Genomic DNA, 115,343 nt, shown 5'->3' on the forward strand with positions numbered 1-115,343 from the left:
GAAAAAATCATACTCAAAAAAATACATAATAATATAAAAAAACAGTTGACAAATAGCAGACACCATGGTATCCTCTTAAAGTACGTAGCGAAAAGAAAGCAGAGTTCACTCTCACCTCAGCGCTGAAGATAAGCGACTCAGGTCAATATTGCACAGTACTGCGAACGGATCAACCATCGGTGCGCAGGTGTAATTGTTTGAAGTGTGGACATCTGTCTGCGCTTTTTTTGTGCGGCTTTAGCTACATTAATGAGAAAAAAATAATTCTATCATGTTCATGGAGGTGTACAACAATTAGCGGTTTAATGATTAACGAACAGATCAGAGACAGAGAGGTACGCTTGATTGGTCCGGACGGAGCTCAGCTTGGAATCGTGTCCGCCAGAGAAGCGATGGCGAAAGCGCAGGAGGCAGGACTTGACCTTGTAAAGATTGCCCCACAGGCGAAACCGCCGGTATGCAAGATCATTGATTACGGTAAATACCGTTACGAGCTTGCAAGAAAAGAAAAAGAGGCCAGAAAAAAGCAGAAAACCATCGATGTCAAAGAAGTGCGTCTTTCCCCGAACATTGATACGAATGATTTGAAGACGAAGGTAAATGCAGCAAGAAAGTTCCTTAGCAAGGGTGACAGAGTTAAGGTTACACTTCGTTTCCGCGGAAGAGAGATGGCACACATGGCCAGCAGTAAGCATGTGCTTGACGACTTCGCAGATCTTCTGTCCGATATAGCGACTGTAGAGAAGGCTCCGAAGATAGAAGGCAGAAGCATGACTATGTTTCTGACTGAGAAACGGTAGATATCTCAGTCTTCACGGCAACAGCCGGGCAGAACGGGATGCTATATAAAATTTAGAAGTACCAAATCAAGGAGGAATTCATAATGCCAAAAATTAAAACTTGCAGAGCAGCAGCAAAGCGCTTTAAAAAAACAGGTACAGGAAAATTAGTAAGAAATAAAGCCTACAAGAGCCATATCCTTACAAAGAAATCTCAGAAGAGAAAGAGAAATCTGAGAAAATCTACTGTTGTTGATTCTACTAACGTAAAGAGCATGAAGAAAGTATTACCATATTTATAAGATAGAGAAGACGAACAGGAGGAGAATTAAGAAATGGCAAGAATTAAAGGCGGATTAAACGCAAAGAAAAGACATAACCGTACATTAAAACTGGCGAAAGGCTACAGAGGAGCCCGTTCTAAACAGTATAGAGTAGCAAAACAGTCTGTAATGAGAGCTCTTACAAGTTCCTACGCAGGAAGAAAGCAGAAGAAACGTCAGTTCAGACAGCTCTGGATCGCTCGTATCAACGCAGCAGCAAGAATGAACGGACTTTCCTACAGCAAAATGATGCACGGCCTTAAGGTTGCAAACATCGACATCAACAGAAAGATGCTTGCAGAGATGGCAGTTAACGATGCAGCAGGCTTCACAGCACTTGCTGAGATCGCTAAGAAAGCAATCGCATAAGTAAAGTATTAAGAGACGAAGAAGTCCAGGGAGTTTTCCCTGGATTTTTTTGCGTGAAAAAATTCAGACAATTTGCCGAAAAACAACACAAGCTGTACAGCGGACAAGTGTCCGTGTTGTGCAATCAGACGAAAAACAGCAGATAACAAAATTTGTCCTTGAAATAAAAAATATGCGATGCTATAATTTTACCATTAAACATTAGTAACGCGACAAAGCGCAGGAGGAGAGATTATTATGAAGAATTGGAAGAAAGTAATCGGCGTTGCATCAGCAGCAGCGATGACAGCAGCTATGATGATGCCTGCATCAGTTTTTGCAGCAGATGAGACATTTAAGATCGGTGTGATCGGACCGATGACAGGTGATTACGCACAGTACGGTACTAACGTATACAACGCAGCAAAGATCGCTGCAGATGAGATCAACGAGAACGGAGGTTTCAACGGATATAAGGTTGAGATCCTTGATGCAGGTGATGACCAGGGAGATCCGGAGAAGGCTGTTAACGCATACAATGACCTGATCGATAAAGGAATGCAGATGCTCTGTGGAACTGTAACATCCGGTTCCTGTATCGCAGTAGGAGCTGAGGCAGCTGAGGATACATTCCTCTTCACACCATCCGCAACAGCACTTGACTGTATCACAGCAGGAACAAACGAGTTCCGTATGTGCTTCACAGACCCGGCACAGGGAACAAAATCTGCTCAGTACATTTCCGAGCACAAACTTGCAACGAAAGTAGCAGTACTTTATGATTCTGCTGCTGACTACAACTCCGGTGTACATGACGCATTCGTTGCAGCAGCTGCTGATGACGGACTTGAAGTAGTTGCAGATGAGGCTTACACAACAGACAGCAACACAGACTATTCTGTACAGCTTGCAAAGATCAAGAAGAGCGGCGCTGAGCTTCTTTTCCTTCCGAACTACTATTCCGACAATGCGCTGATCCTTCAGCAGGCATCTGAGGCAGGAATGGATATTAAATTCTTCGGTGTAGACGGTATGGATGGTATCCTTAACGTAGAGAACTTTGATAAATCTCTTGCAGAGGGCGTTATGCTCCTGACACCATTCTCAGCAACATCCACAGATGAGAAGAGCCAGAACTTCGTAAAAGCATACGGCGATGCTCACAACGGTGAGATCCCGAACCAGTTTGCGGCAGATACATATGATGTACTTTACGCAATGCAGCTTGCAGCTGACGATGCAAAGATCACACCAGATATGGAAAATGCAGACATCAGTGCAGCAATGAGCGCATCCATGGCAAACATCGAGCTTGACGGACTTACCGGAAAAGCAAAATGGACCGAGGATGGTGAGTGTGATAAAGAGCCGAAAGCATTCGAGATCAAAGACGGTGCTTATGTAGAGATGAAATAAGTAATTTCTGTTAACGTTAGGGGTCAGGGGACGGTCACCTTTAGTGGGAACCGTCCCCTTTTTCCCTTATCAATAAACAATTAAAAGAGGTGCGTTATGAGTTTTATATCTTATTTGAAAGACGGCATCAGTCTTGGCAGTATCTATGCGATCATTGCACTTGGATATACTATGGTTTACGGTATTGCCAAGATGCTGAACTTCGCACACGGAGATGTTATCATGGTAGGAGCTTATATCATCCTTACCTGTATCACAAGAGGCGGTATGTCACCGATCCTTGCAGTGATCCTTTCCGTGGTGATCTGTACACTGCTTGGTGTTGTCATTGAGAAGGTAGCTTACAGTCCGCTTAGAAAAGCTTCCTCAAACCTGGCCGTTCTGATCACGGCTATCGGTGTCAGTTATCTGCTTCAGAACCTGGCACTCCTGATCTTTGGCGCAGACGCCAAGAGCTTCGTGTCAGTTATCAAGGTTCCGTCCATCACACTGTTTGACGGAGAACTTACCATTAAGGGAATCACTATCGTGACCATTCTTGCATGTATCATCATCATGGTGGGACTTTCTTTCTTTGTAAAAAAGACCAAACCTGGACGCGCCATGCAGGCTGTTTCCGAGGACAGGGATGCAGCACAGCTGATGGGAGTTAACGTTAATGCAACGATCTCCCTCACATTTGCCATCGGTTCCGGACTTGCGGCCATTGCAGGACTTCTGCTCTGCCAGACATATCCGACACTGACTCCATACACAGGAGCCATGCCTGGTATCAAGGCTTTCGTAGCTGCTGTATTCGGTGGAATCGGTTCTATTCCGGGAGCTATGGTAGGCGGTATCCTTCTGGGAATCATCGAGATCTTCGGAAAGGCTTATATTTCTTCCCAGGTTGCAGATGCGATCGTATTTGCTGTTCTGATCGTCGTGCTTCTTGTAAAACCTACCGGACTGTTCGGCAAGAACATCCAGGAGAAAGTGTAAGGTGGCCGATATGAAGAATATGAAGAACAAAACAACAAGAAACAATATGATCAATTATGGAATCGTCATTGTACTTTTTATCATTGTGCAGGCGCTTTCCTCGACGGGAAATCTTTCCAGACTGCTTATGGGACTTCTGGTTCCTCTTTGTGTTTATACCATCGCATCCGTTTCGTTGAATCTGGTAGTTGGTTTTTCCGGTGAGCTGAGTCTTGGACATGCAGGCTTTATGTGCGTGGGAGCCTTTTCCAGCGCCCTGTTTTCTCAGGTGGCTGCAGATTCTATCCCGCAGGTTCCGCGCTTTATCCTTGCGATCCTTGTAGGTGCGGCAGTTGCAGCCCTGTTCGGTGTGATCATCGGTATCCCTGTACTTCGTCTCCGCGGGGATTATCTTGCCATCGTTACACTGGCATTCGGTGAGATCATCAAGAACCTGATCAACGTGCTTTATATTGGTGTGGATGACAAGGGTATTCATGTTGCAACCAGTGCGGCAGGTCTTCATCTGGAAGCCGGCGGAAAGCAGATCCTCAAGGGTGCCCTTGGTATTTCCGGAACAGCAACCCTTTATAAAGATATCAAGAGTTACTTTTTCCTGATCGGTGTGCTCCTGCTCCTTCTGACTCTGTTTATTGTACAGAACCTGGTAAATTCCAGAAGTGGTCGCGCAATTATGTCAACCAGAGATAATCGTATCGCAGCAGAATCCGTAGGAATCAATATCACCAGATATAAACTGCTTGCATTTACAATTTCCGCAGCCCTTGCAGGAGTGGCAGGCGTGCTGTATGCACATAATCTTTCTCTTCTGAAGGTATCTGTATTTGATTACAACATGTCCATCCTGGTACTGGTATATGTGGTACTTGGCGGGATCGGAAATATCAGAGGATCGATCATCGCAACCATTATCCTTTATGCGCTGCCTGAGCTTCTCCGCGGATTTGCAAACTACCGTATGCTGATCTATGCCATCGTGCTGATCATCATGATGCTCTTTAACTGGGCACCGGCAGCAAGAGACTGGAGAGCACGTATGGTAGAGAAATTCAAAGGCAAAAAAGAGAAAAAGGAGGTGGCCTGATCATGGCAATGCTGGAAGTAAATAATCTGTCTATCCAGTTCGGCGGTCTTCGTGCTGTTGACGGCTTTAATATGACCATTGAGAAGGGACAGCTCTATGGACTGATCGGACCTAATGGTGCCGGTAAGACAACAGTATTCAATCTTCTCACAGGAGTGTATAAGCCTACAGAGGGAATCATTAAACTTGACGGCCAGGACATCACAGGAAAAAGCACCATTGAGATCAACAAGGCCGGAATCGCAAGAACTTTCCAGAATATCCGTCTTTTCAAGGATATGCCGGTTCTTGACAATGTAAAAGTAGGACTTCACAATCATCATCCATATTCCACACTGACCGGGATCTTAAGACTGCCGAAATATTACAAGGTAGAAAAAGAGATGAATGAACGTGCAATGGAGATACTGAGGGTTTTTGATCTGGATAAGGAAGCGGATACTCTGGCAGGAAACCTGCCTTATGGTAAACAGCGTAAGCTGGAGATTGCCAGAGCTCTTGCCACAGAGCCGAAGCTTCTTCTCCTGGATGAGCCGGCGGCTGGTATGAACCCGAATGAGACACAGGAGCTGATGGATACTATCCGTTTTGTGCGGGAGCATTTTGATATGACTGTTCTTCTGATCGAGCACGACATGAAACTGGTGGGCGGTATCTGTGAGGAACTTACAGTTCTGAACTTCGGTCAGGTACTGATCCAGGGTGAAACATCTGCAGTGCTGAAAGACCCGACGGTTATCACTGCATATCTGGGAGAATAAGGAGGAACGAGACAATGGCAATGTTGGAAGTAAAGGACCTCCAGGTCTATTATGGTGTGATCCAGGCTCTGAAGGGAATTTCTTTTCATGTAAATCAGGGAGAGGTTATTGCGCTGATCGGTGCCAATGGCGCCGGAAAGACAACCACACTTCAGACACTTACCGGAATTCTTTCTCCGAAGTCCGGAAGCATTGTGTTTGAGGGAAAAGACCTCACAAGAACACCGGCTCATAAGATCGTAGAGATGGGGATGGCGCATGTTCCGGAGGGAAGACGTGTATTTGCGGATATGTCCGTTTATGAGAATCTGCTCCTTGGAGCCTATACAAGAAAGGACAAGGCAGAGATCGCAGAGAGTCTTGCAAGTGTATACAAGAGATTTCCGCGTCTGGAAGAACGTAAAGGACAGCGTGCCGGAACACTTTCCGGTGGTGAGCAGCAGATGCTTGCCATGGGACGTGCACTGATGAGCAGACCAAGGATCATTTTGATGGATGAGCCGTCCATGGGTCTGTCACCGATCTTTGTAAATGAGATTTTTGACATTATCCGTGAGGTGAGCGAGAGCGGAACTACGGTACTTCTTGTTGAGCAGAATGCAAAGAAGGCACTTTCCATTGCAGACCGTGCCTATGTTCTGGAAACAGGAAGCATCACTATGGATGGAAAGGCTGAGGATCTTCTGAACGATGAGGCTGTTCAGAAGGCATACCTTGGAGAGTAGGGGGAAAGACATGGATAATTTCGTAATTACCATTGCAAGACAGTATGGAAGCGGCGGACGTACCATCGGAGAGGAGCTTGCAAAGAAATTAGGGATTTCTTACTATGACAAGGATATCATCCGCATGGCATCTGAGGAGAGCGGCATTCATGAGCAGCTTTTTGGAAGGGCAGATGAAAATGTCAGCACAAAGCAGAGATTTTTTGCAAAGTCCGGAATCTACAAGGGTGAGCTGATCCCGCCTCAGAGCAAGGATTTCACATCAGATGAGAACCTGTTTAATTATCAGGCAAAGGTGATCCGGCAGCTGGCAGAAACAGAGTCCTGTGTGATCATCGGACGTTGTGCAAATATGATCCTGAAGGATTATTCCAATGTTCTTCGTGTGTTTGTTTACGGAGACTGGGATTTCCGTATCCGCGAGGCAAGCAAGAAGCTCAGCGGAACCACAAAGGACATTGAGAAATTCATGCATAAAGATGACAAACGCAAAGAAGATTTCTGCAAACGATTCATGGGTGTTGACTGGACAGACATGACGAAATACAATCTGTGCCTGGATAACGGTACCCTTGGCTATAAAAAATGCGTGGAAGAGATCGAGAGTGCACTTGAGATCCTGAAGAAATAAGACATATATCAGAGAATACTCCCCGGGAAAGAAGAGCAAAAAGTCTTTTCTCGGGGATTTTTTCATATATTGTGGAAAAGTATATTTGATCCGGCGGGAAATATGGATAAGCGAAAAAAATATTTCTGTGTAGTGGCAGTGGTATTGATCCTGCTCAGCGGATATGGAAAAATGTCAGACAGTGCATTTCAAATGCAGGTGACCAGAATGATCGCCGGTGAGGGGATGCTCCGGCTGGTGGCGGCACAGTACGGACACAAAGCAGCAGAACCGGTGGCTGAGACAGCCTCTGACAGAAGCGAAAAAGAGGATCGACCACGTGTGGCTCTTACCTTTGATGACGGACCGAATGCAACATATACACCTCTGCTTCTGGATGGCCTGCGGAAGCGTGGAATCCATGCCACATTTTTTCTTATGGGAAAAAATATCCGGGGAAATGAGGAGATCGTAACGCAGATGCAGAGAGACGGCCATCTCATCGGTAATCACACGTATGATCACGTGCAGCTTGATAAGCTTCCAGGTGATCAGGCCTGTCAGCAGATCATAAAGACGAATAATGAGATCTACGAGATCACCGGAGAGTATCCCATGTATCTTCGCCCGCCCTACGGTGCCTGGCCGAAGGATCTGGAGCTCTGCGTGACCATGCTGCCGGTATTCTGGGATGTGGATACCCTGGACTGGAAATCAAAAAATGTCCGTTCTGTGGAAAATATCGTAAAAAGACAAGTGAAGGATGGCTCCATTATCCTGATGCATGACAGCTTTTCTACCTCTGTGGAAGCAGCCCTGGAGATCGCGGATATGCTTACGGAAGAAGGCTATGACCTGGTAACTGCAGATCAACTGCTTGTAATGTAACTGTGATCTGCCGAAAAGGCAGAAACGATTGCTTTTTTATGTGCAAACAGGTAAAATTATAAAAATAAGGAATCTGTCCGTATGCCGGAAACAAATGAAACGATCGTTGCCGGATACAGATCTATGAAAAGAATACGGATCGTGAATATCCGCTTTTTACAGAAAATACAGGAGTGAAAACCATGGATTTATTTGAATACGCAAAGTCAAAAACGCTGGATCAGGAATCGCCCCTTGCATCCAGGCTGCGTCCGCGAACGCTGGATGAGGTGGTGGGGCAGCAGCACATTGTAGGAAAAGATAAATTGCTGTATCGTGCTATAAAGGCGGATAAGCTGACATCAGTTATCTTTTACGGCCCTCCGGGAACCGGAAAGACCACCCTGGCAAAAGTCATCGCCAATACTACAAGCGCCAGCTTTACGCAGATCAATGCAACCGTAGCAGGGAAGAAAGATATGGAAGCAGTTGTAAAACAGGCACAGGACGATCTCGGCATGTATGGGAAAAAGACCATTCTGTTCATTGATGAGATCCACCGTTTCAACAAGGGACAGCAGGATTATCTTCTTCCTTTTGTTGAAGACGGAACCATCATTCTTATCGGGGCCACAACAGAGAATCCATATTTTGAGGTAAACGGAGCGCTTCTTTCAAGATCGATCATCTTTGAACTGAAGTCCCTGGAGATACCGGAAATAAAGGAACTGATCCTGCGTGCGGTTAACGATCCGGAACGTGGAATGGGAAGCTATGGGGCGGTGATCGAGGAGGATGCTCTGGAATTTCTGGCAGATATGGCAGGAGGAGACGCCAGAAGCGCTTTAAATGCCGTAGAGCTGGGAATCCTCACCACGCCCCGGGATACAGACGGTAAGATCCATCTGACCCTTGAGGTGGCTTCTGAGTGTATCCAGAAGCGTGTGGTGCGCTACGATAAGAACGGGGACAATCATTATGATATCATTTCCGCCTTTATCAAGAGCATGCGAGGCTCCGACCCAGATGCGGCAGTCTATTATCTGGCAAAAATGCTCTATGCAGGAGAAGATGTGAAATTTATCGCAAGAAGAATCATGATCCTTGCCTCTGAAGATATCGGAAATGCAGATCCCCAGGCCCTCTGCGTGGCGACGGCAGCAGCACAGGCAGTGGAACGTGTGGGAATGCCGGAGTCCCAGATCATTCTTTCCCAGGCAGTTACATACATGGCCTGTGCACCCAAGAGCAATTCAGCAGTAAATGCCATACAGGAAGCCATGCGCTGCGTGAAGGCGAAGAAGACAACCGTTCCGGTGCATCTGCAGGATGCCCATTATGGTGGCCACGAAAGTCTGGGTCATGGTATCGGATATAAATATGCCCATGATTATCCGAACCATTATGTAAATCAGCAGTATCTGCCATCAGAAATCGAAGGAGAACATTTTTACGAGCTCAGTGATATGGGATATGAAAAGAAACTGAAAGAGCACATGAAGAAGATCCACGAAGAAGCGAAATAAATGAATATAAGTAAAACGGAGGAGCCTCTCAGAGAAGCTCCTCCATTATTTTGTCATAAACATTCTGGTATTTATAAGGCCAGCTTTCGCATACAGACTGTGCAGCAGCAAGATTTGGAACATTGATGCTGAGATCAACGATGCTGACACCGCTTTCAATGATACGCAGACGTACCGAGTAGCTGCCCTCTTTGGTGGGATAGTAATCAGCAGGAGTCAGGAGATGTTCTTCGATCTTGCAGTGGAGGGAATTGAGATATTCTTCCACTTCTTTCTTGATGTCAGAAGAAAGTTCTTTGGAAAAATATTTCAGAGTGTTTTTTCCCTCCGAGGTCAGTCGATAGTAACTGCGGTTGGACTGTGAAGACATTTCCACCAGATCTGCCTCCACAAGTTCGGAAACTGCCTGCTGGAGCTGAAAATAATTGGTGTATTTCCGGTCCAGGATAAAATCGGTGATCTGGGAATTTGTGAGATCCCCATCGGAATTCTGCAGCATATATAAAATAATAAGCTTATAGGTTGTAAAAGGTGATGCCATAAGAATCCTCCTTTTTACTGGCTGCGGGAAAGGGCTTCGAGAGCTTTTCCCTGAAAACTTGCTCTTTCTTTCATCCGGTGATGAAGAAGATTTAAAACTTCACGTTTGCGGCTGGCCCATAAAGGTGCGATCAGCAGATCCTTCGGTCCGTCGCCGGTGACCCGGTGGATCACGATATCCGGTCTGAGATGTTCCAGGCAGTCAATGACAAGGTCCAGATACTCGTCCCGTTCATAAGTACGGAAAAGACCAGCTTCATGATCAGCGGCAAGATCTGTACCACGCAGTACATGAAGAAGCTGCAGCTTGATTCCCTGGATATCCATGGCGTTCAGATAAGCCATTGTTTCCAGGATATCCTTCCGGCTTTCGCCGGGAAGCCCCAGGATGGTGTGGACGATTACTTCGATGTCGCCTGTACGGAGATTTTTCAATGCGGTATCAAAACAGGACAGTGGATAGCCGCGCCGTATATATCTGGCGGTATCTTCATGGATAGTCTGGAGTCCCAGCTCCACCCACACCGGTTTGATCTGGTTCAGGGAATAAAGAAGCTCCAGTACATCATCTCCCAGACAGTCCGGTCTGGTACCAATGGACAGTGCCACGATATCCGGATGAGAGATGGCTTCTGTGAAGATCTTATGCAGGTGTTCCACAGGAGCGTATGTGTTTGTATATGCCTGAAAATAGGCGATATATTTATGAATCGGGCGTTTGGAAGAGAGACTTTTGATCTGTGTGTTGATCTGCTCTGTAATGGAAAGAGCGGCGTTTGCTGCAAAATCTCCGCTCCCGCCCTGGCTGCAGAAGATGCAGCCTTTTTTGCCCAGGGTGCCGTCACGGTTGGGACAGGACATGCCGCCGTTTAATGCAACCCGGTAGACCTTTTCGCCGTATCGCTCCCGGAGCATATAGTCCAGAGAGTGATAAGGCTTGTCGTTCCAGCGTTTCATTATGCCTCTTTCAGTTCGTTTTTCTCTTCGTCATTTTCTTCGTCTTCATCTTTAGGTATATAGTTATCGAAGATCTTTACAAAAATCTTTGATTTCCAGTAGGCCAGCGTGGAAAATCCCATCAGAATAAAAAGCATGATCAGGATGGATGTAAACTGTGCGTAGCTCACATAAGCAAAAAGCCACATCAGCAGGAGCGGAGACGCAGAGATCACAAGCATCAAAAGTGTCAGCGGAAGATGGCGGACGGACATCAGGAATGCATTTACAAAGGTATTCTTGATGGAATTAAAAAATTTGGAAAGGATCGGATAAATGTACAGAAGGATCATCGCATAGATCAGTGCAAATGCAATGAACAGACTGAAAAGTCCTTTGTACATAGCTCCGCTTCCGGCTCTGGCGATCCGAAGATCGATAAACAGAACAGCAGCGGTGAGGAGCATGATGATATTGATGATGGTCGCCTGTTTGAAATTCTGTTTGAATGAGCGGAAAAAGCTGCGGGCAATATAAGATTCTTCGTCTCTTGCCATCTTCAGTGTGACATAGTAGAGAGCTGTTATGGAGGCGCCTGCGGTGACAACCGGAATACAGCAGAGGATGCACAGAAAATTCAGAAGAAGCAGATCTGCTACGCGTCCCATGAACACGAAGAATTTGTTGTCCATGTTGAAAAAACGATTCATTTGATAAGTCTCCTTTTCTTTGGGATATTATTTTAAGTATACCCAATCACAGCAGAAAAAGCAAATCCCAAATGTTTTCCGAGACTGTGGAAACAGGAAAATCATGTGTCCGCCATAGAAAGACAAAATAGTGAAATAGTTTATTAAATTTCCCTAAAAGACTTGCTTATCACGAATTAGAGTGTTAAAATATCAGTATTGTATTAGACGAAATTTATGTATTTTAAAGGAGCGTAACAATGAGCAAAAAAATCAGGACGGAGGCTGTGGATCATCTTTTTGAAGCGATCCTGTGCCTGAAGGACAAGGAAGAGTGTTATACATTTTTTGAGGATGTGTGCACCATCAATGAGCTGCTTTCTTTATCTCAGCGCTTCGAGGTAGCCAAGATGCTTACCGATAAGCGTACATACCTTGATATTTCCGAGAAAACAGGAGCTTCCACAGCTACGATCAGCCGTGTGAACCGTTCCCTGAACTATGGAAATGATGGTTATGAGATGGTATTTGCACGTATGAAGAAGGATAACGGGGAGCAGGGCGGCGAAGCAGAATAAGGCTTACGTCCATACCGTGGTGATAACGGATAATGCTGTAACGAAAAAGAGACAGGCGATCACACGTCTGTCTCTTTTTTTCGGTGCGTCCGGCGACGCACGTTTATGACCGGATGTAAGCTCCGGATATTATTTGTCTTTTTTTGAGGAATCAGTATCTTTTGAGGAATTCATGTGGTCGATCATGTTTTCGATGATCATTTTTTTCATATATACGTCGAAGCTAAGAAGACAGATGAAGGAAAACTGGTGAAGGAATTCCTTATCCTCCGGGTCGGCGTCCTCAAAGATCTCTCCGGCACTTTTGAAACGGCGCATAAGATCCTTTTCCAGGTAACGGATCTGTGACTGCTCCATACTGAAAACCTCCCGGTAGATGTAAGTCATGTCCTTTTCTGTAACGGACTTGAAGTATTTCTCGGTGATCGGTCCCAGAAGGGTCTGGATATCACTGATGGAGAGGATATTTTTAAAATAGTAGATAAAGATCAGCATCAGCAGATGCTCCCGGGAATACCGCTTTTTTTCCGGCGGGGGAAGGAGCTTGTTCTTTGCGTAATTGTTGATCATGGTCTTGGTCAGGATCTTGTCATCATCATGACGCTTGGTGGAAGCGAGATTATCTTCCATAAAGGTCGTGACCTGATCCATGTAAAGATCGATATTGGGAATTTCATCGGGTTTTATATAATCAAGCTCAGCAATTTTTGCAAAAATGCTGTTCATCATTTCTTTTTCGTTTTCTGTCATCGCATTATCACCTCTGCTCCTTATTATATAGTTTTAAATACTACTTGTAAAGAAACTTTTTTCAGAGAGGTGGGTTTACCGGAAAGTAAAGTCATGATAGTATATAAAGATACTGTTCATATGGAAAAAGAAATGGAGATCAAAATGAGTATACATGATGCTTTGGACACATTGAATCCTATGCAGCGGGAAGCTGCCGTACATACAGAGGGACCGCTTCTGATCCTTGCAGGAGCCGGTTCCGGAAAAACAAGAGTGCTGACCCACAGGATTGCCTATTTAATGGAAGAAAAGGGTGTAAACCCATGGAATATCCTGGCGATCACCTTTACCAACAAGGCTGCCAGTGAGATGCGGGAACGTGTGAATAAAATTGCGGGAATGGGTGCGGAGAGCGTATGGGTCTCCACCTTCCATTCCGCCTGCGTGAGGATCCTGCGCAGACATATTGAGGTGCTGGGTTTCAACAGTAATTTTACCATTTATGATGCCGACGACCAGAAAACAGTCATGAAGGAAATCTTCCGGAAGTTTGATATCAATACCAAGATTTACAAGGAACGCGCTGTTCTTGCTGATATTTCCCATGCCAAGGATGAACTGATCACACCGGAAGAGATGGAGCTGAATGCGGGCGGCGATCCGGATGCACGGAAGATTGCCGGTATGTATAAGGAATATCAGTCTATCCTCCGGGGAAACAATGCGCTGGATTTTGATGACCTGATCGTGAAGACTGTGGAGCTTTTTCAGCATAATCCGGATATCCTGGACTATTATCAGGAACGTTTCAAATATATTATGGTGGATGAGTATCAGGATACCAATACTGCCCAGTTTAAATTTGTAAGTCTTCTTGCTGAGAAATACAAGAATCTCTGTGTGGTTGGTGATGATGACCAGTCCATCTATCGTTTTCGTGGAGCAAATATCGGGAATATCTTAGGATTTGAGAAGGTTTTTCCTGAGGCTAAGGTGGTGCGCCTGGAACAGAATTACCGTTCTACCCAGAATATCCTCAATGCAGCCAATGAGGTGATCGTCAACAACACAGAGCGTAAGGAAAAACGCCTCTGGACAGAGAACGAAGAGGGAGATAAAGTACATTTCCGTCAGTTCAACAACGGATTTGAGGAAGCGGAGTATGTTGCAGGAGAAATCATCCAGGGGCGCCGCAACGGGAAATTCCAGTACAAGGATTGTGCAGTACTTTATCGGACCAATGCCCAGTCCCGTCTCTTTGAGGAGAAATTCCTTCTGGCAAATGTTCCTTATAAGATTGTCGGCGGCGTGAACTTTTATGCCCGCAAAGAGATCAAGGATCTGTTAAGCTATCTGAAGACCATTGACAATGCCAGTGATGATCTGGCCGTGCGCAGGATCTTAAATGTGCCAAAAAGAGGAATCGGACTCACCAGCATCGGCCGGGTCCAGGACTATGCGGATATGATGAACCTGAGCTTTTACGATGCTCTCCGCGTGGTGGAGGAAGTACCGTCCATTGGCAGGGCAGCAGGAAAGATCAATGATTTTGTATCCTTTATCCAGGGACTGAAAAGTAAGGCAGAGGCCTATACAGTCCGTGAAACCCTGGAAGAGGTTATTGAGCTTACCGGTTATGTGAAGGAGCTGGAGGCAGAGAAAACGGAGGAGGCCCAGGCGAGGATCGAAAATATCGATGAGCTGATCTCCAAGACAGAATCCTTCCAGGAAGCCATGGAGGAGGCCGGACAGCCGGCAACACTTTCTGCATTTCTGGAGGAGATTGCACTGGTGGCAGATATCGATTCTGTTGATCCGGATCAGGATTATGTGCTGCTGATGACCCTTCACAGTGCCAAGGGACTGGAGTTCCCCAATGTATTTATCGTAGGAATGGAGGACGGTGTTTTTCCGGGATATGCTTCCATCTGGTCCGGTGATCCGTCGGATATAGAGGAGGAGCGAAGGCTCTGTTATGTGGGAATCACCCGTGCCATGAAAGAGCTGACCTTAACCTGTGCAAAACAGCGGATGATCCGTGGGGAGACTCAGTATAACCGTGTGTCACGTTTTGTAAGGGAGGTTCCACGGGAGCTGGTAGATCTTGGACATACCATTCAGGAAAAAAAGCCCAAGGTAGATGATATCGTATCTCCGAAAAGCGCCTATGCCCAGATGAAAATGAATTTCCAGGCAAAGAGCACCCTGCAGAAAAAAGATTTCACAGTGAAGAAGGCGGACAGCCTGGACTATGGTGAGGGAGACACGGTCCGTCATGTGAAATTCGGAGTCGGTATCGTAAAAAATATCGCAGACGGCGGCAGAGACTACGAAGTGACGGTAGACTTTGACAAAGTCGGCGTGAAAAAAATGTTCGCCGGTTTTGCCAAGCTGAAAAAGATCTGAGAGGGATCTCTCCGGGCAGACTATTTCTGCAAAAAACTGTAAAAATCCGGCCTCAAGGTTGTAATTGGAAAACCGGTATGTTAGAATCAGTATCAGCGTAATTGAATTACTGTGAAGTGAACAGTATCACCGGCACATATGCTGCCGGATACTGTGAGAGGGAATCGGGTAAAAAGCCTGAGCGGTTGCGGCCACTGTATACAGAAGAAGGGATTTCACATGCCATTGCAGAAACTCATGTGAGAAGGCGAAATCCCGATGTCAGAGAGATTCTGGAGAAAATTCTGATACATCATTCATGATCGGCTAAAAGATGAATGGTGTATCAGTTTTTATTTTGCGGAGTTTTTTCTGAGTCTGTAAGTCAGGAAACCTGCTTGACAGTATGTAAGTGGGAGCTTCCGTACAAAGTGTTCCGTGCAGATTTTATGAAGCCCCATCTTTTCGGTTACCCATAGGCAACAGGAGATAAAACAGGCGAAAAGAGAGGAAATGAAATGAAAAACAAGTATGTATCCACAAGAATCATGGCAATGGTAATGGCAGCGGCAATGACCGTATCTGCAGCTCCGGCTGTTTATGCCGCAGAGAGAGCAGACTCCGAGACCATCAAGGAAGACAACCAGCCGGCAGCAGAAGACAGTACAGAGTCTGCAGACACCGAAGATTCTTCCGCAGAGGCAACCAAGACAGAATATCCTCTGACCATCACAACCTATGATTACGATGGAAACGAAATCGAAACCACTTATGAAAAAGCACCGGAAAAAGTCCTTGCTGTATATCAGGGAAGCATTGAGACTATGCTCGCACTTGGTCTGGAAGACCACCTGGTAGCTACCGCAGGTCTTGATAATGAAGTTCCGGAAGATCTCAAAGAAGCATTCTCAAAAACAAATTATCTTGACGAATTTACCCCATCCCTTGAAACAGTAACAATGCTGGAGCCGGACATGATCTTATCCTGGAGCTCTCTTTTCTCTGATAAGAATCTGGGAAATGTAACAGACTGGATCGACAAAGGCTGCAACACCTACTACAACACCAATACTCGTCCGGACGGCGACAGAACACTGGAAAATGAATTCACAGATATCTTAAATATCGGAAAGATCTTCGATGTACAGGACAAAGCGCAGGCTATCGTTGATGATGCAAAAGCAGTGATCGACAAAACTCTTACTGCAACTGCAGATGTAAAAGACAAACCAAGCGTAATGGTATTGGAGCCTCTTGGAGATGACATCACAAACTATGGCGTAAAGAGCCTTGGCGGAGATATGGTAACACAGTTAGGCGCAACTCTTGCAAACCCGGATGCTTCCACCGTTGGAAAAGAGGATATCATCGCAGCCAACCCTGACGTGATCTTTGTGGTTTACATGCCATATGCAGGAGATGATCCGGAAACTGTTAAGAACAGCCAGCTTGCAGTGATCCAGGATGATGAGTCCCTGAAGAGCCTTGACGCAGTAAAGAACGGACGTGTTTACCCGATCATGCTCAGTGAGATGTATGCAAGTGCAACACGTACCCAGGACGGAATCGAAACTTTTGCAAAGGGATTATATCCGGACGTAAATCTTGACTGATCGGAGAAAATGCAGTGAAAGAAACAGCTTCACAAAGAAAAAAAGATAAGGTGCTCAGAACATCCATGTATGTGGCAGTTCTCATCGGACTTGCAGGATTCCTTATTTTTTCCATACTTGCAGCCATCACTTTTGGAAATGCGGATCTGTCACTGAAGGATGTATACAGCGTTATCGCTTATAAATTGTTTCATATAAAAAGTCTGTCCGCCTATGCGGAAGGCGCAGTTCATGATGTTGTGTGGCTGATCCGGCTGCCCAGAGTCCTTCTGGCTCTGGCAGTTGGAATGGCTCTTTCCGTGTGCGGCGTGGTGATGCAGGCTATCGTGCAGAACCCGCTGGCAGACCCGTATGTGCTGGGTATCTCATCTGGTGCATCTCTGGGTGCCACACTGGCCATCATGCTTGGAATCGGAAGCTTTCTTGGCGGAAACTCTGTGGGAATCACTGCTTTCATTGGCGCGATGATCACTTCTTTTGCGGTGATGGCCATTGCAAACATGGGTGGAAAGGCAACTTCCGCAAAACTGATCCTTGCGGGAATGGCGGTCAGCGCAGTCTGTTCTGCTTTTTCCAATTTTGTCATTTATATTACCAATGACAAAAATGCGGCAACAGAAGTTATGAAGTGGAGCATGGGAAGTCTTGCCGGAGCAAGCTGGACCAGAGTGGGTGTAATGCTTCCGGTCACGCTGGTGTGCGTGGCTGTTTTCTGGACGCAGTACCGGAACCTGAATCTGATGCTTCTGGGAGATGACGTATCCATTACCCTTGGAACAGATTTGCACAGACTGCGGACTTTTTATCTGATCGTTGCTTCTGTTATGATCGGATTTGCCGTGTACTGTGCCGGTGTGATCGGATTTGTGGGACTGGTGATTCCTCATGTGGTCCGGATCCTTTTTGGAACAGATCACAGAAAACTGCTCCCCTTAAGTGCGCTTCTTGGTGCATCGTTTCTGATCTGGTGCGATGTGGCATGTCGTGTGATCCTTAAAAATTCCGAGATGCCCATCGGTGTGCTGGTATCCATTATCGGTGCTCCCTGCTTTATTTATCTGCTTGTGCGGAAATCCTATGGATTCGGAGGTGCCCGGTAATGAAGATCACCACAGAAAATATTCAGGTTGGCTTTCACGCCAGACAGATCCTGAAGGGAATCTCCATGGAATCCCAGGATAAGGAACTGGTAGGAATCATCGGACCAAACGGAAGCGGAAAATCCACTTTGCTGAAATGCATTTACCGTATTCTGAAACCAGACGCAGGAGCCGTGTATCTGGACGGCGAGGAGCTTCATTCCATGAGTGTTCGAAGCTCTGCGAAAAAAATGGCCGTGGTGGCACAGCACAATTATTATAATTTTGATTTTACGGTCCGCGAGGTGGTTCTTATGGGGCGTGCGCCTCATAAAAAGACTCTGGAACGGGACAATGCAAAAGATTACCAGATCGTGGATGAAGCGCTGAAAACCGTACAGATGGAGGCGTTTGCAGACCGTACCTTTTCCACTCTTTCCGGAGGAGAGCAGCAGAGGGTGATCCTGGCAAGAGCACTTGCCCAGCAGACTTCTGCACTGATTCTGGATGAGCCTACCAATCATCTGGACATTACCCACCAGATCATGCTGATGGAGCTGGTGAAAAAACTTAATGTAACCGTGATCTCCGCTATTCACGATCTGAATATTGCAGCAGCATACTGTGATAAGATCTATGTACTGAAGGACGGAGTTCTGGAAGGTTACGGAACGCCGGAAGAAGTCCTGACCCCGGAGCTGATCCGCAGGATCTATAAAGTAGAAGCGGAGATCGTTTACGACAGCCGCGGAAAGATGCATATTTTGTTTTTATGATTCTGGCTGTGAGGCGGGATGCATAGAGGGAAAAAGATGAAAAAGATCGGGATTTTGACATGCCTTAATTCCAATGATGTGTGTACCAGGGCAGGATGTCTGTCTGCATTTCGGGAAAGAAGAGATTTTTTTTCCGGCTATCCGGAAGATACGATTCTGGCAGCTGTGATGACATGCAACGGATGCAAAGAAACCAATGCAAAAGAACCTGCTGAAGATGAGGGGATTTTGGAAAAGGCAGACCGGCTGGTCAGTGAAAAGATCAGTGTCATCCATGTCGGGGTATGCCGTCTGAATGAGGAAAAAAAGGAATGTCCGCGGATAACACAGATCTGCGGTCTGATAGAAGAACGCGGGATCAAAGTGATCCGAGGAACCCATAAAGAATAAGAGAAAACCGCCGTATCTTTCCGGAAATGCCGGAAATACGGCGATTTTTTTACAGAATGTTTCTGCGAAAATTTGTGTAAGTTCTGGTAAAACCAGACATATGGTGGTATAATAAGAACATTAAAAAAAGGCTCGGGTGCAGCGACCTCAAAAAACGCTGCGCTGTAGATTTACTGACAGAAAGTACAGCCGAACAGAAAGAAAGGATGGTGCAGTGTTATGAATTTAAATACAACAAAACTTGAAGAACTGCTCGCAACACTGAAGAAAAAAGAAGAAGAGAAAGATAAGAACACAGTCCTTTGGGTACTGGCGATCATCGGTGCTGTTGCAGCTGTTGCCGGTATTGCGTTTGCAGTATACCGTTTCTTCGCTCCGGATTATCTGGAAGATTTTGAAGAAGATTTTGATGATGACTTCGATGATTATTTCGAGGATGAGGAAGAGTAAGAACTTTTGCTGCAGAGGCTGTTTTGAGCAGATCAGAATGGCTGTCTGTTATGTATGAATATGAGAAGCGGATAATTGAAGCCCCGGCGCGATACCGGGGCTTGATTTTTGAAGACGGACCGTGAAACGCTGCACTAGTTATAAAACAGAAAGAGGATTTATGAAAAAAGGTGAAATTTACGAAGGTATTATAGAAAAAGTGGAATTTCCAAACAAAGGTTTTGTTTGGGTCGATGACCAGAAAGTAATTGTAAAAAACGGAATCCCGGGACAGAAAGTCAGGTTTATGATCAATAAGAAACGTTCCGGCCGGGCGGAAGGACGTCTTCTGGAGGTCCTGGAGAAATCTCCGCTGGAGACAAGAGAACCTGCCTGTCAGGAGTTTCCGGCATGTGGCGGCTGCATGTATCAGACCATGAGCTATGAGGCACAAAAGGAGATGAAGGAATGTCAGGTGAGGGAACTTCTGGATGGGGCAGTAAGAGAAAGTCTGGCTAAGATCGGGAAGAACGGTGATGTGACAGAAGAAGCTGAGTCTGCAGATCGTTTATACCACTGGGATGGGATCTATGGCAGTCCCATTGAGTTCGGGTACCGCAATAAGATGGAGTTTTCTTTTGGGGATGAGTATAAGGATGGGCCGCTGTCCCTTGGACTTCACAAAAAGGGAAGCACTTACGATATCCTGAATACGGACGACTGTAAGCTGGTTCATCCGGATATGACAAAGATCCTGGTCTGTGTGCGGGAGTTTTTCCTGGAGCGTAATGCCAGCTTCTATAAAAAGCTGCAGCATGTGGGGTATCTTCGACATCTTCTTCTTCGAAGAGGCGTTACAAGTGGTGAGATCCTGATCCATGTGGTAACCACCACCCAGGAAGAATATGATCTGGAGCCTCTGAAAGAACAGCTTCTTGCACTTCCGCTGGAAGGGAAGATCGTGGGGATCATGCACATTTTAAATGATTCTTTATCTGATGTAGTGCAGAGCGACGAGACGAAGATTCTTTATGGAAAGGATTATTTCTACGAAGAACTTCTTGGACTGAAATTTAAGATCAGCACCTTTTCCTTTTTCCAGCCAAATTCCCTGGCTGCGGAGATCCTGTATTCCAAGGTACGGGAATATGTAGGAGATACCAGAGACAAGGTGGTATTTGACCTTTACAGTGGAACCGGCACCATTGCCCAGCTTGCGGCGTCCGTTGCCAGCGAGGTGATCGGTGTGGAGATCGTGGAAGACGCGGTAAAAGCCGCCAGAGTAAACGCTGCACTTAACAACATCAATAACTGTCGTTTTATTGCCGGAGACGTGCTGAAGGTTCTGGACGATGTGCCGGAGAAACCGGATGTGATCATCCTTGATCCGCCAAGAGATGGTGTTCACCCCAAAGCCCTTCCAAAGATCCTGGCTTACGGCGTAGACCAGATCGTATACATTTCCTGCAAGGTTACAAGTCTTGTGAGAGACCTCCCGGCATTTTATGAGGCAGGATATGAGATGACCCACGCCTGTGCAGTGGATCAGTTCTGCCAGGGCGTTCATGTGGAGACTGTGTGTCTCTTGAGCAACCGGAACCGGATGACACGATAGAGATCGACTTAGACTTAGGTGAGCTGGATGCAACCAGTGCAGAGACGAAGGCAACCTATCAGGAAATCAAAGATTATGTGCTGAAGGAATTTGGCTTGAAGGTTTCAAATTTATATATTTCTCAAATCAAAAGGAAATGTGGAATCGAAGTAGGAGAAAACTATAATCTGCCAAAGACAGAAAATCCAAAAGTGCCACAGTGTCCGAAAGAGAAAGAAGATGCTATCAAGGCTGCCCTGAAATATTTTGCGATGATTTAAGGATATCGCTGATTTCAAGGAGGAATAACACATGAAAAGCACATTTGAAAAAATGGGTGGAACCTACACACTGGGAGCAGACGGAATTTACTATCCGAATCTTGTCAGTACAGATGAAGAACCGCATTATGGAAAATATGGAATAATGCGGAAAACGTATCTGAAAGAGCATTGTCCGGCAATGTATTCACTGTATATGTTGGAAGACAGACTGGTGGAACATCTGAATCTTGTGGATGATGAAGCGCAGGAGAGAATGGAAGTTCTGGTGCATCAGATGATGGAGAGGCAGGGCATTACGGAAGAAATGAAAGCTCGTGACCAGATGGAATGGGTTAGGGCGGTAAATGGTATTCGTAATATGGCAGAAGAGATTGTGTTAAAAGAATTGATTTACAGGTAAATAAAGAGCTGAACAGGTAGGAAGAAAACTCCTATTTGTTCAGCTTCTGCATTTGTAAGGGTTCAAAGAAGAATCAAATTACAATTCCATATCAGGTGACCATTTCTAAGTTCCGGAAGGTTGTTTTTTTCTGCCATGGTTATAAGTTACACAGATTTAATTACTTCATAGTATGGCTTAAAAAATATCCGAATATAACTTCACAGAAATAATTATAATGGAGAGATTATTTGATATATTTGTGCTAATATTCTGCAATTCTACTGCTAGTCGATTGATTTATGCGTACTCCCATTATAATATGTGTGCAGGAGGTGGATGTATGTATCAAATTAGTAATGAAAAATTCGGTTTATTTGTAACCGAATTAAGAAAGAAAAAGAATTTAACTCAAAAGGATTTGGCTGAAAAATTATATGTATCAGATAAAACGGTCAGCAAATGGGAACGTGGTCTTAGTATGCCTAATGTCGTATTACTCATACCAATAGCTGATATATTAGATGTTACCGTTACAGAATTGTTACGTGGAGAAAAAATAGATACACAGAAAAATATTGATACAAAAGAAGTCGAGGAATTGGTAGTAGGCTCTCTCGATATGGCTGTTAGGAATTCTATTCATCAGCATAGAAAAAACTGGATATTAGCATATTTGCTATGCTTTTTAATATCTATTACAGAAATTATTATGTTAGTCGTATCTGGGAATTCAATAGCTGAGATGAAAGATGATATATTGCTGGTTACAGGGTTAATGCTTTTATTTGGTGCATGGTTTTGTTTCTTTGCCAAAGACATATTACCAACATATTATGATGCAAACAAGATAAATTATGTTTCACAAGGAATTTTTAGAATACATCTAGTTGGTTTATCCTTTAACAACGGAAATTGGATGTACATCTGTACAACTTTAAAAATTTGGACACTTGCAACGGTTGTTCTATATCCTCTTGCAGGTATTATAATAATCAATTGTCTCAATATAGCTTTATGGGATATTTTAAGTAAAATTTTCTTAATTATGATATTAGGTGGTATGGTAGTTTCGATTTACATTATCGGGAAAAAATACGAATAATTAAATTACCTGTTATCGTTGTGGATATTACTAATTTACAACATTCTTCATGGGAAATAAGGAATGATGCAGAAGAGATTGTGTTAAGCGAATTAGCATACATTTAGAACGTGGAAAGCTCCTTCGGGAGCTTTTTTCTGGTTTTTGCTGGGTATCAAGAAAGTATATAGAAAATGCATTAATCATATGGTATGATTTGAACAGAAGATAGAATCTTAGGAAGCAAGAAGATTTTTGAGGAATGTAACTTAGAAGTTATAGAATTAAGTTAATCGTGCCATATGGCTTGATTATAAACGCAAAGATAAAAACGCAACGTACATCTTTGATGTGCCAGAGCCGGTAGGTAGCCCGGCCGTCCTATATAAATAGGGTAAGTAACCTGCCCCTCCGGGTTGTCCATTCTTTGTTCAATCAATTTTAGGAGGGATTCTTATGGACAAAGTAAATGGAAAGCTGACAGTATTTTTTGAAGAGCCGTTTTGGGTGGGAATCTTTGAACGCATCGAAGATGGTAAACTATCTGTGGCAAAGGTAACATTTGGTGCAGAGCCAAAAGATTATGAAGTACAGGAATATATTCAAAAGTGCTATTTCAGTTTGAAATTCAGTTCGGTTGTTGAAACTGTTGTAAAGGATATCAAAAGAAATCCGAAACGGATGCAGCGGGAAGTAAAGAAGCAGATGCTGGAAATAGGCATTGGTACAAAATCGCAACAGGCGTTGAAATTACAGCAGGAACAGAACAAGCAGGAACGCAAAGAGAAAAGACGCAAGAAAAAAGAGGCAGAAGAGCAGCGAATGTTTGAACTGAAACAGCGAAAGAAAAGAGAAAAGCATAAGGGACATTAAAGTCCCTTGGCCTTTTACTCAAATCGAAAAGTGTTGAATAAAGCTTTCGGGAGGTGTTTCTATGAAGAAAAAAGTACTTGCAATTATGTTAGTCGCCATGTCAATCATGTTGATTTCAGCGTGCGGAAAAAAAGAAAAATTGTACGAAATTCCTGATTTATCGCAGTATAAGACAGATTATGTAGGAGATTCTTCAAATGTTATAAATATTGTAAGCGGTCAAGAGTATCCAGAGGGATACTCATATGACAGTATAGAGATACAGTCTGAAACAGAGCCTTATGGATTAACAGTTTTTCTAAAAGATGAACCGTCGGCAGTCAAACTTGAAGATCAATTGCAGGTTAATGCAGATATGACATTTGACTTGATTGGTAATTTGGGAACAATTGATTATAAAACAGCAGATAGCAAAGAAATTATTGCATCATATGAACGGTGATATATTTTTAGTCAACTTTTAGACAATTTGAAGAACGGAATATAAAAAGGCGTATGGAAGTTTTAAATCCATACGCTTTTTTGAAAAAAACTCATTTTTGAACAAGAGATTTGTAAGAACATATTATCTATTCAAAGACGGTTACAATTCCATATCATGTGATTTTTTCTTAGATTGAGCAGGCTGATTTCGCCGTATTTCCCGTTTCCTCTGATATTCCAGTTCCCATGCACGATGGGAGAAGACATCAGGATCTTCCACATTGAGATAATCCATCTCATTGGCTGCAATATCACGACGGTGATAGTCATAATATTTACCGAAAGTACCTTTGAGCTGTTCGATCAGCTTATCCCGAAAATCAGGACGTATCTGGATTCTGGTGTCCAGCAATTCTGTGTATTGTTCTGGATCAGGACGAAATTTTTCTTCCCGGAAAGCAGCGGCGTCTTTTTCAAGCTGTTTTTTAAGGGAGATGTCCTGAGAATCAAGAATATCAAGATTGTTATTCATCTGGTCATATTTCTTGGATAGATTCATCATATCTTTATCAGTAGAGCATTGTGCCTGGAAGATTAGCTGCTCTTTCCTTGATTTCAGTTCTTCAATTTCTTCGGTAACAGTTGTAAGCTGCTGATTCAATTTTATATGCTGGATGGGATTCAAAATACTGGTTTTATCCTTTTGCACATTCAGTTCTTTCCGTTCCGTAACTTTAGCTTTGAGTTTCTTTTTAACGGTGTTGTATTTATTCAGTATTGGATTAAAATGATTCATCCAATCATGAATTACTTCTTTTTGCATCTCATTGTGTAGCAAATGATATTGTGTAAAGATCATATGATTTCGGATAGTTTCCATTGTTTCTGCAATTACAGGAATAGAATTTTTGACAGCCTGAGCCAGTTTCTCTACCTGAGCTTTTAATTCCCGGAGCATTTTGTTATCTGCACGAATTTGACGATTGATTTCACAACGGTCAGCGATCATTCCTTTCTTTTCCATGTTTTGAGCAATATAGCCTTCATGGATGGTCGGCTGTTCGGTGATTCCCTGATCTGAAAAGCTGCGGTGATCAATGGATGCATTTATCTGATTGCGGGCAAGCATTTCATTTACAGTATCTGCCCAGTTTGCTCTCCAGATACAGAGTTGCTCATCACTGTTCCATTGTTCAGAAATGGGATTCTGCCTGCCATAGCGGCTGCTTTTTGGATGCTTGTCAATGCGGTCATAGCCTTTTTCCTGTGCGGCAGATGCGGTCATATAAATCTTCTTTTTTCCAACTTTATATCTGTATTGCTTTTCCCAGCCATCTTTTTGAGCAGCTTTGAATTCAGTAGCTGTAAATCCTTTTTCTTCTCCATTTTTTATGCAGAGATATTCTTTTTCTGTTTTATACTGCCATGTTCCGTTTTCATTCAGTGGACGGACGGTAAGCAGAATGTGTGCATGAGGATTGTGTCCATCTGTATCGTGAATAGCAAAGTCAGCACACATGCCCATATCCACAAAATTCTTTTGAATAAAATTTTGAAGAAGAGAAACATTACTGTCCTTATCTAATTCAATGGGAAGTGCGACAACAAATTCCCTTGCCAGTCGGCTGTCTTTTGTCTTTTCAGCAGCTTCCACAGCATTCCAGAGTTGTTCACGGTCTTTCCATTCTGGTGGAGCCATCGGTGGGAGCAATACTTCCTGATAAATGAGACCATGCTTTCTGGTATAGTCATGCTGAATACCATCGTAATCATTGTACATCCGGCTACAGCTCATATAAGCAGAAGCAGCAACAGCAGACCGACCGGAACCACGACTGACGACTTTAGCTTGCATATGATAAATTGCCATATCTGGCACCTCCTTTCGATGTTGCCTGCAACAGCGGATAAAGCCCTCGGCAGAGCGCACGAGCCTGACCAACGGGAAGGATACCACGTCAATAAAATGTATAAGACAATTTTTGATGAAATCAATTCCATCGGTGAAGACACAGGAATATTGCCTCAAATTATTATTGTAGACCATGTGGACGGGAAAAACTTGGAGTGCAAAGAAGAATTTGAAAGATATATTCGGTGTAATTGGAGAAATGATACAGGTCTGATTTAAATACAGTATTATAAAAAGGAAAGCAATGTATTTATACTGTGAAGTCTGGAAAGTGTTGATTTTAAGCCATTTCTGGATATGTGGGTTGATTCAGAGATATGGTTTTGTGACGTTTTTATGACAAACGCCAGAAAATATGGAGAGCTCCGTGACGTTTTGAGTTGACTTTTTACCGGTAATAGCATATGATAATAACAGCTAAGGAATGTGGTGAGATTCCAAGTGGCAAAGTGAAAGCCCCTCAGAGTTGCAGCTCTGGGGGCTTTCTTGCTCGTTAAGGTGAGTTATTCCGTTTAGGCTGTTGCTGCCTATCGTCTACCGTCCAGCCGTTTGCATATGTAGTAGCTAACTACGCTTGCTATAACGGAGACAAGGAATGAGGTGAGAATTTCTTCCATCGTGGACACCTCCTTTCTGCTGGAGGTTCGACAGCTCTTTTAGTATAGCATGGTTTAGAACAATTTGGAACATAAAAAGATTACCCGGTGCAAATTAATGTACCGGGCGTTTCTTACGAATTAAAAGAATTTTTTCGGGACTTTCCCGAAATCATTTTATGACCGGAGTAGATAGCCATAATCATACAGAGAAGAGAGCTGCAAGCAAAATATTTGTGAGCCGTTTTCATGTTTTTATAGCCGGTATAAAAGGTTCCAATCATGGCTGCCAATGCACCAAGTGACCAATATTTATGTGTTTTCATTTGAATATACCTCCTGCGTTTTTTTATATAATACCTCTTTTTAGAAAGCATGAAAACAGGAAATTTATAAATTCTGTTCTTTCTCAATCTGCTGTTCCTGTTCGTAGCTCTTTCCAAGGATCATATCAATATTGGCAGACACGGTACGAAATTCCCGTTCATAATTCCGGCGGTTAGAAAAATCTTCCCGTTGCATATTTCGCGATTCAATAAGTCGGTCTTTTTCAGCATAGAGGGCTTTCATGGAAGGCAGTTTATTTCCGACAGATTTTTCTTTCAGTGTTCGGAGAGCTGTATCATAAAGAGAAAGCTCTGCCCGGTGTTCTTCGTAGAATTTATCCTTATTGCGGCTCTTGCGGTAGTCGGCATACACATTTTTATATGCCAGATATTGTCCGGTAAAATGTATTTGCTCGTTCACATCTTTAAGTTGCTGTTCTGTATCCTTTAAAGATTTTCTGGCGGCACTGGTCTGATCGGATGCCTGATCAAGTGCAATATGGAAATCTTCAAGAGAGTCATATCCACATTCCTCTCTGTCTTTTGGGTCAAAGCTGATAATATGGGACCATTATTTTTATCGTATTTCCATAAACGATTTTTATATCATAAAGCAACTCACACTCAGCTACAAAATCAGCAAGTTTCTGCAAAAGTTTTGCCTGGTTTTTTGTTACTGCCTTCTTCCAGACGAAAGTATACTTATTGGCACTGGCTTCAATTTTTGTACCATCAATAAAAATGGTTTCTCCGGGAAGTTCTCCCATATCAAACAATGCATTAGACATTTCTGCAAGGATACGTTTAGAACAGGGAGCAAAATGGATACTTCTAAATCTTGCAAATGTTGCATGATCAGGAGTTGGGGAACCTTCTAGAAGAAACATAAAATTGATATCTCTTTTACAATTTAGGATAAAAGCGGGAATCCTCGGCAATTCAATTACCGAGATGAAAGCGTAAACTGTGCATATCTGCACTCATAATAAACAGAAATAACAAAACGGTTTTCGTTCAATTTTCTCCTATAAAAGCTTTCTATAAAAAGCTGTATCCAGCATTATAAAAAAGAAAGTATGTTCGATATTTTATTGCAGAATTTTCGATATCATGGTATACTATATGCATGAAAGAAAATCTTATACATTACCGCACTTGTGTGTGCAATATTAATTACCATATGGTATGGTCGGTAAAATACCGGCGGAAGATATTAAATGCGGAGGTCGAGGCATATCTGTAGGAACTGGTGCAGGAGATCGCAGAGGATAAGGGCTTTACGGTCCATCTGTTTGAATGTGGGGAAGGAGACCATGTACACTGTTTTGTGTCAGCCCCTCCGAAATTGTCCATAACTGCGATCGTGAAATACCTGAAGGGGATATCCGGCAGGAAACTTTTCGAACGTTTTCCGGAAATAAGAAACCAGCTTTGGAAAGGGGAGCTGTGGAACCATTCCTATTATGTGGAAACGGTCGGATCTGTATCGGAAGAAAATATCCGCAGGTATATCGAACATCAGAGCAAAGCTTACTGATACGATGGAGGAGAGGACATGCTGCTGTCAAAGAAAACATCCATAAAGGTCAGCCGGGAATATGCGAACCTCATCGGGCATATGTGCTATGCAGCATCCAAGCTCTGGAATGTCTGTAATTACGAGCGTCAGCATTACAAAGAAACCGGGATGGAGCAGTATCCGGACTGGTATTATCAGAAAAAAGCCCATAAAGAGGATCTGTGGTATAAACAGCTCCCGTCCCAGACCGCCCAGGAAGTCTGTAAGCTGCTGGACAAGGCATGGAAGTCTTTTTATGCCCTGAAAAGATCCGGAGGGATCGAGACTCCCAGACCGCCGCGGTTTAAGCAGAAAAGTATCCCCATCACCTATATGCAGATGGGGATCGCGCATGAAAGGGATACGGGCAGAGTCCGCCTTTCCCTTCCAAAGGCATTAAAAAAATATATGGAAGAAACATATCAGATCCATGAAAGATTTCTTTACCTTGAAAATAAGATCTTCAGGGACATGGGTCGGATCAAACAGATGCGGATCTATCCGCCGGAGAAGGGAAATTGTAAAATCATAGTTGTTTATGAGGTCCCTGACCAGGAAGAACTTCCACAGAACGGACATGAACTGTCTATTGATCTGGGGCTTCACAACCTTATGACGTGTTATGATTCTGAAAATGGGAAGACGTTTATCCTGGGCAGGAAGTACCTTGCGTTGGAAAGATATTTCCATAAGGAGATTGCAAGGGTGCAGGCCCGGTGGTATGGGCAGCAGTCCGGAAAGGGAGTAAAACATCCGGTCACATCAAAACATATCAGGAAATTATATAGGAAAAAACAGGATTCGGTAACAGATTATCTGCACAAAGTCACAAGATATCTTGCAGAATACTGCCGGGAACGAGGGATCACTTGTGTTGTTGCAGGGGATATCCGGAACATCCGGAGAGAAAAAGACCTGGGACACAGGACAAACCAGAAATTTCACAGTCTGCCGTATAACAGGATCTACACCATGCTGGAATATAAGCTGAAAATGTATGGGATCCGTTTCGTAAAGCAGGAAGAAAGTTATACGAGCCAGTGCAGCCCACTGTCACCGGAAGTAGGGAAAAGATATGCAGAACCGTCCAACCGGAAAGAGAGAGGACTGTACAGGGATGGAAACAGAGTTTATAACGCAGATGCCGTAGGCGCATATAATATCCTGAGAAAATATCATTCCGTGTCCGGAGTGAAAAAAGAACTGTCCGTAACCGGACTGAAAACACCGGAAATAATAAAAGTAGCTGTATAGCTCTAACGAGCAGGCAGTAGTGGTGTCATGGATGCACCCTGAAAAAAAGGCGGTATCCCGCCTTAATTCAGATGCTCTGGTAACTCAGTTACCGAGTAATTCACTTCCATGGAACGAGAGGAGTAATCCCCGTTCATGTAAGAATAAAGCACAATCTTCAAAAGTGTTCTGGGCGATACAGAATTTATTCTTTCGAGGTCTGGCAGTTATTTTTTTGCACAAGAAAATGAGCTACGCACTAATACTTAGTGCGACAGCCCATTATTTTACCAGAACAATTTGGCGTTCGCGTTTGTGACGGTTTTTTCTATATTCTGTAGGAGAAATTCCGTGGTATTCTTTAAATACTTTTGAAAAATAAGAAGGCGAACTGAATCCACAGATCTGACTGATATAGTCCACGGACCAGTCAGAAGTAAAAAGAAATTCTTCACTCTGGGTGATGCGAAAATCCAGTATATATTTTTTCAATGGAACACCCATCTGCTTTGAAAAGATTTCTGAGAGATAGGATCGATTCAGATTCAGTTTGTCTGCAATATACTGAACTGTCAGGTCTCGTCCGTAGAAATCTTCTACAATAGAAATTGCTTGCTGTACATGACTTTCTGAATTCTGACGACTTTTTCTTTCGGGAAGCTCTTTGGAGTTCTCGATAAAAGTACCAACTTTTGAAAGAAGAAGGAGAAGAATGCCATTGGTATACAGATCATTTTTTGTACTATCATTTTTTATGGAAATCAGAATCTCAAGGAGATCCTTGATTTCCTCAAAGACTTCTGTAGAAAGTCCTTTTGTGAGGGACGGATAACCGAATCCAAGACGATGAATGAAGTATGGAGCGAGTTTGCCATTGAAGCCAACCCACGAATAAGTCCATGGATTCTCCTTATCGGCCTGATAGAAGACCATCTGATCCGGTTCAATCAAAAAAATCTGTTTTTCTTCAATAAGATATTCTGTTTTATTAACAACAAGACGTCCCTTCCCGGAAAGAACAAAATGCATGAGATAATAGGGTCTTGTTCCAGGTCCGTAGGAATGAAGCGGCAGACATTCTGAATGACCGCAGAAACGAAGTTTTATATCATTCCAGATGGTGTCTCTGTACAGATTCAATTTTTCTAATTCCATAGGATCTCCTTTCGGTAGTTTGTATATTTATATTCGATAGATACAAAATTCTTGCTTTTATTAAACTACAATTTCCGACAAAATTTATAAGTTACCCAACAAAAGTGACTAACATGGTAATAAGATTATAGTATATGATATCAATGTAGACAAGAGAAAGAAAAGACAAAAATAATCTAAAAATTCAGACAGGAAACGAATCGATTCAAATTCACAGAAAAGTAAAAAGCTATAGTTATTAGAAGAAAGAAGTCAGTTTGTAAAAGGTGACCTGTATTTTGTGCACCCTAAAATAAAATGGAAAGGTAAGGAAAGAGATATGTTAGAATTTGCAAAAACACCACCAAAAGGATGGAACAGCTGGGATGTATATGGAGCGTCTGTTACAGAAGAAGAAGTAAAAAGAAATGCAGATATTATGGCAGAAAAGCTTAAGAAATATGGATGGAACTATGTGGTTGTAGATATTCAGTGGTACGAGCCAGGAGCTGAGTCAGCAGCATATCGCAAGTTTGCGGATTTGAAGATAGATGAATATAGTCGTGTGCTTCCGGCTGAAAATCGTTTTCCAAGTTCAGCAGATGGAGTTGGGTTTGCACCACTTGCTGAATATGTACACCAATTAGGGTTGAAATTCGGTATTCACATTTTAAGGGGAATACCAAGACAGGCTGTTCATGGAAGAATGCATATCAAAGGAACGGATAAGACAGCAGATCAGATTGCAATAAACAGTATCTGTCCATGGAATTCAGATATGTATGGAGTGGATATGTCAATTCCAGAAGGACAGTTATATTATGATTCGCTTATGGAATTGTATGCTTCTTGGGGAGTTGATTTCATTAAAGTTGATGATATCGCATATTCAACGATTTACAGAGATTCACATAGAAAGGAAATTGAAGGGATTCGAAAGGCTATCGACAAAACGGGACGGGACATTGTACTTTCCCTTTCGCCGGGACCGGCAAGACTGCAGGATGGAAGTTTTCTTCAAAAAACTGCAAATATGTGGAGATTGACAGATGATTTCTGGGATGAGTGGGAATTGCTGTATGATATGTTTGACCGCTGTAATTATTGGTCACCATTTATTCGTAAAGGAAACTGGCCTGATTGTGACATGCTTCCATTGGGGCATATTGGAATACGCTCAGGTGAACGTGGAAAGGCAGACCGTATGACCTGCTTTACAAAGCCAGAACAAAAGACAATGATCACATTGTGGTCTATCTTTCAGTCACCATTGATGTATGGCGGAGAACTAGCTGATTTGGATGAGTGGACGCTCTCATTGTTAACAAATACAGAGGTAAACGAGATGCATCGTACACTGGATGGACAGAGACAAGAGTACAGAGACGATGAATGGATTGTCTGGTCAGGAGAAAACGAAGAGAATACATATATTGCAATATTTAATGTATCGGATAAAAAGAAAGAAATTCCTGATAAATTAGCAGAAATATATATCAAAGAGGATGCAAAAGAAATCTGGTCCGGCAAAAAAGCAACTGAAGCAGCAGAAGAAGTAGATAGTCATGGTTGTGTGTTGTATCAGATGAAAAGAATGTGATGAATGTCGTATAGGAGGAATGAAGTGATGGATACAATAGGAAAGAAACTTGCCCTAAAAGAAAAGATGGCTTATGGCTCCCCTCCGCAGCAGCTGGCGCTGTCTGCGGAAGGGATCATCTTCCCGTTGTTTTTATATCGTGATATTATTCAGCTTTTATCTCTCCATCATACTGATAGACTCAATTCCGACACTTCCGCCGCGGACAACTTCGATATGTTTGAACTCTTCTTTGATAAGCTTGATGACCGCGTCATTTTTGGTTGCGGTCTGGACGAATTCCAGAAGGAGGCTGTCTTTTCCATAGTCGATGACACGTGCCTTGAAAGTCTCAGCAATCTGGAAAAGTTCCGCTTTATCTTCCGGGGAGCAGTCCTTTACCTTGATGTAAAGGATCTCCTTCATTCGAACGAACACGTCTGTAAAATCAATAACCTTGATCACCTCGATCATACGGTTCAGCTGTTTTTTGATCTGCTCAAAGGTTTCATCATCGCTGACTGTGGCGATGGTCATTCTGGAAACTGTGGGATCCTCCGTAGTTCCAACCGTAAGACTGTCCAGGTTATAGGACTTTCCGGAGAAAAGACCAGAAATCTTGGAAAGAACACCGACCTGGTTTTCAACGTAGAGAGAGATCCATCTTTTTTTCATTCCTTTATCCATCATTCATTCCTCCTAACAATCCATGATCAGATCAGCCAGGGTGCCGCCCGGCTTGATCATCGGGTAAACCATTTCCTCCGGATCAATGATAAATTCGATGATCGTAGGAGTTTTTGTGTTCTTCTTAGCCTCTTCGAAAGCAGCCGCGATCTGATCCTTCTCAGTTACACGGATACCCTTTGCCCCATAGCTCTCTGCGAGACGGATGAAATCCGGTGTGTATTCCGGATATTCCTGACCGTCTGTACGGCGGGAGAGTGCACCGGCCTTCAGGTTTGTCATGGCGTAACGTTTTCCGTAGAAAAGCTTCTGCCACTGGCGGACCATTCCGAGATATTCATTATTGAAGATACAGCAGATGATCGGAAGCTCCTCCAGAACTGCGGTAGCCAGCTCCTGAATATTCATCTGCATGCCGCCGTCACCGGAAACGGAGATGACCGGTGTGTCCGGATTACCAATCTTGGCACCGATAGCACCTGGAAGGCCGTAACCCATGGTCCCAAGTCCGCCTGACATGATCAGCTGACGGTTCCCGGTGATGTCCGCATACTGGCTCACCAGCATCTGATGCTGACCTACATCGGTAACAAGAATGGCCTTGTCAAACTGGCGGTTGATCTCGCTGATGATATCCAGCGGTCCCATAATACCACGGTCCTTCATGGTAAGAGGATGCTCTTCCTTCCATTCCTGAATCTGCTTCAGCCATTTGCCGGTATTACATTCCTGGACATATTCAGCCATTTTTGTGATAGCTTCTTTTGCATCGGCAACAATGGGGATATCTACATGGATGTTTCTGGAAATAGAAGCGGTGTCAATATCAATGTGGACGATCTGTGCATGTGGAGCAAATTCATGGAGCTTGCCTGTGATACGGTCGTTAAAACGGGTTCCGATGGAAAACAGAAGATCGCATTCATTCACTGCCATATTTGCGGCATAAGCGCCGTGCATACCAAGATTTCCGATAAACAGAGGGTTCTTTGTGGAAATGGCGCCACGTCCCATAACGGTTGTGACAACCGGGATCTGAGTTTTCTCAACAACCTGGGTAAAAATCTCCTGCGCGCGGGAAATGATCACACCGCCGCCGGCAAGAAACAGAGGTTTTTTGGCCTTCTGCAGCATTTTGAGGGCACGCTTCAGCTGTCCGATATGCACGCTGGTGTTAGGCTTGTAGCCACGGATATTGACAGTTTTCGGATACTCAGCACTTCCCAGCTCGGCCATTACATCCTTTGGAAGGTCGATGAGAACCGGGCCTGGGCGTCCGGTGCGTGCGATATAGAAGGCTTCCTTGATGATACGTCCAAGATCCTCACGGTTGCGGACGGTAACACCGTATTTTGTGATGCTTCTGGTGATCCCGACAATATCAACCTCCTGAAACGCGTCGTTTCCGATGAGGTGACGGGCAACCTGTCCGGTAAAGCATACAAGCGGAACGCTGTCATAGTTGGCAGTTGCAAGACCTGTAACAAGGTTGGTAGCTCCGGGACCGCTGGTAACGAGACATACGCCAACTTTTCCGGTAGTTCTGGCATAGGCATCTGCTTCGTGTACAAGGGCCTGCTCGTGACGTGGCAGGATGATGTCAATGCCGCTCTGTTTATATAATTCATCGCTGATATCGATGGTGCAGGCACCGGGATAGCCGAACAGAACATCAACGCCTTCTTCTTTTAAGGCTTTTACAAGCAATTTGTTTCCGGAAATCTGTTTCATGAATTGGTTCCCTCCTTTGATGATGTGAAAAGTTAAGCAGATAAGGGCTGCCGCGAGAAATTTTTCCAATAAAAAAGTCCCGGCATATCGGATAAAATATGCTCAGGACGGACAATTCCGCGGTACCACCTGTTTTCAGAGGTAAAACTCTGCTCTCTGTCAGTACAAAATTATACTGCCTCCCTGTAACGTGGGAATGACGATGAAGCCTACTGCATGAAGATTCATGGTTCAGTCCACTGCTCGAGGGCTACTTCCACAGTTCAGTCACGAAGATTCTCACCGGCCATCTTCTCTCTGTGCATCCGGAGACTGTGTACTACTCCCTGTCATTGCATTTAGTAAATATGGATAAAAATTTTTTATCATTATAATATAAAATATCGGAACTGTCAATCAGAAATCATGATGGCTCAATGGGTGAGCCGGGGATTCCGATAACAGTTCCGATATGGATGATATTAAGTATTAAATATTAAGTATTTTCCGGTGCATCAGCTGTTTATTGTTACGGAGCTGGAGCCTGCTTGCTCAGGCTTCGGTATTTCCCGGTGTTTCAGGCTCTTTTTCCGGAAGGTAGACATGCACTTTCTCGATACGGTTTTTATCCAGCTTTTCTACGATCAGACGAATTCCGTCCTCGGTGATCACTTCGTCACCGGCAACAGGCAGACGATCCAGATGTTCGATGATAAATCCACCCAGGGAATCATAATCCTCGGAATCCAGTTCCGTATCCAGATGATCATTTACGTCATCCAGATGCATGGAGCCTTCGATGATGTATTCACGGTCGGAAATTTTCTGGACAAGTTCGTCTTCCTTCTCATCGTATTCGTCATGGATCTCACCCACGATCTCCTCCAGGATGTCCTCCAGTGTGATCAGTCCGGCCATATCACCGTATTCATCCAGTACAATGGCAATATTGAAGGTGGAGTCCTTCATTTCCACAAGAAGATCGGAAATGCTTTTTGTTTCGTAAGTAAAATGCGGCTTTCGGAGGAAATGATCGATAACAAATTCCTCATTTTTGTCGTAAAGAAGAAGATCCTTCATGTTGATGATTCCCACAATGTTGTTCTGGCTGTCCTTATAAACCGGCAGACGTGTGAACTTATCCTCGCGGAAAATATCGATCAGCTCATCATAGGTGGATTCCACATCTGCAAAGGTAACATGTACTCTTGGAACCATGATATCCTTGGCTGTGGCATCTCCAAGGTCAAACACATTGTAGATCATTTCTTTTTCGTCGGATTCAATGACACCGTCCTCGTGGCTGACGTCCACGATGGTACGAAGCTCCTCCTCGGTCATGGCCTTGTCGGCTGCATCCGGATCTACACGCATCAGGCGCATCACACCTCTTGAAAAGAGATTGATGATAAAGATCACCGGTGTCATGATGGTCATAAGAAATTTAAAGACCGGGATATAGCGGAGGGTGATCTTTTCTGAGTTAATGGTTGCGTAGTTCTTGGGGGTGATCTCGCCGAAGATCAGGATCAGAACCGTCAGGATCACCGTTACGATGCTGACCATATATCCGCCAAAGCTGTATGCAAGTGTGGTTGCAAGGGAAGAAGCCGAAATGTTCACAATGTTGTTTCCGATGAGAATCGCACTGAGAAGCTTGGGAGTCTGGTTCTCCAGGATATCGAGAGCCATGGCTGCACGCTTGTTTCCTTCGTCTGCAAGAGAGCGGAGACGGATCTTGTTTACCGACATCAGCGCGGTTTCGTTAGATGAGAAAAAGGCTGACAATGCCAGCAGAATAAGTAATATGATTATCTGGTAAGTGTCGCTGGGGTCCACTTTCAATATTCACTCCTTTAAAAATAAGATTATTTGGTTAAAAATATACAGATACTCTCCCATTATATACGTTTTATCGGATTTTGGCAAGAGCCGGACTGATACAGCGAATTACAAAAATAAGCCTGCATCTTGACAAAAGAGTAAGTCTGAACTAACATATATTTGTATTCATATATAAAGAAGAAATGATCAGGAATGGAAGGAGAGGTTTATGTTTCTGGAAATAAAAGGAATAAAAAAATCCTTCGGGTCCGGAGAGAGCCACGTAGATGTTCTGAAGGGGATTGATCTGGAGATTGAAAAGGGAGAATTCTGTGTGCTTCTGGGACCGTCCGGTTCCGGAAAATCTACGCTGTTAAATATCATCGGCGGCATTGACGGGGCAGATGCAGGCAGCATTACCATTCAGGGAGAACAGCTGGAGGATATGAAAGAAAAAAAGCTTTCTCTCTACCGCAGAAAACATCTGGGATATATTTTTCAGATGTATAATCTGATTCCCAATCTGACTGTGAGGGAAAATATTGAAGTTGGTGCTTATTTAAGTGACAGACCGCTGGATGTGGATGAGCTGCTGGAGACACTGGGACTTTATGAACATCAGCGGAAGCTTCCGAACCAGCTTTCGGGAGGCCAGCAGCAGAGAACTGCCATTGGCCGTGCCATTGTAAAAAATCCGGATATCCTGCTTTGTGATGAGCCTACCGGTGCGCTGGATTACAACACCTCCAAGGAAATCCTGAAGCTGATTGAAACAGTCAATCACAAATATGGAAATACCATAGTCATGGTTACTCACAACGATGCCATCAAGGATATGGCAGACCGTGTGGTAAAGCTTCGTGACGGTATGATCCGCAGAAATTATCAGAATGAGCAGAAGATTCCGGCTGCTGACCTGGAATGGTAAGGGGGCATTATGAAGAATCCTTTACGTAAGCGTATCCCCAGGGAACTGAAGGGGGAATTTGGAAAATATCTGGTGGTCTTTCTGCTGATGGTACTGACCATAGGTTTTGTATCCGGCTTCCTGGTAGCCGATGGAAGCATGCTGAAGGCCTATGATGAAAGCTTTGACAAATATAACATCGAAAACGGAAATTTCCGTACTGCGGAGAAGATTTACAGTTCTCAGTGGAAGGACATTGAAGCGGCCGGTGTTAAGCTTTACGAGAATTACTATATAGAAGAAGATCTGGATAACGGAAGCACCATGCGTTTCTTTAAAAATCGTGAGAAGGTGAATAAGGTCTGCCTGATGAAAGGAGAAATGCCGTCAGGGCAGGGCGAGATCGCCATTGACCGTATGTATGCGGATAACAACAGTCTTAAGGTAGGAGATATCCTGACCAGGGGTGAAAAATCCTGGAAGATCACAGGCCTTGTGGCACTTTCGGATTACAGTGCTCTGTTTCAGAATAATAACGATTCCATGTTTGATTCTGTAAAGTTTGGTGTGGCAATCGTAGCTCCGGAGGAATTTGCAACTCTGGATCAGGAAAAGCTCCGGTATAATTATGCCTGGATCTACGCTCATCAGCCAAAGGACGAAAAAGAGGAGAAGAAGGTTTCCGAGGATCTCGTGGAAGATATTGGCAAAGTGGTAACTCTGGAGGCTTTTGTCCCACGTTATCTTAACCAGGCGATCATGTTTACCGGTGATGATATGGGCGGAGACAGGGCAATGGTCATCACGCTTCTTTATATTGTGATCGTGATAATGGCGTTTGTGTTTGGCATTACCATCAGCAATACGATCCGAAAGGAAGCCGGTGTTATCGGTACGTTACGTGCATCCGGTTATACCAGGCGTGAGCTGATCCTTCATTATATGATGCTTCCGGTTCTGGTCACGCTGGTCGGTGCCCTGATCGGAAATATTCTTGGCTATACCGTATTTAAGGGGGTATGTGCAGACATGTATTACGGGAGCTATAGTCTGCCGACTTATGTGACGGTATGGAATGCAGATGCCTTTCTTCTGACAACCATAGTTCCGGTCATCATTATGATACTGATCGATCATGCAGTGCTCTGGTACCGTCTGAAGCTTTCGCCTCTGAAACTTCTGAGAAGGGATTTTTCCAGAAACAAACAGAAACGGGCGGTGTATTTAAGCCCGAAGATCGGAATTTTTTCCAGGTTTCGCCTCCGGGTGATCTTTCAGAATATCAGCAATTATCTGGTGCTGTTTGTGGGAGTTGTTTTTGCCAATCTGCTGCTGTTTTTTGGAATGCTCTTGCCGTCTGCTCTGGATCATTATCAGATGGAGATCCAGGAGAACATGCTGGCAAAATATCAGTACATACTTTCGGTTCCGGCAAGTGCCTATTCAGGGAATAAAGCGGATGCCATGAATTCTCTTCTGGAATATTATACGGATACCAGAACGGACAATAAAGATGCGGAAAAATTTTCTGTCTATTCCCTGAATACCATGCCTGATAAATATAAAAGTGAGGAGATCACCTTTTACGGGGTGGAGCTGGATAGTAAATATATCCATGCGGATCTTTCAGGAGACGGCGTTTATATTTCTAGTGCTTATGCGGACAAATTCCGGATCAAGGAGGGGGATACCATAACTCTGAAGGAAAAATATGAGAAGGATGAGTATTCCTTTAAAGTAGACGGAATCTATGATTATACGGCAAGCCTCTGTGTATTTATGGAGCGTGATAAGCTGAATGAGGCGTTTGATCTTGGGGATGATTATTTTGGAGGATATTTTTCCGATACAGAGATCAGGGATATCCCTTCAAAATATATCGGTTCTGTCATTGACCTGGAAGCTCTTACAAAAATATCCAGGCAGCTGGATGTTTCCATGGGAGATATGATGGGAATGATGTATGGATTTTCCGTGACCATTTTTCTGGTGGTGATCTATCTGCTTTCCAAGGTTATCATCGAAAAAAATGCCCAGTCGATTTCCATGACCAAGATTCTGGGTTATACAAATGGTGAGATCAGCCGTTTGTATATACTTTCTACATCACTTGTGGTGGTGTTCTGCCTGCTGTTAAGCCTTCCGGTTGAACGGCAGATCATGGAAATGCTATTCAGAGAGATGATGCTTTCCAGTATTTCGGGATGGATCACTATGTGGGTGGATCCCATGATCTATGTGAAAATGACAGCGATCGGAATCGCAGCTTATGGGGTGGTAGCAGTGCTGGAATTCCGGAGGATCCGTCATGTGCCCATGGATGAAGCACTGAAAAATGTGGAATAATATGTGACATCCGTATATATATCCGGAAAAATAATTCAGGATATCCGGAAATCTTACATAATATGCAACAGGATCAGGAGTATGTGTGGTTTAACTGAATGCGGATGCTTTTATCCGCTCAAACAGTTATCTGTGAATAGCCACATATACTCCTTAAATATTCATAAATTTTTCGGAATACTGGAAATATTACTACAAACTTGTTATAATAATCCCATACTTCCCGTTGGAGGGAATAATTCAAACAGGAAATCAGGTGAGGAACATGGCAGGCAGAAAGAAGGATCCGCTGTATAAAAGCTTCGGATATGCATTTCAGGGGATTTTTACCTGCATCCGCAAGGAAAGAAATATGAAGATCCACTGCATGGTGGCAGCACTTGTGGTGATCGCAGGACTGATCCTTGGGCTTTCCGTGACAGAGTGGTGCATCTGCCTGGGGCTGTTCGGAATGGTGATGGCGCTGGAACTGGTGAATACGGCAGTGGAAGCTGTGGTGGATCTGGTCACAGAGGAACGTCATCCTCTGGCAAAGATCGCCAAGGACACAGCGGCCGGGGCAGTACTGATCGCAGCGATCATGGCAGCAATCGTCGGACTGATCATTTTTGTTCCCAAGGGACTTGTTTTTCTGGGAATATGACAGGAACAGGAAATTTTGTTTCATGACAGGGGCTGGTGTCGGACAGCAGGATGATAGTCGGGCAGCTGCCGGTTTCAGGAAAGGAGAAAACATTATGGAATTAGGTGAAGGACTGAAGAAAATTTTACTGGTGGGTATTGGTACAGCAGCAGTGACAGCAGAGAAATCCAAGGAGATTCTGGATGAGCTGGTAAAAAAAGGTGAGCTTACCGTTGAGCAGGGAAAGGTCCTCAATCAGGAGCTGAAGCACAACATCAAGTCAACAGTTAAGAATGCAGCTGATTCTGTGAAAGAATCCGCAGCCAGAAAGAACGAGCAGGAGGAGCTTAAGGCGACGATCTCCAAGCTCACACCGGAGCAGCTTGCAGCTGTGAAGGCACAGATCGAGAGCATGCAGGCTGAGGCAGCTGCAAAAGAGGAAGAAGTACCTGTAGCAGAGCCTGTTGAGGATGCAGCCACAGAGACTGTTGAAGAAGAGAAAACAGAAGCAGCCGGCGGGAGTGAGGAAGCTCCGGAGGCAGAATAAAAAGAGACTTCTGAGAAAACAGCAGAACTCATGGAAGAAGCCGGACAGAACAAGACGGTGGAACAGAAACAAAAAGGCAGTTTAAGCACAAAGAGGAAGTATGAAAGCTGTCGGAGATTAATAACGTAAACGGAGAATTTTATGGCCAGAGAAGAACAGGAGAAAAAAGAAAAAAGCGGATATGGAGAACGGCTGAGAGAGATCACAGCCGTTCTGAAAAAGCATGCCATTACCCGGGGTGTTTCTCCTGAGAAGCTCCGGCTCATACTGGAAGACCTGGGCCCAACTTATATCAAGTTGGGTCAGATTATGTCCCTGCGTTCCGATATTTTGCCCAAAATATACTGTGATGAGCTGATGAAACTCTGTTCCGATGTGCCGCCCATGCCTTTTTCACAGGTGATAGAAGTTCTGGAGGAATCCATGGGCTGTCCATGGCAGGAGGAATTTCAGCGCATTGATGAGAAGCCCCTTGGAGCTGCATCCATTGCACAGGTGCACCGGGCAACTCTGAAAACAGGGGAAGAGGTTGTGATCAAGGTTCAGCGAAAAGGAATCTATGAGACTATGGCCCGGGATATCGGACTGATGCATAAGGCAGTGCGTCTGATGCCGCCGGTAAGTATCAAAGGCATGGTAGATCTGAACATGGTCTTAAGTGAGCTGTGGACCGTGACCCAGGAGGAGATGAATTTTCTCACAGAGGCAGCCAATATGGCGGAATTTGCGAAGAAGAATAAAGATGTGGCATTTGTGAAGGTGCCTGTTCTTTACCGCGAATATATTTCACCACATGTTCTGGTGATGGAATATATTGACGGCTTTGCGATCAATGACCGGGCAGATCTTCTGGCGAATGGATATGATCTCAATGAGGTCGGAACGAAATATGTGGACAATTTTATCAAGCAGGTGATGGAAGATGGTTTCTTCCATGCAGATCCTCATCCCGGAAATGTACGGATTCAGGAGGGAAAGATCGTCTGGATCGATATGGGGATGATGGGACGGCTTACAGAGCATGACCGTCAGCTGATCGGAGAAGCCATTGAAGGGGTTGCCATGAACAACATCGGTAAGATCCAGGATGCGGTTCTGGCTCTTGGTGATTTTAAGGGAAAGCCGGATTCCAGCAAGCTTTATGAGGATATCCGCGGACTTATGGAGAAATACGGTACTGCGGATATGGGAAATATTGATGTGGCAGAGGTGATGGTGGACCTGATGGAGGTCATGAAGGAGAATAAGATCATGATGCCTCACGGACTGACCATGCTTGCGAGAGGACTGACTCATGTGGAGGGGGTTCTGGCTGAGATCTGCCCGGATATCAATATGACACAGATTGCTGCGGCAAGGCTTAAAGAGCAGTTTTTGAGCAATGGAAACTGGAAGCGTGAGATCAAAAAAGGTGGAAAAAATTTTGCATGGTCCCTGAAACGTGCGGTGGATATTCCTTCTCTGGCGGCGGATTTTCTTCAGGGCTGTATGAAGGGGCAGACGAAGATCAATCTGGATCTTCATGCCTCGGATGATCTGGCGTGGCTTTTGCGGCGGCTGGTGCGGAATATTGTGATGGGGCTGTGGGTGATGGCACTTCTGATCAGTTCCAGTATTATCTGTACTACGGATATGAAGCCGAAGCTGTGGGGAATCCCGGCTCTGGGTGCTTTTGGCTATGTGTTTGCTTTTATCATTGTTTTGTATGTGTTTATCAAGCATTTTTTTTCCGGAAAATAAGAGACGGAGATCATTTGCAGAGTCTGCGTGATGGTTTCCGTCTTTTTTTTGCTGTTATGGAATTGTTTTGGTCTGCTTGTGATTGTGAGCGGTTATCTTTTGGCAGGCAGGGAAATGACGGAGTACAGGTGGCTAGTCAGGGGTAGATGGTTCCGCTGTAGGCTTTGCGGAATTCCTTTGGGGTGTAGCCGGTTCCCTGGCGGAAGTAGTTGCAGAAGGAGGGTGCGTCCCGGAAGCCGCAGGAGAGGGCTGCTTCTGTGATGGTGCAGGTTGAGGAACAGAGGAGCTGGGTTGCCATCTGGAGGCGGTGTTTCAGGAGATATTGTTTTGGGGAGGTGTTTTCGTGTTCCATGAAGATCCGGTAAAGATAGGAACGGTCGATTCCTACGTAGTGTGCCACGTCTGAGATCTGGATGGGGTAGGCATAGTTGTTTCTGATGTATTCGGAGGCTTTCTGAAAGTACAGGTTTGAGATGTCGGTCCTGCTTTCGGAGGGCTTTTTTTGCATGTCGGATAGTATCAGGAGGAGGTTTCCTGCGGAGGCAAGGTCGTTTCCGTTGTTTTCGGAAAAGGTGTCAAGGAGGCTTTGCATGTGGGTGAGGAGGCTGTTTTGGCGGGCGGGTGTTTCGGGGGTGAAGATGGGGGTGTCTGAAAATACGGTTTGTTTCAGGATTTCTTTGCAGGCGGAGCCGTCAAAGCCTGCCCAGGCATAGCTCCAGGGGTCGGAGGTGTCGGCTCGGTAGTAGATGGAGTCCATGGGGCGGATGAGAAAGGCGTCGCCTGCTTTCAGATGGTAGGTGTGGCCGCTGCACTGGTAGATGCCTTTGCCGTGGAAGATCACGTGGAGGAGGTAGTGTGGGCGCATGGCCGGGCCGAAGGAGTGGTTTGGGCCGCAATCTTCCTGACCGCAGAAGTAGACGGAGAGGGTGTGTTGGGTTTTGGGTTCCTGGTGTGTGTTTTTCATTTAGGTGGGCCTCCTGGTTTCTTGGGTTATGCAACAAAAACGCAATTTTGGGTCACAAAATGGGGTGGGATGTTGTATGAGGTGATTATACAATATGGGGGTGGGAAGGGCAAGGGCTGAAGTGGAAGGGATTCGGAGAGGGTGGGGTGGATATGCGGACGCTGGCAAGGCGTGTGCTGTCTGACGCCGAGGCTTCGTCGGGGGCTGGCTTCTAAGCCGCTGAAAATCTGCTAAAAGCGTTTTCCAAAAGTCCGAACTCGCTGCGCTCAAACAGCGAACTTTTGAAAAACAACGCAGATTTCCACCAGCCAAGAATCAGCACCCCTCCTGCAGAGCCGTCGTCAGACAGCACACGCCTTGCCAGCTGGTACTTCCAGCCGGAAGGAGTAAGCAATTGACCGGAAGGAAGTTACAGGTAATAAGAACAAATCGTCTCAACGTTACATCACCAACACCGTAGAATCCATCGCCCCACCAGTACATAAACACATTCCCACAACGTACAACAACTGCGTGCCCGGAAAGGGGGAGCGCGAGGGGGAAAAACGGGCTTCGCTAACTCCGAGTGCTTTCCCCCTCGCAATTTCCTTAGCTTCGAAAAGCTAATAAATTTACATCAATACAAAAAAAATAACCTCAACATTTAAACAAAAAAACATAAATTCATATATAGCAGAAAGGAGTTTTGATATGAAAACAACTATATTAAAAAACGAATTCTGGTATGGCGGCGCAGTCTACGAAGGCTACCGCCAGCCCGTAGGCGCAGACGACATTGTGGACTGGGATTTCCGCGAAAACCCAACCCACAATCAGATCATGCCATTATTCCTTTCCTCGAAAGGCCGTTACATCTGGAGCAACGCAGGTTTTCATATCTCTTTTCAAAAAGGTGAGATCCTGGCGGAAGGTCCGGAATCTATCGTTCTGGAAAACGGCTTCAATGATCTGAGAGGTGCATACCTGGCAGCCATGAAAGCGCATTTTCCATTTCATGAGATCAAACTTTCAGACAGATTTTTCAAAGCACCGGTATATAATTCCTGGATTGAACTTACCTATTATCAGACCCAGGAGAATATCCTGAAATATGCAAAAGGTATTCTGGAAAATGGTTTTCCATCAGGTGTTCTGATGATCGATGATGGCTGGTCTCCTTATTATGGAAGGTGGCAGTTCAGGGGAGATAATTTCAAGGATGCGAAGGCGATGATCAAAGAATTGCATGAGATGGGCTTTTCTGTGATGTTGTGGATCTGTCCGTTTGTTACTCCGGATACGCTGGAGTTTCGGAAGGCCAGGGATAAGCATTTTCTGATTGAGACTCCGGAGGGGAAACCTCGTATCCTGGAGTGGTGGAACGGGTATTCTGCGGCTCTGGATCTGACGAATCCGGATGCTTTGAAGTGGCTGAAGAATCAGCTGGATGTTCTGATGGATATGGGTGTGGATGGTTTTAAACTGGATGCTGGGGATCCGTGTTATTATCATGCTGGGGATAAGCTGTTCCGGGATGCTTCTACGGATGAGCTGTCCAGGCTTTGGGCTGAGTTTGGGGAACAGTTTGTGTTTAATGAGCTGAGGGTATGTTTCAGGGCCGGTGGTTATTCTCTGATGCAGAGGCTTTGTGATAAGCAGACGAAGTGGGATGAGAGTGGTATTGCGGGATTGATTCCGGATACGTTGATACAGGGGCTTACGGGGCATCCTTTTGGCAGCCCGGATATGATCGGTGGTGGTGAGTATACCTGTTTTTTGAATGGAAATGAGAATGCGTGTACGCCGGAGATGTTTGTGCGGTATGCGCAGATTGCGGCTTTGATGCCGGTGATGCAGTTTTCGGCTTCTCCTTGGAGAGTGCTGCCTGAGGCGGATTTTCAGAAGGTTAAGGATGCACTGGCTCTCAGAGAGAAGTGTCTGCCGGAGATTTTCAAGGCTGTAGAGTGTGCGAAAGTTACTGGTGAGCCGATTGCCCGTTCTATGGAGTTTGTTTTCCCTGGACAGGGTATGGAGAGGGTGATGGATCAGTTTATGGTTGGTGATGCGCTTTTGGTGGCGCCTGTTTGGAAGCAGGGGGAGGTTGTCAGAAGTGTGACTTTGCCTGAGGGGCAGTGGAGGTGTGTTAGCCTTGGAGAGACTGAGGGTGATGTACTGAATGGTGGCCGGAATGTGGTTCTTGGTGAGAATGAGGGATTGGTTGTTTTGAAAAGAGTGTAGATGAAATGGACGCCCGCAAGGTGTATGCTGTCTGTCGCCGGGGCTTCGTCGGGGGCTGGTCGGAAGGGGAATCAGATGGGGAGAAGTGGTGGGGTGTGAATTTGGTTCAGAGTGAGAAGCAGAGTGGTTTCACGGGAGTTGGATGGGTCATCAGCGCTGCGCTGGATGACTGGGACGAAAGGCTGAGTTTCCCTGTGGCCTACCGGTAGAGATTGGGTCGAGGCGCTTCACTTTCGACTTGGAGGTGAGGTGGTGTGGCGTGGCGTAACATTATCAGTGCTGTAGCATAAAGAAGCTCAGTGTAATATTACGAATACTGTAGCATAAATATCAGCATCGTAGTAGCATAGACCGTTTCAGCGTAACATTATCAGCATCATAGTAGCATAGATCGGCTTAACATAACATCACCAACACCGTAGAATCCATCGCCGTGCCGATATACTAACACATTCCCACAGCGTACGATAATATAGCGTGCCCGGAAAGGGGGAGCGCGAGGGGGAAAAGCGGGCTTCGCAACTCTGAGTGCTTTCCCCCTCGCAGATTTCCTCCGCTTTGAAAAGCAAAAAAATATCATATCTATAATAACAATAATAACAATTTTCCCAAGCTTTTCATCACAAAAGCGAAATATCCTCCTCCGGAGGAAGCAGCTTCTTAAAAAATCGATACAACAGCATCGAATTTATAAAAGCTACAAGTCCAAATCCAAAGAAAAACCAACAGCATACGTAAAGGGGCTGCAGTTTTGCATCGAGATAGGTCATATACAATGGAAAGATCGTGATCACCGCAATGGCGATCGTTGTGGGGAAGTGCATAAATGCCAGCAGAAATGCATTTCTGCAAAGTGCCCCCAGTGTATTGGCAAAGGTTGCGATCACTGGGAATATGTATAAAGTAAAAATTATCAGCAGAGTGAGAACTCCCACAGAAAGGTAAAACAGCATATGTGCAGCGCTTCCTTCGGCATGGAGCAGAAAGCGGATATTCAGGATGATCACGGCTCCGGCAGCGAGGATCAGCAGCCATATGATCAGTGACTGTTTGAAGTTTTCCTTAAAAGCTCTGAAAAATGTTTTCGTTGTGCCGTTGTTATTCCCTTTTACGGTACGCATCATGCAGTGATAGAGGGCAGTCAGTGACGGCCCGATGGTGATCACGGGGATGCAGCAGAGAATAAAAAGAAGATTGGCGATCACGATGTCGCCCAGTTTGTTGAGGAATACATGAACGACATTATCTTCATTTAAAAGATTCATAACGAAATACCTCCTTATATAGAAATATAGAAATGAAAAACGGACCATATGGGAAAAGTCCGATACAGCTAATCTTAGCATAGTTTTTGATTGTGTGTAAAGAGAGGGGACGCAGATAAGTATCAGCACGGTTTATGGGACTGTATAAAAAAACATGGAACTTTGCGTGCACATGTGAAAATGATGGCACGCATGGAATTATGTTAGGTAAGGGAAAGTGTATTTTTCGGAAAATGACATTTATACATGTTCTAAGTTAGTAAAAACATACAAAAACAGATATGTAAAAATGTTGGTTTTGCTACAAGGAAATAAATGAGTGCCAAAATATGCCCATAAATAGTGAAAAATATGAAAATATATGTAAGAAATACAAGAAAACATGTAAAAATGACGAATAATTAACAAAGCATGAACGAAAAATGGATAAAATGAATAAAAAACAACATTTTTCCATATTGAAATTACAATAATCCATTTATCATTTTTCCATGTGCAATTATAATAATATCAACGGTCAGGGACGTGGAAAAATATAAAAACTGACCAAAGAAAGAGGGAAAATAAGAGAGATCCAAAAAGGAGGAAGAAGTTATGAATTTCAAAAGAGTAGCAGCTTTATTATTAACAGGTGCCATGGTAATGACAGCAGTTCCTGTATATGCCAAGGGCGATGACGTTACACTTTCCGTTTCCATCTGGGACACCAACCAGGAGCCGGGAATCAAAGAAATTCTCGCAGACTTCACAGAGAAGACAGGAATCAAGACAGAGATCTCCGTTGTTAAATGGGATGAGTACTGGACAATGCTCGAGGCCGGTGCACAGGGTGGTTCCCTTCCGGACGTATTCTGGATGCACTCCAACGAGAGTCAGAGATACATGTCCAACGATATGCTTCTTGATCTGACCGATAAGATCAAAGACAGCGATCTGATCGATCCGGAGAACTATCCGGAGGATATCTGGGGACTGTATACATACGATGATAAATATTATGCAGTACCGAAGGATGTAGATACAATCGCTCTCTGGTACAACAAGACATTATTTGACGAGGCAGGACTTGATTATCCGACAGCTGACTGGACATGGGATGATGTTACAGAGGCAGCTAAGAAGCTTACCAAGGATGATGGTTCCCAGTACGGTCTCGCAATGAGAAATGATAACAACCAGGCCGGGTACTACAACCTGATCTATGATAACGGCGGATACATCATCAGTGATGACAAGACAAAATCCGGCTGGGATGATGAGAAGACGATCGCAGCTATGCAGACACTGGAAGGATGGATCAAGGATGGCGTGATCCCGTCTCTTGAGACAATGTCCGAGAACAACGAGGACGTACTTTTCGAGGCTGGCAAGATCGCTATGACATGCCAGGGCTCCTGGATGCTTGCAGCATTTAAAGAGAACGAGTACACAGCAGCGAACTGTGATTGTGTAGAGCTTCCTAAGAACGCTGAGACAGGAAGAAGAGCTTCCTTATATAACGGACTTGGATGGGCAGCATCTGCTTCCGGTGAGCACACAGACGAAGCTTGGCAGCTGATTGAGTACCTCGGATCCAAAGAGGCTCAGGAGAAACAGGCTGAACTTGGTGTTACAATGAGTGCATACAAGGATACATCTGATGCATGGGCTAAATCCGCAGACTTCAACCTTCAGGCTTATCTGAACATGATGGATGACATGGTAATCCGTCCATACTCCAAATCTACTGTAACATGGGAGAACGAGGACAACGAGATCCTTAAGGGCGTATACACAGGCGACATCACAATGGAAGAGGCTTGCAAGCAGATGGCTGATCAGATGAACGAGAAGCTGGCTGAGGAGTAAGCATTAAGAAACACCGATAATTAAGTGCAGTAATGAGAGGGGCCGCCGCACTCAGGTGCAGCGGCCTCATACATAGAAGGAATAGAAGGAGTGATTCTTATGGCTAAAACTACCAAGTCACAGGCACGGACAAAGAGAGAGCGCAGTGAGTTCCTCTGGGGCTGGCTGTTTATTCTCCCAACAACCATCGGACTGATCGTATTGAACATCATTCCGATCTTCCAGACTATTTACCAGAGCTTTTTCAAAACAGGAGATTTTGGTAAAGGAAATATCTTTATCGGTTTACAGAACTACCAGAAGGTTTTTGCAGATAAAGAGATCTGGCAGGCACTGATCAACACATTCAAATATGCGATCGTGGAGGTCCCTTTTTCCATTGTCATCGCACTTGTTCTTGCAGTACTTCTTAACAGAAAGATGAAGGGCCGTTCTATTTACAGAACCATCATCTTCCTTCCGATGGTAGCAGCTCCGGCAGCGGTAGCCATGGTATGGAGATGGCTGTTCAACTCTGATTATGGTCTTATCAATAACGTTTTCCATGTTCATGTAAACTGGGTTTCTAATCCGAAAATTGCAGTATTTGCAGTTGCGATCATCGGTGTATGGTCTATCATCGGTTACAATATGGTTCTTTTTCTGGCAGGACTTCAGGAAATTCCGAGGGATTATTATGAAGCGGCAGAGATTGACGGAGCTACAGGTGTGAATGCATTCTTCAGCATTACGATCCCGCTTCTTTCACCAACCATTTTCTTCGTACTTGTTACCCGTGTGATCGGATCCCTTCAGGTATTCGACCTGATCTATATGGTTATTGACAAGTCAAACCCGGCACTTACCAAGACTCAGTCACTGGTTTACCTGTTCTATAAATATGCATTTATCAATAAGAACATGGGATACGGCGCTACGATCGTAGTAGTACTTCTTATTATCACCATGATCCTGACAGTATTCCAGATGATCGGTCAGAAGAAATGGGTATTCTACAACTAAAAAGGGGGATTAACCATGGATAGTATGGAAACAAAAAAGAAATTAACCACTATTTTAATACATGTCATACTGATCATTGTGTCCATAACGATGCTTGTGCCATTTATCTGGATGATCCTGACAGCTTTTAAAACTGTAACTGAAGCAACATCTGTAGATCCTTTCACTATTTTCCCGAAAATATGGAGAAAAGACGCATTTATTTCTGTTATCAATAACATGAACTTCCTGCTTCTGTACAAGAATACACTGCTTCTGATCTTCTTCCGAGTAGTGTGTGCGGTTCTTACAGCAACTATGGCAGGCTATGCATTTGGACGACTGAACTTCAAGGGCCGTGATCTCTGCTTCAGTCTTGTACTGTTCCAGATGATGGTTCCGGTACAGATTTTCATCATCCCGCAGTACCTGATGGTCAGCAAGATGGGTATGCTGAATACGATCTTTGCCCTTGTATTCCCAGGTATTGTTACTGCATTCGGTACTTTCCTTCTGAGACAGGGATACATGGGACTGCCGAAGGATCTGGAGGAGGCTGCCAGACTTGACGGATGTAACATCGGTCAGACCTTCCTTTACATCATGGCACCACTTACAAGATCCAGTATGGTCGCACTTGGAATTTTCACAGCTGTATTCGCATTCAAAGACCTGATGTGGCCGATGATCGTTAATACAGATAAGGATATGCTGGTACTTTCTTCCGCACTTGCAAAGATGCAGGGCCAGTACGTATCCAAATTCCCGGAACTGATGGCTGCATCTCTGATCGCCTGCATTCCGATGATCGTGATCTACATGATCTTCCAGAAACAGTTTATCGAAGGTATTGCTACCAGCGGTGGAAAACTGTAATCAGAAATATTACATAAGGTAATACAAGACCGCTGACAATGTATATAACTGAGGATTTGGTTATTGAGGTTGTCAGCGGTATTTTTATCGAAGCAAATGCCAAAATGCACAGCTATTTGATGATTCTTAAGGAAAGAGGCGGATATTTTTATCTGCAGTAAATGAAAAAAGGAGAAAATTATGCCGATTAAATTTCACGAGGGATCAAAGACATTCCACATTTATAACAAACATTTAAGCTACATCACCTGTATCATGGAAAATGGTCAGATGGAGAATCTGTACTATGGAAAAGCTATCCGCGATAAAGAGGATTTCAGTTATCTTCATGAAGAGATCATGCGTTCCCTGATGGCTGTATGCGTTCCGGAGCCAGGACTTCTTTCCATGCAGTATACCAAACAGGAGTATCCTGTTTACGGAACCGGTGATTATAGAAACCCTGCCCTTACTGTTCGTCAGGAGAACGGAAGCGAGATCGTAGATTTCAAATATGTTTCTCATGAGATCTATGGCGGCAAGAAGAAGCTTGCAGGTCTTCCGGCAACTTATACAGAAAGTGATGAGGAAGCAACATCTCTGGATATCACACTTCATGATTCTGTGATGGACACAGACCTTGTTCTTACATATTCCGTATATGAGGATTACCCGGTGATCACCAGAAGCGCACGCCTTGTTCAGAAAGGGGATCAGAAGATCCGCCTTGAGAATGTGATGAGTGCAGCAGTGGAGTTTCCGGATATGGATTATGAGATGATCCATCTTTCCGGTGCGTGGGCACGTGAGCGCTATGTAAAAACACGTAAACTTGAGATGGGTACACAGGCTGTACAGAGTCTTGCAGGAACCGGTTCCAGCTCTGAGCAGAATCCGTTTATCGCACTGAAGCGTCCTCATACAACAGAAGACACAGGCGAGGTTTTTGGATTCAGCTTTGTGTACAGCGGCAACTTCCTTGCACAGGTCGAGGTTTCCACCTACGAGATGACACGAGTTATGATGGGAATCAATCCACAGGGATTTTCCTGGGAGCTTTCCAGAGATGAGGAATTCCAGACTCCGGAGGTTGTTATGGTATACAGTGATAAGGGCTTAAACGGAATGAGCCAGGCTTACCACAGACTGTACTGTGACCGTCTGATGCGTGGAAAATGGAGAAATCATGCACGCCCGATCCTCCTCAATAACTGGGAAGCGACCTATTTTGATTTTAATGAGGAAAAAATCCTCAATATTGCAAAAAAAGCCAAAGAGGTTGGAGTAGAGCTGTTCGTTCTGGATGACGGATGGTTCGGAACCAGAAACGATGATTACCAGGGCCTTGGCGACTGGTTCGTAAATAAGAATAAGCTTCCGAACGGAATTTCCGGACTTTCCCGTAAGATCGAGGAGATGGGCCTGAAATTCGGTCTCTGGGTAGAGCTTGAGATGGTAAATAAGAACAGTGACTGCTACAGAGCACATCCGGACTGGCTCATCGGAGCACCGGACCGTTTTGAGTCTCACTCAAGACATCAGCACGTTCTTGATTTTTCCAGACCTGAGGTTGTGGATTTCATTTATGATTCCATCTCCAAGGTTATCGAGGAATCTTCCATTTCCTACATTAAATGGGATATGAACCGTTATATGTCTGAGCCTTTCAGCCGCGGCGCATCTGCAGCAGATCAGGGCAAGACTATGCATAAATATATCCTTGGTGTTTATGAGCTGTATACAAGACTGACAGAGAGATTCCCTGACATCCTCTTTGAATCCTGCGCAAGCGGCGGAGCAAGATTTGATCCGGGAATGCTGTATTTTGCACCGCAGACATGGACCAGTGATGATACCGATGCAGCTGAGAGAGAAAAGATCCAGTACGGTACCTCCTTTGTCTATCCGATCGTCAGCATGGGATCTCATGTATCAGCAGTACCGAATCATCAGCTGCACCGTACCACACCGCTTTCCACAAGAGCAAATGTGGCATATTTCGGAACCTTTGGCTATGAGCTGGATCTGAACCTCTTAAGTGATGAAGAGATCGAAGAGGTAAAGGCACAGGTGGAATTCATGAAGGAACATCGTGATCTGATCCAGGTGGAGGGTGATTTCTACCGTATCTTAAGCCCGTTCGAAGGAAATGATACTGCATGGATGGTTGTTTCCAGAGACAAAAAACAGGCAGTTGCCGGATACTATGAGAGACTGAACAAGGTAAATGCTTCCTGGATGCGTCTGCGGTTCAAAGGTCTTGACGAGGATCAGCTTTACAAAGTAAAATGGGAAGATAAGTGCCTGAAAGCTTACGGAAATGAGCTGATGTATGCAGGAATCCCGGTTGATCGTGACTACTGCAATAAGACAAACGGTGACTTCCATTCTGTATTGTATACAATTGAAGCAGAGGACTGATTTCTGCAAGTGATGGAATAAAAACTGTCTGTAGAAAAAACATCCGCCTGACCAGAAAAATAACAGGCCGCCGGATATGGCGGTCTGTTATTGGGTGGCGAAGCAGCGCACGGTCGGAAATGTAATATATGACATCAGGGAGGTGGCAAGTTGCTTCATACAGTTGGTTTTACAAACTCAGACAGCTATAAATGTCTGGAGAATTTAAAGAAAGGTGCGGTGGATCTCTGTCTTACTTACTGTGGGTGGGAAAAATGTGATCCGGGATATCGATTTGGACCAAATAAAAGGATCTCCCATGTACTTCATATCGTGGAATCCGGAAGCGGAGTTTTTGAGATGGATGGCTATCAGTATCATCTGACCGGTGGAGAAGCATTTCTGATCCCACCCAGTGTGGAGGCCTGGTATGAGGCAGACATGGACAATCCCTGGACGTACCGCTGGGTAGGATTTGAGGGAATGATTGCCGAGGAAGTGATTCATGTAAGTGGTTTTAGCCGGGAAAATCCGGTCCGAAGGATCCACTGCATGGAAAATGCTGCGAAGTATATTGATGCAATGGTACGGACCAACAAGCTCGTTTTTGAAAATGAGCTGAAACGAAACGGACTTCTGCTGCTTCTTTTTTCTGACCTGATCACAGATAACCGGGATGCATGTTTGAGAGAAGGCAAGCTTCTTCCATCCCACAGATATCCAAATTCCGTTTATGTGGAGCAGGCAGTGGATTACATTGCAGCCAACTTTGACAAGAGGCTGAAGATCAATGAGCTGGCAGACCGCATTGGCGTCAACCGGAGCTATCTTACCAGTTCATTTAAAAAAAGCCTTGGATGCTCGCCGCAGGAATATCTTATGAATCTTCGCATTGAGAAGGCGAAAACTCTTCTGAAAAACGGAGATATTCAGGTCAGTGAAGTAGCTGCAAGAGTAGGGTATGGAGATCCGCTGGCTTTTTCCAAGGTATTCAAGGCAAGAACAGGAAGAAGTCCGAGAGAATACAAGGAAGAAAAGAGAAGACTTGTAGTGAATGGAAAGAAGGGCGATTATACGGAATCTGAGGCCTGATAACTGGCAGTACCTTTTGTTGCTGGCAGATCTTTGCGATAAAAAATAACAACTCTCTGTCTGAATTAGGATATATTTCATGCAACAAAACAACAATTATTGACATCAAAGTACATATTTTAAAGATGCTTCCGGTAGTATCATAAAACCATAATAATAACGAAGCGGGGCTGCGCCGCAGAATCAGCAGAAAATCAGGATTTTTGCCAAGAACAGAAAAATCTGTCACAGAAAAATCCAAAAAGATCAATAGGAGGAACGAACATGATCAAAATTACATTTATGGGAGCAGGAAGCACGGTTTTCGCAAGAAATGTACTTGGTGACTGTATGTGTACACCGGCACTTCGCGAGAGCGAGATCGCACTTTATGATATCGATGAGAAGAGGCTGGAGGATTCCAGAATTATTTTAAGTGCCATCAACCACAACGTAAACGAGGACCGCGCAGTGATCAAGACCTACCTTGGTGCAGAGAACCGTAAAGATGCACTTCGTGATGCAGATTTCGTAGTTAATGCCATCCAGGTAGGCGGCTATGAGCCATGCACCGTAACAGACTTTGAGATCCCGAAGAAATACGGCATCAAACAGACAATCGCAGATACCCTGGGAATCGGCGGAATCATGCGTGCACTTCGTACCATTCCGGTTCTGGAAGAATTTGCGCGCGACATGGAAGAGGTCTGCCCGAACACTCTGTTCCTGAACTACTCCAACCCTATGGCAATGCTTACCGGCTATATGCAGCGTTTCACAAAGATCCGCACGGTAGGTCTCTGCCACAGCGTACAGGTATGTTCCCAGAAGCTTCTTGAGGGAATGGGAATGGAAGACAAGATTGAGGGACGTACTGAGCTGATCGCAGGTATCAACCACATGGCGTGGCTCCTTGAGATCCACGACAAAGACGGAAATGATCTGTATCCGGAGATCCGCAGAATTGCCGAGGAGAAGAATACCTCCGGTGAGAAGCATGAGGACATGGTGCGTTATGAGTATATCCGTCATCTTGGATACTATTGCACAGAGTCCAGTGAGCACAATGCAGAGTATAATCCGTTCTTCATTAAATCCAAATATCCGGAGATGATCGAGGAGTTCAATATTCCGCTCGACGAATATCCGAGAAGATGTATCAAACAGATCGAGGGCTGGGAAAAAGAGCGCGAGGATATCCTCAAGGATGGCAAGATCGGTCATGAGAGAAGTAAAGAGTATGCTTCTTATATCATGGAGGCTGTTGTTACAAACACACCGTACAAGATCGGTGGAAATGTTCTTAACAACGGTTACATTGATAACCTTCCGCCGGATGCCTGCGTAGAGGTTCCATGCTATATCGACGGAACCGGTGTACATCCGGTAAAAGTGGGCAAGCTTCCTACACAGCTGGCAGCTATGAACTCATCCAATGTCAGCCCGCAGCTCCTTGCTATTGAGGCAGCAGTGACCAAAGACCGCCAGAAAATCTATCAGGCAGCCATGATGGACCCGCACACAGGTGCAGAGCTGAACATCAAAGATATCCAGGCAATGTGTGATGAGCTGATCGAGGCACATGGGGATTATATGAAGATGTACCGCTAAGGCAGGAAATGATCGAAAGGCAGCAAAAACTTTGAAATAAATATGCAAGGCGGCATATAAAGGCCGGAACACCAGAATGGGGAGGGTGTTCCGGTCTTTCTTTATATGGAACTTTTGATAAATAATAAAAACAACTTGTTCGTATGTATATACAAGTTATAAAATGATTACAGATGAAATTAACAGGATAAATACAGATCAAAATATAAATATCCGTTTTACATCCGATGTTTGAAGGAAGAATAATACAAACGAAGGGAGAAGCTTATGGCAGAAAACGGAAAAGCAAAATATTATGCACTGATGGAAGAAATGAAAACAGACATTCTTTCCGGAAAGATCCGTCCGGGTGAGAAGCTTCCTTCTGAAAACCAGCTCAGTGTCCGTTACGGGCTGAGCAGGCATACGGTGCGAAAGGCTCTGGGGATTCTGGCAGGAGATGGATACATAGAATCCTTTCAGGGAAAAGGAACCTTCTGTGCGGATGTACTCCGTCAGATCCACGGGACCGGAAACATCGCAGTGGTAACTACATATATCTCGGATTATATTTTTCCCAGGCTGATCCAGGGGATTGATGAGGTACTGTCCGATAATGGGTACAGTATCATCCTCAAAAATACAGGAAACAGTCGTCAGAAGGAGGCAAGATTCCTGGAAGAGCTGATCAGTAAGGGGATTGACGGACTGATTATTGAACCCAGCAAAAGCGAGCTGTTGTGCAGACACGTAAGTCTGTACGAAACACTGGACAAGTATCAGATCCCATATATTTTTATCCAGGGACTGTATACAGAGATGCAGGAAAAACCCCATATCCTCATGGATGATGCAGGTGGCGGTTATCTTGTTACAAAGCATCTCCTGGATTCCGGCAGACGTGACATCGCAGGTTTTTTCAAGGCAGATGACCGTCAGGGCATCGAACGGCATAAGGGCTATGTGAAGGCTTTGCAGGAGCATGGAATTGCCTATGACCCGGATAAGGTGGTCTGGTTTCACACCGAGGACCGGCGAAAAAAGCCGGCTCTTATGGTACGGAACATGGTCCGACAGAACAGTCTTCCGGATGGGATCGTATGTTACAACGATCAGATCGCTGTCCAGGTCATGGAAGAACTGGAACGTCAGGGCAAAAAGATCCCGGAAGATGTTGCAGTGACCGGCTATGACAATTCACTGTACGCAAGACAGGGACAGGGCATTACCACCATCACCCATCCCCAGGAAAAACTGGGGGAGATGGCGGCGAAGCTTCTCCTGGAAAAATTAAGTGGCGTGCCGGATGAAGAAAGTACAGTGGAACGGCTGATCCGGCCGGAACTGATCGTGCGGGGTAGCAGTGTGAAAGCAGGGGCATGAGCACAGATACATAACCGTTTTATCAGATCGTTTTATTAGAGAATGAAGCGATGTAGATTACAGAGAACCCTATAACATTTCAGAAGATCGGACGCATGTTGGCAGCAGAACTGGACAGCAGATTTTCAGGAATGTTATGCATATGATATTAATTTTATTTTAAGGAGGATTTTTCGCATGAAAACAGGAAGAGATTACAAATTCTGGTTTTGCACAGGTTCACAGGATCTTTACGGAGATGAGTGTCTCCGCAAGGTAGCCGAGCATTCTAAGATCATTGTGGAGGAGCTGAACAAATCCGGCGTACTTCCGTTTGAGGTTGTATGGAAACCAACGCTGATCACAAATGAGCTGATCCGTAAAACCTTTAATGATGCCAATGCAGATGAAAATTGTGCCGGCGTGATTGCATGGATGCATACATTTTCCCCGGCAAAATCCTGGATTCTTGGTCTCAAAGAGTATCGTAAACCGCTGTGTCACCTTCATACACAGTTCAATGTGGAGATTCCCTATGACACCATTGATATGGACTTTATGAATGAGAACCAGTCCGCACACGGCGGACGTGAGTTTGGCCATATGGTAACCCGAATGGGAATCGAGCGTAAGGTCATTGCAGGACATTGGGCAGACAAAAAGGTCCAGGAGCGTCTGGCATCCTGGATGCGTACTGCAGTTGGTATCATGGAAAGCAGCCATATTCGTGTATGCCGTGTTGCGGATAACATGAGAAATGTAGCCGTAACAGAGGGCGATAAGGTTGAGGCTCAGATGAAATTCGGATGGGAGATCGATGCTTATCCGGTTAATGAGATTGCAGAATATGTTCAGGATGTAAGCCAGGGAGATATTGATGTTCTGGTAGAAGAATATTATAATAAATATGATATGATTCTGGATGGACGTGACCCTGAGGAATTTAAGAAGCATGTAGCAGTCCAGGCGGGAATTGAGATTGGTTTTGAGCGCTTTCTTGAGGAAAAAAACTACCAGGCTATCGTAACACACTTCGGTGATCTGGGATCCCTGAAGCAGCTTCCGGGACTTGCGATCCAGCGACTGATGGAAAAAGGCTATGGCTTCGGTGGCGAGGGTGACTGGAAAACAGCAGCTATGGTTCGCCTGATGAAAATCATGGCAGCAGGCAAAAAGGACGCCAAGGGCACTTCCTTTATGGAGGATTATACTTATAATCTGGTACCTGGTAAAGAGGGAATCCTTGAGGCACATATGCTGGAGGTTTGCCCATCCGTTGCTGATGGAAAGATCAGCATGCGTGTATGCCCGCTTTCCATGGGAGATCGTGAAGATCCTGCAAGACTGGTATTTACTTCTAAGACAGGCCCTGGAATCGCAACATCCCTGGTTGACCTTGGCGACCGTTTCCGTCTGCTGATCAATGAGGTTGAGTGTAAGAAAACAGAGAAACCGATGCCTGCACTTCCGGTAGGTACTGCGTTCTGGACACCGAAGCCGGATCTTTCCACAGCAGCAGAAGCATGGATCCTTGCCGGCGGCGCACATCACACTGCATTTACCTATGACCTTACTGCAGAGCAGATGGGTGACTGGGCAGCAGCTATGGGTATTGAAGCGGTTTATATTGATGGCGATACAACGATCCGGAATCTGCAGAATGAGCTGAGATGGAATAGCATGTATTTCAGCAAATAATACAGGAGGTTTTTTACAATGGGAGTAAATGAAGCAAAAACAGCCATTCTTGAGAACCGCACGGCTCTTGGTATTGAGTTTGGTTCCACAAGGATCAAGGCAGTTCTGGTAGATGACAAAAATCAGCCGATCGCATCCGGCGGTTACGGATGGGAGAACCAGTATGTGGACGGAATCTGGACCTACAGCCTGGAGGAGATCTGGAAGGGCCTTCAGGCCAGCTATCAGGATATGGCAAAAGATGTCCGGGAGAAATACGGCGTGGAACTGACAAGCGTAGGTGCTTTCGGTGTCAGTGCCATGATGCACGGATATATGCCCTTTAATAAAGCGGGAGAGCTGATGGTTCCTTTCCGCACCTGGAGAAACAATATCACGGGAGAAGCTTCTGAGAAGCTGGCAGAGCTTTTCCATTACAATATCCCTCAGAGATGGAGCATCGCACACCTGTACCAGGCAATCCTGAGAGGTGAGGAGCATGTAAAAGATATCGATTACATCACCACTCTGGAGGCCTATGTACACTGGAAACTCACTGGAAAAAGAGTTCTTGGTATCGGCGATGCGGCAGGTATGTTCCCGATCGACAGTGAAACGAAGGATTACAACGAGGAGATGGTGCAGAAGTTCGATGAACTGGTTGCGCCTTATGGATTCCCATGGAAACTCCGCGATATTATGCCGAAAGCTCTGGTGGCAGGTCAGGATGCAGGAGTTCTTACTGAGGAAGGCGCAAAGCTTCTGGATGTAAGCGGAAAGCTGAAAGCCGGAATTCCCATGTGCCCGCCTGAGGGAGACGCAGGAACCGGTATGGTTGCCACAAACAGTGTCCGCCGGCGTACCGGAAATGTTTCGGCAGGAACATCCGTATTTGCCATGATCGTTCTGGAAAAGGCTCTTTCCAAACCGTACAAAGAAATCGATATGGTAACAACTCCGGCAGGAGATCCGGTTGCCATGGCACATTCCAACAACTGTACGTCGGATCTGAACGCATGGGTAAATGTGTTTAAGGAATTTGCAGAAGCTATGGGCATGGAAGTAGATATGAACAAACTGTTCGGAACTCTTTATAACAAAGCCATGGAAGGCGACCCGGACTGTGGCGGACTTCTTTCCTACTGCTATTTTTCCGGTGAGCATATGACTGGTTTTGAAGAGGGACGTCCACTGTTTGTACGTTCTCCTGAGAGCAGATTTACACTGGCAAACTTTATGCGAAATAATCTTTATACCTGCCTCGGCGCCATGCGTGTAGGTCTGGATATCCTTCTGAATCAGGAACAGGTAAAGATCGACAAGCTTCTGGGCCACGGCGGCCTCTTTAAGACAAAGGGTGTCGGCCAGCAGATCCTTGCAGATGCGGTAGATGCACCGGTATCTGTAATGTCCACAGCAGGAGAAGGCGGAGCCTGGGGAATCGCACTTCTGGCTTCCTATCTGATCAACAAAAAAGACGGCGAAGATCTTGCAGACTTCCTGGATGAAAATGTCTTCAAGGGAAATGAAGGCAGCACACTGACACCGAAAGCCGAAGGCGTGAAAGGATTCAACGCATTTATGGACAGATATATGAAAGGTCTTGGCATTGAGCGAGCAGCAGTGGAATCCAAAATCTGGTAAAATGCAGGATGTACGGAAATGAGAATACCTGTTTTCGGATACGAGGAAAAACAGAGGGAAATCTGTCGGATTTCTGCTCTGTGTCCAGAGAGGAAAATGAATGAACGAGAGTAGCCACGAAAAGAAACCAACATCCGGCCAGATGGTTCATGTCGTGATCGATCGTCCAATGAATACCTGCCATCCGGAACACAAAGATCTTTTTTATCCGGTAAATTATGGTTACATTGAAGGAATCATCGCCCCGGACGGAGAGGAACAGGACGTCTACGTTCTTGGCATTGATCACCCTGTAAAAGAATTTACAGGAAAAGTGATCGCCATCGTCCACCGCCTCAATGATGTGGAAGATAAATGGGTGGCAGTGCCGGAAGATATGAATATGACAGCCAAGGAGATCATGGCACAGGTTCAGTTTCAGGAGCAGTATTTTGAGACAGAAATAGAAATGCTGGAATAAGAAAATCAAATACCTACGTTGAACCGGATATTTCTGTTATCTGCGATGCAGATAAACTGGATGATAGAGGGTGCAAGGGAGCACCGGACTGGATCGTGGAAATTGTATCTCCTTCCAGTAAGCAGATGGATTATTATACGAAACTGTTTAAATATCGAACTGCCGGAGTAAGAGAATACTGGCTGGTAGATTCGGATAAGAATCTTGTTCTGGTATATAATTTTGAGCATGGAACCTCGGAACCATATACATTACAGGACTCTGTGAAAACAGGAATCTATGAAGATTTGTGGATTGATTTTTCTGCTATGAAAATGAATGGATCTTATTGAAAATATTTCTTCATAATGTTATCATTGGACACGAAAAACACAGAAAAAATTAAAAAACAAAAAAATTAAACGGTTGTATATGTGTCTGTAATACGATCAGAGGCAGCCGGTCAGAGAACAGAATGATGGGTGGCAAAATGTTTGATGACCAGGGCTATACAGGAGGAGAATACAATGAAATTAACCATGCTTGGAACCGGTAACGCACTGGTAACAGAGTGTTACAATACCTGCTTTGTACTCAGCGATGAGTACGGCCATTTTCTGGTTGACGGAGGCGGCGGAAATACGGTGCTTTCCCAGCTGAAAAAAGCAGGCATTGATCTGATGGATGTTCATGAGATCTTTGTTACACATAAGCACGTAGACCATATCATGGGAATCGTGTGGGTGATCCGCATCATCTGCCAGAACATGAAAAAAGGCACTTATCAGGGCGAGGCAAATATCTATGCACATGATGAAGTGATCGGACTTCTGAAAGACATGGCATTTAAGCTTCTGAATAAGAAGGAGACACAGTACATCGGTGACAGACTTCATCTGATCGAGGTAAAAGACGGCGAGGAAAAAACAATTCTTAATAAGAAAGTGACCTTCTTTGATATCGGTTCCACCAAGGCGAAACAGTTCGGTTTCCAGATGATCTATGACGGTGGTAAGGTACTTACCTGCTGCGGAGACGAGCCATACAATGAATGTGAGGAGAAATACGCAAAAGGCAGCGACTGGATGTTCCACGAAGCATTCTGTCTGTATGGACAGCGTGATATCTTCAATCCTTATGAGAAACACCACTCCACAGTTAAGGATGCCAGTGAGCTGGCTGAGAACCTTGGAGTTAAGAATCTTGTCCTGTATCACACAGAGGATAAGAACATTAAGAAACGTAAAGAGCTTTACGGAGCAGAAGGCAGAGAGTATTATCACGGAAATCTGTTTATTCCGGATGATCTTGATGTGATCGAAATGTAAGAAATATAGATAAAGGACCGGGAATGAGACTGTGGTGGCATTCCCGGTTTTGAGGTGACAGAACATATGCCAGTAACAGACCGAATCACCCTTGAAAAAAAATATCAGAAGCTTCAGGAAATCCTCCGCTCCCTGGAGAGTGTAGCCGTGGCTTTTTCCGGCGGAGTGGATTCTACCTTTCTTTTGAAGGTGGCACAGGAGACACTTGGCGATAAGGCCATAGCCATCACTGCATGCCCCTGCTCCTTTACAGAAAGAGAGAGGAAAGAAACCGAGGATTTCTGCAGGGAAAATCACATTCATCAGGAGATATGCAAGCTTAATGAATTTGAGATTCCGGGATTTCGCCAGAATCCTCCGGATCGCTGCTACATCTGCAAAAAAGGCATTTTTACCAGATTATGGGAAGTAGCGAAAAAGAACAACATCAATGTGCTTGCGGAAGGTTCCAACATGGATGATCTGGGCGACTACCGTCCCGGCCGCCGGGCCATCCAGGAACTTGGTGTGCGAAGTCCCCTTCAGGAAGCCGGACTCTATAAAGAAGAAATCCGGGAGCTGTCAAAAGACATGAATCTTCCAACCTGGAACAAGCCGTCTTTTGCCTGTCTTGCTTCCAGATTTGTATACGGTGAGACCATTACCGAGGAGAAGCTTCACATGGTAGATCAGGCCGAGCAGTTTCTGATGGATCTGGGATTCCACCAGTTCCGCGTTCGCATCCACGGTACCATGGCAAGGATCGAGGTTCCGGCAGAAGAGATCCTGAAAATTGCAGATAATGAAACAAGAACAAAGATCACAGAGAAATTCCACACATTGGGATTTTCTTACGTGACACTGGATCTTCAGGGATTCCGTTCCGGAAGTATGAATGAAACATTGGAAAAATAAAAATATGAAAATCAAAATAATCCCCCGGAAATACCGCGCGAGAAGTATTTCCGGGGGATTGCTGCACTAATAGAACCGGAGGTTCATTTACTGTTTTCAAATCTTAATTTTCGGATTGAGAATATCTGCCTGGCAGGCTGTATATCTTACATATAATCCTTCAGCACATCATGATCCCGCAGTACTTTCTCAACCACGGTACCCTTCACAACATTAAGAAGTGGTTTCTTCAGTGCATTCAGCGGCCCTGGCAGCTGGATCTCAAGAGGAGATTTTCCGTCCATCAGTTTTACACTGCTGTCCAGAAGCTCACGGATATCGTAAACGCTTCCCCATACTTCCGGAACCCCACGATCTACACCGAAAAGTCCGTATACAGCCTCCATTGCAGTACGTACGGAATACTCTGTTGTGAATACGGTATCACGAGGAGTTTCCGCAAACTGGCCCAGGAATGCAAAGTTTACACAGCCATCCGGGATGACATCCGGGCGGTCACCTTTTGTGCGTGGCATGAAGAAGGCGGTGATGTATGGCATCATAGTCGGAACGCAGACAGCGCTGTTTTCAGCCATATCGTCGATCTGCTCTACCGGAACACCGAGGTGGTACAGCCACTCGGCGGTAATTTCCTTACCGGTACAATCCTTCATCGGCTTCTTGATATAATCACCGGGAACATCTGTGAACAGTCCGTAAACCCATACACAGACCTTCTTCGGATCCTGTTCCTTGAATTGTCCCTGACGGTTGATGGTCCAGCTTAAGAGCCATTTGGAATCCTGGCAGCTTACGATACCACCGGTAACAACCTTGCCGGTACGTGGGTCACGCTGGCAGATATTGGTGATATAAGGGATAATACGGTCATCCAAAGTGGTGACAGTAGCGGATTCCCAGTTTGTTCTGGAAATGTCTGAGCAGAACTTTTCCGGATGTCCGAAGGAAGGATCCTGAGCTGCGATATTTTTCCACAGAGACCATACACCACTGGTACGGACCTCTGCATCACCGTTTGGTGCGTGGTTCTGGTCACCGTAGATCGTGCCCTCTGTACAGCTTCCGTTAGTGACGAAAACATAATCATTCTCTGTAAGAAGGATACCCTGCTCCACATCTTTTACCTTGCATTCGATAGCAGTGGCGATCTTTTTGCCATCCTTGAAATTAAAGATCACGTTTGTGACCTCAGTATTAAACTGGAAGTCAACACCTGCATCCTCCAGATATTTTTTCATGGGAAGGATCAGGGATTCGTATTGGTTGTACTTGGTGAATTTCAGGGCGCTGAAATCAGGAAGACCTGCAATGTGGTGGATAAAACGCTGGAAGTAAAGCTTCATCTCCAGAGCACTGTGCCAGTTTTCAAATGCGAACATGGTTCTCCAGTACAGCCAGAAGGTGGAATCAAACACTTCATCATCGAATACATCTTCGATGGTTTTATCGTAAAGATCCTCATTCTTTGTCATAAAAAGCTTCATGATCTCCATACAGCCTTTCTGGCTCAGGTTAAATTTTCCGTCAGTATGTGCATCCTGTCCACGATTGACGGTTGCACGGCAGAGAGAATAGTTCGGATCGTGCTTGTTCAGCCAGTAGAACTCGTCCAGAACAGAAGCACCCGGTTTTTCAAGAGAAGGAATACTGCGGAAAAGATCCCACAGGCACTCGAAATGGTTTTCCATCTCACGACCGCCACGCATGATATATCCTCTGGACGGATCAAAGATTCCATCGCAGGCACCGCCGGCAATATCCATGGCTTCCAGGATGTGGATATGATCACCTGGCATCTGTGCGTCTCTTACCAGAAAGCATGCAGCAGCCAGGGAAGCAAGACCGCTTCCTACGATGTAGGCATGCTTGTCGTCCACACCCTCCGGCTTTTCCGGACGGGCAAAAGCTTCATAGTTACCGTTGGAATAATAAATCCCCTTGCTGTTTTTGTCATGCTTTCCACGCTCGGTGTTGCGGTAGTTTGCAGTAGTTTCTTTTACATGGAAGTTTTCCTCTTCGTTGATCTCTTTTGTTTTTTTCATCAGCATGGCTGCGCCGGCTCCGGCTGCCGCAAGTGCTGCAAGACCCATGAATCCTTTTTTATCTGACATATGACATCCACCTTTCGTAAATGAGATACCTGTTTGTATCGGATTAACTGTTCTTTGTTGCTGTTGAGGCTATGATAGCCCATCCGGAAAAAAGATTCTATTTACAAAACACCGAAAGTGTTCAGTTTTTTATCATTATGTCTGTTTTGATAAGTTTTTATTCTGTAGTCATTTCTGCTGTTTTGTTTCTGGTGGCAAAATTGCGGATGGCGTTGTCGATGCTTCCGTACAGTGCGGTTGCGGTATCATCTGCGATTTCGCGATAATCTTCACGCATGCCGTTTTTGATCCAGTCCAGCATGATCCCTACAAAGCTGTATTTATACAGATCTGCGATAAAAATTTTCTGTTCATCCGTGATGGAGATGTCTTTTGATTTTTCTGTTACCACGCCCATAAGAAGACCGCAGGTAAGCTGGAACAGATAATTCTCGATCTGTTCCCGCCCCACGCAGCGGTATACATTTAAGATAAACGGCTTGTTTTCCATCACGGCATCAAAGATCTGCAGAAGCCCTTCATGCCATGTGGAAGAGGTTTTTTTGCCCTGAAGGGCAATTCTGGCATCTTCCAGACAGCACCACTCCACAAGATCATAGATATCTTTGAAATGATAGTAAAAAGTCATGCGGCTGATACCGCAGTCCGTAGTCAGGTCATTGATGGTGATCTTATCTAAAGGTTTCTTAAGAAGCAGATGCTTCAGGGATTCTTCCAGGGCAAGCTTGGTTGCATTTGTCATGTTTTGCGGCCTCCTTTGGTAATGTTGTGGTTATTAATATAACATGAAAGTGCACAGGAAATCCATGTCAAACAGTGACTTTTCTGTGAAATTATGATAAACTGAAACCCGGAATGTTTTGTGAAACAGAATGGAGTGTATTATGAAAAAGAAATCAGCTTGCATCCTGCTGGTTTTTGCTGCCGTGATAGTACTTACTTATATGACAGGAGAATCCTATTACAGAGGAATCAGTGAAAAAGCAGGGTTGGATGAACAGGAAGAGAAAATATATAAATACCAGTACGACATGATCGTGGACAGCCCTGATTCCCAGTTCTGGCAGGCAGTATATGACAGTGCGAAGAAAAAAGCAGCTTCCAATAATGTACTGCTTGAGATCATGGGGTCGGATAGAGAAACATCCTATAATAAACTTGATTATATGAATATGAGCATTGCGGCCAAGGCGGATGGTATTATCCTGCAGTATAATGGAGAAGCCGGTCTGGAAGAAGCAATCAATACTGCAGTAAGAAACGGAATACCGGTGGTTACAGTCATGAGTGATGCGGTGCACAGCCGCCGCCAGAGCTTTGTGGGAGTCAGCGATTATCAGCTTGGCATGGCTTACGGGGAAATTGTTGCCAGATATGTGAATGAGAACACGAAGAAGATCCTGATCCTGCAGAAACGGGACATTGATGATATGAACGAAAGTCAGATATACACTCAGATCAGCAATGCGGTGAAGATGGCAGCTGGTTCTGAGGATATTGAGATCAAGGGAAGGAATCTTCTGTCAACAGGAACCTTTGAAACAGAGGAGGCAGTTACTGATATTTTTCAGCAGAAGCGGAATGTTCCGGATATACTTGTGTGTATGGATGAGGAGACAACGGAGTGTGCAAGACAGGCAATTCTGGATTTCAACCTTGCAGGAAAAGTGAAGATCATTGGTTATTATACATCTGAGGATATTCTGGCGGCAGTTGAAAAAGGTGTTATTTCAGTTACCTGTGATGTGGACACGACCCAACTGGGACAGTACAGTGTGGAGGCAGTTACCAGCTATATAGAAGATGGAAGAACCAATTCTTTCTACAATGTAGACATTAATTTTCTTGACAGAACAGCAGTGGAGAAGATGAGGAGGGAGGCAGTCACAGATGAAAAAGATCCGTTGGAGTGACTTTTCTCTTGTAAGCAAGATCATGATCGAGGTTGGAGTGCTGGCAGTTTTACTGTTCAGCATCAACATGCTGTTTTATGCGCGGATCAACAACTCCATGCAGGAGATGGATGATGTGTATGCCAGCAATGCCCAGATCACAGAGCTTGGGCAGGTTTTTGACGATGTGCAGGACAGTATGTACCAGTATCTGAAGGTAAAAAGCTCCCAGGCACTGATGGATTATTATCAGAATGAGGCGAAATACAGGCAGGAGCTGGAGAAGTTAAATGAACGGAATATTGATGATTCCGTAAAACTTCTGGAGAAGAAGATACGTAAGATGTCGGAATCATATCTTTCCTGTACCGCAGGAACTGTAGCTGCCAAGAGAGGCAGGAATGTGGAGAAATATAAGCAGGAATATGATGAAAGTCTGGAGCTTTACAGTTATATCCAGAGTTCTATGGATGAGCTGAACAAGCAGCTTTTTAAAGAAAATTCCCAGACTTATGCAGCTCTCCGGGCGGTTATGAGATATCTGGAGATCAGTAATATGATGATCATGCTTCTGGTGGTGATCTGTGGAATGTTCTTTCTGATCATGGCAACAAGGGAGATGTTCCTGCCGCTGACTAATATGGCAGAAACTGCACAGCTGGTAGGTCAGGGGAATTTTAATGTAAAGATGCCCCCAGCAGATTCCAGGGATGAGCTTGGAACGGTAACAAGAGCCTTTAATACCATGGTGGATAATCTTGGTCTTTACATTGCCAGGACAAAGGCCAGCATGGAAAAAGAACAGCAGATGATAGAGAGGGAGCTTTTGATGGAAACACATCTCAAGGAGGCACAGCTTAAATATCTCCAGTCTCAGATCAACCCGCATTTCCTTTTTAATTCCCTGAATGCAGGAGTACAGCTTGCAATGATGGAGGATGCAGAAAAAACCAGTATCTTTGTGGAAAAGATGGCGGATTTTTTTCGCTACAATGTAAAGAAGGGTGAGGAAGATGCCACACTGGAGGAAGAACTGGAGGCTGTGGACAATTACATTTATATTCTGAATGTACGGTTTGCCGGGGACATCCATTTTTCAAAAAAAGTGGAATGTGATGTGGAAAATGTACGTGTTCCCAGTATGATCCTGCAGCCGGTTGTGGAAAACGCAGTCAATCATGGAATCCGGAATATAGATTGGGAAGGACATATTGATCTCAGTGTGGAGAGATGGAACGACCATATTGAGATCAGTGTTCGGGATAACGGACTGGGCATGACCGGAGAACAGATACAAAGAGTACTGTCAAAAAAAGTCCACAGCAGTTCAGGCGAGGGTGATTCCACGGGAATCGGAATGAATAATGTGATCAGCCGTCTGGAACTGTATTATGAGCGGGACGGATTAATGGAAATATACAGTGAAGGTGAAGGAATGGGAACAGAGGTAGTGATCAATATTCCTCTGGAGAGGAGCGAAAAAAATGTACAGAATCCTGATTGCTGATGATGAGGGGATCATGCTGGAATCCCTGAAAAATATTATAAGTTCCAACTATGGAAATGAATGTGAGATCCATACAGCCAAGACAGGCCGTGTGGTTGTGGAGGAGGCGGAGAAATATCCGCCGGATATCTGCTTTATGGACATTCAGATGCCGGGCTTAAGTGGGATCCAGGCAATCCGGGAAATCCAGAAATTTAACAGATCTGTGGTCTTTGTGATCATTACAGCCTATGATAAATTTAATTATGCCAAGGAAGCGGTAAGTCTTGGAGTTATGGAATTTCTTACCAAGCCGGTAAACAAAAAGGTGATTCTGGAAATATGCTCCAAAGCTATGGAAAAGGTAGATTCCACAAGACAGAAGCGAAGCGATGATCTCCGTATCCGTGAAAAACTGGAGACAGTTGTGCCCATGATCGAAAGCGGATATATTAATAATATTCTTCTGCAGGATGATTTTCAGACATATCAGGATAATTACAGGGAGCTTCTGGATATCCGGGAAGAATATGGATATATGATCGTGGCTGAATTCGGGGATTCTACGGAAAATGGTGTTCTTACCAATGCGGTGGGGGCCAGTGTGAAGGCAAACAAATTTTATTCCACATTCCGGGAAATCACTCAGGGATTTTTTGAATGTCTGGTAGGACCCATTATGGGAAACCGTATTGTACTGCTTGTTCCGTACCGTAATTCCAGGGAGTCCTATGAGGAACGTGTGGAGGTTGTAACAAGAACCAGAAACATGGTACATAAGCTGGAAAGCAGGATTGACAGTAAATTTCGCTGTGGTATCGGCCGGGTGAAGGAGATGGGAAGCACCATGAAAGAATCCTTCAAGGAGGCCATGATCGCACTTCGGGAAAGCACCAGCCATGTGATACATATTGAGGATGTTCCGGCTGCACAGAAATATGACGGCGAATATCCAAGAGATCTGGAACGTCGCTATGAAAAGCGGGTGATGGATAAGGATGTGGCAGGAGCTTTAAGCTGTGCCGAGGAATTTATCCGGTGGATGGAGAAGCAGCCGGGAGTAGATCTGGAGGACATGCGCATCAAGATCCTGGAGCTTGTGATGGGAGTGGAAAAAAAGGCCTTTTTTGCAGGTACCGTGAAATATGCGATCAGCTGCCGCAGAAATTATATTCATGAGATCCAGGAATATACAGACATAGAAGGGATGAAAAAATGGTTCCTGGGCAAAACATCAGAAATCTGCAGTAACATGGAAAGTGCAAGGGAAAAAGAAGCGGTTTCCATTATCGAAAAAGCAAAGTCCTATATCCGGGATAATTACAAAAAAGATATTTCATTGGATGAGGTGTCACGGGAGGTGGATATCAGCCCTTATTATTTCAGCAAGCTTTTTAAGCAGGAGACCGGAGGAAATTTTATCGAGTATCTTACAGAAGTGCGGCTTCGGAATGCAAGAGAACTTCTCAAGGATTCAGGGCTTTCCATCAAGGAGATCTGTGCGGAATCCGGATACAGCGACCCCAATTATTTCAGCAGGATATTCAAGAAATACGAAGGCGTGACACCAAGTGAATTCAGAGAGAGGTTGAGGTAGACAATATGAGCGGGGGGAAAATGATCAGGAAGCTGTTGATCTTGCTGTGTCTGTTGACATTGATGCTGAATGGCTGCGCTTCCGAAAAAACAAAGCAGACAGCTGCACAGGAAAACGATACAGAGGAAGACAGTGGTGAAAAGAAAATTCAGATCGGTCTTACAGTGGATTCCTTTGTTATTGAGAGGTGGATCCGTGACAGGGATGTATTCGTGGCAACCGCAAGGGAATTGGGAGCGGAAGTGAATGTTCAGGATGCGGGAGCAGATACAAAAGAGCAGATCAGCCAGATCGACTATTTTATCAAGAAGCATATGGATGTGATCGTGATCATTGCCAGAGACTGCAAGGCATTATCTGAGGCTGTGGAGCGTGCCCATAATGTAGGAATCAGGGTGATCTCCTATGACCGTATGGTAAATGATGCGGATACAGATATGTATATTTCCTTTGATAACCGGAAAGTCGGAGAGGTTATGGCACAGTCCATGATGGAAGCGATCCCTGATGGCGGAAAGATTTTTATGATCCAGGGATCTGCTTCAGATAACAATGTGGACATGGTAAAAGAGGGATTTGAAGACACTCTGAAAAACAGTGATCTGAAGGTGGTTTACAAAGCCAACTGTGAAGGCTGGATCGCGGAGCTGGCAGCAGATTATGTGGAGGAAGCACTGGAAGAGTATCCTGATGTAAAGGGAATCATGTGCGGAAATGATGATATTGCCAGCCAGGTGATACAGATTCTTGCGGAAAACCAGCTTGCCGGACAGGTGATCGTGGTAGGCCAGGATGGTGATCTGGCTGCATGTCAGCGTATTGTGGAAGGAACCCAGTACATGACAGCATTTAAATCTATCGAAGATCTGGCACGCCAGGCAGCTGAATATGCGGTGAAGATGGCAGAAGAGGGAAAGATTTCGTCAGATGTGACAGATACCATGAACGATGGAAGCTACGATATCCCGGCGAAGGTGCTGGAACCGGTTGCCGTTACAAGGGATAATATTGATGAGGTGATCATTGACGGCGGTTTCCACAGACGAGATGAAGTATATCTCAATATAGATTACGATACAGAGTAATGCAGAACAGATTACATACCGGCATATATGTGGCAGTGAAATTCTGCAAGTAATGTGGCAGTGTATCCATATGCGCAATAATACACAATTATGACAAAAATCAATAGCAGATTTTTGGTGCAAAAATGTCTTGCCTGATGCAGGGCATTTTTCTTTTGCAAAAAAATGTCTCTGTCCTTGCCAACTATGTCCAGACAGTCCTGTGCTATAGTAACATCATCAAAGGAAACGTGATTCCAAAAACAAATAATGAAACGGAGGATTTTACAATGAAAAGAAAAATGGTATCTGCACTTCTTTGCGCAACAATGGTAGCTGGTATGGTGGTAGTTCCGGCAGCAACAGCACAGGCAGCAGACAAGAAACTGATCGGTGTTACCATGCCGACCAAGGATCTCCAGAGATGGAACCAGGATGGCGATAACATGAAGAAAGAGCTGGAGGCAGCAGGATATGAGGTAGACCTTCAGTATGCATCCAATGATGTAAGCACACAGGTTTCCCAGCTTGAGAACCAGGTAGCAAACGGATGTGACCTTCTGGTTGTGGCATCCATCGATGGAAGCAGCCTTGGCGAGCCTCTGAAACAGGCCAAAGAAAAAGGAATTCCGGTTATCTCTTATGACCGTCTTCTTATGAATTCCGATGCAGTAACCTATTATGCAACATTTGATAACTACAAAGTAGGTCAGAAACAGGGCGAGTACCTGGTAGATGCACTGGATCTTGACAATCAGGACGGACCATTCAATATTGAGCTGTTCACAGGAGATCCTGGCGATAACAACTGTAACTTCTTCTTCGGTGGTGCAATGGATGTTCTCCAGAAATACATCGATGACGGTAAGCTGGTAGTAAAATCCGGTCAGACAGAGTTCGAGCAGGTTGCTACAGCTAACTGGGACAGTGCAAAAGCACAGGACAGAATGGATACTATCATCGCAGGTAACTACTCTGACGGAACAAACCTTGACGCAGTTCTCTGCTCCAACGATTCCACAGCCCTTGGTGTTGAGAATGCACTGGCAGCTTCCTACACAGGAGAATATCCGATCATTACTGGTCAGGACTGTGACACACCAAACGTTAAGAACCTTGTAGCAGGAAAACAGGCAATGTCTGTATTCAAAGATACAAGAGCTCTTGCATCTGCAGTAGTAAAAATGGTTGACTCCATCATGAAAGGTGAGGAGCCGGAAGTGAACGATACAAAATCCTATGATAACGGAACCGGTGTCATCCCGACATACCTTTGCGATCCGGTTGTTGTTACAACAGATAACTACAAAGAGATCCTGATCGACTCCGGATACTACACAGAGGATCAGATCAAATAATCAGAATTTTTAAGAAAGAAATTTATCACATGCAGGCGGGGAATATAACCGCCTGCATGAACAGTGGAAAGGGAGGGAAATTGAGTTGGCTAAGATACTTCTGGAAATGAAAAATATCACCAAAACTTTCCCAGGTGTAAAGGCACTGGATAATGTTAATCTCCAGGTCGAGGAAGGCGAGATCCACGCACTGGTAGGTGAAAACGGTGCCGGTAAATCTACATTGATGAATGTATTAAGTGGTATTTATCCGTACGGTTCGTATGAAGGAAATATTATTTATGATGGTGAGATCTGTAAGTTTAACACTATCAAAGACAGTGAACATAAAGGAATTGTAATCATCCACCAGGAACTTGCTCTGATCCCGTACATGACCATCGGGGAGAACATGTATCTGGGTAATGAAAGAGGCAAAAGCTTTTCCATCAACTGGAATGAAACTTATGGAGAAGCAGATAAATATTTGAAAATAGTAGGACTGGAGGAATCCTCCAGAACTTTGATCAAGGATATTGGTGTAGGTAAGCAGCAGCTGGTTGAGATCGCAAAGGCACTTGCAAAGAATGCAAAGCTGCTCATTCTGGATGAGCCTACCGCATCACTGAATGAAGATGACTCCAAAGCTCTTCTGGATCTTCTTCTGAAATTCAAGAAGCAGGGAATGACCTCTATCATCATTTCCCATAAATTAAATGAAATCTCCTATGTAGCAGATAAGATCACAGTTATCCGAGATGGATCTACCATTGAAACACTGGATAAAAATAAAGACGATTTTTCTGAGCAGAGGATCATTCAGGGAATGGTTGGACGTGAGATGACAGACCGGTTCCCGAAACGTCCAAATGTAAAGATCGGCGATGTTTCCATGGAGATTAAAAACTGGAATGTTTATCATCCGCTGTATACAGAACGTAAGGTGGTAAATAACGTATCCTTTAAAGTACATAAAGGAGAGGTTGTCGGTATTTCAGGACTGATGGGAGCAGGACGTACAGAACTGGCTATGAGTATTTTTGGCAAGAGCTATGGAACTAAAATTTCTGGACAGGTGTTCATGAACGGAAAAGAAGTGAAGCTGAATACAGTTCAGGAAGCCATCGACAACAAGCTTGCTTATGTTACAGAGGATCGAAAAGGAAACGGGCTGATCCTTTCCAAGTCCATAAAGATGAACACTACGCTTGCAAACATGTCCGGTATCAGTAATGGAAAAGTGATCGATACGGATAAAGAATACGCAGTTGCTGAGGAATACAGGAAGAAACTGAAAACCAAGTGTCCGACAGTTGAGCAGAATGTCGGAAACCTGAGCGGTGGTAATCAGCAGAAGGTCCTTCTTGCAAAATGGATGTTTGCAGAGCCGGATATTCTGATCTTGGATGAACCTACAAGAGGTATTGACGTAGGTGCCAAATATGAAATCTACTGTATCATCAATGACCTGGTCGCAGCAGGAAAATCTGTGATCATGATCTCTTCTGAGCTTCCGGAAGTGCTTGGAATGTCAGACAGAATCTATATCATGAACGAGGGCAGATTCGTAGGTGAGGTAAGTGGTGAGGAAGCTACATCTGAGCTGATCATGTCCAGGATCGTGAAGTCAGGTAAAGGAGAGTAAGAAGATGGAGAAAAAGATTAGTTTTTCAGAAATATTAAAAAAATATACCATGGTCATTGTTCTGGTATTTGTTGTGATCATGTTTTCTGTGAACACAAAGGGCGTTATGCTTCTTCCGCAGAATGTAAATAACCTGGTAGCCCAGAATGCATATGTATTTATTCTTGCAACCGGTATGCTGTTCTGTATTTTAACAGGTGGTAACATCGATCTGTCAGTTGGTTCTGTTGTATGCTTTGTTGCTGCTGTCGGTGGTAAGATGATGGTTCTCAACAGTATGAACCCGTATCTCACTATGATCGTGATGCTTCTTGTGGGTATTGCCATTGGTGCATGGCAGGGATTCTGGATCGCTTATGTACGAATTCCTCCATTTATTGTTACTCTGGCAGGTATGCTTGCTTTTCGTGGCCTTTCCAACGTAGTTCTGGAAGGACAGACCCTGGCTCCGATGCCGGATGCTTATCTGGCTTTGTTCAATAACTATATTCCGGACTTCCTTGGTGGAGGTGAAGGATTTAACAGAACATGTTTCGTAGTTGGCATTATTGTCTGCATCGTCTATGTTGCACTTGTTATGAAAAACCGTGCAGACCGTGCAAAGAAAGGCTACAGTGTTGAGTCTTTCGGTGGTGTTGCAGTGAAGATGGTTCTGATCTGTGTAGTTGTTCTTGCATTCATGTTCAGACTTGCTCAGTATAAAGGTATCCCAAATTCCCTTCTCTGGGTTGCAGTGATCATCGCAATCTATACATATATTGCTTCCAAGACTACAACAGGTCGTTATTTTTATGCAGTTGGCGGTAATGAGAAGGCAACAAAGCTTTCCGGTATTGATACCAATAAAGTTTATTTCCTGGCTTACCTGAATATGGGTCTTCTGGCTGCGATTGCCGGTATGGTTACTATGGCGAGACTGAATTCATCCAACCCACAGGCTGGTACAAACTTCGAGATGGATGCGATCGGTGCATGTTTCATCGGTGGTGCTTCTGCTTATGGTGGTACCGGTACAGTTCCCGGTGTTATCATTGGTGCCCTCCTTATGGGTGTTCTGAACCTTGGTATGAGTATCATGGGTATTGACCAGAATATCCAGAAGGTTGTCAAAGGTATGGTTCTTCTTGCAGCCGTTATCTTTGATGTTGTAAGTAAGAGAAAATCCTTTATCGTAAAATAATAAAAATGAATGAAGTTTAGCAGCAGGCTTTCGGAAAGATCTGAAGTCTGCTGCTTTTTTGCATAGGAAATCATTCTGCAACAGGATTCTTTTTTGCTGTTGTTTTATGTGAGAGTTTTTTGTCAGATTTTGTGGTTTTATGGGGGATATGCTTGTTTTTGGGGGAGCGTTATATTATAATAAGGGAAAGTTAGTGATTTACGATTTTGTGTTGTCGGGAGGCTGTGATGGGAAATACAGTGACGATTTGTTTTGCGAATAATAAGGGCGGCAGCGGAAAGTCCACCAGCTGTTCCAATGTAGGTGCGGCACTGGCCGGTATGGGGAAGAAGGTTCTTCTCGTGGACGGCGATATGCAGCTGAATCTTTCCCTTTCGTTTTTTGATGAAGAAGAAGTTCTGAAAATGGCTGCCGGGGAAAAAAATCTCTACTATGCCATTGGTCATCAGTCGGATCTCAGCGATTTTATCGTGCATACGAAGTATGAGAATCTGGATCTGGTTCCGTCGTCTACGCTGATGAGCTCCGTGGAATATGAGCTCTTTACGAAATGGCAGAGAGAATTTATCCTGCGGAAATGCCTGCAGAAGATCAAGGATTCCGGGGTGTATGATTACATTCTCATCGATGCACCGCCGACTCTTGGCGGCTGGGTGATGAATATCCTGTGCGCATCGGATTACGTTCTGGTTCCGGTGGAGGCCAGCCCGTGGGGCATGTTTGGTCTTGCAAATATGTTTGATTTCCTGAATGAGGTCCGTGAGATCGCTCCGGCGCTTCAGGTTCTGGGAATCGTGGTGACCAAGGCAGATGCCAGAAAGAATTATTTCAAACAGACCATGGAGACTTTGAAAGAGATGGAAGGAATCTATCTTTTCGAATCCTTTATCCGTGTGGACAGCTCTATCGAATGGTCACAGGACAGCAGCGAGCCGGTTGTGGAATTCAAAAAAAGCAGCCGCAGCGCAAAAGAATATATAGCATTGGCAGAGGAGGTAATGAATCGTGTCAGTAGGTAAAGCAAGCATCGCAAGAGCAGTAAATGCAGAGAAAACAGCAAAGACAGAAGAGAAAGTTACAGAGGTAAAAGTGGCAGAAAAGCCGACAGAAGTAAAGACAGAAACAGGAGAGAAAGCTGCTGAAAAAACAGTCGAAAAGAAAACCCCAGCGAAAGCTCCGGCAAAGAAGACCACAGCAAGGAAGGCAGCCACAACAAAAACAACAGCAAAGAAAACCACCACCAGAAAGACAACAACACGAAAAACTGCAGCTAAGAAAACAGCCGCCGCAGAAACCACAACAGGAACCGTAGCTCAGAATGTGATCAGTGGAGGAAACGCCGACGAACTCCAGGCCAAGTTCCTCACCCCAAAGAAAGACGAGCCGGACAACAACCAGCCGGTAGGAATCAAGGATGAGCTTCCGGTTTATTTGCTGTAATTGTAATACAGAAGGAATATTCGCAAAGTTCATTAAAAAAACTGTCGCAGACTCTGTGCCATAATCCAGACACAGCGTTTGCGGCAGTTTTTATATATTGCTACATCCAGTGGGACAGCGAAGCGCCTCCCACGTCCGTACGTCACAGTCATCATTCAACCCATTCTGTCTTGATGAATCTGGCGTGCCCAAGAGGGTGGGAGCTCGAGGGAGGGTCTTCGGGCCAATGTCATTTAGTTAGGGACGCCCTATTCCCAAAAGTTACAGTGTATGGTAAAAAAAGACTATACACTGTAACTTTTTTATTATGCAAAGGAGATGTGCCTATGAATTCAGCGTTTACTTATAATTATGAATTGCTCATGTCACTCATTTCTGAACTGGAGAGCGAAATAAACTCTTTTGTCACCAGACCTGGTATTGATTTTTCCAGGAAACGTAAGATATCTTTTCAGGATACGATCCTTTTTCTTTTAACTATGAGGGGCGGTTCTCTCAATACAGCATTTTTTGATTTCTTTTCATGCCGGTCTCAAAAAGATCTCCCATCCCTTTCTGCTCTCCAGCAGCAACGGGCCAAGATACATCCGTATGCTTTTTATCATCTTCTGCACCGTTTTTCACGATCACTTCCCTCTGAACATGATTATGAGGGTTTTCAGCTTCTTGCATGTGATGGCTCGGATCTGAACATCTTTTATAATCCGGATGATAAAGACAGCTGTAAGCCTTCCGGTTCCGGAAAAAAAGGCTCCAATCAGCTTCATCTTCATGCCCTATATGATCTTTGTAATAAAAAATATGTGGATGTCCTTATTGAAAAAACAATGGTCAGCAATGAATCCCGTGCATTGATACAAATGCTGCGGAATATACCTCACCCTGACAGAACGATCATACTGGCCGATCGCGGATATGAAACTTACCATGTCTTTGCACACATCATGGCAAAAGGTCTCTCCTTTGTCATCCGTACAAAAGATATTTTCAGCAAAGGGGGCATTTCCCGCGGCTTTCGTCTTCCGGACCGGGAACTGGATGAAGAGCTGGATTTTTTTATTACGCGTAGTACGGTCCACTCTAAACGGGACCCGATAAGATATAAAAAACTTTCTCCCGGATCTGCATTTGACTTTCTGAATCTGGAAAAAGATGGAAAACAGGCTGTTTATCCCATGCACCTGCGGCTGGTACGTTTTCCGCTGGATACAGGGGAATATGAATGTATTGTCACGAATCTGGGAAAAGACCGTTTTCCTCCGGAAAAAATAAAAGAACTATATCATTTAAGATGGGGGGTCGAGACTTCATTCCGAAAACTGAAATATAATATCGGGGTATCGAATCTTCATTCAAAGAAGGCGGAATATGTAGAACAGGAAATATACGCACGTATCATCATGTACAATTTCTGCGAATCAGTTACCGCACATGTAACTGTCAAACAGAAAGACCAAAAATACGTTTATCAGATAAATTTCACAATGGCTGTACATATCTGCAAAATTTTCCTGCAAAAAAGCTGTTCCACAATCCCGCCGCATATCGAGACACTCTTGCTGCAATACCTGACTCCGGTCAGACCCGGCCGGAAATTCCCCCGTTCCAAGAAGATGAAAGGTTTTGTAGCCTTTGGATATAGAGTATCTTAATATAAGAATACTATAATTTTTAAGAATAGAAAAGAGGTTGTTTAAAAACTGTAATTGCCTGCCAAGGGGGAAGTCTGTGCGTTTTGGGGTATTATATGATGAAAACTTACAGCATAACTTATATCCTAAAAATATTTTTTAATAAAAAGTCCCTAACTAAATGACATTGTCTTCGGGCTTCGCAACTCTGAGATGACCCTCCCTCGTATCTTATTTACATATTGTAATACGCAGCATACAATCCATTCTTCTCAAGCAGCTCAGCATGAGTACCGCGTTCAGCAATACCATCCTCTGTGATCACAATAATCTCATCCGCATCGCGAATGGTAGACAACCGGTGCGCGATCGTAATGGTAGTACGATTTTTCGAAAGCTCTTCCAGACTCTTCTGGATCCAACGTTCGCTTTCGTTATCCAGAGCGCTGGTGGCCTCATCCAGGATCAGGATCGGAGGATTCTTGAGGAATACACGTGCAATGGAGATTCGCTGCTTCTGTCCGCCGGAAAGGCGTGTGCCACGTTCTCCCACATAAGTATCGTATCCATCCGGCAGCTCCATGATAAAGTCATGGATACTCGCACATTTGGCGGCTTTGATGATCTCCTCATCGGAAGCTCCTGGCTTTCCGTAGGCAATATTATCCTTGATGGTTCCGTCAAAAAGATAGACATCCTGCTGTACCATACCGATCTGGCTTCGAAGGCTCTTAAGAGTCAGCCCGCGGATATCCTTTCCGTCTACAGTAATGGAACCGCCGGTCACATCATAAAATCTGGGCAGGAGAGAGCAGATCGTGGTTTTTCCGCTTCCGGAAGGTCCCACCAGGGCAATGGATTTTCCTGCCGGGATATCAATAGAGATATCGGAAAGCACAGGAGTTTCATCATCGCTGTAATGAAAAGAAACATGGTCGTAACGCACATGTCCTTTCACGTCCGTAAGCTCTGCAGCGTTGTCTGCATCCCTGATCTCGGATTCTGTTTCCATCACATCCAGGAAACGGCGGAAACCGGAAAGACCCTTCTGCATCATTTCCACAAGTTCCACCAGGATCTGGATGGGGCTGATAAAGATTCCGATATACAGGGCATACATGGCAAGATCTGCAGTCTGCATTTCACCCTGAGCGATCAGATAGCCGCCGTAAACAAGAGTTACCAGGTACATCATGCCCTGGAAGAAAAGATTGGAACTCATGAAGCTTCCCATGCAGTGATAATTATCTCTTTTGGAAATAAGGAACGCCTCATTGCTTTTCTTAAATTTGGCACGCTCGATGTCCTCGTTTGCGAAGGACTGCACCACGCGGATTCCGGAAAGCGTATCCTGAAGACTGGCATTTACATCTCCGATCTTACGACGGTTTTCCATGAAGGTTTCCTGCATTTTTGCATTCTGGCGGAAGGAAAACACAAACATCACGATCACCAGGAGGATCAGCGGCAGTGCAAGTTTTTTGTTGATAAAGAACAGGAAGATAAAAGCACCGACGATCTTTACCAGGGAGATAAAAAGATTCTCTGGACCATGATGTGCAAACTCGGAAATGTCAAAAAGGTCACTGACCAGCTTACTCATCATCTGACCGGAATTATTCCTGCTGTAATAGGAAAAAGACAGCTCCTGGTAATGGTCAAAAAGCTCCCGGCGCATATCACGTTCCATCTTTGCACCCATCATATGTCCCTGATAGGTTACATAATATTTGCAGAGACTCTGCACAATGTACATAACAAAAAGAGAAGCTGCGATCACAGGGAGGGCATGAAGAATAATATCCTTATCCTGTGTAAAGAGAGTTTTTGTCATAGTACGAAGAATCTGGGGATAAGCAAGATCTACCAGACTGATAACGGCCGCGCAGATCAGGTCAATAAAAAAGACCGCTTTGTACGGGCCGTAGTAGTGGATGAATTTCTTGATGGTATTCATCGGAAAAAGTACCTCCGTTTTTATGAAATGTATAGTGTTGTCTGAGCAAAAAACATTGCTGCCGGACATTCTATGTTCATCTTATCATAAGTAAGAATAAAGTCAAGATAAGTGAATTTCAGGTCTGTTTCGTTTCTGCATACTTTCTGAGAATAGAAACTATACGGCCGCTGTTCACAGGAAATATTCCGCGAGGGATTGTTGGCAACGGAGCGGATAGTGATATGAGGAGATATCTTTTTTGGAAAAAATCAAATTACTCCTTGACACAGAAGAACAAAACCCGTATAGTGTATTTCAGATTTGGTGTGTAACTGATAAGCAGGCATTAACCAGTCATAAATGTTATTATTTTTATTTGACGTTTATGGGGGTTGGTGTCTTTTTTTGTTGCCCACTTAAAAGACTCCCGCTCCAAAACGTCGAAAGAAAAGGAGAGAGAACATGAAAGACAAGATTTTCGGAGTTTTGCAGCGAGTGGGACGTTCCTTTATGCTTCCCATAGCAATCCTTCCTGTGGCAGGCCTGCTTCTTGGATTCGGCAGTTCCTTCACAAATGAAACAACCATTGCAACCTACGGACTTCAGAAGCTTTTGGGAGACGGAACGATTTTACATGCACTCCTGATCATTATGAACAAAGTCGGAAGCGCGGTATTTGATAACCTGCCGCTGATCTTTGCAGTAGGTGTGGCCATCGGTATGGCAAAAAAAGAGAAAGAGGTAGCAGCTCTTTCTGCACTGATTGCTTACTTCGTTATGAATGTAGCCATCAATGGTATGCTGGTAGTAAATGGTAAGATCACAGCAGACGGACAGATCGCAAAAAGCGTTCTGGAAGGTACTGTAACATCTGTCTGCGGTATTCAGTCCTTACAGATGGGTGTGTTTGGCGGTATTATCGTCGGCCTTGGTGTTGCGGCTCTGCACAACCGTTTTCATAAGATCGTGCTTCCAAACGCACTTTCCTTCTTCGGTGGTTCCAGATTTGTGCCCATCATTTCCACCATTGTGTATATGTTTGTTGGAATCCTGATGTATTTCGTATGGCCGGCAGTTCAGAACGGTATTTATGCTCTGGGCGGTCTTGTAACAGGCAGCGGTTATGTCGGAACTCTGATCTTTGGTATTATCAAACGTGCGCTGATCCCCTTCGGACTTCATCACGTATTTTATATGCCATTCTGGCAGACAGCCGTTGGAGGGACTATGGAGGTTGCAGGTCAGATGGTACAGGGCGGACAGAACATCTTCTTCGCTCAGCTTGCAGATTCCGCAAATGTGGCGCATTTCAGTGCAGATGCAACAAGGTACTTTTCCGGAGAGTTCATTTTCATGATCTTCGGTCTTCCGGGAGCTGCTCTTGCCATGTACCGCTGTGCAAAGCCTGAGAAGAAAAAAGCAGCAGGCGGACTTCTTCTTTCCGCAGCCCTTGCATGTATGCTTACAGGAATCACAGAGCCACTGGAGTTTTCCTTCCTGTTTGTAGCTCCTGCATTGTTTGCGGTACAGGTTGTTCTTGCAGGCGCGGCTTATATGATCGCACATATGCTGAACATTGCAGTAGGACTTACCTTCTCCGGCGGTTTCCTTGATCTGTTCCTGTTCGGAATCCTTCAGGGAAATGCAAAGACAAGCTGGCTCAGGATTATCCCGGTTGGTATCATTTACTTTATTCTCTACTATGTGATCTTCACCTTCCTGATCAAAAAGTTCAACTTCAAGACTCCGGGACGTGAGGATGACGACACAGAAACAAAGCTTTATACAAAAGCAGATGTAAACGCAAGAAAAGAAGCCGGAAAAGCCGGTGAAGCAGCAGGAAGCACATCCGCAGACCCGGTAAGCGAAGCCATCACAGCCGGCCTTGGAGGAAAGAAAAACATCAGTGATGTGGACTGCTGTGCAACAAGACTCCGTATCACCGTCCATGATGCAGCAAGAGTCAACGACGATATTCTGAAAACAACAGGTTCCAGAGGAATCGTGAAAAAAGGCCAGGGTGTCCAGATCATCTACGGTCCGCAGGTAACTGTGATTAAATCCAAGCTGGAGGATTATCTGGAGACAGCGCCAAATGAATATTTTGAAGGTGCAAATGAGACAGAAACAGACAATACGGAAAATCAGGCTCAGTCTGATACAGAGCGCATAGCAGAAAGTACAGGTGAGGCTGTTCAGAACACAGCTCCGACATCCGAAGCCAACACGCAGCCGGAGAAAAAGGTCCTCAGAACAGCTATCGTCTACAGCCCGGTAACCGGTATCGCAGCAGACCTTTCCACAGCGCCGGATGAAGGCTTCGCAGAAGGAATGATGGGAGAGGGTGCGGTAGTCACACCGAAGGATCCGGTGATCTGTGCTCCGGAAGACGGCGAGGTAGAGTTTATTTTTGACACAAAGCATGCTATCGGATTCCAGACAGATACAGATCTTCCAATGCTTCTCCATATCGGAATTGACACTGTAAAGCTGGAAGGAAAAGGCTTTGAGATCCTGGTAGAGCAGGGACAGCATGTGAAAAAGGGTGAGCCGCTGATGCGGATCGACATCCCATATCTTACAGAAAACGCTCCGTCCTTATGTTCTCCGATCCTTTGTACAGAGATCGAGGATAATCAGAGAGTACGCCTTCTTGCCAATGGAGAGATCAAGGCAGGGGAGCCGCTGTTCGCAGTGGAGACTGTGGAAGAATAAGAAATTTTTCAGCAATAATATAGATGATTGGTTTTGTGAAAAGCGCGCCTAATGCCCGGGCGCGCTTTTCCTGTGGCAAAGAAAATAACTGTCCGTCAGAAGGACTTTACACAAAAGACAGATTCTGTTACGATAAAGAAAATCGATAGCTGCAGACAAAAATGTTGACTGAAAATCCGGGGTAGACAGTGGTGGAATGTGGAAAAGCAGCAGGATATATAAAAATGGTGGGGAAAAAAGATGTACAGAGTGAGCAAGGTATTGAACAATAACGGCATCATTGCCATAGATATGGAGGAAAACCAGGAATATGTGCTTCTGGGAAAAGGTGTGGGATTTGGAAAGAAGGTCAGTCAGCGTTTGGAGGCTCCGGCAGACTGTACCCTTTACAGGCTGGCTCAGGAGACAGAACGTGGCTCAGCAAAAGAACTGGCAAAGAGCGTAGCACCGGAATTTCTGGAGATCGCAGATGAGATATTGAGAGAAGCTGAGAAGACCTTTGGGGATACCATAGACAGAAGGATCCTGTTTTCCCTTGCTGATCATATTTCCTTTGCGGTGGGACGTATCCGGAATCATGAGCAGATCAGCAATCCTCTGACCGATGATATCAAGGTGCTTTTTTACAGCGAATTCAAGGTGGCGGAGGTACTGAAGAAGATCCTGAAGGAGCGGATGGATATTGAGATCGACGAGCATGAGGTGGGATATGTGGCACTTCATATTCACTCAGCACTTGGAGATGAGAAGGTGTCTGTTGCCATGCAGACAGCAAGAACGGTGCGGGAATGCATCGCCATGATCGAGATGGCCACAGGAAGAAAGATCGATGTGATCTCCCTGTCCTACAACCGTATGATGAACCATATCAAATATATGGTAGCCCGTGTCTCCACAGGGGAGACACTGAAGCTGGATATGAATGAATATATAGAAGAAAAATATCCGGAATCTTACAGGATCGCAGAGGATGTCTGCGAGAGCCTGGGCAAAAGCCTTGGGAAAAAGCTGGACCCTATCGAGATCGGTTATCTTGCCATGCATATTGAGAGGACAGTGGAGCAATAAACATAAATGGCTGATCCGCCTCAGGGATTTATACGATAAATTCAATAGCTTTTTTGACAGCAGTACTCATGGCAGTGCTGCTGTTTGTGACTAAGCAGACCTCTCTCTGAGGGAGCGGCTCCTTAAGCTGAAAGGCAAAAACCTTACCGTCATTGATCACTTCCCGGGCAAGGGGTTCCGGGTAAAAGCCGATTCCTAGATTGTGGACAACCATGGGAAGGACCTGGTCTGTAGTTGCGGCCTCGATATCAGGATGAAAAGAAACACGGTTTTCCATAAAGTAATTCATATACATTTCTCTTGTGCTGGTCCCTTCCGCAAGACCTACAAAGGGCAGGTCCTGAAGCTCATGGATGCTGATGGGGGCAGTGGTCAGATCCTTATATTTGCTTCCGCATACAAGAATCTCCCGGTAACGCAGGAGACTTTTTTTCTGTAAAGGCTTGCGGATAGAAATCGGAGTGGTGACAATAGCGAAATCTACCGCATAATTCTTCAGTGCCTGTACAGCCTGTGGAGTGGAATGGTTGAAGAGGCGCAGGCGAACATGGGGATATTGCTCGCGGAACAGCTCCAGCTTTTCCAGAAGGATCAGACGCAGGGCATTTTCGCTGGCACCGATGGAAACCAGACCATGTTCCAGCTCTCCGTTCTGGCGGATCTCCTCCTCACCGATGGACAGCTGCTCAAATGCCAGGGCAACGTGTTCATAAAGCTGGCGTCCCTCCGGGGTAAGTGCGATTCCCTTGTTGGATCGGAGAAAGAGAGTACATTTCAGCTCCTGCTCCAGGTTGTTCATACAGCGGGTGATATTTGGCTGGTTGTTGTGAAGAGCCCGTGCTGCCTTGGTGAAACTCTTATACTGGGCTACATAATAAAAGATCCGGTAGTAGTCGTAAGTGATCATGTATAGTCTCCATCCTGTGATATGATTTTAATATGTTTACGATATTAATAATACTTTTTACATTTGCTTCTGAGCAAACTATAATACACCCGAGGAAAAAAATCAATGACAGGAGTGATTTAGAGTGGTTTCAGGAGGCAGAAAGCTGCAGAACGCAGACCGGCAGATGTCAGAAGCTTTTATCACAAGTGCATTTCTGGCAATGTCCGGCGGATTTCAGGATGCCTACACATACTTTACAAGAGATGAGGTGTTTTCCAACGCCCAGACAGGCAATGTGGTTCTGATGAGCCATAATTTTATGACAGGACAGTGGGGAGACGGTTTAAGGTATCTGTTCCCTATTTTAGCCTTTGCCATTGGTGTTGTAGCGGCGGAGCGAATCCAGAACACCTTTAAATATGCAAAAAAACTTCACTGGAGGCAGATGATCCTGCTGATCGAGATCCTGATCCTTTTTGTGGTGGGATTTATGCCGGGAGAATTGGATATGCTGGCAACCGCACTGGTATCCTTTTCCTGCGCCATGCAGGTACAGACATTCCGGAAGGTAGGCGGTTATTCCTATGCAAGCACTATGTGCATCGGAAATTTACGAAGCGGCACGGCGGCATTGTCCGTGTATTGTCGTGAAAAACGTCCGGAACAGCTGAAGCAGGCTCTTTATTATTTTGGAATAATTTTCTTTTTTGCCATTGGAGCCGGTGGCGGAGGAAATCTGTCCATGAGGCTGGGAATCCCGGCAATCTGGGTATCGGATGTTTTGCTTCTGATCAGCTTTATTCTGATGTTTTCCAGTAAACATAGAGATTAGAAAGGGTGAGGAATTGTGGAAAACAGCACATTATTCCCAAGAGAGGAAAAGGCGGAGCTTTTATTTGAAAAGATCCTGAAGGATCCGGAGGCGTGCAGACGGCTGACGGAGACCTTCTATGAATCCATGGATGCGGATACAGACATAGAATGCGGATATCTTCCTCCGGAAAAATTCGCCTATGCATTGCTGGACGCATATAAAAACCGTGATCTGACTGCTCTCCTTATGGCGATCTGCCAGAACAGTATGTTTGATCTTCTGCGAAATTCTTTTCTGGCACCGTTCAGGTTCAATGCAGATGGACAGGAGAATCCGGTATTTCTCACAGATGAAAAAGGAAATTTTCTGCGGGAAAAGGGAATCCATGTAAGTGACAGGGATTACGACCGATTTCGCAGGATATACAGGGAGAAACCTGGTGTAAAGATGTATCTGGCGTATGGCTACCGGAAGCGACATGCCTATGATGAAGCTACCATGGAAGTAGAAGAGTACAAAATGGGCGAACATATCGGTGTGCTGCTGGTGTATGAGCTTCCGAACAGCGTAAAGGAAAAAGAAACGGAGGCACAGGCCTATGCGGCTGTATGGGATATCATGATGGCAATTCAGAAGAAGCTTCCAAGAGCTTTTGTGTATTATGGGCAGGATTCTGTGGAGGATGGTGGAAAACGTTATGATGGACTGGGCGTTTTTCTCCCCATCCATAAATTTGCGGACCGCCTGGAAAAAATGATCGGAATCGCTGATGAGATCGTAATGAAATAGAGTGTGCAAAAAAGGACTGCTTTTGTATTGCTCCGGTTATCAGAAGGATAGCTGATGACCGGAAGCTACAGAAAGCAGTCCTTTTTGTATGCCCATCAGGTGCAGTAGCGGAACATTTTGTCCGTAAGGATCCTGGCGAAAATAAGGCCCAGGGGAAGAGCAACGATGATCAAGATCGCAGCTGCAAACCAGGAGGCGGAAACATTCAGGGACATGATCCCCAGATTGTAGATCGCCCGGTAGAGATAAAGTCCGGGAACCATGATCACAATAGATGGTACGGTAATGGAAATCCTGGGATATCCCACTTTTGTTTTGATGAGGGAGGCCAGAAGTCCGGCTGTCAGTGCTCCGAAAAAAGCCGCGGCAGCAGGTGGGAAACCGGCAAGATCAACAAGCTCCAGACGCAAAGTGTTGGACAGTGCGCCGATGAAGGCGGCAGCTGCGGCTAGCCGCACAGGACTGTTGAACATGACTGAAAAGCCGAATACCCCGCAGAAGCTTGCCAGAAGCCGGAACAGGATCCTCTGAGCTGCCGAAAGCTCCAGAGGCAGGAAATCCACAGGCTTCAGATGAAGAAGCAGTGCCATCAGCCAGGCAGAGACAGCAGCCACCATTACAACAATAATGGCGTAGGCCAGTCGTTCCAGACCGGAACGCATATCCAGCTTGGCAAGGTCGATCCCGCTTGTGATAAACGGAAAGCCCGGAATGATAAACAGCATGGAACAGATGTACCCGGCCTCATGCTGGACGGAAATGTGGAACAGAAGCTCTGCCAGCTTCAGGAAGCCTGCATATACAAGACAGGCGGAGGAAACAGAAACTGCAATGCACATAAACAGAGTAAAATGATGCTTGCCAAGCTTGCAGCGGATGGCGTTTCCGATGCCTGCGCCTGCAAAAGCCAGGATCATTTCCAGCGGGCCACCGCCCAGAAGAAAAGTAAATGCACTACAGGCCAGTGCAGAAGCCAGTCCCAGGGCTGCAGGGGAATAAAGCCCGTGGATCCGCTCGATCTCATCTAACTGACTGTGCAGTGCTTCACCGCTCATATGGATACCCTCCACAGGAAAATCACTGACAAAATGTTCCAGCCTGTTCAGTCTGGAAGTATTTACGCCGGTGGTAGTCAGACTAAGTGCATGGGAAAAACTGCTCTCACCGTCAAAGCAGGTGTAGCTTATAGACATTAGTCCGATATCTGCGGAGCAGGTGATGCCAAGTGCTTCTGACAATGTATTCATGGAACTCCGTACCCGCCAGGCACCGGTCCCACAGGAGAGAAGCATCATGCCTGTACGGCCGATCAGGGAAGCTTTTTCGGAAAGAGAAGCCTCGGTGATGGGCTGGCTGTTCCTGGCGCTTACGTAGTTGTGCCAGGGGATTTTCATATGATTACGTTTAACCGGAATATCTGACACAGAAATCACTTCTTTCTATATATTAAAATAGTATAGTTATTATTATAAATATATATAATAACTATAATCAGATATATTGTAGCCATTATTCTGAAAAAGTCAAGTGTAGATGAAATAAAATCTGACAGTACTAAAACGTCACTGTTAAAGATTTATCATTTTTTTGCGGAAAATGAATTTTTTTGGTTGCTTTTACGTACAATTTATGTATAATTGTGGATAGGGATGTTGGAATGACCAATTCCTATGGCAGGATGACAAAAACCTGCAGCAGTAGGTGGCTATCATAATTACTATTAAAGAAGAGAGGTAAATGTTAAGATGGCAAAAATCGATTTAACAAAGTATGGTATTACCGGAACAACTGAGATCGTGTACAATCCTTCCTACGAGACATTATTTGAGGAAGAGACCAAACCGGAGCTTGAAGGATTTGAGAAGGGTCAGGTCAGTGAGCTTGGTGCTGTCAATGTAATGACAGGTATCTACACAGGACGTTCCCCTAAAGACAAATACATCGTTATGGATGAGAACTCCAAGGACACAGTTTGGTGGACATCCGATGAGTACAAGAACGATAACCATCCGGCAACTCAGGAAGCATGGAATGCAGTTAAAGATCTTGCCAAGAAGGAGCTTTCCAACAAGAAACTTTTCGTAGTAGATGCATTCTGCGGAGCTAACAAAGACACACGTATGGCTATCCGTTTCATCGTTGAGGTTGCATGGCAGGCACACTTCGTAACAAACATGTTCATTCAGCCGACAGCTGAGGAGCTTGAGAACTTTGAGCCGGATTTCGTTGTTTACAACGCATCCAAGGCTAAAGTTGAGAACTATAAAGAATTAGGACTGAACTCTGAGACAGCTGTAATGTTCAACATTACAAGCCGTGAGCAGGTTATCGTTAATACATGGTACGGCGGAGAGATGAAGAAAGGTATGTTCTCCATGATGAACTACTATCTGCCGCTTAAGGGCATCGCTTCCATGCACTGCTCTGCAAACACAGACCTTAACGGAGAGAACACAGCAATCTTCTTCGGTCTTTCCGGAACAGGTAAGACAACACTTTCCACAGATCCTAAGCGTCTCCTGATCGGTGATGACGAGCATGGCTGGGATGACAACGGAGTATTCAACTTCGAGGGTGGATGCTACGCTAAGGTTATCAACCTTGACAAAGAGTCTGAGCCGGACATCTACAATGCGATCAGGAGAAACGCTCTTCTTGAGAACGTAACACTTGATGCTGAGGGCAAGATCGACTTCGCTGATAAGAGCGTAACAGAGAACACACGTGTTTCCTACCCGATCAACCACATCGAGAACATTGTTCGCCCTGTATCTTCTGCACCGGCAGCGAAAGAGGTTATCTTCCTGTCCGCAGATGCATTCGGCGTACTTCCTCCAGTATCTATCCTGACACCGGAGCAGACACAGTACTACTTCCTTTCCGGATTCACAGCTAAACTTGCTGGTACAGAGCGTGGAATCACAGAGCCTACTCCTACATTCTCCGCATGCTTCGGACAGGCATTCCTTGAGCTTCATCCGACAAAATATGCTGAGGAGCTCGTTAAGAGAATGGAGAAGAGCGGTGCGAAGGCATACCTCGTTAACACAGGATGGAATGGAACAGGAAAACGTATCTCCATCAAAGATACTCGTGGTATCATCGATGCTATCCTTGACGGATCTATCCTTAAAGCTTCTACAAAGAAGATCCCATTCTTCAACTTCGAGGTTCCGACAGAGCTTCCGGGCGTAGATCCTGCAATCCTTGACCCACGTGACACATATGCAGATGCTGCAGAGTGGGAGACAAAGGCTAAAGATCTTGCTGCAAGATTTGTTAAGAACTTTGCTAAGTATGAGGGAAATGAGGCTGGTAAAGCACTCGTTGCAGCTGGTCCTCAGGCATAATCATTCATTTCAACAGAATACAGATCGTAGACTTAACCGGGAGCGGATTTATTCGCTCCCGGTTTTTTGACAAACAACTGCGGATCTGTTATTTGATATAGAGCTGTGCAGTGCGAAGCATGTTTTCAGACATGGAATAAACAGAAAGTTGAAGATATCTACCTGTAAAATAAAAAACTTTGACTTGACTAACAGAGCGTTCATGGTGTATCCTTGCTGAGAAGTCGGACGGGAGACCCGTAAGACTGCAATTCTCTTTGCACTGCATTACATTCGAACAGGATGCGAGATCAACAGTACAAACTGAGCAGGCGATGCTTTTCGGAATCGAAAATATTTATCCGAAGGCATGGGGCCGGGCCGCAGGAAGCGGCAGCGGATATGGATTTAAACGTAATTGCAAAGAACCTGCATTCACGGAATATGAGGTGAAGCAGAATGTGACTTTGCTTTCAGACATATCTGCGGGACAGTGTATGTTTCGCAGGTATGTCTTTTTTACTGCAAAAATATGGATGGAACAGAAGGTAGAAGCTGGGATATCCCTATACAGAAAAGAAAGAACACCGGCGGAAATCGCACTGCAGCGAGTAGTGAAGGAACCGCCGGTTTTTTCACGGAAAATGTTGTGCCATAAGAAGAACCTGATCATATATTAAAAGGAGGTCCTGTTTATGGAACACAAAGAAAACAAAACAATTATACATGATACAGAAAAAACAGCTTCATGGGAACAGCAGACAGCAATGAAGGTATCCGGGATCAGTATCCTGGTAAATCTTTTATTGTCCGTATTTAAACTGGTTGCCGGTATTGTGGCACATTCAGGAGCAATGATCTCTGATGCCATTCATTCGGCATCAGATGTGGGAAGTACCTTCATCGTGATTATCGGTGTCCGTCTTTCTGCAAAGAAATCAGACAAAGAGCACCAGTACGGACATGAAAGAATGGAATGTGTCTCTTCTATTGTTCTTGCAGGAATGCTGCTTGTCACTGGTATTGGGATCGGAGTTACCGGTGCCCGTGACATTGTAAAAAGCACATCCGGCGGAACCATTGCCATTCCGGGAACACTTGCACTGGTTGCTGCAGTGGTATCCATTGTGGTAAAAGAGTGGATGTTCTGGTATACAAGAGGTGCCGCAAAGAAGATTAATTCAGGAGCTCTGATGGCAGATGCATGGCACCATCGTTCAGATGCACTTTCCTCCATCGGAGCGTTTGTCGGCATCTTCGGTGCAAGACTGGGATACCCGATCCTGGATCCGATCGCCAGCATCGTGATCTGCGTTATGATCGCTAAGGCATCGATCGACATTTTCAGGGATGCCATTGACAAGATGGTAGATCATTCCTGTGATGTAAAAACTGAGGAATCCATGAAGAGAGAGATCCTCAAGGTACCGGGCGTCAGAAGAGTAGACCTTCTTAAAACCCGTCTTTTCGGATCCAAGATGTATGTGGATATCGAGATCGCAGCAGATGGAAATATTTCCCTCTGCGATGCACATGATATTGCGGAAAATGTACATCATACGATCGAGAATAAATTCAAAAATGTAAAGCACTGTATGGTGCATGTAAATCCGATCAACGGATAAAAAAACAAGCTGCCGGAGCGACCTTGTGATCGTCATCCGGCGGCTTATTTTTGTATAGAGAAACACCCGGTAGGGGAGCTACCGGGTGTTTCGAGGGGAGTATAAATAATTAAATAAGGGGTTATGTAAAAAAAATTTTTGAAGGGTAAATTCTTTTTACAAGAATGATTATAATATAAATTGGAAAAAAAAGCAACATGATTTTGGCGAATAATCTCCAAACTTTTTGGGATACTATTTCCTGTAATAAAAAGCGGCAGAAAGCTTCGGAAAGCCGTAAAATCAACTTCATCAGGAGGTAATTCAAATGGCGAAAAATTACGAAACAGACAGAAATGAGTCTAATTATGCAGGAAAAAATCACGGGGAAAGTGCTTCCAGAAACTGCGGAAAAAACAGCTCTAAGAACAGTTCGGGAAATTCTTCCAGGAACAGTTCCAAAAGCAGCTACGGAAACAAAATTTCCGATGAATATGATTCTGAGAAGGATAGAGGCTCTGACAGATATTAAATGATAAGAAAAGCGGGAAAAGCCAGAGATGGCTTTTCCCGCTTAAATACATATAAGGGAACATTCACCCGGAAGCTTCCATATAATATACCAAAAAGAGGAGATTTTTTCCATGTTTCAGATCGAAACTATCTCTGCAAAAATGCTGGATTATTATGTGGAGCGCAGTGACGCTGTTATCATAGATCTCCGGGATCCTGCCGCATACAGAAGGGGACATGTCCGGAACGCGGCAAATATTCCATACAGAGAGCTGGAGGAATATCTTGAGAAAAAACAGGATCAGAAATACCGTTTTCCCAAAGATAAACTGCTGATACTTTACTGCGATCGCGGCGGTGCCAGCATGCAGGCTGCCCGGAGCCTGGCAAGACAGGGCTGCCGTACCAGATCCGTGATCGGTGGATTTGCCGCCTACAGAGGGAGAAATCTTGTGCGCGGATAAAACAACAAATCTTGTATTTTAAAGTAAATCATGATAATGTAAAGAACAGAGATAAAAACCAACACAAATTACAAGGAGAAAAGATTATGAAATATATGTTTGCATCCGATGTACATGGTTCGGCATATTACTGCCGGAAAATGCTGGAAGCATATGACGCGGAGAAGGCGGAGAGACTGGTGCTTCTGGGAGATCTGCTTTATCACGGACCAAGAAATGACCTTCCGAAGGAATACGCACCAAAGGAAGTCATCCGCCTTTTAAATGAGAGAAAAAAACAGATCTACGCAGTACGCGGAAACTGTGAGGCAGAGGTGGATCAGATGGTCCTGGACTTCCCGGTTATGGCAGATTACTGTATCCTTGCCATCGAGGGAAAAACGATGTATGCCACACACGGTCACATCTATAATAAGGATAATCTTCCGCCGATGATGGATGGAGACATTCTGATCCACGGCCATACACATGTGCTGAAAGCAGAAAACATGGGAAATTATATCCTTCTGAACCCAGGTTCCGTATCCATTCCAAAGGAAGGCAACCCACCAACCTACGCAATCCTTGAGAACGGAATTTTTACAATCAAAGACTTTGAAGGAAATACAGTACGGGAGATCACTTTATGAATCTGTGGGAATTAACAGCGCCCTGCCATTTCGGAACAGAGGCGGTACTGAAACGTGAAATACTGGACCTTGGTTATGAAGTGACCAAAGTGGAAGACGGAAGAGTAACTTTTGAGGCAGACGCCCAGGGTGTGGCAGACGCCAATCTGTTCCTCCGCACCACAGAACGCGTCCTTCTGAAAGTAGGCGAAGTAAAAGCCGAGACATTCGACGAACTTTTTGAGAAGACCAAGGCTCTCCCATGGGAGAATTACATACCGAAGAACGGTAAATTCTGGGTAGCCAAGGCAAACTCCATCAAGAGTAAACTTTTCAGCCCATCCGATATCCAGTCCATCATGAAAAAAGCCATCGTAGAACGTCTCAAAGGCATCTACGGAATTTCCTGGTTCCCGGAAGACGGTCCGGAATTCCCAATCCGTGTGGCATTTATGAAAGATGTGGCCCTGATCGGGATCGATACTTCCGGCGTATCTCTTCATAAGAGAGGATACCGCCAGATGACCGTGAAAGCACCCATCACAGAGACACTTGCCAGCGCACTTCTGATGCTCACCCCCTGGAAAAAGGATCGTATTCTTGTCGATCCGTTCTGCGGAAGCGGTACCTTTCCTATTGAGGCGGCAATGATGGCAGCGGATATGGCACCGGGACTGAACCGTCATTTTCTGGCCGAGAGCTGGGAGCATCTGATCCCGAAGGAATGCTGGGAGGATGCAAGAGAAGAAGCCAGAGAACGTGTAAATCTTGATATTGAAACCGATATCCAGGGCTTTGATATCGATGCAGCTGCCATCAAGGCAGCACGCGCCAACGCAAAAATGGCCGGAGTGGACAAACTGATCCATTTCCAGCAGCGCCCGGTCAATGAACTCCGCCATTCCAAACCCTTTGGTTTTATCGTGACAAATCCGCCATATGGTGAGAGGATCGAAGAAAAATCCAATCTCCCTGCACTGTACCGTGAGATCGGTGAAAGCTATAAGGGGCTGGATCGCTGGTCCATGTATCTGATCACTGCCTATGACAAGGCAGAGAATGATATCGGCCGAAAGGCAGATAAAAACCGTAAGATCTATAACGGAATGATGAAAACCTACTATTACCAGTTTCTTGGACCACGTCCGCCGAAGAAAGGAAGTATTAAAGAATGAAAAAGATCATTTTTGCTACCGGAAATGAGGATAAAATGAAGGAAATCCGAAGGATACTTGCGGATCCTTCTCTGGAGATCCTTTCCCTGAAGGATGCCGGGATCCATGCGGATATTGATGAAAACGGAAAAAGCTTTGAAGAAAATGCCATGATCAAGGCAGAAGCAATCAGTAAAATGACCGGCGAGATCGTTCTGGCAGATGATTCCGGTCTGGAGATCGACTATCTGAACAAAGAGCCTGGAATCTATTCCGCACGCTATATGGGTGAGGATACTTCCTATCATATTAAAAACGCAAACCTGATCCAGCGTCTGGAAGGTGTACCCGATGAGAAACGTACCGCACGTTTTGTATGTGCTATTGCGGCAGCTTTCCCGGATGGCAGAAGAAAGACAGTCCGTGCTGCCATGGAAGGCCGCATCGGCTACGAGGAAAAAGGGGAGAATGGCTTTGGCTATGACCCGATCTTTTATCTTCCGGAATATGGCTGCACTTCCGCAGAGCTTTCCATGGAAGAAAAGAACAGGATCAGCCATCGTGGAAAAGCTCTTTGCCTTATAAAGGAAGAGCTTGTATGAAGGTGCTGATCGTAAGCGATACTCACGGAAGAGATGAAAACCTGGAGATCGTGATAAACCGGGAGGCTCCTTTTGACATGCTGGTACATTGCGGGGATGTGGAAGGCAGAGAATTTTATATTGAAGCCCTTGCAGAATGTCCCTGCAGCATTGTGTCCGGAAATAATGATTTTTTCTCGGATCTCCCGAGAGAAGATGTGATCGAGGTCGAGGGAAATAAGATCCTGGTAACTCACGGTCATTACTACGGTGTATCCATAGCCTTTGATCAGCTGGCAGAAGCTGCCCGCTCAAGGGGATGCAATGCGGCTTTTTTCGGACATATCCACGTGCCGGTTGTTGAAAAGGAAGCAGGTGTGCTTCTGGTAAATCCCGGAAGTCTGGCTTTTCCCAGACAACGGGGACGCCGTCCAAGCTATGCAGTAATGGAGACAGAGGGAAAGGGCGAAATGCACGTAGAGATCCGTTACCTCTGATTCTGGCAGAAAAAACATATAAACTGTCATAATTGATAAAATTTGTGCCAATATTCAGCATATATTAGTCAAAAACGATTGCGAAAGTCAGCTATGTGCTATATAATGAACGAGTAGTTGTTTTTTAGTAATATAGAGCATTCTTTAGGGTACTGACTATGAAAGGGTCTCGTTTCTGAGAATGCAGCAGAGCGGAATGAGAAGGTCCGCTTTACATAAATGAAGGGGGAAAATACACATGACTGCGGTTATTATAGGGAGCATCGGCTTTTTATGCTGCTTCCTGTATGATCATAACAGTATCCGATTGAAAAAAAGCTTTCTTCATCCGTTTTTTAGCATAGGATGTTTCCTGATCGCAGTGTCAACAGGTCTGGTGATCCGGAGCTGCTGGCCGCGGCAGGGAAGTTCTTTTTTTATTTCTGCTGTTTTTCTGACAGCAGCGATCCTGTTTCTGGGACTGTTGATCTATACATTGTTTTTTGCGCTGCCCTTTGATGAGACATATGTCAAAGAAAATCATGAAAGGCTGGCCTATACAGAGGGTGTTTATGCACTCTGCCGACATCCTGGCGTTCTGTGGTTCGCCGGATTTTATTTTTGCCTGGCCGGATTTCTGGGATCCGGGAAGGCACTGAGGGCTTTTGGGGTCCTTATCGTGTGGAACATATTTTACATTTTTTACCAGGACAGGATCGTGTTTCCGGAAACATTCAGTAATTACGGAGCGTATCAGCAGACAACTCCCTTTCTGATCCCGGACCGAAACAGTACAGCTGCCTGTATAAAAACGTGGCGAAAAGGGGGGAAAGGCGGTGAGTCTTGGCGAAAAACTTCGAAAACAGCAGTATGATGCTATCTGGAAAGAATATTGCGGATTTCTTGATCTGACAATGCAGGATTACATGAAGATCCAGAATCGCCTGATGGAAGAGCAGATCCAGCTCTGGTCAGACTGTGAATTGGGCAAAAGCATTCTGAAGGTCAGGAGGCCATCCGGGATCGACGAGTTCCGTCGGCTGGTACCTCTTACCACTTATGAGGATTATGCGGATATGCTCCTCCAGAAGAGAAGTGAAACTCTTCCGGGGAATCCGATCATCTGGATACAGACGACCTGGGAAGGCGGGCGCCATCCGATAAAGGTGGCACCATACACGAGAAGTATGCTGGATACCTACAGGAACAATGTAGTTGCCTGCCTCATATTAGCTACAAGCCGCGAAAAGGGCAAATTTGATGTGGAGGAAACGGACAAGATCCTTTACGGACTGGCACCGCTGCCTTTTGCTACCGGCCTTTTTCCACTGGCGCTGAGAGAAGATATCGACATCCGTTTTCTTCCGGAAGTGGAAGATGCGGTAAATATGAGTTTTAGTGAGCGGAACAAAGAGGGCTTTAAGATGGCCATGAAACAGGACGTGGAATTTTTCTTCGGACTTGGAAGTGTAGCCTATGCAGTAAGCCAGAGTCTCACCGGAAGTGTATCATCAGGAAAAAGCAAAACCTCCTTTTCGGAACTCCTGCAGTATAAACCAAAGATGCTGAAAAGGATCCTGAATGCCAAAAAGATCTGTGAGAGGGAGAAACGGGAGCTTCTTCCGAAAGACCTTTTTCACCTGAAGGGATTTATGGTGGCAGGAACCGACAATCAGTGCTATAAGGATGATCTGGAGAAAATGTGGGGAGTTCGGCCCATGGAGCTTTTTGCAGGAACGGAACCTTCTATTATAGGAACCGAGACCTGGACCAGGAACGGAATGTACTTTTTTCCGGATACCTGCTTTTATGAATTTATCACCGAAAAGGATATGCTCCATAATTATGAGGATCCCACGTTCACTCCTCCGACCTATCTTATGGATGAAGTTGTTCCCGGGGAGAAATATGAGCTTGTGATCACTGTGCTGAAGGGCGGAGCCTTTGCCAGGTACCGTGTGGGAGATATGTATCGGTGCGTGGGTCTTACCAACCAGGAGGACCGGACACAGATTCCAAGATTTGAGTACATAGATCGTGTTCCGTGGATCATTGATATCGCAGGATTCACCAGGATTTCGGAAAATGGTATCAAAAGTGTGATTCAGTTGTCTGGGCAGCCGGTTACGGATTGGATCGCAGTGAAAGAATATAATGAGAAAAAACGCCCATATCTGCATCTTTATATAGAAGTAAAAAAAGAAGCGCTGATGTATCAGGCTATGAGCACGGACATTCTGAAAGAGCTTCTGACCACGTATTTCAAATATATCGATCAGGATTACCGGGATCTGAAGAAAATCCTGGGAATGGATCCCCTTGTGGTGACCATCCTGCGCTGTGGTACCTTTCATCTTTATGAGTCCAGAAAAGGACGGAAACCACGGCATATGAGCACTCCTTATTATGAGGTGGCGGAACTTTTGAGACTGCAGGATGAGATCGGATTCGGGAATATGAGGAAGTAACTATGGAAAGCTATATATCATTTTCAATCATTTCAGTTTTTTTCTATACATTTATGATACTGACTCTTCTGGCTGGTAAGCGCAGCCGGATCATCAACAGCTTCATGTGTGTGCTGGGAGGAATGCTCTGCTGGACGCTGGGCTCTTTTCTGATGCGTATGGAAGCAGGACCCTCTTACATCCTGTGGTATTATGTGTCTCTGGCAGGAATCCTGTTTCTGCCATATTTTTATTATGTATTCATCAGCGCATTCATGGGAGTGCGTATGGGCAGAAAAAGCAGAATCCCATTGCTTTTGATGCTGCTGCTTTTTGTGATCAACATCCCGGGCGGGATCATCCTGCGCTGGCCAGATCTGATCCGTAAAAACGGTGGTGCGCATTTTGTTTATAAGATCACCCCCTGGTTCCTTCTGTTCTTTGTGGTAGCAGGGATCACCATTATCCAGATTTTTATTACCATGTACCGCGGATGCCGGAGACACCCCGAATACCGCAAACAGATCGAACCGATCCTTGTGGGGATACTGATCATTTTTGTGGGAAACCTTGCGCTGGCAGTGCCGGCATTTTCCGGATTCCCCATCGATATTGTCAGCGGTCTGATCAATGCTGTCCTGATGCTTTATGCACTGACCAGAAGACGGCTGTTCCAGATGCGCCGTCTTGCGTCAGATGGGGTTTGCTTTGGTGTGGGAGTGGTTCTGACGGTAGTACTGTTTATCAATCTTTCACCGTATCTGATGAACTATATCCGAATGCTGCTCCCTGCAGCCAGTGAGTATCATGTGCTGATCTTTTCTTTCGTTTTTCTCATATCTGCATGGCTGGTCACAGTGCTGTGGAAATGTCTGATGAACAATGTTTTTATCAAAAAAGAGATCCAGCAGTCTCAGGAGCTGAAAGATTTCAGCCAGTCAGTATCCAGGACGCTCCGGGTAGGAGAAATCCTGCGTAATACGGTAAATGTGCTGAAGGAAACTACCAATGCAGGACGGATCTATATTTGCCTGAAAGACAAAAAATCAGGGGAATATCAGGCTGTTTACAGCAACCGTCCGTTGAACGACCTGACCTTTTCGCTGAAAGCGGATAATCCGGTGGTTACTTGGCTTACCAGAAATGAGGACTGTGTGGTGATCCGGGATTTTCGTTCTTCCACAGCCTACAAATCCATGTGGGAATCGGAGAAACATATGTTTTCAGAGCTGGGTATCGAATACTGTGCAGGTCTTCGACAAAATGATGATCTGGCCGGGATCATTGCGATTTCCGGTGACGGACACAGGAACCTGAACCATAATGACCTTGCCATGCTGTCTTCGGTCAGCTCGGTAGCTTCCATTGCCATCAAAAATGCCAGACTCTATGAGGCGGCATGGACTGAGGCAAGGACCGATGAACTGACGGGCCTTCTGAACCGGAAATATTTTTATGAGATCCTGGATGAGGAATACGGAAAAAATAAAGAGGGTTCGCTTGCACTGATCCTGTTCAATATTGATGATTTCAAGCTGTACAATCAGCTGTACGGAAATCAGCAGGGAGATGTTGCACTTCGAAAGGTGGCAGATATCATCCATGCAAGTGTGGGAGAACAGGGATATGTGGCACGTCACAGTGCCAAGGAATTTGCGGTCCTGATGCCAAATTACGATGTATTTTCCGCCAGAAATCTGGCAGAATCCATACAGAAGCAGATTCTGTATATGCGCAACGATTCTGCAGACTACAAGCTGAAGATCCTTACGGTAAGTGTGGGGATCAGTGCGGCACCTTATGCAGCCCGCTCAGCAAAGGAGCTTCTGGATAATGCGGATCTGGCAGTATATCATGTAAAGCGCAGCGGTAAAAACGGCATCGAGATTTTTGACACCATGCTGAAGGAAAGCCTGGATGAAGAAAATGCGGGAAAGAAATCTGATCATGAACATATTTATCAGTCCTATGAATCCACGATCTATGCGCTGACTGCAGCCATTGATACCAAAGATCATTATACCTTCGGACATTCCAACAATGTGGCTTATTACGCAACGAGTCTTGCGAAGGCGCTGAACTATACAACGGAAATGGTGGAGATCATCCGTCAGGCGGCGCTTCTTCATGATGTTGGAAAGATCGGGATTCCGGAGCATATCCTGAACAAAGAAGGCAAGCTTACGGATGAAGAGTATGAGATCATGAAAGGTCATGTGGAAGCATCCATCGGGATCATCCGCCACCTTCCGTCACTGGATTATGTTATCCCTGCAGTTATCGGTCATCACGAACGTTATGACGGAAACGGCTATCCAAGGAGAATCGCGGGAGAAGATATCCCGGCATCTGCAAGGATCCTCTGCATCGCAGATTCCTTTGATGCCATGACATCCAAACGTTGTTATAAGGAACTGATGCCGGTGGAAAAAGCTCTTCGGATCATAAGAGAAGAGGAAGGAAAACAGTTCGATCCGGATATGGCGGAGGTATTTATCCACATATTTCGGGAAGGCAAGATTCATCTGGCAGAACCGGCGGAGCTGAAACGGGAAGAAAAAGCATAAAGAATATTAAGATTACGGGTCTGACAAGCTATGTCAGGCCCGTTTTTGTGAAGCATATGAAGAAAGCTTTATTTATCATCGCCGGTAAGGCGAAGTACATCCCGGATCTCATCCACATTCATATCCAGGATCACGGCAAGCTCATCAATGGTGAATTTAGTGGCGTCATCATCGTCTGTGAGTTCTTTGACCGCAGCCTCCAGGTTTTCTACCTTGGATACCAGATAGTCGTCACGGAATTTCTGCTGTGTCTGTTCCTCGATGGCATGAAGGATTCCGCTGCGGATACGACCACGCATCCAGGTATCGTTTTTCTCCTGTGGGTCTGTCTCTTTGAGAGACGCCAGAAGGGCCAGATTTGCCTCCTGAATGAGATCGGCCAGGTGGATTTCCTCACAGTTCAGTTCAGCGGCCATCTGGGCTGCCTGAGCCATGTAGAACTGTGTCAGTGCACCTTCGGCAGCAGTGTCTCCCTTTGCAAAGGCCTGAAAGAGGGAAGCAAGATCGTCCGGATCAAGTCCCTCCGGGGAAAAGCTTTCCATATAGTCACTGAGATAAGCCTGTTCCTCGGCAGTAAGAGCAGCACGGGTACCCGGAAGCTCTTCCTTGCCCTGGGATTCGGATGAAACAGCATCTGCTCTGTCAGCACCGGTGCCCTCATCGGTGCCTTCGATGGTGATCCCTTTTAATTTGAGATACTGCAGGATCTTTACAAGCTGTGAAGTGCTCAGATCCGATTCATCGAAATGGTCACGGATCTGCTGCTGGGAGAGCTGCTTATTGTTTTCCTCAGCGATGGCACAGATGTCATTAAGCTTCTGCTGAAATAATTTTATATCCATGTAAAAACATCTCCTTATTGTTTGCTTTTTTTCTTGACTTAAATTATGGTTTCATGATACCATAAGCCAGTCACAAATGACAAGAAAACCTTTAAATAGGCGGAAAAAACGTGAAAAAAAGTTTTTTTAAAAAAATTCAAAAAAGGTGTTGACATTTGTAGATTGCTATAATATAATATCACTTGTCGTCAGGCAGGAAACGAAAACGAAACACAAACGAAGGCGACAACAACTTAATAAAAACCATAAGTAAATGGTACATCGGGGTGTGGCTCAGTTTGGCTAGAGCGCCTGGTTTGGGACCAGGAGGCCGCAGGTTCGAATCCTGTCACCCCGACTGCTGTAAACTTATTACCGCAAGCATGCGGGTGTAGTTCAATGGTAGAACACCAGCCTTCCAAGCTGGATACGTGGGTTCGATTCCCATCACCCGCTTCTCTGAGAAGAGAGCATGTGTCTGTAGCTCAGCTGGATAGAGCAACGGCCTTCTAAGCCGTGGGTCGGGGGTTCGAATCCCTTCAGGCACGTTGTGGTGGGTATAGCGCAGTTGGTTAGCGCGCCAGATTGTGGCTCTGGAGGCCCAGGGTTCGAATCCCTGTATCCACCCTTCGCCCATTGGGCTATCGCCAAGCGGTAAGGCACAGCACTTTGACTGCTGCATTCGCTGGTTCGAATCCAGCTAGCCCAGTCCTTTTTTATGGGGTATTAGCTCAGTCGGTAGAGCACTTGACTTTTAATCAAGTTGTCCGGGGTTCGAATCCCCGATGCCTCATTAGCGGAAAGCATTTGCTTTCCGTTATTTTTTTATCATCAGACAGGATGAAAACATAATTGAATATGCGGATATGGCGGAATTGGCAGACGCGCTGGTTTTAGGTACCAGTGGGCAACCGTGCAGGTTCAAGTCCTGTTATCCGCATCATGACGAATGTTTTTACAGCATTTAGCTGTCAAAGAACATTCGTCATTTTTTATTTGCTAAATAGCGACATCACAAGGGGCGTAGTTCACAACTACGCCTTTTCTTGTATTCACCGACACATCGGGTGTCGGCAAAGGAAGTGCGCTTGGAATCTCGATGGTGCCCACGCAGTTGTAGTGAATGCGGAGCCGCTGCTCCCATACACCGTTGACCTTTTCTGCATTGAACACTTCGATTTTTTCCACCAGTTCATTCAGCATCCGGGGTGTCAGCTTTTTTGCTCTGGTGTACTTGCGAACCAGACTGATAAACATATCCGTTGTCATAGTTCGGCTGCTCTGCTTTTCGATTTCGGAGCGGAGCTGTTTGATTTTCTCGGTCAGCTCCTTTTGCTCGTCCTCATATCTCCGGGACATTCTGGAAAAGCGTTCGTCAGAGATTTTGCCGGAAACATTGTCCTCATAGATGCGCTCAAAAAGGCCGTCCAGTTCTTCATCACGGGCAAGGAGTGCTTTCAACTCTTTCTCTTTCAGCTTGCGGTCGGCTTCGTCCGCCTGCTGGGAGTGCCCGATAATAGCCTTCAAAAAGTCGTCCTCATAGAGGCTGGCAAACTTGGTCAGCCGCCGAATCTCGCCCAGCACCACTTCTTCCAGAAAGTCTACCCTGATGTAGTGGGTGGATTGGCAGGTGCCACGGTTGCCCTTGTAGTTGGAGCAGTTGAAATACTTGATTTCCGGGTTGCCCTGATTGAAGTGGAAATGCAGATTGCAGCCGCAGTCTGCGCAGACAAGCAAGCCAGAGAACATATTGTGTTCTCCGTTGCTGGTACGGCGTTTGCGCATTTTTCCGCGTTTCTGCTGTACCTGTTCAAACACGGCTCGCTCAATAATTGGCTCGTGAACATTTTGGAACACTACCCAATTTTCCGGGTCGTTATGAATCCGCTTCTTATTCTTGTAGGACTTGGAGTAGGTTTTGAAGTTCAGAACATCACCACAATACTCCTGCTGGTACAGAAGATGGGTAATCGTGGAGCCATTCCACTTGGTGGCGGGGCGCGTCTTGGTCTTTCCGGGACGGCCGATGCCTTTCTGAATCCAGTAGGCCTGCGGCGTCAGGATGCCTTCCTTTTCAAACTGGGTGGCAATCTGTTCCGTGCCAAAGCCCTCCAACGTCATATCAAAAATGCGCCGGACAACTTGTGCAGCTTCTTCATCAATGACCCAATGCTTGGGATTGTTCGGGTCCTTGATATATCCATAGGGAGGAAGTCCCATCGGTTCGCCGGAGTTGCCTTTGATTTTATTACTGATACGGCGTTTCTTGCTGATGTCACGGGCATACCACTCATTGAACAGGTTTCGGATGGGTGCCAGTTCGTTTTCTCCCTCGGCCGTGTCGATGTTGTCCGAAACGGCAACAAGTCGGATGTCATGGTCTGGGAAAAATTCTTCTGTCAGCCGCCCGACCTCGATATAGTTTCGGCCCAGACGGGAAAGGTCTTTGACGAACACAGCAGAGGCTTTTCCTTGTTCAAGCTGCTGCATCATTTCAACGAAACCGGGACGGTTCATGGTCACGCCGGAAATGCCATCATCCAGAAAGTGAACCAGATTGGTATAGCCTTTTTCCTTTGCAACTTTGGTGAGCAGTTTCTTTTGGTTGCCGATGCTGTAACTCTCGCCCTCCAAATTATCATCACGGGAAAGACGCTCATAGAGAAAAGCGGTTGCTTCACGGGATTTCTTGTTACTCGACTGTTTCATACTCGCTCCTTTCTTGGGACAGTCGAATAGCAAATTCACTTGTACACCTATATTATAACACAATCCGCTTTCTCTGTCCGCTGCCTCCCGAAAGGTCATTATAATTTTTCGCTTTCGGATTTCATCAGCCGAAGAAGAACTTCTCCTAAGGTCTGGGAACTTTCTTCTTTGAACACCGGCTCAACGATAAAGGAGCGATTGCCAATACGATAAGTCGAATCCAGAGTAAGCATCTCTGGATTTTTTGTTTTTTCAGGGTTTGTCTTTTTCGCTTGCATCGTAAAAATCCCCTTTCTTAAAAATCAAAAAATGAGCCAACGGATGGCTGTTGGCAGCAACCCACGGGAATCTCACCCCTGCATTCCTCATGCAGCCCTACTCATTGCCTGCGACGCTCTGAACGCTCGGACTTTGACGGTAAGGGAGTATCAGCCTGCCTGTATGTCATGGCCCGCAAGCAGCCGCGCTTGCATTGCGGCGTGGTGATGATCGCTCCACTTTTCAAAGAAAAGCATCGTGGCGCACCCGCCGTCCGGCTCGATACAGACAGCAACGTGTCCGTTTGCCCTATGATGCACCGCCATTGTCCTGCGGGCATGTTTTTCAAGGTGCAGTCCCGAAACGTGGAAAGGGTCAGACCGTTTCGGCTTTGGTTACAATAGAAGAAATCAGTTTGATTTCCAGATGGCGTTTCATGTACTCGTCTATGCACACATGAGGCTGACCGTGCTTGTCATAGAGAATGCCTGTACAGAGCTTGTTGATATAACCTCTGTAATGTCGCAAAACCTGTTCAACTGCATCGGTATCCCCAGCGCAGGCAGAGCGAATCACCGAGAGCGGTAAAAACTCTCTGCTCGTGTGTTCATAGGAGTTCATTTACGCCTAACCTCCCTCCGGCAAGTGCGCCTTTAGCTTTTTTTGCAGCTCGTTCAGCGTTTTTGTCCGGTGGCGCTGTACAGCACTCCGGGACATTCCCATGAGGTCGCCAATCTCGCCATCGCCCAGTTCCAGAACGCAAAACAGAATCAGAATGCTTTGTTCTTGCTTTGGCAGAGTGGCAAACGCATTGGCAACAAGTTCATTGTCGATGTGCAGATCACAGCCGTAGGATGAAAATACAAATTCTTCACTTGGATAATGGTCTACACTCGTGAGCTGCCCCAGTTCTTCCAACGAAAGAACGCTGAATGACTTTTCACGGTCAAGCAGACGTTTCTTATTTCGGTGATAGTTCCGGGCCTCATTTCGCAGCACCGCTTTGCAGAACGCATCGAATCGGTACTGTTCGCCATCGTTGCGAGGGATAGCTTCCATCTTCTCACCCCCTTTCCGTGGGGATGTCGGGTGGATTTTTCCCTTTCCGCTAATATGACACCTGAAACACCCGATTCTGCCCGCTTTTTTGAAAATTTCCAAAAATATTTTTGAAACAGGCAGCTTTTCAGGCGGCAATAGAAAAGCCCAGCAGACCGAAAACGGCCAACCGGGCATAATGGCAGCACGAAACGCGCAGTAGCTACATCGTATAGTACATAGTAAAAGCCCTGCTGACCCTGTGCGGGAGCAAGGCTTTTTTTGACAGTTCAAAGCTAGGCGTTCGATAGAATATCAGGCGCATGGCGGCATCCTCCTAGTGGCCGCCATACGGACGATGAAACGCTTTGATAAGCAAAAAAGAACCGGCGGCCTTGATTTTCTCAAAAGCCGCCGGTTCAAAATGGGCGCGCTGATATGTCTGCTGTACGACGGCTTTTTTTCTTTTGCCGTCGTGCGGCAGCTTGCTAACAGGCTATTTCTCTTTATGAGGATTATTATAAAATCCAAATGTTACACAAATGTCCGAGGTGCCTTTGATTTCGACAGAAAAACAGGCTGAATTATTACAAAGCTCGGACATTTCAAAAGAATCTTTTGAAAAACACTAAAGAAGCGGAGCAGCTAAAATCTGCTCCGCTTCGATATGATTGATCTAAGGATGTTTTGCTATTTGATTAAACTCACTCTGTCAACCGCAATCGCTCCACAACTGGAAGGTTAACGTCAGTTTTGTAGACCCATATAGGCACAATAAGGCAGATTAGCAACACCAGTCCAGACACCAGCACCAGTGGGATAAATGGATAGGAGAAAACAGCATAATAGGCCACTTTACTAAAAATCATATATAGCAAGATGAAGATTGCTGTTCCAATGGTGACTGCAAGGGAAAGGGAAACGCCCCAATAATAGAAACCTTCCATAAATAGCATTCGTTTGATTTGTCGCTTTGTCATTCCAATGCTTTCAAGAACAGCTAATTCATAGCGCCGAGTATTTACATTGACAACCATTGTATTGACAAAGTTCATGACACCAACAAGCAGCAGGATCACGGACAACCCTGTTCCTAAAACCTTTGCTGTAATGAGATATTCCTGCATTTCTTCTCGCCGTTCATATCGGGATATAATATCAATGTTAGCTTGTGATGCGGTGATTTGCTTTAATTCTTGCAGTATACTTTCGTCATGTTGACCATCCGTATCAAAGGCCACGCGGAACACTCTATATTGCGGAAAGAGTTCTTTCAAAGCTGTTTGACTAATATACAAATCAGGAGCCGTCCCTCTCTCATTGCCTCCTCCTGCTCGAAACCCTTCATTCAAATAACCGTTCGCTACAATAAAGGAATGCTGTCCGTTCTGCGTCTGGATTGTTATTTCCTGCCCCGGCTGAATAAGGTCTTCTACTGTTTTGGACAGCAGCACAACCTTTCCTTGTTCAAAGGCAGACGTGTCAATAGGCAAGTTTAAGGTTTTATTGATTTCTTCCAAATATGCACTGTCAATTCCAAAAACCCCACTAAAAAAGTTTTGCTGATAATTTTCTAATTTTGCCGGATCAGAAAAATCAATGCTGTTTACTCCGTCTAATGACGCAAGAAACTCGTGAAATACAGCATCGTCATATACAACATCTGCTACTACTTGAGGATAAGGTGCATAGGTCAACCTCAAATTCTCAATGCCGTCAAGCTGACCAATCTCTGAAACCATTTCGCTGGAAATTAAATCTTCTCTTTCGTGGATACTATATGTGAGTGCAAAATCGCTTACTCCCCATTGGCTCACATAATTCTCCGGGCTTAAACCATGTAATAGCCCTGTGACGACAAGGAACAAGGAAAGGCCGAAAAAAAGCGATGCAAAAACAAGGGTTGTACTCTTAGCATTACGAAAGACATTGTTCCATGCCATTCTGGACAACTTCATTTTGCTACAATTTCTGGCGCTGCTCTTTGTGCGGGCTGCTGTATATTGGAGTGCTGCTATTGGTGAAACACTTCCGGCAATTTTGGCGGGCTTCATGCTTGCAATCATAACGGTAATGAACGTAAATATGGCCGCTCCTATGAAAATAAACGGCGAAAAAGATACTTTTGTTCCCACATCAGAATTTGTTGAATACATCATATTCAGGAAGTAAGGAACAATGCCAAAGGAAACAACCGCACCAAGTAACAGACCAATCGGAATACCAATACAAGAGATTCTGATTGCCTGCTTATAGATAATTCTCTTTATCTGCCTTTGGGTCGTTCCAATCGTTTTAAGACGGCCATAGAATTGCACATCTTTTATGACAGAGACATAAAGAATATTATAAATCAGCAGATAGCCGCTAAAGGATATAAAAACTGCTAAAATTATTACAGCTAAAATAATAGTTCCACCATTTGCCTGTTCTAATGGTACAATTTCAAATGTTTGCCCTTCTGTAAAGTCAATCTCACGCCGCAATCTTTCACAGTTTTTGTCAGCATTATCATTGCCTTGAAAACGGATCATTGCCGTAACACTATTATCCAGTGATACATTTAAGCTATCCTTAAAAGCGGATGAAACATAAACATAACCACGATTATTTGTGCGCATTGGAATGTAGTCCGTATAGTAGCCCGACAGCAAAAAGGTGTCCGTGACATAATCATAGCTATCGCCAATTTGGTATGACAACACAATCTCCATCCCTATTTGCGGATCAGAAATGCCCATCTGTTCAAGCACCCATGTAGGTAGCATAATTTCGTTTTTACTTGATGGGTAATTTCCTACAACACCTGATATAGTAGGAAGACGGTGGTGTTCCCACTCTGTATCATTTATCCATACTACACCTAATCTTGCGTTTCTCAATTGTTCTGTATCAACACTACCTAAACGCTGCTGTATACCTACGTCAAGGACAAGGTTTGATTTTGAAATTTCAACCAACTGATTTTCTGTTACATTTGTGATTCCGACATCAGCGGTAGTTCCCATTAACCGAATTTGTTGCATTTGGTAGGTTTCAAAGTAACTAAAACCAATACTGAATGTCGCAGTTATCATAAATGCAGTTAGCACAAGAGCAATGATTGCAAATAAATTACGCTGCCGTTCACGATGCAAACTGCGCTTTGCCAGCTTCTTTTCAATGTCACTGGTATCATTTTCAAAAGGCCATGTCATAGTCTGCCACCTCCTTACTCCACAATCTTGCCATCCTCAATGCGGACAATCCGATCTGCAAGGCGGGCTATGTCGTTATTGTGGGTAATCATCACAACAGTCTGCCGGAACTCCGCACTTGTGCGCTTGATAAGCCCCAGCACCTCGGCGCTGGTCTTGCTGTCAAGGTTGCCGGTCGGCTCGTCGGCCAGCACGATAGCCGGTTTGGTAATCAGAGCGCGGGCAATCGCCACACGCTGCTGCTGGCCGCCGGAAAGATTGTTAGGCATATTTTTCAGTTTATCTTCCAGCCCCAGCAGGTGAACGATCTCGTCCAAAAACTTCTGATCCACCGTGTCCCCGTCTAACTCCACCGGCAGGACGATGTTCTCATACACATTCAGGATGGGAACAAGGTTATAGTTCTGGAAGATAAAGCCGATGTTGCGGCGGCGGAAGATGGTAAGCTGCTCGTCGTTCATTTTTGACAGCTCTTTGTCCCGGACAATGACATTGCCGGAAGTAGGGGTGTCCAGCCCGCCCATCATGTGAAGCAGGGTAGACTTGCCGCTGCCGGAGGTTCCCACAACAGCCACAAACTCGCCGTCCTCCACGGAGAAGTTCACGCCGTCAAGGGCGCGGGTGATGTTCGGCTCTGTGCCGTAATACTTTTTCAGATCAATCGTCTGTAAAACGCTCATACTCAAAACTCCTTTCAAGGCTTTCTGCCTGTTGATAAGGGTATTGTAAAACCCAAATGTCCGCGAAATGTTACAGCGGCCAAAAAATTTCATTGAAAATCAGGGTGAAATGTTACAACGCTCGGACATTTCAAAAAAATTTACGGCGGCAGCCGGAAATGGCCGTCCGCCGCGTTCTATTTTGTAGGCAGCATAATGGAAAATTCCGAACCCTTGCCCGGCTCCGAAACCACTTTGATATAACCGCCCTGTCGCGTTACGATCTCGCGAGCCAGATATAGGCCAATGCCCACGCCCTGCTGTTCGTGTACTTCTTCCTCACGATAGAAGCGCCGGAAGATGGCGGCCTGATTGCTTTCAGAAATGCCCTTGCCGGTGTCGGTCACTTTGATCTCCACATACATTTCCCACAGCACCACCGACACAGCGATTTTCCCGCCCGCCGGGGTGTACTTCACCGCATTGTCCAGCAGGTTAAAGAGGGCTTCGGATGTCCACTTGCTGTCATGGGAAACGGTCAAATCCTCTGGGCAGTCCACGGACACGGCAATTTCCTTTTTCTCCGCTGCATACACGATCCCACTCATGGCCTGTGCCACAGTATCAAAAAGGCGGCCCGGTTTCTTATCCAACTGGATCACGCCCGTTTCCAGCCGGGAGGTTTTCACAAGGGCCTGAAAGAGAAAGTCCAGTTTATCTGTCTGGGTGCGGATTCCACGGATAAAATCGGTACGCTCCGCCTCGGTCATAGGCTTTTCCAGCAGGGTGTCCGTCGCCATTTTCAGATTGCTTACCGGCGTTTTCACCTGATGGGAAATATCCGATACAAGGGTCTGTAACTCCTGCCGTTCCTCGTCCACCCGGCGACGGTTCTCCTGCATGATCTGGTAAAGTCTCGCCAGCCGGTGCCCGATTCTGGCGAGCTGGGTTTCGCTGTCCTCTGGCCGCTGGGGTGCTTCATTTCCGGCGATCATGTGGTCTAAGGTCTGGCACAGGTCAGCGGTAAACTGCGACAACCGCTTTCCAAACGCCTGCGTCAGTACAAAAATCCCCACAAGGGCGCACAACAGCAGCGCCCCGCCCGTCAGCAGCACCGCCGTCTGTTTTGTCACAAGAAACAGGGCTATGGTAATCCCGGACATGGAGAGGACAAGCCCTATTGCCACCCGGCCAAATAGCCGCTTTACCGATAGATTTTGAAACTTCATTTTGCCTCGCCTCCCGTCCATTGATAGCCCATACCGTAAACGGTCTTGATGTATGGCACACCTCCGTCGGCTTCAATCTTGCTGCGAATCCGGCTGATGGAGGTTGTCAGGGTGTGTTCGTCCACAAACCTCTCGTCTATATCCCACAGCTTTTCCAAAAGCTGCCCACGGGTCAGCACTTGCCGGGGATTTTTGCGGAACAGGTTCAGCATTTTGTACTCCATCGGGGATAGGGTCAGGGGCTTGCCGTTTAGGGAAGCCGTCTGCTCCGAGAAGTCCAGAAACAGCCGCCCGTCGTCGTAAATGTCCTTGGCCGGTTTGTGGTGTTCCAGCATGGCGAACATGGCTTTGATTTTCCGCTGCAAGGCCCCGATCACAAAGGGCTTTGTGATGTAGTCCACCGCGCCCACCTCATAGCCCCGTATCTGGTCGCTCTCCTGATCGTTGGCGGTTAGGAAAATCACGATGGTGTCCGAGTGCTGGGGCTTTATCAGCTTGCACAGCTCAAAACCGTTCCCGTCCGGCAGGTTGATGTCCAGCAGCACTAAATCAAATTCCCGCTGGCGGATGGCGTCGGCGGCGGTTCTGGCATTTAGGGCAGAAGTCACGCCGTAGCCGTCTGCGGTCAGGTTGTAGGCCAACATCTTATTCAAAAAACTGTCGTCCTCGACAATTAAAATCTGCTTCACATCCTCACTTCCTTTTCTTTTTGCAAATAGTATAACAGGCAAATGTCCGCGAAATGTTACAGCGGACGGATTTTTCAAAAAAGGGTTTCTTCCTTATTATAGGATAGCCCACTTTACAATACAATGCTCAAACTATGAACAATAAAGTTTAGCAACAATGCGCTTTGCATCATTTCGCCAATCACCCATGAACTATAAAATGTATATGGGTGATGCAGAATGGCGAAAATTGAGGACTGTCCCGGCTTTGAAACGTTCGGAGCGGATGTCAAGGCAGCACGAAAGGCAAAACAGCTTTCCCGCAGTGCGCTGGCCGACATGATACATTGTGACAGCCGGTATCTTGCGAACATCGAAAACGAAGGCACGTTGCCCAGCTTGCCGGTGGTGATTCAGCTGATAAAAATATGTGGTTTGCCCGTGGAGCGGTACTTCAACCCGGAACTCATGCGGGAAGAAAGTGCGGAACGTCAGCGGGTCAGCCACAAGCTGCAGCTTTGCCCGGAAGAATACTTACCCATCGTAGAAGGTGCCATTGACGGTGCCTTACGAATCCATGAACAGGAAAAAGAGCCCGTGTGTGTCTGATTGTCATGCACGGTCATTGAGAGGATGCAAAAGCGTCCTCTTATTTTTTTGTATTTTGCGGGCAAAACGGGGGCGTTTCGGTGTCTTAGTAGTGGGGAAAGGTAACGTAGCAAGCATAGGGAGTGTAGCCACTCCCGGCAGAAATGCTTGCTGGGGAGTACCCCAGACCCCCAAGAAACGAGGTGAAACTATGGCGAACCGAACCCGAAAAATTGTTCTGCGTGTTCCCGTGACGCCGGAGGAACAGGAACTTATCCGGCAGAAGATGGCTCTGCTGCACACACGGAATTTTTCTGCCTACGCCCGGAAGATGCTGATAGATGGTTATGTTGTCCACATCGACACCACCGACATCCGGGCGCAGACCGCCGAACTGCAGAAGATTGGCGTCAACGTCAATCAGATCGCACGGCGGCTGAACAGCATGGGGCCGCTGTACACACAAGATATTACGGACATCAAAGGAGCGCTGGCACAGATATGGCAGTTACAAAGATACATCCTATCAAGTCAACGCTGAAAAAGGCACTGGACTACATTGAGAATCCAGCCAAGACGGATGAAAAAATGCTGGTGTCCTCCTTTGCCTGCTCCTACGAAACCGCCGACATCGAATTTGAACTGCTGCTGTCACAGGCCATGCAGAAAGGCAACAATCTGGCCCACCACTTGATACAGTCTTTTGCGCCGGGCGAAACCACGCCGGAGCAGGCCCACGAGATTGGTCGACAGCTTGCAGATGAAGTCCTGCAAGGAAAATATCCCTATGTACTGACCACGCACATTGACAAGGGGCACGTCCACAACCACATCATTTTCTGTGCTGTGGACATGGTGAACCAGCGGAAGTATGTTTCCAACCGGCGGAGCTATGCTTACATCCGGCGCACCAGTGACCGACTTTGCAAGGAACACGGCCTGTCCGTGGTAATGCCCGACCAAGACAGAGGCAAGAGCTATGCCGAGTGGGATGCACACCGCAAGGGTACAAGCTGGAAGGCGAAGCTGAAAGCTGCCATAGATGCAGCCATCCCGCAGGCCAAGGATTTTGACGATTTTCTGCGGCTCCTGCAGGAGCAGGGCTACGAGGCCAAGCGTGGCAAGTATGTTTCGTTCCGTGCGCCCGGACAGGAACGGTTCACCCGCTGCAAAACGCTGGGCGAAGCCTACACCGAGGAAGCCATCATCGAACGCATCAAAGGGCGGTTCGTGGAGCGGAAGCCCAAAGAAAACCGCAAAATTTCGCTGCGGATTGATTTGGAGAACAGCATCAAGGCCCAGCAGTCCGCAGGGTATGAGAAGTGGGCAAAACTCCACAATCTGAAACAGGCGGCCCGGACGCTGAACTTCCTGACCGAGCATGAAATCGAAAGCTACCCGGATTTGGAAAACCGGGTGGCCGAGATCACCGCCGCCAGCACCGAAGCTGCCGCCGCATTGAAAGCAGCAGAGCGCCGACTTGCTGAAATGGCCGTGCTGATAAAGGATGTCACCACCTGTAAAGAACTGCGCCCACTGTTGCAGGAGTATCAGCGGGCTGCTGACAAAAAGCAGTTCCGACGTAAACATGAAGGAACCTTGATTCTCTATGAAGCAGCGGCGAAAGCTCTAAAAGAGCAGGGCTTTCAAAAGCTACCCGACCTCTACGCCCTGAAAAACGAGTATAAGCAACTGGCCGAGCAGAAAGACCAGATGCAGCGGCAGTACAATGATGCCAAACGCCAGATGCAGGAGTATGGCATCATAAAGCAGAATGTGGACGGCATTCTGCGGACAGCACCGGGAAAGGAGCAGATGCAGGAACGGTAAATCTGCACAAAATATTGTTCGGATTTTTGAATCCCAAACGCTTAGACCGGGTGGCGTTTCCGTCCGAAATCATGTAAAATAGACTTAGACAACGAAAGCGAGGAACCCTCTATGGCAGAAGTGAACGATAACGGCTCTATCCAGCTTTTTGAAGATCAGAAAATCCGTACTGCATGGGATGCAGAAAAGGAAGAATGGTATTTTTCGATTATTGATGTTATTTCTGTTTTAACTGGAACAGCCAATCCACGGCGTTATTGGAGCGACCTTAAGCGTAAGCTGAAAGCTGAGGGGGCAAATGAGTTGTACGAAAAAATCGTACAACTGAAAATGTTGTCCTCTGATGGAAAACGGTACAAGACAGATGTCGCCAACACCGAACAGCTTTTGCGTATCATCCAGTCCATCCCGTCCCCGAAAGCTGAACCGTTCAAGGCATGGCTGGCAATGGTGGGCAAGGAACGCATCGAAGAAACCATCGACCCGGAGCAAGCTATTGACCGTGCGCTTGATACCTATTTGAAGAAAGGCTACTCCGAAGAATGGATTCACCAGCGGCTTTTGGCAATCCGCATCCGCAACGAACTAACGGACGAATGGAAGAAGCGCGGAGTGCAAAAGGGCAAGGAGTACGCCATCCTGACCGATGAAATCTCCCGCGCATGGTCCGGCATGACCACGGGGCAGTACAAGCGGCTGAAAGGTCTGACAAAAGAAAATCTCCGGGACAACATGACCGATTTGGAACTTGTGCTGACCATGCTGGCGGAAGCATCTACCACGGATATTTCCAAGACTGCAAAGCCGCAGACCTTTGAAGAAAACAAGCAGGTTGCTAAACGCGGCGGCAAGGTAGCCGGTATTGCACGGCAGGCTCTTGAAGCAGAAACTGGCAAGCCCGTTATTACAGAAAAGAATGCGTTTGACTTCCAGCAGCTTGTGACCGACATTGTAGAAGATGCCGCCGAACTGCCGGAAAATCCCACCGAGAAAAAAGATAAAGACTGATACATGAAAAATAGCCGGACACAGCAGCCACAAGGCCACCGTGTCCGGCTATTTCTGTGTTGGCAACGACACATCACTTTTGCTGAAAATAATGTGTCATTGTCGAGCTGGCGGTATCACTCACCCGCAAAATCGAACCTCTGTCCGTCAAAGTCCGCATCAGTCATGTGCTCCAACTTTGCAATGGTTCCATTCGCCAGTCGCCGCATTTCTGTGTCCATATCCGGCAGGGCGGCCAGCATCCGTGCCATCGTGCGGCGGCGGTCAGAGGTGTGGTACATACAGATCAAATTTTCTTCTTCCACGCTAAAATTCATGTGTCAGACCTCCAATTCCTTTGCCTTTTCCCGTGGCAGCGTTTGCTTGCTCTGTTCCTTTTTTGCGGCATCCAGCTGTGCCCGGATGGACGGCTTTTTCGGCTTGGCTGTGCGGGACTTCTTGGCTTTTGGTGCCTTTTCCTCGGCCTTGACTGCGGCGGCAAGGTCTGTCAGAGAGATTTGTTCTCCGGCCTTTGCTTTGGCCTCCAATTCGCCCAGAG

At 45.4% G+C, this 115,343-nt stretch carries 105 protein-coding genes, 7 tRNA genes, 1 pseudogene, 2 riboswitches and 1 other annotated feature (1 of these 116 running past the window's edge); of the genes and pseudogenes, 83 read left to right on the top strand and 30 right to left on the bottom strand.

Translation table 11 applies throughout. The features are described 5' to 3' along the window. The first annotated feature begins 305 nt into the window (after nt 1-305). The 11 genes from infC to DWX61_RS01570 all read left to right on the top strand — a co-directional run bounded on the left by infC (nt 306) and on the right by DWX61_RS01570 (nt 9,420). The gene (gene infC, locus DWX61_RS01520; RefSeq protein WP_118368792.1) at nt 306-800 is read left to right on the top strand and encodes a translation initiation factor IF-3; all 495 of its coding nucleotides are present in this window, start codon (nt 306-308) and stop codon (nt 798-800) included. 83 nt (nt 801-883) lie between these two features. Beyond that, a complete protein-coding gene (gene rpmI / locus DWX61_RS01525; protein ID WP_021651646.1) occupies nt 884-1,081 on the top strand; it encodes a 50S ribosomal protein L35 in 198 nt (65 codons plus the stop codon). Nucleotides 1,082-1,114: 33 nt separating this feature from the next. Continuing rightward, nucleotides 1,115-1,471 (top strand): 50S ribosomal protein L20, encoded by a 357-nt coding sequence (rplT, locus tag DWX61_RS01530; RefSeq protein ID WP_015526090.1) that lies wholly within the window; start codon nt 1,115-1,117, stop codon nt 1,469-1,471. Between the two features lie 237 nt (nt 1,472-1,708). Beyond that, nucleotides 1,709-2,866 carry an ABC transporter substrate-binding protein gene (locus DWX61_RS01535; RefSeq protein WP_118512550.1) on the top strand — a complete coding sequence of 386 codons (1,158 nt, stop codon included), beginning with the start codon at nt 1,709-1,711 and terminating at the stop codon, nt 2,864-2,866. A 96-nt stretch (nt 2,867-2,962) separates the two neighbouring features. Continuing rightward, the gene (locus DWX61_RS01540) at nt 2,963-3,847 is read left to right on the top strand and encodes a branched-chain amino acid ABC transporter permease (protein ID WP_118512549.1); all 885 of its coding nucleotides are present in this window, start codon (nt 2,963-2,965) and stop codon (nt 3,845-3,847) included. A 10-nt stretch (nt 3,848-3,857) separates the two neighbouring features. Then, nucleotides 3,858-4,931: a branched-chain amino acid ABC transporter permease gene (locus DWX61_RS01545; protein ID WP_182433923.1), complete on the top strand. Its 1,074-nt coding sequence runs from the start codon at nt 3,858-3,860 to the stop codon at nt 4,929-4,931. A 2-nt stretch (nt 4,932-4,933) separates the two neighbouring features. After that, nucleotides 4,934-5,692: an ABC transporter ATP-binding protein gene (locus tag DWX61_RS01550; RefSeq protein ID WP_021651650.1), complete on the top strand. Its 759-nt coding sequence runs from the start codon at nt 4,934-4,936 to the stop codon at nt 5,690-5,692. A 14-nt stretch (nt 5,693-5,706) separates the two neighbouring features. After that, complete coding sequence (locus tag DWX61_RS01555) at nt 5,707-6,417, top strand: ABC transporter ATP-binding protein (protein WP_092071187.1); 711 nt, start codon at nt 5,707-5,709, stop codon at nt 6,415-6,417. 10 nt (nt 6,418-6,427) lie between these two features. Then, nucleotides 6,428-7,048: a cytidylate kinase-like family protein gene (locus tag DWX61_RS01560; protein WP_118623438.1), complete on the top strand. Its 621-nt coding sequence runs from the start codon at nt 6,428-6,430 to the stop codon at nt 7,046-7,048. Nucleotides 7,049-7,150: 102 nt separating this feature from the next. Then, entirely contained in the window at nt 7,151-7,915 is a 765-nt protein-coding gene (locus tag DWX61_RS01565; protein ID WP_118623654.1) for a polysaccharide deacetylase family protein, read from the top strand. A gap of 182 nt (nt 7,916-8,097) precedes the next feature. Then, nucleotides 8,098-9,420: a replication-associated recombination protein A gene (locus DWX61_RS01570; RefSeq protein WP_118623440.1), complete on the top strand. Its 1,323-nt coding sequence runs from the start codon at nt 8,098-8,100 to the stop codon at nt 9,418-9,420. Nucleotides 9,421-9,448: 28 nt separating this feature from the next. On the opposite strand, the gene DWX61_RS01575 is transcribed toward DWX61_RS01570, so the two are convergent. The 3 genes from DWX61_RS01575 to DWX61_RS01585 are packed head-to-tail and all read right to left on the bottom strand — an operon-like array spanning nt 9,449 to nt 11,606. Further along, complete coding sequence (locus tag DWX61_RS01575; RefSeq protein ID WP_059086750.1) at nt 9,449-9,961, bottom strand: DUF4364 family protein; 513 nt, start codon at nt 9,959-9,961, stop codon at nt 9,449-9,451. 14 nt (nt 9,962-9,975) lie between these two features. Beyond that, a complete protein-coding gene (gene mnmL / locus DWX61_RS01580; RefSeq protein ID WP_118623442.1) occupies nt 9,976-10,917 on the bottom strand; it encodes a tRNA modification radical SAM protein MnmL/YtqA in 942 nt (313 codons plus the stop codon). Further along, nucleotides 10,917-11,606, bottom strand: coding sequence for a YesL family protein (locus tag DWX61_RS01585; RefSeq protein ID WP_118623443.1), 690 nt, complete (start codon nt 11,604-11,606; stop codon nt 10,917-10,919). Before DWX61_RS01585 ends, mnmL begins: the two co-directional genes overlap by 1 nt. A 239-nt stretch (nt 11,607-11,845) precedes the next feature. Between DWX61_RS01585 and DWX61_RS01590 the strand changes: the two genes are divergently transcribed. After that, entirely contained in the window at nt 11,846-12,163 is a 318-nt protein-coding gene (locus tag DWX61_RS01590; protein WP_015526079.1) for a YerC/YecD family TrpR-related protein, read from the top strand. A gap of 129 nt (nt 12,164-12,292) precedes the next feature. Here the strand turns inward: DWX61_RS01590 and DWX61_RS01595 are convergent, their stop codons facing one another. Then, nucleotides 12,293-12,913, bottom strand: coding sequence for a DUF1836 domain-containing protein (locus DWX61_RS01595; protein WP_118512543.1), 621 nt, complete (start codon nt 12,911-12,913; stop codon nt 12,293-12,295). A 144-nt stretch (nt 12,914-13,057) separates the two neighbouring features. Here DWX61_RS01595 and pcrA point away from each other — a divergent pair, with 144 nt between their 5' ends. From pcrA to DWX61_RS01655, 12 genes are all read left to right on the top strand, one after another. Further along, entirely contained in the window at nt 13,058-15,301 is a 2,244-nt protein-coding gene (gene pcrA, locus DWX61_RS01600) for a DNA helicase PcrA (RefSeq protein ID WP_118623656.1), read from the top strand. 101 nt (nt 15,302-15,402) lie between these two features. Continuing rightward, a riboswitch (cobalamin riboswitch) is annotated at nt 15,403-15,692 on the top strand. Between the two features lie 106 nt (nt 15,693-15,798). Next, on the top strand, nt 15,799-16,893 hold the full coding sequence (locus tag DWX61_RS01605) for an ABC transporter substrate-binding protein (RefSeq protein WP_021651660.1): 1,095 nt from the start codon (nt 15,799-15,801) through the stop codon (nt 16,891-16,893). A 14-nt stretch (nt 16,894-16,907) separates the two neighbouring features. Next, a complete protein-coding gene (locus DWX61_RS01610) occupies nt 16,908-17,993 on the top strand; it encodes a FecCD family ABC transporter permease (RefSeq protein WP_227752232.1) in 1,086 nt (361 codons plus the stop codon). After that, complete coding sequence (locus DWX61_RS01615; RefSeq protein ID WP_021651662.1) at nt 17,993-18,748, top strand: ABC transporter ATP-binding protein; 756 nt, start codon at nt 17,993-17,995, stop codon at nt 18,746-18,748. The genes DWX61_RS01610 and DWX61_RS01615 overlap by 1 nt, the downstream gene beginning before the upstream one ends. A gap of 36 nt (nt 18,749-18,784) precedes the next feature. Continuing rightward, nucleotides 18,785-19,138, top strand: coding sequence for a CGGC domain-containing protein (locus DWX61_RS01620; protein WP_044961569.1), 354 nt, complete (start codon nt 18,785-18,787; stop codon nt 19,136-19,138). A 219-nt stretch (nt 19,139-19,357) separates the two neighbouring features. After that, nucleotides 19,358-19,588 (top strand): hypothetical protein, encoded by a 231-nt coding sequence (locus DWX61_RS01625; protein ID WP_015526073.1) that lies wholly within the window; start codon nt 19,358-19,360, stop codon nt 19,586-19,588. Nucleotides 19,589-19,748: 160 nt separating this feature from the next. Further along, complete coding sequence (gene rlmD, locus DWX61_RS01630; RefSeq protein ID WP_118623445.1) at nt 19,749-21,182, top strand: 23S rRNA (uracil(1939)-C(5))-methyltransferase RlmD; 1,434 nt, start codon at nt 19,749-19,751, stop codon at nt 21,180-21,182. Continuing rightward, nucleotides 21,146-21,442, top strand: a complete 297-nt coding sequence (locus DWX61_RS01635; RefSeq protein WP_118623447.1) for a hypothetical protein — start codon at nt 21,146-21,148, stop codon at nt 21,440-21,442. Before rlmD ends, DWX61_RS01635 begins: the two co-directional genes overlap by 37 nt. 31 nt (nt 21,443-21,473) lie before the next feature. Beyond that, on the top strand, nt 21,474-21,845 hold the full coding sequence (locus DWX61_RS01640) for a TnpV protein (RefSeq protein WP_117688326.1): 372 nt from the start codon (nt 21,474-21,476) through the stop codon (nt 21,843-21,845). Between the two features lie 322 nt (nt 21,846-22,167). Then, the gene (locus DWX61_RS01645) at nt 22,168-22,929 is read left to right on the top strand and encodes a helix-turn-helix domain-containing protein (protein ID WP_024853912.1); all 762 of its coding nucleotides are present in this window, start codon (nt 22,168-22,170) and stop codon (nt 22,927-22,929) included. 435 nt (nt 22,930-23,364) lie between these two features. Continuing rightward, complete coding sequence (locus DWX61_RS01650; protein ID WP_005335528.1) at nt 23,365-23,781, top strand: YjdF family protein; 417 nt, start codon at nt 23,365-23,367, stop codon at nt 23,779-23,781. A gap of 61 nt (nt 23,782-23,842) precedes the next feature. After that, nucleotides 23,843-24,223 carry a DUF4825 domain-containing protein gene (locus DWX61_RS01655; protein ID WP_117688327.1) on the top strand — a complete coding sequence of 127 codons (381 nt, stop codon included), beginning with the start codon at nt 23,843-23,845 and terminating at the stop codon, nt 24,221-24,223. A 141-nt stretch (nt 24,224-24,364) separates the two neighbouring features. Here DWX61_RS01655 and mobQ read toward each other — a convergent pair whose 3' ends face one another. After that, a complete protein-coding gene (gene mobQ, locus DWX61_RS01660) occupies nt 24,365-26,074 on the bottom strand; it encodes a MobQ family relaxase (protein ID WP_118623449.1) in 1,710 nt (569 codons plus the stop codon). 18 nt (nt 26,075-26,092) lie between these two features. Between mobQ and DWX61_RS01665 the strand changes: the two genes are divergently transcribed. Beyond that, complete coding sequence (locus DWX61_RS01665; RefSeq protein WP_227752231.1) at nt 26,093-26,335, top strand: DUF3732 domain-containing protein; 243 nt, start codon at nt 26,093-26,095, stop codon at nt 26,333-26,335. Nucleotides 26,336-26,846: 511 nt separating this feature from the next. Here the strand turns inward: DWX61_RS01665 and DWX61_RS01670 are convergent. From DWX61_RS01670 to DWX61_RS01680, 3 genes are all read right to left on the bottom strand, one after another. Next, nucleotides 26,847-27,038 (bottom strand): DUF6219 family protein, encoded by a 192-nt coding sequence (locus tag DWX61_RS01670; RefSeq protein WP_118623451.1) that lies wholly within the window; start codon nt 27,036-27,038, stop codon nt 26,847-26,849. A 64-nt stretch (nt 27,039-27,102) separates the two neighbouring features. After that, complete coding sequence (locus DWX61_RS01675; protein WP_244789947.1) at nt 27,103-27,459, bottom strand: hypothetical protein; 357 nt, start codon at nt 27,457-27,459, stop codon at nt 27,103-27,105. 127 nt (nt 27,460-27,586) lie between these two features. After that, the gene (locus tag DWX61_RS01680; RefSeq protein WP_353652858.1) at nt 27,587-27,925 is read right to left on the bottom strand and encodes a hypothetical protein; all 339 of its coding nucleotides are present in this window, start codon (nt 27,923-27,925) and stop codon (nt 27,587-27,589) included. Nucleotides 27,926-28,164: 239 nt separating this feature from the next. Between DWX61_RS01680 and tnpA the strand changes: the two are divergent. Beyond that, nucleotides 28,165-28,575, top strand: a pseudogene (tnpA, locus tag DWX61_RS01685) (IS200/IS605 family transposase). 18 nt (nt 28,576-28,593) lie between these two features. Further along, entirely contained in the window at nt 28,594-29,850 is a 1,257-nt protein-coding gene (locus tag DWX61_RS01690) for an RNA-guided endonuclease InsQ/TnpB family protein (RefSeq protein ID WP_244789949.1), read from the top strand. 261 nt (nt 29,851-30,111) lie between these two features. Here the strand turns inward: DWX61_RS01690 and DWX61_RS01695 are convergent, their stop codons facing one another. After that, entirely contained in the window at nt 30,112-30,984 is an 873-nt protein-coding gene (locus DWX61_RS01695) for an AraC family transcriptional regulator (protein ID WP_118062220.1), read from the bottom strand. A gap of 319 nt (nt 30,985-31,303) precedes the next feature. On the opposite strand from DWX61_RS01695, the gene DWX61_RS01700 reads away from it, so the two are divergent. Next, the gene (locus tag DWX61_RS01700; RefSeq protein ID WP_117569647.1) at nt 31,304-32,563 is read left to right on the top strand and encodes a glycoside hydrolase family 27 protein; all 1,260 of its coding nucleotides are present in this window, start codon (nt 31,304-31,306) and stop codon (nt 32,561-32,563) included. 156 nt (nt 32,564-32,719) lie between these two features. On the opposite strand, the gene ilvN is transcribed toward DWX61_RS01700, so the two are convergent. The 3 genes from ilvN to DWX61_RS01715 all read right to left on the bottom strand — a co-directional run bounded on the left by ilvN (nt 32,720) and on the right by DWX61_RS01715 (nt 36,778). Next, the gene (gene ilvN, locus DWX61_RS01705) at nt 32,720-33,232 is read right to left on the bottom strand and encodes an acetolactate synthase small subunit (protein ID WP_330590723.1); all 513 of its coding nucleotides are present in this window, start codon (nt 33,230-33,232) and stop codon (nt 32,720-32,722) included. A 9-nt stretch (nt 33,233-33,241) separates the two neighbouring features. After that, entirely contained in the window at nt 33,242-34,960 is a 1,719-nt protein-coding gene (ilvB, locus tag DWX61_RS01710; protein WP_118623453.1) for a biosynthetic-type acetolactate synthase large subunit, read from the bottom strand. 100 nt (nt 34,961-35,060) lie between these two features. Further along, nucleotides 35,061-35,302 (bottom strand) — a binding site (T-box leader). Nucleotides 35,303-35,491: 189 nt separating this feature from the next. Continuing rightward, the gene (locus tag DWX61_RS01715; RefSeq protein ID WP_118623660.1) at nt 35,492-36,778 is read right to left on the bottom strand and encodes an HlyC/CorC family transporter; all 1,287 of its coding nucleotides are present in this window, start codon (nt 36,776-36,778) and stop codon (nt 35,492-35,494) included. Between the two features lie 214 nt (nt 36,779-36,992). Between DWX61_RS01715 and DWX61_RS01720 the strand changes: the two genes are divergently transcribed. The 5 genes from DWX61_RS01720 to DWX61_RS01740 all read left to right on the top strand — a co-directional run bounded on the left by DWX61_RS01720 (nt 36,993) and on the right by DWX61_RS01740 (nt 42,925). Continuing rightward, nucleotides 36,993-37,691 (top strand): ABC transporter ATP-binding protein, encoded by a 699-nt coding sequence (locus tag DWX61_RS01720; RefSeq protein ID WP_118513241.1) that lies wholly within the window; start codon nt 36,993-36,995, stop codon nt 37,689-37,691. 9 nt (nt 37,692-37,700) lie between these two features. Beyond that, on the top strand, nt 37,701-40,016 hold the full coding sequence (locus DWX61_RS01725; protein ID WP_118623455.1) for an ABC transporter permease: 2,316 nt from the start codon (nt 37,701-37,703) through the stop codon (nt 40,014-40,016). 265 nt (nt 40,017-40,281) lie between these two features. Next, the gene (locus tag DWX61_RS01730) at nt 40,282-40,659 is read left to right on the top strand and encodes a diacylglycerol kinase family protein (protein ID WP_118513239.1); all 378 of its coding nucleotides are present in this window, start codon (nt 40,282-40,284) and stop codon (nt 40,657-40,659) included. 94 nt (nt 40,660-40,753) lie between these two features. Further along, complete coding sequence (locus DWX61_RS01735; RefSeq protein WP_280520113.1) at nt 40,754-41,185, top strand: phasin family protein; 432 nt, start codon at nt 40,754-40,756, stop codon at nt 41,183-41,185. A 141-nt stretch (nt 41,186-41,326) separates the two neighbouring features. Continuing rightward, entirely contained in the window at nt 41,327-42,925 is a 1,599-nt protein-coding gene (locus tag DWX61_RS01740; protein ID WP_118623457.1) for an ABC1 kinase family protein, read from the top strand. A 136-nt stretch (nt 42,926-43,061) separates the two neighbouring features. Here the strand turns inward: DWX61_RS01740 and DWX61_RS01745 are convergent, their stop codons facing one another. After that, nucleotides 43,062-43,889, bottom strand: a complete 828-nt coding sequence (locus tag DWX61_RS01745; RefSeq protein ID WP_118623459.1) for an AraC family transcriptional regulator — start codon at nt 43,887-43,889, stop codon at nt 43,062-43,064. Nucleotides 43,890-44,579: 690 nt separating this feature from the next. On the opposite strand from DWX61_RS01745, the gene DWX61_RS01750 reads away from it, so the two are divergent. Then, nucleotides 44,580-46,106, top strand: coding sequence for a glycoside hydrolase family 31 protein (locus DWX61_RS01750; protein WP_118623461.1), 1,527 nt, complete (start codon nt 44,580-44,582; stop codon nt 46,104-46,106). A gap of 620 nt (nt 46,107-46,726) precedes the next feature. Here the strand turns inward: DWX61_RS01750 and DWX61_RS01760 are convergent. Further along, nucleotides 46,727-47,371, bottom strand: a complete 645-nt coding sequence (locus DWX61_RS01760) for a YesL family protein (protein WP_118623465.1) — start codon at nt 47,369-47,371, stop codon at nt 46,727-46,729. Between the two features lie 594 nt (nt 47,372-47,965). Between DWX61_RS01760 and DWX61_RS01765 the strand changes: the two genes are divergently transcribed. The 13 genes from DWX61_RS01765 (at nt 47,966) to larE (ending at nt 63,460) form a co-directional block, all read left to right on the top strand. After that, a complete protein-coding gene (locus tag DWX61_RS01765) occupies nt 47,966-49,219 on the top strand; it encodes an ABC transporter substrate-binding protein (protein ID WP_118623467.1) in 1,254 nt (417 codons plus the stop codon). Between the two features lie 99 nt (nt 49,220-49,318). Continuing rightward, the gene (locus DWX61_RS01770; protein WP_118513233.1) at nt 49,319-50,221 is read left to right on the top strand and encodes a carbohydrate ABC transporter permease; all 903 of its coding nucleotides are present in this window, start codon (nt 49,319-49,321) and stop codon (nt 50,219-50,221) included. Between the two features lie 24 nt (nt 50,222-50,245). Next, nucleotides 50,246-51,076, top strand: a complete 831-nt coding sequence (locus DWX61_RS01775; protein ID WP_353615808.1) for a carbohydrate ABC transporter permease — start codon at nt 50,246-50,248, stop codon at nt 51,074-51,076. Between the two features lie 180 nt (nt 51,077-51,256). Then, nucleotides 51,257-53,476: an alpha-galactosidase gene (locus DWX61_RS01780; RefSeq protein WP_118623469.1), complete on the top strand. Its 2,220-nt coding sequence runs from the start codon at nt 51,257-51,259 to the stop codon at nt 53,474-53,476. Nucleotides 53,477-53,626: 150 nt separating this feature from the next. Beyond that, nucleotides 53,627-54,547 carry an AraC family transcriptional regulator gene (locus DWX61_RS01785; protein WP_118623471.1) on the top strand — a complete coding sequence of 307 codons (921 nt, stop codon included), beginning with the start codon at nt 53,627-53,629 and terminating at the stop codon, nt 54,545-54,547. A 264-nt stretch (nt 54,548-54,811) separates the two neighbouring features. Next, a complete protein-coding gene (locus DWX61_RS01790; RefSeq protein WP_118623473.1) occupies nt 54,812-56,137 on the top strand; it encodes an alpha-glucosidase/alpha-galactosidase in 1,326 nt (441 codons plus the stop codon). Nucleotides 56,138-56,404: 267 nt separating this feature from the next. Further along, nucleotides 56,405-57,499: a GntR family transcriptional regulator gene (locus tag DWX61_RS01795; RefSeq protein WP_118623475.1), complete on the top strand. Its 1,095-nt coding sequence runs from the start codon at nt 56,405-56,407 to the stop codon at nt 57,497-57,499. Nucleotides 57,500-57,676: 177 nt separating this feature from the next. After that, nucleotides 57,677-59,176 (top strand): L-arabinose isomerase, encoded by a 1,500-nt coding sequence (gene araA / locus DWX61_RS01800; RefSeq protein ID WP_118623477.1) that lies wholly within the window; start codon nt 57,677-57,679, stop codon nt 59,174-59,176. Nucleotides 59,177-59,194: 18 nt separating this feature from the next. Next, the gene (locus tag DWX61_RS01805) at nt 59,195-60,799 is read left to right on the top strand and encodes a xylulokinase (RefSeq protein ID WP_118623479.1); all 1,605 of its coding nucleotides are present in this window, start codon (nt 59,195-59,197) and stop codon (nt 60,797-60,799) included. A 100-nt stretch (nt 60,800-60,899) separates the two neighbouring features. Beyond that, a complete protein-coding gene (locus tag DWX61_RS01810; protein ID WP_244789953.1) occupies nt 60,900-61,259 on the top strand; it encodes an inorganic diphosphatase in 360 nt (119 codons plus the stop codon). A gap of 38 nt (nt 61,260-61,297) precedes the next feature. Continuing rightward, nucleotides 61,298-61,591 (top strand): Uma2 family endonuclease, encoded by a 294-nt coding sequence (locus DWX61_RS01815; RefSeq protein WP_330637409.1) that lies wholly within the window; start codon nt 61,298-61,300, stop codon nt 61,589-61,591. 174 nt (nt 61,592-61,765) lie between these two features. Continuing rightward, nucleotides 61,766-62,566 carry an MBL fold metallo-hydrolase gene (locus DWX61_RS01820; protein ID WP_118513226.1) on the top strand — a complete coding sequence of 267 codons (801 nt, stop codon included), beginning with the start codon at nt 61,766-61,768 and terminating at the stop codon, nt 62,564-62,566. Nucleotides 62,567-62,632: 66 nt separating this feature from the next. Beyond that, a complete protein-coding gene (larE, locus tag DWX61_RS01825; RefSeq protein WP_118623483.1) occupies nt 62,633-63,460 on the top strand; it encodes an ATP-dependent sacrificial sulfur transferase LarE in 828 nt (275 codons plus the stop codon). Between the two features lie 146 nt (nt 63,461-63,606). Here the strand turns inward: larE and DWX61_RS01830 are convergent, their stop codons facing one another. Continuing rightward, nucleotides 63,607-65,571, bottom strand: coding sequence for an oleate hydratase (locus DWX61_RS01830; RefSeq protein ID WP_118623485.1), 1,965 nt, complete (start codon nt 65,569-65,571; stop codon nt 63,607-63,609). A gap of 157 nt (nt 65,572-65,728) precedes the next feature. Further along, nucleotides 65,729-66,313: a TetR/AcrR family transcriptional regulator gene (locus tag DWX61_RS01835; protein WP_118623487.1), complete on the bottom strand. Its 585-nt coding sequence runs from the start codon at nt 66,311-66,313 to the stop codon at nt 65,729-65,731. A gap of 142 nt (nt 66,314-66,455) precedes the next feature. Between DWX61_RS01835 and DWX61_RS01840 the strand changes: the two genes are divergently transcribed. The 10 genes from DWX61_RS01840 (at nt 66,456) to DWX61_RS01885 (ending at nt 78,864) form a co-directional block, all read left to right on the top strand. After that, entirely contained in the window at nt 66,456-67,484 is a 1,029-nt protein-coding gene (locus tag DWX61_RS01840; RefSeq protein WP_118623489.1) for a sugar ABC transporter substrate-binding protein, read from the top strand. Then, entirely contained in the window at nt 67,462-68,970 is a 1,509-nt protein-coding gene (locus tag DWX61_RS01845) for a sensor histidine kinase (RefSeq protein ID WP_118623491.1), read from the top strand. The genes DWX61_RS01840 and DWX61_RS01845 overlap by 23 nt, the downstream gene beginning before the upstream one ends. Next, nucleotides 68,948-70,546, top strand: a complete 1,599-nt coding sequence (locus tag DWX61_RS01850) for a response regulator transcription factor (RefSeq protein ID WP_118623493.1) — start codon at nt 68,948-68,950, stop codon at nt 70,544-70,546. The genes DWX61_RS01845 and DWX61_RS01850 overlap by 23 nt, the downstream gene beginning before the upstream one ends. Nucleotides 70,547-70,551: 5 nt before the next feature. Beyond that, nucleotides 70,552-71,631, top strand: coding sequence for a sugar ABC transporter substrate-binding protein (locus DWX61_RS01855; protein ID WP_243101075.1), 1,080 nt, complete (start codon nt 70,552-70,554; stop codon nt 71,629-71,631). 269 nt (nt 71,632-71,900) lie between these two features. After that, the gene (gene chvE / locus DWX61_RS01860; RefSeq protein ID WP_021976666.1) at nt 71,901-72,968 is read left to right on the top strand and encodes a multiple monosaccharide ABC transporter substrate-binding protein; all 1,068 of its coding nucleotides are present in this window, start codon (nt 71,901-71,903) and stop codon (nt 72,966-72,968) included. 85 nt (nt 72,969-73,053) lie between these two features. Beyond that, nucleotides 73,054-74,592, top strand: coding sequence for a multiple monosaccharide ABC transporter ATP-binding protein (gene mmsA, locus DWX61_RS01865; protein ID WP_092070227.1), 1,539 nt, complete (start codon nt 73,054-73,056; stop codon nt 74,590-74,592). 4 nt (nt 74,593-74,596) lie between these two features. Further along, nucleotides 74,597-75,772: a multiple monosaccharide ABC transporter permease gene (gene mmsB, locus DWX61_RS01870; protein WP_092070224.1), complete on the top strand. Its 1,176-nt coding sequence runs from the start codon at nt 74,597-74,599 to the stop codon at nt 75,770-75,772. 227 nt (nt 75,773-75,999) lie between these two features. Further along, nucleotides 76,000-76,791: a ParA family protein gene (locus tag DWX61_RS01875; RefSeq protein ID WP_118513220.1), complete on the top strand. Its 792-nt coding sequence runs from the start codon at nt 76,000-76,002 to the stop codon at nt 76,789-76,791. Further along, nucleotides 76,778-77,212: a hypothetical protein gene (locus DWX61_RS01880; protein WP_147419607.1), complete on the top strand. Its 435-nt coding sequence runs from the start codon at nt 76,778-76,780 to the stop codon at nt 77,210-77,212. Before DWX61_RS01875 ends, DWX61_RS01880 begins: the two co-directional genes overlap by 14 nt. 326 nt (nt 77,213-77,538) lie before the next feature. After that, nucleotides 77,539-78,864, top strand: a complete 1,326-nt coding sequence (locus DWX61_RS01885; RefSeq protein ID WP_182433924.1) for an IS4 family transposase — start codon at nt 77,539-77,541, stop codon at nt 78,862-78,864. A 214-nt stretch (nt 78,865-79,078) separates the two neighbouring features. Here the strand turns inward: DWX61_RS01885 and DWX61_RS01890 are convergent, their stop codons facing one another. Continuing rightward, nucleotides 79,079-80,800, bottom strand: coding sequence for an ABC transporter ATP-binding protein (locus DWX61_RS01890; protein ID WP_118623499.1), 1,722 nt, complete (start codon nt 80,798-80,800; stop codon nt 79,079-79,081). 444 nt (nt 80,801-81,244) lie between these two features. Between DWX61_RS01890 and DWX61_RS01900 the strand changes: the two genes are divergently transcribed. Continuing rightward, the gene (locus tag DWX61_RS01900) at nt 81,245-83,497 is read left to right on the top strand and encodes a PTS sugar transporter subunit IIABC (protein WP_118623501.1); all 2,253 of its coding nucleotides are present in this window, start codon (nt 81,245-81,247) and stop codon (nt 83,495-83,497) included. A 240-nt stretch (nt 83,498-83,737) separates the two neighbouring features. Next, nucleotides 83,738-84,565: a PRD domain-containing protein gene (locus tag DWX61_RS01905; RefSeq protein ID WP_118623503.1), complete on the top strand. Its 828-nt coding sequence runs from the start codon at nt 83,738-83,740 to the stop codon at nt 84,563-84,565. Nucleotides 84,566-84,593: 28 nt separating this feature from the next. On the opposite strand, the gene DWX61_RS01910 is transcribed toward DWX61_RS01905, so the two are convergent. Next, on the bottom strand, nt 84,594-85,472 hold the full coding sequence (locus DWX61_RS01910; RefSeq protein WP_118623505.1) for a LysR family transcriptional regulator: 879 nt from the start codon (nt 85,470-85,472) through the stop codon (nt 84,594-84,596). A gap of 124 nt (nt 85,473-85,596) precedes the next feature. Between DWX61_RS01910 and DWX61_RS01915 the strand changes: the two genes are divergently transcribed. Further along, entirely contained in the window at nt 85,597-86,286 is a 690-nt protein-coding gene (locus tag DWX61_RS01915; protein WP_330612641.1) for a YoaK family protein, read from the top strand. Between the two features lie 15 nt (nt 86,287-86,301). Then, nucleotides 86,302-87,057 carry a DUF4866 domain-containing protein gene (locus tag DWX61_RS01920; RefSeq protein WP_182433925.1) on the top strand — a complete coding sequence of 252 codons (756 nt, stop codon included), beginning with the start codon at nt 86,302-86,304 and terminating at the stop codon, nt 87,055-87,057. 95 nt (nt 87,058-87,152) lie between these two features. Here the strand turns inward: DWX61_RS01920 and DWX61_RS01925 are convergent, their stop codons facing one another. After that, on the bottom strand, nt 87,153-88,451 hold the full coding sequence (locus DWX61_RS01925; RefSeq protein WP_182433932.1) for a threonine/serine exporter family protein: 1,299 nt from the start codon (nt 88,449-88,451) through the stop codon (nt 87,153-87,155). A 351-nt stretch (nt 88,452-88,802) separates the two neighbouring features. Between DWX61_RS01925 and pckA the strand changes: the two genes are divergently transcribed. From pckA to DWX61_RS01985, 11 genes are all read left to right on the top strand, one after another. Next, nucleotides 88,803-90,407, top strand: coding sequence for a phosphoenolpyruvate carboxykinase (ATP) (pckA, locus tag DWX61_RS01930; protein WP_118623509.1), 1,605 nt, complete (start codon nt 88,803-88,805; stop codon nt 90,405-90,407). A gap of 293 nt (nt 90,408-90,700) precedes the next feature. Next, nucleotides 90,701-90,882: riboswitch (NiCo riboswitch) on the top strand. Between the two features lie 199 nt (nt 90,883-91,081). Further along, the gene (locus DWX61_RS01940; protein WP_118513210.1) at nt 91,082-92,011 is read left to right on the top strand and encodes a cation diffusion facilitator family transporter; all 930 of its coding nucleotides are present in this window, start codon (nt 91,082-91,084) and stop codon (nt 92,009-92,011) included. 307 nt (nt 92,012-92,318) lie between these two features. Continuing rightward, entirely contained in the window at nt 92,319-92,522 is a 204-nt protein-coding gene (locus DWX61_RS01945; protein ID WP_022426534.1) for a hypothetical protein, read from the top strand. A 112-nt stretch (nt 92,523-92,634) separates the two neighbouring features. Continuing rightward, nucleotides 92,635-92,967 (top strand): rhodanese-like domain-containing protein, encoded by a 333-nt coding sequence (locus DWX61_RS01950; RefSeq protein ID WP_118513209.1) that lies wholly within the window; start codon nt 92,635-92,637, stop codon nt 92,965-92,967. An 86-nt stretch (nt 92,968-93,053) separates the two neighbouring features. Continuing rightward, complete coding sequence (gene yfcE, locus DWX61_RS01955) at nt 93,054-93,596, top strand: phosphodiesterase (RefSeq protein WP_118623512.1); 543 nt, start codon at nt 93,054-93,056, stop codon at nt 93,594-93,596. Further along, nucleotides 93,593-94,750, top strand: coding sequence for a THUMP domain-containing class I SAM-dependent RNA methyltransferase (locus DWX61_RS01960; RefSeq protein WP_118623513.1), 1,158 nt, complete (start codon nt 93,593-93,595; stop codon nt 94,748-94,750). Before yfcE ends, DWX61_RS01960 begins: the two co-directional genes overlap by 4 nt. Further along, nucleotides 94,747-95,331 (top strand): XTP/dITP diphosphatase, encoded by a 585-nt coding sequence (locus tag DWX61_RS01965; RefSeq protein ID WP_110103311.1) that lies wholly within the window; start codon nt 94,747-94,749, stop codon nt 95,329-95,331. The genes DWX61_RS01960 and DWX61_RS01965 overlap by 4 nt, the downstream gene beginning before the upstream one ends. Next, nucleotides 95,328-95,807: a metallophosphoesterase family protein gene (locus tag DWX61_RS01970; protein WP_118513205.1), complete on the top strand. Its 480-nt coding sequence runs from the start codon at nt 95,328-95,330 to the stop codon at nt 95,805-95,807. Before DWX61_RS01965 ends, DWX61_RS01970 begins: the two co-directional genes overlap by 4 nt. Before the next feature lie 238 nt (nt 95,808-96,045). Continuing rightward, nucleotides 96,046-96,660 carry a hypothetical protein gene (locus DWX61_RS01975; RefSeq protein ID WP_118623514.1) on the top strand — a complete coding sequence of 205 codons (615 nt, stop codon included), beginning with the start codon at nt 96,046-96,048 and terminating at the stop codon, nt 96,658-96,660. Then, nucleotides 96,623-98,254: a GH3 family acyl-acid amido synthetase gene (locus DWX61_RS01980; protein WP_118623515.1), complete on the top strand. Its 1,632-nt coding sequence runs from the start codon at nt 96,623-96,625 to the stop codon at nt 98,252-98,254. The genes DWX61_RS01975 and DWX61_RS01980 overlap by 38 nt, the downstream gene beginning before the upstream one ends. 2 nt (nt 98,255-98,256) lie before the next feature. Beyond that, nucleotides 98,257-100,800, top strand: coding sequence for an HD domain-containing phosphohydrolase (locus tag DWX61_RS01985; RefSeq protein WP_118623516.1), 2,544 nt, complete (start codon nt 98,257-98,259; stop codon nt 100,798-100,800). A gap of 68 nt (nt 100,801-100,868) precedes the next feature. Here the strand turns inward: DWX61_RS01985 and DWX61_RS01990 are convergent, their stop codons facing one another. Next, entirely contained in the window at nt 100,869-101,642 is a 774-nt protein-coding gene (locus tag DWX61_RS01990) for a hypothetical protein (protein WP_118623517.1), read from the bottom strand. A gap of 262 nt (nt 101,643-101,904) precedes the next feature. Here DWX61_RS01990 and DWX61_RS01995 point away from each other — a divergent pair. The 7 genes from DWX61_RS01995 (at nt 101,905) to DWX61_RS02025 (ending at nt 102,561) form a co-directional block, all read left to right on the top strand. Further along, nucleotides 101,905-101,979, top strand: a tRNA-Pro gene (locus DWX61_RS01995). 27 nt (nt 101,980-102,006) lie between these two features. Beyond that, nucleotides 102,007-102,077: transfer RNA gene (locus DWX61_RS02000), tRNA-Gly, on the top strand. An 18-nt stretch (nt 102,078-102,095) separates the two neighbouring features. After that, a tRNA-Arg gene (locus DWX61_RS02005) sits at nt 102,096-102,169 on the top strand. Nucleotides 102,170-102,174: 5 nt separating this feature from the next. Further along, nucleotides 102,175-102,248, top strand: a tRNA-His gene (locus DWX61_RS02010). A 10-nt stretch (nt 102,249-102,258) separates the two neighbouring features. Continuing rightward, nucleotides 102,259-102,330: transfer RNA gene (locus DWX61_RS02015), tRNA-Gln, on the top strand. Nucleotides 102,331-102,341: 11 nt separating this feature from the next. Next, a tRNA-Lys gene (locus DWX61_RS02020) sits at nt 102,342-102,414 on the top strand. A gap of 67 nt (nt 102,415-102,481) precedes the next feature. Further along, nucleotides 102,482-102,561: transfer RNA gene (locus tag DWX61_RS02025), tRNA-Leu, on the top strand. A gap of 59 nt (nt 102,562-102,620) precedes the next feature. On the opposite strand, the gene DWX61_RS02030 is transcribed toward DWX61_RS02025, so the two are convergent. The 8 genes from DWX61_RS02030 to DWX61_RS02070 all read right to left on the bottom strand — a co-directional run bounded on the left by DWX61_RS02030 (nt 102,621) and on the right by DWX61_RS02070 (nt 111,400). Further along, nucleotides 102,621-104,330 carry a recombinase family protein gene (locus DWX61_RS02030; protein WP_118623518.1) on the bottom strand — a complete coding sequence of 570 codons (1,710 nt, stop codon included), beginning with the start codon at nt 104,328-104,330 and terminating at the stop codon, nt 102,621-102,623. A 98-nt stretch (nt 104,331-104,428) separates the two neighbouring features. Then, nucleotides 104,429-104,608, bottom strand: a complete 180-nt coding sequence (locus DWX61_RS02035; protein ID WP_005927535.1) for a hypothetical protein — start codon at nt 104,606-104,608, stop codon at nt 104,429-104,431. 355 nt (nt 104,609-104,963) lie between these two features. Continuing rightward, entirely contained in the window at nt 104,964-105,209 is a 246-nt protein-coding gene (locus DWX61_RS02045) for a helix-turn-helix domain-containing protein (protein WP_117950103.1), read from the bottom strand. A gap of 6 nt (nt 105,210-105,215) precedes the next feature. Then, nucleotides 105,216-105,647, bottom strand: coding sequence for a sigma-70 family RNA polymerase sigma factor (locus DWX61_RS02050; protein ID WP_118623520.1), 432 nt, complete (start codon nt 105,645-105,647; stop codon nt 105,216-105,218). A 683-nt stretch (nt 105,648-106,330) separates the two neighbouring features. Beyond that, nucleotides 106,331-108,823: an ABC transporter permease gene (locus tag DWX61_RS02055; RefSeq protein WP_118623522.1), complete on the bottom strand. Its 2,493-nt coding sequence runs from the start codon at nt 108,821-108,823 to the stop codon at nt 106,331-106,333. 14 nt (nt 108,824-108,837) lie between these two features. After that, nucleotides 108,838-109,503: an ABC transporter ATP-binding protein gene (locus tag DWX61_RS02060; RefSeq protein WP_002592092.1), complete on the bottom strand. Its 666-nt coding sequence runs from the start codon at nt 109,501-109,503 to the stop codon at nt 108,838-108,840. 176 nt (nt 109,504-109,679) lie between these two features. After that, nucleotides 109,680-110,711 (bottom strand): sensor histidine kinase, encoded by a 1,032-nt coding sequence (locus DWX61_RS02065; RefSeq protein WP_118623524.1) that lies wholly within the window; start codon nt 110,709-110,711, stop codon nt 109,680-109,682. Then, the gene (locus tag DWX61_RS02070; protein ID WP_117929745.1) at nt 110,708-111,400 is read right to left on the bottom strand and encodes a response regulator transcription factor; all 693 of its coding nucleotides are present in this window, start codon (nt 111,398-111,400) and stop codon (nt 110,708-110,710) included. Before DWX61_RS02070 ends, DWX61_RS02065 begins: the two co-directional genes overlap by 4 nt. 219 nt (nt 111,401-111,619) lie before the next feature. Between DWX61_RS02070 and DWX61_RS02075 the strand changes: the two genes are divergently transcribed. The 4 genes from DWX61_RS02075 to DWX61_RS02090 all read left to right on the top strand — a co-directional run bounded on the left by DWX61_RS02075 (nt 111,620) and on the right by DWX61_RS02090 (nt 114,805). Continuing rightward, a complete protein-coding gene (locus DWX61_RS02075; protein WP_005927725.1) occupies nt 111,620-111,988 on the top strand; it encodes a helix-turn-helix transcriptional regulator in 369 nt (122 codons plus the stop codon). 190 nt (nt 111,989-112,178) lie between these two features. Then, on the top strand, nt 112,179-112,508 hold the full coding sequence (locus DWX61_RS02080; protein ID WP_118623526.1) for a plasmid mobilization protein: 330 nt from the start codon (nt 112,179-112,181) through the stop codon (nt 112,506-112,508). Beyond that, on the top strand, nt 112,469-113,797 hold the full coding sequence (locus DWX61_RS02085; protein WP_118623528.1) for a relaxase/mobilization nuclease domain-containing protein: 1,329 nt from the start codon (nt 112,469-112,471) through the stop codon (nt 113,795-113,797). The genes DWX61_RS02080 and DWX61_RS02085 overlap by 40 nt, the downstream gene beginning before the upstream one ends. A gap of 111 nt (nt 113,798-113,908) precedes the next feature. After that, nucleotides 113,909-114,805: a BRO-N domain-containing protein gene (locus DWX61_RS02090; protein WP_005922866.1), complete on the top strand. Its 897-nt coding sequence runs from the start codon at nt 113,909-113,911 to the stop codon at nt 114,803-114,805. 116 nt (nt 114,806-114,921) lie between these two features. Here DWX61_RS02090 and DWX61_RS02095 read toward each other — a convergent pair whose 3' ends face one another. Both DWX61_RS02095 and DWX61_RS02100 read right to left on the bottom strand, forming a co-directional pair. Next, on the bottom strand, nt 114,922-115,122 hold the full coding sequence (locus DWX61_RS02095) for a transposon-transfer assisting family protein (protein WP_117477615.1): 201 nt from the start codon (nt 115,120-115,122) through the stop codon (nt 114,922-114,924). Nucleotides 115,123-115,125: 3 nt separating this feature from the next. Beyond that, nucleotides 115,126-115,343, bottom strand: partial view of a YodL domain-containing protein gene (locus DWX61_RS02100; protein WP_118623530.1) — the final stretch only. Its footprint extends 2,977 nt past the window's final position; 218 of the gene's 3,195 nt are visible here — the last part of the coding sequence; its start codon lies beyond the right edge, outside the window; its stop codon occupies nt 115,126-115,128.

It is taken from the genome of Ruminococcus sp. AF20-12LB, assembly GCF_003478985.1.
Lineage (GTDB): Bacteria > Bacillota > Clostridia > Lachnospirales > Lachnospiraceae > Blautia_A.

Bases quoted from the DNA above. Each gene is read 5' to 3' on its own strand.
- infC (WP_118368792.1), top strand. From the start codon at position 306: ATGATTAACGAACAGATCAGAGACAGAGAGGTACGCTTGATTGGTCCG.
- rpmI (WP_021651646.1), top strand. From the start codon at position 884: ATGCCAAAAATTAAAACTTGCAGAGCAGCAGCAAAGCGCTTTAAAAAA.
- rplT (WP_015526090.1), top strand. From the start codon at position 1,115: ATGGCAAGAATTAAAGGCGGATTAAACGCAAAGAAAAGACATAACCGT.
- DWX61_RS01535 (WP_118512550.1), top strand. From the start codon at position 1,709: ATGAAGAATTGGAAGAAAGTAATCGGCGTTGCATCAGCAGCAGCGATG.
- DWX61_RS01540 (WP_118512549.1), top strand. From the start codon at position 2,963: ATGAGTTTTATATCTTATTTGAAAGACGGCATCAGTCTTGGCAGTATC.
- DWX61_RS01545 (WP_182433923.1), top strand. From the start codon at position 3,858: ATGAAGAATATGAAGAACAAAACAACAAGAAACAATATGATCAATTAT.
- DWX61_RS01550 (WP_021651650.1), top strand. From the start codon at position 4,934: ATGGCAATGCTGGAAGTAAATAATCTGTCTATCCAGTTCGGCGGTCTT.
- DWX61_RS01555 (WP_092071187.1), top strand. From the start codon at position 5,707: ATGGCAATGTTGGAAGTAAAGGACCTCCAGGTCTATTATGGTGTGATC.
- DWX61_RS01560 (WP_118623438.1), top strand. From the start codon at position 6,428: ATGGATAATTTCGTAATTACCATTGCAAGACAGTATGGAAGCGGCGGA.
- DWX61_RS01565 (WP_118623654.1), top strand. From the start codon at position 7,151: ATGGATAAGCGAAAAAAATATTTCTGTGTAGTGGCAGTGGTATTGATC.
- DWX61_RS01570 (WP_118623440.1), top strand. From the start codon at position 8,098: ATGGATTTATTTGAATACGCAAAGTCAAAAACGCTGGATCAGGAATCG.
- DWX61_RS01575 (WP_059086750.1), bottom strand. From the start codon at position 9,961: ATGGCATCACCTTTTACAACCTATAAGCTTATTATTTTATATATGCTG.
- mnmL (WP_118623442.1), bottom strand. From the start codon at position 10,917: ATGAAACGCTGGAACGACAAGCCTTATCACTCTCTGGACTATATGCTC.
- DWX61_RS01585 (WP_118623443.1), bottom strand. From the start codon at position 11,606: ATGAATCGTTTTTTCAACATGGACAACAAATTCTTCGTGTTCATGGGA.
- DWX61_RS01590 (WP_015526079.1), top strand. From the start codon at position 11,846: ATGAGCAAAAAAATCAGGACGGAGGCTGTGGATCATCTTTTTGAAGCG.
- DWX61_RS01595 (WP_118512543.1), bottom strand. From the start codon at position 12,913: ATGACAGAAAACGAAAAAGAAATGATGAACAGCATTTTTGCAAAAATT.
- pcrA (WP_118623656.1), top strand. From the start codon at position 13,058: ATGAGTATACATGATGCTTTGGACACATTGAATCCTATGCAGCGGGAA.
- DWX61_RS01605 (WP_021651660.1), top strand. From the start codon at position 15,799: ATGAAAAACAAGTATGTATCCACAAGAATCATGGCAATGGTAATGGCA.
- DWX61_RS01615 (WP_021651662.1), top strand. From the start codon at position 17,993: ATGAAGATCACCACAGAAAATATTCAGGTTGGCTTTCACGCCAGACAG.
- DWX61_RS01620 (WP_044961569.1), top strand. From the start codon at position 18,785: ATGAAAAAGATCGGGATTTTGACATGCCTTAATTCCAATGATGTGTGT.
- DWX61_RS01625 (WP_015526073.1), top strand. From the start codon at position 19,358: ATGAATTTAAATACAACAAAACTTGAAGAACTGCTCGCAACACTGAAG.
- rlmD (WP_118623445.1), top strand. From the start codon at position 19,749: ATGAAAAAAGGTGAAATTTACGAAGGTATTATAGAAAAAGTGGAATTT.
- DWX61_RS01640 (WP_117688326.1), top strand. From the start codon at position 21,474: ATGAAAAGCACATTTGAAAAAATGGGTGGAACCTACACACTGGGAGCA.
- DWX61_RS01645 (WP_024853912.1), top strand. From the start codon at position 22,168: ATGTATCAAATTAGTAATGAAAAATTCGGTTTATTTGTAACCGAATTA.
- DWX61_RS01650 (WP_005335528.1), top strand. From the start codon at position 23,365: ATGGACAAAGTAAATGGAAAGCTGACAGTATTTTTTGAAGAGCCGTTT.
- DWX61_RS01655 (WP_117688327.1), top strand. From the start codon at position 23,843: ATGAAGAAAAAAGTACTTGCAATTATGTTAGTCGCCATGTCAATCATG.
- mobQ (WP_118623449.1), bottom strand. From the start codon at position 26,074: ATGGCAATTTATCATATGCAAGCTAAAGTCGTCAGTCGTGGTTCCGGT.
- DWX61_RS01665 (WP_227752231.1), top strand. From the start codon at position 26,093: ATGTTGCCTGCAACAGCGGATAAAGCCCTCGGCAGAGCGCACGAGCCT.
- DWX61_RS01670 (WP_118623451.1), bottom strand. From the start codon at position 27,038: ATGAAAACACATAAATATTGGTCACTTGGTGCATTGGCAGCCATGATT.
- DWX61_RS01680 (WP_353652858.1), bottom strand. From the start codon at position 27,925: ATGTTTCTTCTAGAAGGTTCCCCAACTCCTGATCATGCAACATTTGCA.
- DWX61_RS01690 (WP_244789949.1), top strand. From the start codon at position 28,594: ATGCTGCTGTCAAAGAAAACATCCATAAAGGTCAGCCGGGAATATGCG.
- DWX61_RS01695 (WP_118062220.1), bottom strand. From the start codon at position 30,984: ATGGAATTAGAAAAATTGAATCTGTACAGAGACACCATCTGGAATGAT.
- DWX61_RS01700 (WP_117569647.1), top strand. From the start codon at position 31,304: ATGTTAGAATTTGCAAAAACACCACCAAAAGGATGGAACAGCTGGGAT.
- ilvN (WP_330590723.1), bottom strand. From the start codon at position 33,232: ATGATGGATAAAGGAATGAAAAAAAGATGGATCTCTCTCTACGTTGAA.
- ilvB (WP_118623453.1), bottom strand. From the start codon at position 34,960: ATGAAACAGATTTCCGGAAACAAATTGCTTGTAAAAGCCTTAAAAGAA.
- DWX61_RS01720 (WP_118513241.1), top strand. From the start codon at position 36,993: ATGTTTCTGGAAATAAAAGGAATAAAAAAATCCTTCGGGTCCGGAGAG.
- DWX61_RS01725 (WP_118623455.1), top strand. From the start codon at position 37,701: ATGAAGAATCCTTTACGTAAGCGTATCCCCAGGGAACTGAAGGGGGAA.
- DWX61_RS01730 (WP_118513239.1), top strand. From the start codon at position 40,282: ATGGCAGGCAGAAAGAAGGATCCGCTGTATAAAAGCTTCGGATATGCA.
- DWX61_RS01735 (WP_280520113.1), top strand. From the start codon at position 40,754: ATGGAATTAGGTGAAGGACTGAAGAAAATTTTACTGGTGGGTATTGGT.
- DWX61_RS01740 (WP_118623457.1), top strand. From the start codon at position 41,327: ATGGCCAGAGAAGAACAGGAGAAAAAAGAAAAAAGCGGATATGGAGAA.
- DWX61_RS01745 (WP_118623459.1), bottom strand. From the start codon at position 43,889: ATGAAAAACACACACCAGGAACCCAAAACCCAACACACCCTCTCCGTC.
- DWX61_RS01750 (WP_118623461.1), top strand. From the start codon at position 44,580: ATGAAAACAACTATATTAAAAAACGAATTCTGGTATGGCGGCGCAGTC.
- DWX61_RS01760 (WP_118623465.1), bottom strand. From the start codon at position 47,371: ATGAATCTTTTAAATGAAGATAATGTCGTTCATGTATTCCTCAACAAA.
- DWX61_RS01765 (WP_118623467.1), top strand. From the start codon at position 47,966: ATGAATTTCAAAAGAGTAGCAGCTTTATTATTAACAGGTGCCATGGTA.
- DWX61_RS01770 (WP_118513233.1), top strand. From the start codon at position 49,319: ATGGCTAAAACTACCAAGTCACAGGCACGGACAAAGAGAGAGCGCAGT.
- DWX61_RS01775 (WP_353615808.1), top strand. From the start codon at position 50,246: ATGGAAACAAAAAAGAAATTAACCACTATTTTAATACATGTCATACTG.
- DWX61_RS01780 (WP_118623469.1), top strand. From the start codon at position 51,257: ATGCCGATTAAATTTCACGAGGGATCAAAGACATTCCACATTTATAAC.
- DWX61_RS01790 (WP_118623473.1), top strand. From the start codon at position 54,812: ATGATCAAAATTACATTTATGGGAGCAGGAAGCACGGTTTTCGCAAGA.
- DWX61_RS01795 (WP_118623475.1), top strand. From the start codon at position 56,405: ATGGCAGAAAACGGAAAAGCAAAATATTATGCACTGATGGAAGAAATG.
- araA (WP_118623477.1), top strand. From the start codon at position 57,677: ATGAAAACAGGAAGAGATTACAAATTCTGGTTTTGCACAGGTTCACAG.
- DWX61_RS01805 (WP_118623479.1), top strand. From the start codon at position 59,195: ATGGGAGTAAATGAAGCAAAAACAGCCATTCTTGAGAACCGCACGGCT.
- DWX61_RS01810 (WP_244789953.1), top strand. From the start codon at position 60,900: ATGAACGAGAGTAGCCACGAAAAGAAACCAACATCCGGCCAGATGGTT.
- DWX61_RS01820 (WP_118513226.1), top strand. From the start codon at position 61,766: ATGAAATTAACCATGCTTGGAACCGGTAACGCACTGGTAACAGAGTGT.
- larE (WP_118623483.1), top strand. From the start codon at position 62,633: ATGCCAGTAACAGACCGAATCACCCTTGAAAAAAAATATCAGAAGCTT.
- DWX61_RS01830 (WP_118623485.1), bottom strand. From the start codon at position 65,571: ATGTCAGATAAAAAAGGATTCATGGGTCTTGCAGCACTTGCGGCAGCC.
- DWX61_RS01835 (WP_118623487.1), bottom strand. From the start codon at position 66,313: ATGACAAATGCAACCAAGCTTGCCCTGGAAGAATCCCTGAAGCATCTG.
- DWX61_RS01840 (WP_118623489.1), top strand. From the start codon at position 66,456: ATGAAAAAGAAATCAGCTTGCATCCTGCTGGTTTTTGCTGCCGTGATA.
- DWX61_RS01845 (WP_118623491.1), top strand. From the start codon at position 67,462: ATGAAAAAGATCCGTTGGAGTGACTTTTCTCTTGTAAGCAAGATCATG.
- DWX61_RS01850 (WP_118623493.1), top strand. From the start codon at position 68,948: ATGTACAGAATCCTGATTGCTGATGATGAGGGGATCATGCTGGAATCC.
- DWX61_RS01855 (WP_243101075.1), top strand. From the start codon at position 70,552: ATGAGCGGGGGGAAAATGATCAGGAAGCTGTTGATCTTGCTGTGTCTG.
- chvE (WP_021976666.1), top strand. From the start codon at position 71,901: ATGAAAAGAAAAATGGTATCTGCACTTCTTTGCGCAACAATGGTAGCT.
- mmsB (WP_092070224.1), top strand. From the start codon at position 74,597: ATGGAGAAAAAGATTAGTTTTTCAGAAATATTAAAAAAATATACCATG.
- DWX61_RS01875 (WP_118513220.1), top strand. From the start codon at position 76,000: ATGGGAAATACAGTGACGATTTGTTTTGCGAATAATAAGGGCGGCAGC.
- DWX61_RS01885 (WP_182433924.1), top strand. From the start codon at position 77,539: ATGAATTCAGCGTTTACTTATAATTATGAATTGCTCATGTCACTCATT.
- DWX61_RS01890 (WP_118623499.1), bottom strand. From the start codon at position 80,800: ATGAATACCATCAAGAAATTCATCCACTACTACGGCCCGTACAAAGCG.
- DWX61_RS01900 (WP_118623501.1), top strand. From the start codon at position 81,245: ATGAAAGACAAGATTTTCGGAGTTTTGCAGCGAGTGGGACGTTCCTTT.
- DWX61_RS01905 (WP_118623503.1), top strand. From the start codon at position 83,738: ATGTACAGAGTGAGCAAGGTATTGAACAATAACGGCATCATTGCCATA.
- DWX61_RS01910 (WP_118623505.1), bottom strand. From the start codon at position 85,472: ATGATCACTTACGACTACTACCGGATCTTTTATTATGTAGCCCAGTAT.
- DWX61_RS01925 (WP_182433932.1), bottom strand. From the start codon at position 88,451: ATGAAAATCCCCTGGCACAACTACGTAAGCGCCAGGAACAGCCAGCCC.
- pckA (WP_118623509.1), top strand. From the start codon at position 88,803: ATGGCAAAAATCGATTTAACAAAGTATGGTATTACCGGAACAACTGAG.
- DWX61_RS01940 (WP_118513210.1), top strand. From the start codon at position 91,082: ATGGAACACAAAGAAAACAAAACAATTATACATGATACAGAAAAAACA.
- DWX61_RS01945 (WP_022426534.1), top strand. From the start codon at position 92,319: ATGGCGAAAAATTACGAAACAGACAGAAATGAGTCTAATTATGCAGGA.
- DWX61_RS01950 (WP_118513209.1), top strand. From the start codon at position 92,635: ATGTTTCAGATCGAAACTATCTCTGCAAAAATGCTGGATTATTATGTG.
- yfcE (WP_118623512.1), top strand. From the start codon at position 93,054: ATGAAATATATGTTTGCATCCGATGTACATGGTTCGGCATATTACTGC.
- DWX61_RS01960 (WP_118623513.1), top strand. From the start codon at position 93,593: ATGAATCTGTGGGAATTAACAGCGCCCTGCCATTTCGGAACAGAGGCG.
- DWX61_RS01965 (WP_110103311.1), top strand. From the start codon at position 94,747: ATGAAAAAGATCATTTTTGCTACCGGAAATGAGGATAAAATGAAGGAA.
- DWX61_RS01970 (WP_118513205.1), top strand. From the start codon at position 95,328: ATGAAGGTGCTGATCGTAAGCGATACTCACGGAAGAGATGAAAACCTG.
- DWX61_RS01975 (WP_118623514.1), top strand. From the start codon at position 96,046: ATGACTGCGGTTATTATAGGGAGCATCGGCTTTTTATGCTGCTTCCTG.
- DWX61_RS01985 (WP_118623516.1), top strand. From the start codon at position 98,257: ATGGAAAGCTATATATCATTTTCAATCATTTCAGTTTTTTTCTATACA.
- DWX61_RS01990 (WP_118623517.1), bottom strand. From the start codon at position 101,642: ATGGATATAAAATTATTTCAGCAGAAGCTTAATGACATCTGTGCCATC.
- DWX61_RS02030 (WP_118623518.1), bottom strand. From the start codon at position 104,330: ATGAAACAGTCGAGTAACAAGAAATCCCGTGAAGCAACCGCTTTTCTC.
- DWX61_RS02035 (WP_005927535.1), bottom strand. From the start codon at position 104,608: ATGCAAGCGAAAAAGACAAACCCTGAAAAAACAAAAAATCCAGAGATG.
- DWX61_RS02045 (WP_117950103.1), bottom strand. From the start codon at position 105,209: ATGAACTCCTATGAACACACGAGCAGAGAGTTTTTACCGCTCTCGGTG.
- DWX61_RS02050 (WP_118623520.1), bottom strand. From the start codon at position 105,647: ATGGAAGCTATCCCTCGCAACGATGGCGAACAGTACCGATTCGATGCG.
- DWX61_RS02055 (WP_118623522.1), bottom strand. From the start codon at position 108,823: ATGACATGGCCTTTTGAAAATGATACCAGTGACATTGAAAAGAAGCTG.
- DWX61_RS02060 (WP_002592092.1), bottom strand. From the start codon at position 109,503: ATGAGCGTTTTACAGACGATTGATCTGAAAAAGTATTACGGCACAGAG.
- DWX61_RS02065 (WP_118623524.1), bottom strand. From the start codon at position 110,711: ATGAAGTTTCAAAATCTATCGGTAAAGCGGCTATTTGGCCGGGTGGCA.
- DWX61_RS02075 (WP_005927725.1), top strand. From the start codon at position 111,620: ATGGCGAAAATTGAGGACTGTCCCGGCTTTGAAACGTTCGGAGCGGAT.
- DWX61_RS02080 (WP_118623526.1), top strand. From the start codon at position 112,179: ATGGCGAACCGAACCCGAAAAATTGTTCTGCGTGTTCCCGTGACGCCG.
- DWX61_RS02085 (WP_118623528.1), top strand. From the start codon at position 112,469: ATGGCAGTTACAAAGATACATCCTATCAAGTCAACGCTGAAAAAGGCA.
- DWX61_RS02090 (WP_005922866.1), top strand. From the start codon at position 113,909: ATGGCAGAAGTGAACGATAACGGCTCTATCCAGCTTTTTGAAGATCAG.
- DWX61_RS02095 (WP_117477615.1), bottom strand. From the start codon at position 115,122: ATGAATTTTAGCGTGGAAGAAGAAAATTTGATCTGTATGTACCACACC.